Origin of the sequence: Pseudomonas sp. PDM28, assembly GCF_019219115.1 — a bacterium.
Classification (GTDB): domain Bacteria; phylum Pseudomonadota; class Gammaproteobacteria; order Pseudomonadales; family Pseudomonadaceae; genus Aquipseudomonas; species Aquipseudomonas laurylsulfatiphila.
The window spans coordinates 1-115,343 of sequence record NZ_JAHUWG010000007.1 but is presented as its reverse complement, the minus strand read 5'-3'; the positions used below and the strand labels follow the sequence as shown (position 1 = coordinate 115,343).

At 60.5% G+C, this 115,343-nt stretch carries 96 protein-coding genes and 1 tRNA gene (1 of these 97 running past the window's edge); 43 read left to right on the top strand and 54 right to left on the bottom strand.

What is annotated here, in order from left to right; translation table 11 throughout:
* Nucleotides 1-53 carry the 3' end of an undecaprenyl-diphosphate phosphatase gene (locus tag KW841_RS17195; protein WP_116580419.1) on the top strand. The gene continues 778 nt to the left of window position 1, outside the view, so the window shows 53 of its 831 coding nt (coding positions 779-831); its start codon lies off the left edge, out of view; the stop codon is at nt 51-53.
* A complete protein-coding gene (locus KW841_RS17190) occupies nt 50-478 on the top strand; it encodes a DUF1294 domain-containing protein (RefSeq protein ID WP_218478535.1) in 429 nt (142 codons plus the stop codon). The genes KW841_RS17195 and KW841_RS17190 overlap by 4 nt, the downstream gene beginning before the upstream one ends.
* An 11-nt stretch (nt 479-489) precedes the next feature.
* Here the strand turns inward: KW841_RS17190 and KW841_RS17185 are convergent, their stop codons facing one another.
* Together KW841_RS17185 and KW841_RS17180 are read right to left on the bottom strand one after the other, a co-directional pair.
* On the bottom strand, nt 490-849 hold the full coding sequence (locus KW841_RS17185) for an MmcQ/YjbR family DNA-binding protein (RefSeq protein ID WP_218478533.1): 360 nt from the start codon (nt 847-849) through the stop codon (nt 490-492).
* Nucleotides 846-1,754 carry a LysR substrate-binding domain-containing protein gene (locus KW841_RS17180; RefSeq protein ID WP_218478531.1) on the bottom strand — a complete coding sequence of 303 codons (909 nt, stop codon included), beginning with the start codon at nt 1,752-1,754 and terminating at the stop codon, nt 846-848. The genes KW841_RS17185 and KW841_RS17180 overlap by 4 nt, the downstream gene beginning before the upstream one ends.
* Nucleotides 1,755-1,885: 131 nt before the next feature.
* Here KW841_RS17180 and KW841_RS17175 point away from each other — a divergent pair, with 131 nt between their 5' ends.
* Together KW841_RS17175 and KW841_RS17170 are read left to right on the top strand one after the other, a co-directional pair.
* A complete protein-coding gene (locus KW841_RS17175; RefSeq protein WP_218478528.1) occupies nt 1,886-2,497 on the top strand; it encodes an FMN-dependent NADH-azoreductase in 612 nt (203 codons plus the stop codon).
* 167 nt (nt 2,498-2,664) lie between these two features.
* Nucleotides 2,665-3,702, top strand: a complete 1,038-nt coding sequence (locus tag KW841_RS17170; protein ID WP_218478525.1) for a dienelactone hydrolase — start codon at nt 2,665-2,667, stop codon at nt 3,700-3,702.
* A gap of 28 nt (nt 3,703-3,730) precedes the next feature.
* Here KW841_RS17170 and KW841_RS17165 read toward each other — a convergent pair whose 3' ends face one another.
* The 3 genes from KW841_RS17165 to KW841_RS17155 all read right to left on the bottom strand — a co-directional run bounded on the left by KW841_RS17165 (nt 3,731) and on the right by KW841_RS17155 (nt 7,368).
* The gene (locus KW841_RS17165; protein WP_371319515.1) at nt 3,731-4,156 is read right to left on the bottom strand and encodes a tail fiber domain-containing protein; all 426 of its coding nucleotides are present in this window, start codon (nt 4,154-4,156) and stop codon (nt 3,731-3,733) included.
* Nucleotides 4,157-4,316: 160 nt separating this feature from the next.
* The gene (locus KW841_RS17160; RefSeq protein WP_218478523.1) at nt 4,317-5,513 is read right to left on the bottom strand and encodes an MFS transporter; all 1,197 of its coding nucleotides are present in this window, start codon (nt 5,511-5,513) and stop codon (nt 4,317-4,319) included.
* A gap of 268 nt (nt 5,514-5,781) precedes the next feature.
* Nucleotides 5,782-7,368, bottom strand: coding sequence for an ABC-F family ATPase (locus KW841_RS17155; protein ID WP_033044478.1), 1,587 nt, complete (start codon nt 7,366-7,368; stop codon nt 5,782-5,784).
* 471 nt (nt 7,369-7,839) lie between these two features.
* On the opposite strand from KW841_RS17155, the gene lpxO reads away from it, so the two are divergent.
* Entirely contained in the window at nt 7,840-8,739 is a 900-nt protein-coding gene (lpxO, locus tag KW841_RS17150) for a lipid A hydroxylase LpxO (RefSeq protein ID WP_218478521.1), read from the top strand.
* Nucleotides 8,740-8,789: 50 nt separating this feature from the next.
* On the opposite strand, the gene KW841_RS17145 is transcribed toward lpxO, so the two are convergent.
* Nucleotides 8,790-9,650: a Ku protein gene (locus KW841_RS17145; RefSeq protein WP_218478519.1), complete on the bottom strand. Its 861-nt coding sequence runs from the start codon at nt 9,648-9,650 to the stop codon at nt 8,790-8,792.
* Between the two features lie 193 nt (nt 9,651-9,843).
* On the opposite strand from KW841_RS17145, the gene KW841_RS17140 reads away from it, so the two are divergent.
* Together KW841_RS17140 and KW841_RS17135 are read left to right on the top strand one after the other, a co-directional pair.
* Complete coding sequence (locus KW841_RS17140; protein ID WP_218478516.1) at nt 9,844-10,191, top strand: hypothetical protein; 348 nt, start codon at nt 9,844-9,846, stop codon at nt 10,189-10,191.
* Between the two features lie 65 nt (nt 10,192-10,256).
* The gene (locus tag KW841_RS17135) at nt 10,257-11,408 is read left to right on the top strand and encodes a PQQ-dependent sugar dehydrogenase (protein ID WP_218478513.1); all 1,152 of its coding nucleotides are present in this window, start codon (nt 10,257-10,259) and stop codon (nt 11,406-11,408) included.
* 101 nt (nt 11,409-11,509) lie between these two features.
* Here KW841_RS17135 and KW841_RS17130 read toward each other — a convergent pair whose 3' ends face one another.
* Nucleotides 11,510-12,607, bottom strand: coding sequence for a GNAT family N-acetyltransferase/peptidase C39 family protein (locus KW841_RS17130; RefSeq protein ID WP_218478510.1), 1,098 nt, complete (start codon nt 12,605-12,607; stop codon nt 11,510-11,512).
* 93 nt (nt 12,608-12,700) lie between these two features.
* Here KW841_RS17130 and KW841_RS17125 point away from each other — a divergent pair, with 93 nt between their 5' ends.
* Both KW841_RS17125 and KW841_RS17120 read left to right on the top strand, forming a co-directional pair.
* The gene (locus KW841_RS17125; RefSeq protein WP_256357858.1) at nt 12,701-14,287 is read left to right on the top strand and encodes a RimK family protein; all 1,587 of its coding nucleotides are present in this window, start codon (nt 12,701-12,703) and stop codon (nt 14,285-14,287) included.
* Nucleotides 14,288-14,294: 7 nt separating this feature from the next.
* Entirely contained in the window at nt 14,295-15,218 is a 924-nt protein-coding gene (locus KW841_RS17120; protein WP_218478507.1) for a magnesium transporter CorA family protein, read from the top strand.
* A gap of 133 nt (nt 15,219-15,351) precedes the next feature.
* Here the strand turns inward: KW841_RS17120 and KW841_RS17115 are convergent, their stop codons facing one another.
* Nucleotides 15,352-15,687 carry a DUF2834 domain-containing protein gene (locus KW841_RS17115; protein ID WP_218478505.1) on the bottom strand — a complete coding sequence of 112 codons (336 nt, stop codon included), beginning with the start codon at nt 15,685-15,687 and terminating at the stop codon, nt 15,352-15,354.
* A 247-nt stretch (nt 15,688-15,934) separates the two neighbouring features.
* Here KW841_RS17115 and ilvA point away from each other — a divergent pair, with 247 nt between their 5' ends.
* Complete coding sequence (gene ilvA / locus KW841_RS17110) at nt 15,935-16,948, top strand: threonine ammonia-lyase, biosynthetic (RefSeq protein ID WP_218478503.1); 1,014 nt, start codon at nt 15,935-15,937, stop codon at nt 16,946-16,948.
* 31 nt (nt 16,949-16,979) lie between these two features.
* Here the strand turns inward: ilvA and eco are convergent, their stop codons facing one another.
* Nucleotides 16,980-17,462 (bottom strand): serine protease inhibitor ecotin, encoded by a 483-nt coding sequence (gene eco / locus KW841_RS17105; protein ID WP_218478500.1) that lies wholly within the window; start codon nt 17,460-17,462, stop codon nt 16,980-16,982.
* Between the two features lie 293 nt (nt 17,463-17,755).
* On the opposite strand from eco, the gene KW841_RS17100 reads away from it, so the two are divergent.
* Nucleotides 17,756-18,022, top strand: coding sequence for a DUF1652 domain-containing protein (locus KW841_RS17100; protein WP_218478497.1), 267 nt, complete (start codon nt 17,756-17,758; stop codon nt 18,020-18,022).
* On the opposite strand, the gene KW841_RS17095 is transcribed toward KW841_RS17100, so the two are convergent.
* From KW841_RS17095 to KW841_RS17035, 13 genes are all read right to left on the bottom strand, one after another.
* A complete protein-coding gene (locus tag KW841_RS17095) occupies nt 18,019-18,414 on the bottom strand; it encodes a hypothetical protein (protein ID WP_007970019.1) in 396 nt (131 codons plus the stop codon). The two genes, KW841_RS17100 and KW841_RS17095, sit on opposite strands and share 4 nt — an antisense overlap.
* A 91-nt stretch (nt 18,415-18,505) precedes the next feature.
* Complete coding sequence (locus KW841_RS17090) at nt 18,506-18,772, bottom strand: DUF2790 domain-containing protein (protein ID WP_218478495.1); 267 nt, start codon at nt 18,770-18,772, stop codon at nt 18,506-18,508.
* 311 nt (nt 18,773-19,083) lie between these two features.
* The gene (locus KW841_RS17085) at nt 19,084-20,028 is read right to left on the bottom strand and encodes a carbohydrate kinase (protein ID WP_218478492.1); all 945 of its coding nucleotides are present in this window, start codon (nt 20,026-20,028) and stop codon (nt 19,084-19,086) included.
* Nucleotides 20,029-20,041: 13 nt separating this feature from the next.
* Nucleotides 20,042-21,538 (bottom strand): xylulokinase, encoded by a 1,497-nt coding sequence (xylB, locus tag KW841_RS17080; RefSeq protein ID WP_218478490.1) that lies wholly within the window; start codon nt 21,536-21,538, stop codon nt 20,042-20,044.
* Nucleotides 21,539-21,674: 136 nt separating this feature from the next.
* Nucleotides 21,675-23,147 (bottom strand): mannitol dehydrogenase family protein, encoded by a 1,473-nt coding sequence (locus tag KW841_RS17075; protein WP_218478488.1) that lies wholly within the window; start codon nt 23,145-23,147, stop codon nt 21,675-21,677.
* A gap of 16 nt (nt 23,148-23,163) precedes the next feature.
* Nucleotides 23,164-24,267: an ABC transporter ATP-binding protein gene (locus KW841_RS17070; protein ID WP_218478485.1), complete on the bottom strand. Its 1,104-nt coding sequence runs from the start codon at nt 24,265-24,267 to the stop codon at nt 23,164-23,166.
* 130 nt (nt 24,268-24,397) lie between these two features.
* Nucleotides 24,398-25,228, bottom strand: coding sequence for a carbohydrate ABC transporter permease (locus tag KW841_RS17065; RefSeq protein WP_218478467.1), 831 nt, complete (start codon nt 25,226-25,228; stop codon nt 24,398-24,400).
* Between the two features lie 8 nt (nt 25,229-25,236).
* Nucleotides 25,237-26,163 (bottom strand): carbohydrate ABC transporter permease, encoded by a 927-nt coding sequence (locus KW841_RS17060; RefSeq protein WP_218478464.1) that lies wholly within the window; start codon nt 26,161-26,163, stop codon nt 25,237-25,239.
* Nucleotides 26,164-26,301: 138 nt separating this feature from the next.
* The gene (locus KW841_RS17055) at nt 26,302-27,612 is read right to left on the bottom strand and encodes a sugar ABC transporter substrate-binding protein (protein WP_218478462.1); all 1,311 of its coding nucleotides are present in this window, start codon (nt 27,610-27,612) and stop codon (nt 26,302-26,304) included.
* A gap of 342 nt (nt 27,613-27,954) precedes the next feature.
* A complete protein-coding gene (locus KW841_RS17050) occupies nt 27,955-28,860 on the bottom strand; it encodes an AraC family transcriptional regulator (protein ID WP_218478460.1) in 906 nt (301 codons plus the stop codon).
* Between the two features lie 73 nt (nt 28,861-28,933).
* Entirely contained in the window at nt 28,934-29,800 is an 867-nt protein-coding gene (locus KW841_RS17045) for a phospholipase (RefSeq protein ID WP_218478458.1), read from the bottom strand.
* A 119-nt stretch (nt 29,801-29,919) separates the two neighbouring features.
* Nucleotides 29,920-31,212: a glycosyltransferase gene (locus KW841_RS17040; protein ID WP_218478456.1), complete on the bottom strand. Its 1,293-nt coding sequence runs from the start codon at nt 31,210-31,212 to the stop codon at nt 29,920-29,922.
* Between the two features lie 74 nt (nt 31,213-31,286).
* On the bottom strand, nt 31,287-31,649 hold the full coding sequence (locus tag KW841_RS17035) for a response regulator (protein WP_218478445.1): 363 nt from the start codon (nt 31,647-31,649) through the stop codon (nt 31,287-31,289).
* 254 nt (nt 31,650-31,903) lie between these two features.
* Here KW841_RS17035 and KW841_RS17030 point away from each other — a divergent pair, with 254 nt between their 5' ends.
* The 6 genes from KW841_RS17030 (at nt 31,904) to KW841_RS17005 (ending at nt 41,436) form a co-directional block, all read left to right on the top strand.
* Nucleotides 31,904-35,395 (top strand): response regulator, encoded by a 3,492-nt coding sequence (locus KW841_RS17030; RefSeq protein ID WP_218478442.1) that lies wholly within the window; start codon nt 31,904-31,906, stop codon nt 35,393-35,395.
* Nucleotides 35,395-36,228 (top strand): protein-glutamate O-methyltransferase CheR, encoded by an 834-nt coding sequence (locus KW841_RS17025; RefSeq protein ID WP_218478435.1) that lies wholly within the window; start codon nt 35,395-35,397, stop codon nt 36,226-36,228. The genes KW841_RS17030 and KW841_RS17025 overlap by 1 nt, the downstream gene beginning before the upstream one ends.
* On the top strand, nt 36,225-36,818 hold the full coding sequence (locus KW841_RS17020) for a chemotaxis protein CheB (RefSeq protein WP_218478433.1): 594 nt from the start codon (nt 36,225-36,227) through the stop codon (nt 36,816-36,818). The genes KW841_RS17025 and KW841_RS17020 overlap by 4 nt, the downstream gene beginning before the upstream one ends.
* Complete coding sequence (locus tag KW841_RS17015; RefSeq protein WP_218478431.1) at nt 36,812-37,993, top strand: hybrid sensor histidine kinase/response regulator; 1,182 nt, start codon at nt 36,812-36,814, stop codon at nt 37,991-37,993. The genes KW841_RS17020 and KW841_RS17015 overlap by 7 nt, the downstream gene beginning before the upstream one ends.
* Before the next feature lie 77 nt (nt 37,994-38,070).
* A complete protein-coding gene (locus KW841_RS17010; protein ID WP_218478429.1) occupies nt 38,071-38,448 on the top strand; it encodes a response regulator in 378 nt (125 codons plus the stop codon).
* Between the two features lie 117 nt (nt 38,449-38,565).
* Entirely contained in the window at nt 38,566-41,436 is a 2,871-nt protein-coding gene (locus KW841_RS17005) for an RHS repeat-associated core domain-containing protein (RefSeq protein ID WP_256357857.1), read from the top strand.
* A gap of 181 nt (nt 41,437-41,617) precedes the next feature.
* Here KW841_RS17005 and KW841_RS17000 read toward each other — a convergent pair whose 3' ends face one another.
* From KW841_RS17000 to KW841_RS16990, 3 genes are all read right to left on the bottom strand, one after another.
* Nucleotides 41,618-43,288 carry a response regulator gene (locus KW841_RS17000; protein ID WP_218478427.1) on the bottom strand — a complete coding sequence of 557 codons (1,671 nt, stop codon included), beginning with the start codon at nt 43,286-43,288 and terminating at the stop codon, nt 41,618-41,620.
* Nucleotides 43,285-44,787: an ATPase domain-containing protein gene (locus KW841_RS16995; RefSeq protein WP_218478425.1), complete on the bottom strand. Its 1,503-nt coding sequence runs from the start codon at nt 44,785-44,787 to the stop codon at nt 43,285-43,287. Before KW841_RS16995 ends, KW841_RS17000 begins: the two co-directional genes overlap by 4 nt.
* A 184-nt stretch (nt 44,788-44,971) precedes the next feature.
* Nucleotides 44,972-46,027: a tetratricopeptide repeat protein gene (locus KW841_RS16990; protein WP_218478424.1), complete on the bottom strand. Its 1,056-nt coding sequence runs from the start codon at nt 46,025-46,027 to the stop codon at nt 44,972-44,974.
* Nucleotides 46,028-46,242: 215 nt separating this feature from the next.
* Between KW841_RS16990 and KW841_RS16985 the strand changes: the two genes are divergently transcribed.
* From KW841_RS16985 to KW841_RS16975, 3 genes are read left to right on the top strand one after another with little or no spacing between them, the layout of a single operon-like run.
* Entirely contained in the window at nt 46,243-48,378 is a 2,136-nt protein-coding gene (locus tag KW841_RS16985; RefSeq protein ID WP_218478422.1) for an FUSC family protein, read from the top strand.
* A complete protein-coding gene (locus KW841_RS16980) occupies nt 48,368-48,568 on the top strand; it encodes a DUF1656 domain-containing protein (protein ID WP_218478420.1) in 201 nt (66 codons plus the stop codon). The genes KW841_RS16985 and KW841_RS16980 overlap by 11 nt, the downstream gene beginning before the upstream one ends.
* Before the next feature lie 4 nt (nt 48,569-48,572).
* Nucleotides 48,573-49,535, top strand: a complete 963-nt coding sequence (locus KW841_RS16975) for an HlyD family secretion protein (protein ID WP_218478418.1) — start codon at nt 48,573-48,575, stop codon at nt 49,533-49,535.
* A 412-nt stretch (nt 49,536-49,947) separates the two neighbouring features.
* On the opposite strand, the gene KW841_RS16970 is transcribed toward KW841_RS16975, so the two are convergent.
* The 3 genes from KW841_RS16970 to mexE are packed head-to-tail and all read right to left on the bottom strand — an operon-like array spanning nt 49,948 to nt 55,814.
* On the bottom strand, nt 49,948-51,369 hold the full coding sequence (locus tag KW841_RS16970) for an efflux transporter outer membrane subunit (RefSeq protein WP_007970590.1): 1,422 nt from the start codon (nt 51,367-51,369) through the stop codon (nt 49,948-49,950).
* Complete coding sequence (locus KW841_RS16965) at nt 51,369-54,548, bottom strand: efflux RND transporter permease subunit (RefSeq protein WP_218478416.1); 3,180 nt, start codon at nt 54,546-54,548, stop codon at nt 51,369-51,371. Before KW841_RS16965 ends, KW841_RS16970 begins: the two co-directional genes overlap by 1 nt.
* Nucleotides 54,549-54,560: 12 nt before the next feature.
* Nucleotides 54,561-55,814: a multidrug efflux RND transporter periplasmic adaptor subunit MexE gene (gene mexE / locus KW841_RS16960; RefSeq protein WP_218478414.1), complete on the bottom strand. Its 1,254-nt coding sequence runs from the start codon at nt 55,812-55,814 to the stop codon at nt 54,561-54,563.
* Between the two features lie 460 nt (nt 55,815-56,274).
* Between mexE and KW841_RS16955 the strand changes: the two genes are divergently transcribed.
* Nucleotides 56,275-57,282: an Ldh family oxidoreductase gene (locus tag KW841_RS16955; RefSeq protein ID WP_218478411.1), complete on the top strand. Its 1,008-nt coding sequence runs from the start codon at nt 56,275-56,277 to the stop codon at nt 57,280-57,282.
* Nucleotides 57,283-57,407: 125 nt separating this feature from the next.
* Here KW841_RS16955 and KW841_RS16950 read toward each other — a convergent pair whose 3' ends face one another.
* From KW841_RS16950 to KW841_RS16875, 16 genes are all read right to left on the bottom strand, one after another.
* Nucleotides 57,408-58,988 carry an aldehyde dehydrogenase (NADP(+)) gene (locus KW841_RS16950; protein WP_218478408.1) on the bottom strand — a complete coding sequence of 527 codons (1,581 nt, stop codon included), beginning with the start codon at nt 58,986-58,988 and terminating at the stop codon, nt 57,408-57,410.
* Between the two features lie 153 nt (nt 58,989-59,141).
* Nucleotides 59,142-60,536: a fosfomycin efflux MFS transporter AbaF gene (gene abaF / locus KW841_RS16945; RefSeq protein WP_218478398.1), complete on the bottom strand. Its 1,395-nt coding sequence runs from the start codon at nt 60,534-60,536 to the stop codon at nt 59,142-59,144.
* A gap of 72 nt (nt 60,537-60,608) precedes the next feature.
* Nucleotides 60,609-61,526, bottom strand: a complete 918-nt coding sequence (locus KW841_RS16940) for a dihydrodipicolinate synthase family protein (protein ID WP_095966736.1) — start codon at nt 61,524-61,526, stop codon at nt 60,609-60,611.
* Nucleotides 61,527-61,651: 125 nt separating this feature from the next.
* Nucleotides 61,652-62,680: a proline racemase family protein gene (locus KW841_RS16935; protein ID WP_218478387.1), complete on the bottom strand. Its 1,029-nt coding sequence runs from the start codon at nt 62,678-62,680 to the stop codon at nt 61,652-61,654.
* Nucleotides 62,681-62,797: 117 nt separating this feature from the next.
* Nucleotides 62,798-63,520, bottom strand: a complete 723-nt coding sequence (locus KW841_RS16930) for an amino acid ABC transporter ATP-binding protein (RefSeq protein WP_047530195.1) — start codon at nt 63,518-63,520, stop codon at nt 62,798-62,800.
* On the bottom strand, nt 63,513-64,163 hold the full coding sequence (locus tag KW841_RS16925; protein ID WP_218478377.1) for an amino acid ABC transporter permease: 651 nt from the start codon (nt 64,161-64,163) through the stop codon (nt 63,513-63,515). The genes KW841_RS16930 and KW841_RS16925 overlap by 8 nt, the downstream gene beginning before the upstream one ends.
* 10 nt (nt 64,164-64,173) lie before the next feature.
* Nucleotides 64,174-64,839, bottom strand: a complete 666-nt coding sequence (locus KW841_RS16920) for an amino acid ABC transporter permease (protein WP_007997725.1) — start codon at nt 64,837-64,839, stop codon at nt 64,174-64,176.
* Nucleotides 64,832-66,610 (bottom strand): aconitase X, encoded by a 1,779-nt coding sequence (locus tag KW841_RS16915; RefSeq protein ID WP_218478376.1) that lies wholly within the window; start codon nt 66,608-66,610, stop codon nt 64,832-64,834. The genes KW841_RS16920 and KW841_RS16915 overlap by 8 nt, the downstream gene beginning before the upstream one ends.
* Nucleotides 66,611-66,620: 10 nt before the next feature.
* Nucleotides 66,621-67,439, bottom strand: coding sequence for a transporter substrate-binding domain-containing protein (locus KW841_RS16910; RefSeq protein WP_102701649.1), 819 nt, complete (start codon nt 67,437-67,439; stop codon nt 66,621-66,623).
* A gap of 410 nt (nt 67,440-67,849) precedes the next feature.
* Nucleotides 67,850-68,599, bottom strand: coding sequence for an AraC family transcriptional regulator (locus KW841_RS16905; RefSeq protein WP_033052353.1), 750 nt, complete (start codon nt 68,597-68,599; stop codon nt 67,850-67,852).
* 74 nt (nt 68,600-68,673) lie between these two features.
* On the bottom strand, nt 68,674-69,930 hold the full coding sequence (locus KW841_RS16900) for an FAD/NAD(P)-binding oxidoreductase (RefSeq protein WP_218478373.1): 1,257 nt from the start codon (nt 69,928-69,930) through the stop codon (nt 68,674-68,676).
* Nucleotides 69,927-70,163 (bottom strand): 2Fe-2S iron-sulfur cluster-binding protein, encoded by a 237-nt coding sequence (locus KW841_RS16895; protein ID WP_007994312.1) that lies wholly within the window; start codon nt 70,161-70,163, stop codon nt 69,927-69,929. The genes KW841_RS16900 and KW841_RS16895 overlap by 4 nt, the downstream gene beginning before the upstream one ends.
* Complete coding sequence (locus KW841_RS16890; RefSeq protein WP_218478356.1) at nt 70,156-71,271, bottom strand: FAD-binding oxidoreductase; 1,116 nt, start codon at nt 71,269-71,271, stop codon at nt 70,156-70,158. Before KW841_RS16890 ends, KW841_RS16895 begins: the two co-directional genes overlap by 8 nt.
* On the bottom strand, nt 71,268-72,200 hold the full coding sequence (locus tag KW841_RS16885; protein WP_218478354.1) for a 4-hydroxyproline epimerase: 933 nt from the start codon (nt 72,198-72,200) through the stop codon (nt 71,268-71,270). Before KW841_RS16885 ends, KW841_RS16890 begins: the two co-directional genes overlap by 4 nt.
* Nucleotides 72,201-72,314: 114 nt before the next feature.
* A complete protein-coding gene (locus KW841_RS16880; RefSeq protein WP_217835079.1) occupies nt 72,315-72,998 on the bottom strand; it encodes a GntR family transcriptional regulator in 684 nt (227 codons plus the stop codon).
* Nucleotides 72,999-73,167: 169 nt separating this feature from the next.
* Nucleotides 73,168-74,082, bottom strand: coding sequence for a LysR family transcriptional regulator (locus KW841_RS16875; protein WP_053160139.1), 915 nt, complete (start codon nt 74,080-74,082; stop codon nt 73,168-73,170).
* 269 nt (nt 74,083-74,351) lie between these two features.
* On the opposite strand from KW841_RS16875, the gene KW841_RS16870 reads away from it, so the two are divergent.
* From KW841_RS16870 to pgm, 4 genes are all read left to right on the top strand, one after another.
* Nucleotides 74,352-75,374 (top strand): zinc-dependent alcohol dehydrogenase family protein, encoded by a 1,023-nt coding sequence (locus KW841_RS16870; RefSeq protein ID WP_007970597.1) that lies wholly within the window; start codon nt 74,352-74,354, stop codon nt 75,372-75,374.
* A gap of 565 nt (nt 75,375-75,939) precedes the next feature.
* The gene (locus tag KW841_RS16865; RefSeq protein ID WP_218478353.1) at nt 75,940-77,430 is read left to right on the top strand and encodes a hypothetical protein; all 1,491 of its coding nucleotides are present in this window, start codon (nt 75,940-75,942) and stop codon (nt 77,428-77,430) included.
* 40 nt (nt 77,431-77,470) lie between these two features.
* On the top strand, nt 77,471-78,871 hold the full coding sequence (locus KW841_RS16860) for a PLP-dependent aminotransferase family protein (RefSeq protein ID WP_218478351.1): 1,401 nt from the start codon (nt 77,471-77,473) through the stop codon (nt 78,869-78,871).
* A gap of 113 nt (nt 78,872-78,984) precedes the next feature.
* On the top strand, nt 78,985-80,631 hold the full coding sequence (pgm, locus tag KW841_RS16855; RefSeq protein WP_218478349.1) for a phosphoglucomutase (alpha-D-glucose-1,6-bisphosphate-dependent): 1,647 nt from the start codon (nt 78,985-78,987) through the stop codon (nt 80,629-80,631).
* A gap of 196 nt (nt 80,632-80,827) precedes the next feature.
* Here pgm and KW841_RS16850 read toward each other — a convergent pair whose 3' ends face one another.
* On the bottom strand, nt 80,828-81,523 hold the full coding sequence (locus KW841_RS16850) for a pirin family protein (RefSeq protein WP_015095049.1): 696 nt from the start codon (nt 81,521-81,523) through the stop codon (nt 80,828-80,830).
* A gap of 279 nt (nt 81,524-81,802) precedes the next feature.
* Here KW841_RS16850 and KW841_RS16845 point away from each other — a divergent pair, with 279 nt between their 5' ends.
* Nucleotides 81,803-84,277 (top strand): UvrD-helicase domain-containing protein, encoded by a 2,475-nt coding sequence (locus KW841_RS16845; RefSeq protein ID WP_218478346.1) that lies wholly within the window; start codon nt 81,803-81,805, stop codon nt 84,275-84,277.
* A 191-nt stretch (nt 84,278-84,468) separates the two neighbouring features.
* Here the strand turns inward: KW841_RS16845 and KW841_RS16840 are convergent, their stop codons facing one another.
* Nucleotides 84,469-84,741 (bottom strand): DUF1652 domain-containing protein, encoded by a 273-nt coding sequence (locus KW841_RS16840; protein WP_007970606.1) that lies wholly within the window; start codon nt 84,739-84,741, stop codon nt 84,469-84,471.
* A 264-nt stretch (nt 84,742-85,005) separates the two neighbouring features.
* On the opposite strand from KW841_RS16840, the gene KW841_RS16835 reads away from it, so the two are divergent.
* From KW841_RS16835 to KW841_RS16820, 4 genes are read left to right on the top strand one after another with little or no spacing between them, the layout of a single operon-like run.
* A complete protein-coding gene (locus KW841_RS16835) occupies nt 85,006-85,821 on the top strand; it encodes an AraC family transcriptional regulator (protein ID WP_104447171.1) in 816 nt (271 codons plus the stop codon).
* Between the two features lie 51 nt (nt 85,822-85,872).
* Nucleotides 85,873-87,279, top strand: coding sequence for an FAD-binding oxidoreductase (locus KW841_RS16830; protein ID WP_218478345.1), 1,407 nt, complete (start codon nt 85,873-85,875; stop codon nt 87,277-87,279).
* Nucleotides 87,280-87,322: 43 nt separating this feature from the next.
* Nucleotides 87,323-87,664 (top strand): cupin domain-containing protein, encoded by a 342-nt coding sequence (locus KW841_RS16825; protein WP_015095054.1) that lies wholly within the window; start codon nt 87,323-87,325, stop codon nt 87,662-87,664.
* A 44-nt stretch (nt 87,665-87,708) separates the two neighbouring features.
* On the top strand, nt 87,709-88,794 hold the full coding sequence (locus KW841_RS16820) for a polyamine ABC transporter substrate-binding protein (RefSeq protein WP_007970611.1): 1,086 nt from the start codon (nt 87,709-87,711) through the stop codon (nt 88,792-88,794).
* Nucleotides 88,795-88,840: 46 nt separating this feature from the next.
* Here KW841_RS16820 and KW841_RS16815 read toward each other — a convergent pair whose 3' ends face one another.
* Both KW841_RS16815 and KW841_RS16810 read right to left on the bottom strand, forming a co-directional pair.
* A complete protein-coding gene (locus KW841_RS16815) occupies nt 88,841-89,518 on the bottom strand; it encodes an MliC family protein (RefSeq protein ID WP_218478974.1) in 678 nt (225 codons plus the stop codon).
* Between the two features lie 137 nt (nt 89,519-89,655).
* Complete coding sequence (locus KW841_RS16810) at nt 89,656-89,880, bottom strand: YgdI/YgdR family lipoprotein (protein ID WP_218478971.1); 225 nt, start codon at nt 89,878-89,880, stop codon at nt 89,656-89,658.
* A 211-nt stretch (nt 89,881-90,091) separates the two neighbouring features.
* Here KW841_RS16810 and KW841_RS16805 point away from each other — a divergent pair, with 211 nt between their 5' ends.
* From KW841_RS16805 to KW841_RS16790, 4 genes are all read left to right on the top strand, one after another.
* The gene (locus KW841_RS16805; protein ID WP_218478344.1) at nt 90,092-91,744 is read left to right on the top strand and encodes a VRR-NUC domain-containing protein; all 1,653 of its coding nucleotides are present in this window, start codon (nt 90,092-90,094) and stop codon (nt 91,742-91,744) included.
* Complete coding sequence (locus KW841_RS16800; protein WP_218478343.1) at nt 91,741-94,020, top strand: ATP-dependent DNA helicase; 2,280 nt, start codon at nt 91,741-91,743, stop codon at nt 94,018-94,020. The genes KW841_RS16805 and KW841_RS16800 overlap by 4 nt, the downstream gene beginning before the upstream one ends.
* Before the next feature lie 125 nt (nt 94,021-94,145).
* Nucleotides 94,146-95,048, top strand: a complete 903-nt coding sequence (locus tag KW841_RS16795; RefSeq protein WP_218478342.1) for a zeta toxin family protein — start codon at nt 94,146-94,148, stop codon at nt 95,046-95,048.
* A gap of 100 nt (nt 95,049-95,148) precedes the next feature.
* Nucleotides 95,149-97,068: a PAS domain-containing sensor histidine kinase gene (locus KW841_RS16790; RefSeq protein ID WP_218478341.1), complete on the top strand. Its 1,920-nt coding sequence runs from the start codon at nt 95,149-95,151 to the stop codon at nt 97,066-97,068.
* Here the strand turns inward: KW841_RS16790 and KW841_RS16785 are convergent.
* Entirely contained in the window at nt 97,046-98,407 is a 1,362-nt protein-coding gene (locus KW841_RS16785) for a sodium:proton antiporter (protein ID WP_218478340.1), read from the bottom strand. The two genes, KW841_RS16790 and KW841_RS16785, sit on opposite strands and share 23 nt — an antisense overlap.
* A 332-nt stretch (nt 98,408-98,739) precedes the next feature.
* Nucleotides 98,740-99,894: a MalY/PatB family protein gene (locus KW841_RS16780; protein WP_218478337.1), complete on the bottom strand. Its 1,155-nt coding sequence runs from the start codon at nt 99,892-99,894 to the stop codon at nt 98,740-98,742.
* A gap of 341 nt (nt 99,895-100,235) precedes the next feature.
* On the opposite strand from KW841_RS16780, the gene fdnG reads away from it, so the two are divergent.
* From fdnG to KW841_RS16745, 7 genes are all read left to right on the top strand, one after another.
* Nucleotides 100,236-103,301, top strand: coding sequence for a formate dehydrogenase-N subunit alpha (gene fdnG, locus KW841_RS16775; RefSeq protein WP_218478313.1), 3,066 nt, complete (start codon nt 100,236-100,238; stop codon nt 103,299-103,301).
* Complete coding sequence (gene fdxH, locus KW841_RS16770; RefSeq protein ID WP_218478311.1) at nt 103,302-104,237, top strand: formate dehydrogenase subunit beta; 936 nt, start codon at nt 103,302-103,304, stop codon at nt 104,235-104,237.
* On the top strand, nt 104,234-104,899 hold the full coding sequence (locus tag KW841_RS16765) for a formate dehydrogenase subunit gamma (RefSeq protein ID WP_218478309.1): 666 nt from the start codon (nt 104,234-104,236) through the stop codon (nt 104,897-104,899). Before fdxH ends, KW841_RS16765 begins: the two co-directional genes overlap by 4 nt.
* A 3-nt stretch (nt 104,900-104,902) precedes the next feature.
* On the top strand, nt 104,903-105,829 hold the full coding sequence (gene fdhE / locus KW841_RS16760; protein WP_218478307.1) for a formate dehydrogenase accessory protein FdhE: 927 nt from the start codon (nt 104,903-104,905) through the stop codon (nt 105,827-105,829).
* Between the two features lie 51 nt (nt 105,830-105,880).
* Entirely contained in the window at nt 105,881-107,311 is a 1,431-nt protein-coding gene (selA, locus tag KW841_RS16755) for an L-seryl-tRNA(Sec) selenium transferase (protein ID WP_218478305.1), read from the top strand.
* On the top strand, nt 107,308-109,215 hold the full coding sequence (selB, locus tag KW841_RS16750) for a selenocysteine-specific translation elongation factor (RefSeq protein ID WP_218478303.1): 1,908 nt from the start codon (nt 107,308-107,310) through the stop codon (nt 109,213-109,215). Before selA ends, selB begins: the two co-directional genes overlap by 4 nt.
* Before the next feature lie 19 nt (nt 109,216-109,234).
* A tRNA-Sec gene (locus KW841_RS16745) sits at nt 109,235-109,330 on the top strand.
* Between the two features lie 106 nt (nt 109,331-109,436).
* On the opposite strand, the gene KW841_RS16740 is transcribed toward KW841_RS16745, so the two are convergent.
* The 3 genes from KW841_RS16740 to KW841_RS16730 form a co-directional block, all read right to left on the bottom strand.
* Nucleotides 109,437-109,727, bottom strand: a complete 291-nt coding sequence (locus KW841_RS16740; protein WP_218478301.1) for a type II toxin-antitoxin system RelE/ParE family toxin — start codon at nt 109,725-109,727, stop codon at nt 109,437-109,439.
* Nucleotides 109,720-109,965, bottom strand: a complete 246-nt coding sequence (locus tag KW841_RS16735) for a type II toxin-antitoxin system ParD family antitoxin (RefSeq protein ID WP_218478299.1) — start codon at nt 109,963-109,965, stop codon at nt 109,720-109,722. Before KW841_RS16735 ends, KW841_RS16740 begins: the two co-directional genes overlap by 8 nt.
* A gap of 985 nt (nt 109,966-110,950) precedes the next feature.
* Nucleotides 110,951-112,018 carry an alpha/beta fold hydrolase gene (locus KW841_RS16730; protein ID WP_218478297.1) on the bottom strand — a complete coding sequence of 356 codons (1,068 nt, stop codon included), beginning with the start codon at nt 112,016-112,018 and terminating at the stop codon, nt 110,951-110,953.
* Nucleotides 112,019-112,359: 341 nt separating this feature from the next.
* Between KW841_RS16730 and KW841_RS16725 the strand changes: the two genes are divergently transcribed.
* Both KW841_RS16725 and KW841_RS16720 read left to right on the top strand, forming a co-directional pair.
* Nucleotides 112,360-113,178 (top strand): DUF2092 domain-containing protein, encoded by an 819-nt coding sequence (locus tag KW841_RS16725; protein ID WP_218478295.1) that lies wholly within the window; start codon nt 112,360-112,362, stop codon nt 113,176-113,178.
* Nucleotides 113,179-113,194: 16 nt separating this feature from the next.
* Nucleotides 113,195-113,968: a hypothetical protein gene (locus KW841_RS16720; RefSeq protein WP_218478293.1), complete on the top strand. Its 774-nt coding sequence runs from the start codon at nt 113,195-113,197 to the stop codon at nt 113,966-113,968.
* 61 nt (nt 113,969-114,029) lie between these two features.
* Here KW841_RS16720 and acs read toward each other — a convergent pair.
* Nucleotides 114,030-115,343, bottom strand: a 1,314-nt coding sequence (gene acs, locus KW841_RS16715; protein ID WP_218478291.1) for an acetate--CoA ligase, incomplete at its 5' end; no start/stop codon positions are given.

Here is a 115,343-nt window from a genome sequence, read left to right as displayed (position 1 = left end):
TCCTGGCGACCTGGCAGTTCGGCTGGGTCGACTGGAGCGCGGCCAAGCCGTGAGTGACTCGCGCTCGCGCAACAACCCCGGACGCCCGTCCGGGGGACAGATCCGCCATTCACGGTTGAAGTGGCTGTTGTTTGCAGTCCTGTGCGCGTTGCCGCTGTCGGGTTCGCTGTCGTTATGGCTGCACGGGGAGTCGCTGATTCCCCTTGCGGCCTACGGCATCGTCAGCGTCGTGACGTTTTTCCTCTACTGGAGCGACAAGCGCAAGGCGCGCGCCGAGCAATGGCGTACGCCGGAAAACGTCTTGCATGCGTTGGAGCTCGCCGGCGGCTGGCCCGGAGCGTTGCTGGCCCAGCAGGCGTTTCGCCACAAAACCCGCAAAGTCTCGTACCAGTTGGTGTTCTGGATCATCGTGCTATTGCACCAGGTGTTCTGGATCGATCACCTGTTTCTCGGCGCACATGTGTTCGCCTTGACCTGATAGACAAAGCCCTACAGCAACAGTCCGACTTGAGTGCGCCTGGGCAGTCTGCTCACCACCAATTGGTGGGAGCGCTGCAGCAAGCCCTGCAGTTCTTCGCTGCCGAGCGGGTAGGGCGTTTGCATGATGATCCACTGGGCGCGGGCCAGATACGGCGCCGGATGAATGCCCGGGCGGTCGCAGTGACCGAGAAACAGATCCTTGTCGACCTTGAAGGCCAGGGAGTCACCCCTCAGGCCCTGCAAGGCGAACATCTTGTTCCCGGCAATCGAAAATACCCGCACGCCTCCCCATTTATAATCCTCCCGCGCACCGGGCAGGGCGAGGCAGAAGTTCGCGACGTCCTCTTCGCTCATCCGTCCAGCTTTCATAACAATCGTTCCCCACAGGCATTGAAGGATTCGACCAGGTGGTCAATCCAGGCGCGTACCGCCGGCATTACCCCGCGTCGATGAGGATAGACCGCTTGCAGCCAGCCACCGGGCAACGACCACTCGGGCAACAACTGCACCAGTGAGCCGTTTTCCAGCTCCTGTTCGCAATACATCATGGGCAGCATCGTAAAGCCGATGCCGGAGAGGGTGCTGGCCTTGCGCACGATAAAGTCATCGATGCCCAGCCGGGCCTCGAGCGCAAGTTCACAACTCTTGCCCTGTTGATCCAGCAGGCGGATGTGCACCATGCGGTCGGCTTCCAATGCGCCAAGCACCGGCAGGCTTTTCAGATCTTCGGGGTGATTGATCTCACGTCCCGCGAGGAAACCGGGGCTGGCGACCATCAGCATCTGCGCCTGACGCAGGCGGCGAGTGACCAGCAGCGGGTCTTCGTCGCCCAGTTCCCGTACACGCAGGGCAACGTCAATGCCTTCGTTCACCAGGTCAACCCGGCGGTTAAGCAGCATGACCTCCAGCTGGACCTGCGGAAAGCGTTCGAGAAAGTCACTGATCACCCCCGGTAATATTTCGTGGGCCAACCCGACCGGGCAGGACACCCGCAAACGCCCGCGGGGTTCACTGGACATGCTGGCCACGGCCTCGTCGGCCATTTCCGCTTCCAGCAGCATCGCCTGGCAGTGCCTGAGGTAGCGCTCTCCCACAGCGGTCAGTTTCAGCTGTCGTGTGGTGCGTTGCAGCAAACGTGCACCCAGGCGTTCTTCCAGTTCGGCAATGCGCCGCGACAGTCGGGACTTGGGGATGCCCAGCAAGCGTCCGGCTGCCGCGAATCCCCCGGCTTCCACGACTTTGGCGAAGTAATACAGGTCGTTGAGGTCTTGCATGATGTGAATCCGATTGTTCTATCAGTGAGACGAACTATCGCATTGTTGCCGACTAATCAGCTATTGGTTTCGTCTGTAGGATTAGTCCCATCAGATCGCCCTTGTGGGCGATCCTCACTTGGAGATCCCACATGAAATTGCTGCATATCGATTCGAGCATCCTGGGCGACAACTCGGCTTCCCGTCAGTTGAGCGGTGAAGTCGTCAAGGCCTGGCAAGCTGCCGAGCCGACCGCCGTAGTGACCTACCGCGACCTGGCCGCTGACGCCATCAGCCATTTCTCTTCCACTACCCTGGTCGCCGCCGGCACCACCGCTGAACTGCGCAACGCCGCACAAGAGCACGAAGCCGAACTGAGCGCCTCGACCCTGGCCGAATTCCTGGCTGCCGATGCCGTAGTGATCGCTGCACCAATGTACAACTTCACCATCCCGACTCAGTTGAAGGCCTGGATCGATCGCATTGCCGTCGCCGGCCAGACCTTCCGCTACACCGAAGCCGGCCCTGAAGGCCTGTGCGGCGGCAAGAAAGTGGTGATCGTTTCGACTTCCGGCGGCATGCACGCCGGTCAGGCAACCGGTGTTGCCCACGAAGAATATTTGAAGTTGCTGTTCGGTTTCATCGGTATCACCGACATCGAAATCGTCCGCGCCGAAGGCCTGGCTTACGGTGACGACGTACGCAGCAAAGCCATGAGCGCTGCTCACGCGCAAATCAGCGAGCGGTTGTTCGCCGCTGCGTAAGGCTTGCGTAAAAGTTAGCAACCGTTCAGGTAAAGCCCAAAAAACTCTGTATTCTGGTTACGCAAGTACCAGCTACGGAGTTTTTTGTTTCTGGTCGTTTCAGGTGTGGCCCGACTTATGCAGTCCAGGGTGTACGTCTCAAGTCCGGTAACAAGGTGGGGCATCCCATGGTGCGTCTTTGTGCAACTTTACTGATTTGCCTGCTCAGCAGCTTGAATACAGTGCACGCCGCGCCTGCACCGCATCCGCATTGGAGCGTCGGCTTCCATGAGATGACGTTTCTCGACCCACTGGACCTGCAGCCGATGCGCGCCATCGCCTTCTATCCTTCCAGTGAATGGGAGCACACCAGCAAACTCGAGGGTTATACCGTCGAAGCCGGGGAGGACACCAAGGTCGCCATTGGCCGGTTCCCGATGCTGATGCTGTCCCACGGCAACACCGGAACCCCCCTGGCCTTGCACGACCTCGCCACCTCGCTGGCACGCAAAGGTTTCGTCGTGGTGGCGGTGATCCACCCCGGTGACAACTCCACGGACCACAGCCGCCTCGGTACTTTGAGTAACCTGTACGGTCGACCGATCCAGATTTCCGAAGCCATCACGGCCACCCTGGGTGACCGCATGCTGTCCCCCTTCGTCAACGCCGATCAGGTCGGTGTCATTGGTTATTCGGCCGGTGGCGAGACCGCATTGATTCTGTCCGGCGCCACGCCGGACCTCGATCGCCTGCGCCGTTATTGCCAGGAGCGTCCGGACGACCGCGATGCCTGCAACACTCAGGGTGAATTGATTGTCGACCGCGACGACCTGCAGCCGGTGGCAGACTCACGCGTGCACGCCTTGATGCTGATGGCGCCGCTGAGCCTGAAGTTCGGTCGCCACACCCTGGCCGATGTGCACGTGCCGGTGCTGCTTTACAGCGGCGATGGCGACAAGCTGGTGGCGGTCGACAAGAACGCCGCGGCACTGGCGCGCAAGTTGCCGACTGCGCCTGACTTCAAGTTACTGGCGGGAGCAGGGCACTTCGTCTTCATGGCGCCGTGCAATGACGAGCAGATCGCGATCATGCCTGCGCTGTGTACCGATGCCGATGGCGTCGATCGGCAGGACATTCACCGCAATCTGATCTCTGAAGCCGGGAGTTTCTTCTCGCGCACCCTGGGCCGGGCGACCCGGGCGGGGATGCAGACCGCCGATCAATGAACGCAGGATCGGCGGATTTCATTAACCGTTACTTGTTGGCCAACGCTGTTTCCAGTGTTTTAACTCTGGCGTCCAGTTCACGAACAGACTCGATAAGCGGCGCTACCAGTTTTTGATAGTCCACTTGCAGGTGATCGCCATCGGTGCGCACTAACTGTGGATAAACCTTTTGTACGTCCTGAGCAATCAAACCAACATCGGCCTGATTATTTTGTTTCCATTTAAATGTAACTCCGTGAAGTTTCAGTAGGTTTTCCGTTGGGTTTTCGAGGCGTTTCACATCGGTTTTCAGTCGTTCGTCGCTGAATGGGCAGCACTCGCCACCCGGCAAATCGCCGATGTCCCAACATTGACCGTTATGACAAATTTGATCTGTCGAGTTTTCCGCATGGGCAGTGGAAGATAGTGAAAGAGCCATTGCCGGGGCAAGCAAAGCTAAAGGCAGTATACGCACGTTTGGTACATCCTGATTTTCGATTTGATGAGAAAGTAGCACGCCGGATTTTGTCAAAACTTACTGCCGAAACAATGCTGGCACTTCTAACTAATCGATTCTGGATGTTGCACTTAAATTGTAGTTTGAAACAATTTAATCTTTATTGTTATTAGGATGTTCAATTGGTTCTGTGTCGGTCCTGACGAGACAGCATCAGTGTCAAACAAAGTCCGGTTACCGACAACAGCGCCGCACTGAAGAATATCCACGAATACCCCATGTTCAATGCGATCGCGCCCATCAACGGGCCGGCGATCGCCAACGCCAGGTCGAAAAACACTGCATAGGCACTCAAGCCCGCACCCCGACTGGAATTGGGCACCTGTTTGATGGCCTCGACGCCCAGCGCCGGATACACCAGCGACAGGCCGAAGCCGGTCAGGCCGGCGCCAATCAACGCATACCCCGTCGACGGGGCCAGCCACAGCAGCACCAGGCCAACTGTCTCGATGCACATGCAGGCAATGGCTGAGGTGTACCCGCCGAATCGGCTGATGGCGGAAATGAACAGCAGCCGCGACAGAATGAAACAGACCCCGAACACGGTCAGGCAATAGGCGGCACCGGTCCAGCCGCGATTGACGTAATACAAGGTGATAAAAGTCGTCAGGGTGCCGTAGCCGATGGAAGCCAGGCTCAGGCTCGCGCCAAACGGCGCAATGCGTCCGAACACTGCCCAAAACGGCAGGCGTTCACCGCGTACCACTGGCACCGATGGCTTGTTGCGAATCAGCAACAGTGCAGCCAGGGCCAGCAGCGACAGGGCGATGCCCAGGCTGGCGAAACCGAGTTGTTGCACCATGACCACGCCCAGCGGCGCCCCGATCGCAATCGCACCATAGGAGGCGATGCCGTTCCAGGAAATCGAGCGCGCGGTGTGCTCGGCGCCCACCTGACCCATGCACCAACTGATGGTGCCGACGCCGATCAAGCCTTGGGCAATGCCCAGCAACAAGCGCCCGGCGATGAGGATCAGCAGGCTGAGCAACGGAAAGTCTTGCAAAAGGGTCGACAGCAGCGTCAGCAGGCCACTGAGCACAATCCCGGACAAGCCATAGATGATCGCTCGCTTGGTGCCAACGCTGTCCGACATGCGCCCGGCCATGGGGCGGCTGAGCAGGGTGGCGAGGTATTGCGAGCCAATGGTCAGCCCGGCCACGATGGCGCTGAACCCCAGTTGTTCGTGGACATAACCCGGCAAAACCGCAATCGGCAAACCGATGCAGAGGAAGGCAATAAAGGTATAGAACACGATGGAGACGATCTGCAGGGTGATCGCCATGGAGCTTTGCGGGGGCACTTGCTGCACTGACATGAGGGCTCTTTCGCGGGCGGCGGAGGGAGAACTGCATCATGGCGCGGCGGTGGGATAAAAGGAAGCAGGCTAACTAATTATCGCTGTTCTTGAAGGCCTCTTCGCGAGCAAGCCCGCTCCCACATTTGGAACGCATTCCCCTGTGGGAGCGGGCTTGCTCGCGAAGGGTTCGGCACCCAATAAAATCCTGGCCATGAAACACAAAAAGCCCCGTCACATGGACAGGGCTTTTAACTTGCAGCTTGCGGCTTGAAACCAATAGCTGCCCTTAGAACACCACACCCTGACTGCGCAGGTAGTCGTCATAGGTGCCGCTGAAGTCGGTCACGCCGTTCGGGCTCAACTCGATGATGCGGGTGGCCAGGGACGATACGAACTCACGGTCGTGGCTGACGAAGATCAGCGTGCCCGGGTAGTTTTCCAGCGCCAGGTTCAGCGCCTCGATGGATTCCATGTCCAGGTGGTTGGTCGGTTCGTCCATCACCAGAACGTTCGGCTTTTGCAGGATCAGCTTGCCGAACAGCATGCGGCCTTGCTCACCACCGGAAATGACCTTGACCGACTTGAGGATCTCGTCGTTGGAGAACAGCATGCGACCCAGAGTGCCGCGAATGATCTGCTCGCCCTGGGTCCACTGGCCCATCCAGTCGAACAGGCTGACGTCGTCTTCGAAGTCATGGGCGTGGTCCTGGGCGTAGTAGCCCAGCTCCGCGCTTTCGGTCCATTTCACGGAACCGGCGTCCGGGGTCAGCTCGCCCATCAAGGTACGCAGCAGGGTGGTCTTGCCGATACCGTTCGGGCCGATGATCGCCACGCGCTCGCCGGCTTCGACGGTGAAGCTGAAGTTCTTGAACAGGGTCTTGCCGTCGAAGCCCTTGGACATCTGCTCGATGGTCACGGCCTGGCGGTGCAGTTTCTTGGTCTGTTCGAAGCGGATGAACGGGCTCACGCGGCTCGATGGCTTGACTTCGGCTAGCTGGATCTTGTCGATCTGCTTGGCGCGGGAAGTGGCCTGCTTGGCTTTCGAGGCGTTGGCCGAGAAGCGGCTGACGAACGTTTGCAGTTCGGCGATCTGGGCTTTCTTCTTGGCGTTGTCCGACAGCAGTTGCTCGCGGGACTGGGTCGCCGCGGTCATGTACTCGTCGTAGTTGCCCGGGAACAGGCGCAGCTCGCCATAGTCCAGGTCGGCCATGTGGGTGCAGACGCTGTTGAGGAAGTGACGGTCGTGGGAAATGATGATCATGGTGCTGTTACGCACAGTGAGAATCGATTCCAGCCAGCGAATGGTGTTGATGTCCAGGTGGTTGGTCGGTTCGTCGAGCAACAGCACTTCCGGATCGGAGAACAGCGCCTGGGCCAGCAAAACGCGCAGCTTCCAGCCCGGAGCCACTTCAGACATCGGACCAAAATGCTGTTCCAGGGGAATACCCAGGCCCAGCAGCAGTTCACCGGCGCGGGATTCGGCGGTGTAGCCGTCCATTTCGGCGAATTCGGTTTCCAGCTCGGCCACGGCCATGCCGTCTTCTTCGCTCATTTCCGGCAGCGAATAGATACGGTCGCGCTCGGCCTTGACCTTCCACAGCTCTTCATGACCCATGATCACGGTGTCGATCACGGTAAATTCTTCGTAGGCGAACTGGTCCTGGCGCAATTTACCCAGGCGCACGTTCGGCTCCAGCATGACCTGGCCGCCGGACGGCTCGAGGTCGCCGCCGAGGATCTTCATGAAGGTCGACTTGCCGCAACCGTTGGCGCCGATCAGGCCGTAACGGTTGCCACCGTTGAACTTGACCGAAACGTTTTCGAAGAGCGGCTTGGCGCCGAACTGCATCGTGATGTTAGCTGTAGAAATCAAAGGTTTTTCCTGCGAAGCATTCAGAGTAGCTAGGGTTGCGGCAGTACCGGTTCAGTACCCGTTTCCACTGTCCGGACCATGGGACATTCATCCCGATCGGCAGTGGAAGTTCCATCTGGCATTAAGTGGACAGCAGCATGTGGCGCGCCTGGCCCGAGTCAACGTGCGCTGAAAGGGGATTTTTCCGCTTTCAACCTGGGGGCGCGTAAAGTTTGGCGGCGATTGTACTGGTCTGGCTCTTTAAACGATAGGGCGTTGAGGCCGCAGTGACGTTTCGGCGGATTTTGTGGACAGTTTTTCACAGTTACAGGTTAACTATTGGTTACAAACTGTGGCTAAAATGCCACCCGTCGGTTGAGCGCCGATCGTCGGCGTAGCTCGATGGCGCTACAGGGCCGCTGTTTCGTTTTCAGCCGCTGCACAAGACCCGCGAGGGCGCAGTTTGTTTCCTTCTGACGTGTGACGATTTCCGTGAAACTGATCATTGCCGTTATCTATGTTGTCTCAATTGCGTATGTCCACCTGCGTGGCCAGGTGCGCCATAAACTGGGCCGCCAGTTGAGTGATCACTCGACGTTTCTGGCGCCGATCAATTGCTTTCTTTATCTGTTTTCGAAAATCCCCAACAAACCCTATCTCGACCCGGCCGACTTCCCCGACCTGAGTCCGCTGCAGGCGCACTGGGAAGAAATTCGTGCCGAAGGCCAGAATTTGCTTCGGGCCGGCGAGATCAAGCGTTCGGACCAATTCGATGACGTCGGTTTCAACTCGTTTTTCAAGACCGGCTGGAAGCGCTTCTATCTCAAATGGTACGGCGACAGCCATCCATCGGCCATGAAGCTCTGCCCGCGCACCACCGAGCTGGTGCAGGGCATTGGTTCGATCAAGGCGGCAATGTTCGCCGAGTTGCCACCGGGATCCAGACTGGTGCGCCACCGCGACCCGTATGCCGGTTCGTACCGTTATCACCTGGGGCTGGAAACCCCCAACGCCGAAGGTTGCTACATCAATGTCGATGGCCAGGACTACCATTGGCGCGATGGCGAAGCGGTGATGTTCGACGAGACCTACATTCATTACGCGGAAAACACCACGCAGCAGAACCGCATCATTTTGTTCTGCGACGTCGAGCGGCCGATGAAATACAGGTGGGCCGCGGCATTCAATCGCTGGTTCAGTCGCCATGTCATGTCGGCGGCGGGTGCGCCCAACGAGGCGGGCGACAGGACCGGCGGCCTCAACCGCCTGTTCGGCAAGATCTACAAGGTTCGCCTGTATGGCAAGCAACTGAAAAAACGCAACCGTAAGCTTTACTACCTCGAAAAGTGGTCGATCTTCGCCGGGTTGCTGGTGGTCATCATTCTGATCTGAAGGGTGTGTCCGGGCGGCGTTCAGATGATGAAGCCGGGACATCCAGCCAATCACTTAGTGGCTTTCTTCTTTGCGGCCGGTTTGCTGCTCGCCTTCGACTTTGCCATTGCTTTCCCGGCACCCTTGCTGCCCAGGCTACGCTTGAGCAGCTCGGTCAGGTCAATGACATCCGCCGTCTTACGTAGCTCTTCACCCGAGGCGGTCTCGACGTCTTCAATCTTGCCTTCATGGGCCTTTTTGTCCACCAGGGCCATGATCTTGTCTTCGAAACCATCCCGATAGTCTTGCGGCGTCCACTGAGCGCTCATGTCCTCCACCAGGCGCCTGGCCATGTCCAGTTCGCCCTTGGCCAGTTCCGGCCGGGTCACTTCGCTGCCCAGCGCCAACTCATCGAGGCTTCGGACTTCCGCCGGCCAGCGCAGCATCACCAGAACCAGTGCCGACTCCAGCGGCATCAGCGCGGCCAGGTGCTGGCGGGTATGCAGGACCACATGGGCGAGGGCGACCTTGCCGGTTTTGCTCAGGGTTTCGCGCAGCAATGCATAGACCTTGCCGCCGCGCTTGTCGGGCGCCAGGTAATAAGGCGTGTCGATGTTCTGCAAGGGAATCTGCTCGCCGTCGACAAAGGAAAAAATGTCGATGGTCTGGGTCGAGAGCGGGTGCGCGCTTCGGATCTCCTCCTCACTGAGCACCACGTATCGGCCCTTTTCGTATTGCACGCCCTTGACGATGTGCTCCTTGGTGACTTCCTTGCCCGTGACCTTGTTGACACGCTTATAGCCCACCGGGTCCATGCTGCGGCTGTCGAGCCAGTCGAAATCGACGCCTTGGGAGGACGTTGCCGAGACCAGCGCCACGGGGATATGCACCAGTCCGAAGCTGATTGCGCCTTTCCAGATTGCCCGTGCCATGGTCGTCTACTCGCGAGTGATGTTCAGGTGACCTGCGGCCTCGAGCAAAAGTTTCCGTGGTCTGTGGGGCCGTTCCTTTAATCGGATCAACGTCGTGATACATCTTGCCGGGGAGGTTTTTGTTAACAAATACGAACCCCGGGCGTAGCGTGATATCGAAGTCCTTATCCACGTGACGTAGCGAGGCCCTTCCATGAACCGATACGTGTCTGGCGCCATTGCGCTGGCCTTGAGTGCCATGCTGGTGCCACTGGTCGAGGCCGACACCTCTGCTTCGTTGCGCGTGGCCCAGAATCTGCCGGGCAGCACCAACAACAACCCTTACAGCAGCCCGATCAACCGGGCCAACCCCAACAGCATGCAAGGCACCCGACCCAGTGCCCCGGCCATTCGCGGGCCCAATACCGTGCCGGTCCCGCGCCCGCCGACACTGGACAACGGCGGCATCGGCAATCGATATCCCGAGCGGAGCGCTCCCGCCAGCCCACCGAAATTCATTCCCAATCCTGCGCCACGAGACACCGGCACCGGCACCCGTTGAGTGGCCGGCATGACCTGTGCCCAGCGTTTTTTTCAGGCCTCATGATCATCAGAAAAGGAGTCTGCATGTTGCGCAAAAACTTATTGGAAATCCTCTGTGCCAGCGTATTGATCACCGCCACTGTCCCTGTGCTTGCCGCGCCCACCCAGACAATGAAAAGCGAAGAAGGCACACTCGAGGTGACCACCGTCGTGACGGGGCTGGAGCACCCCTGGGCGCTGGCATTCCTGCCGGATGGTAAAAACATGCTGGTCACCGAGCGGCCCGGCAACCTGCGGCTGATCACCGCCGACGGCAAGCTGTCGGCGCCGCTCAATGGCGTGCCAACGGTCTGGGCCAAGGCCCAGGGCGGCTTGCTCGACGTGGCACTGTCACCCGATTTCAAACAGGACCGGATGGTCTATCTGTCCTATGCCGAAGGGGGTGGAGAGGACAATAAGGCCGGTACGGCGGTGGGGCGCGGCCGGCTCTCCGACGATCTGACGGCGATCAAGGATTTCCGGGTGATCCTGCGCCAGGAACCCAAACTCTCGGAAGGCAACCATTTTGGTTCGCGGCTGGTGTTCGATCGCGACGGCTATCTGTTCGTGACGCTGGGGGAAAACAACGAGCGCTCGACCGCCCAGGACCTCGACAAGTTGCAAGGCAAAGTGGTGCGAATCTACCCGGACGGCACGGTGCCCAAGGATAACCCCTTTGTCGGCCAGGACAACGTGCGCCCGGAAATCTGGTCCTACGGGCAGCGCAACCCGCAAGGCGCGGCGCTCAACCCGTGGAACGGCACGCTGTGGGAAAACGAACATGGCCCTCTGGGCGGCGATGAAATCAACATCATCGAGCGCGGCAGGAATTACGGCTGGCCGCTGGCGACCCATGGCATCAACTACTCCGGTAAACCCATTCCCGAAGCCAGGGGTGAAACCGTCGAAGGTACCGTTGCCCCGAACCATGTCTGGGAAAAGTCCCCGGGCCTGAGCGGCATGGCGTTCTACGATGCCGACCGGTTCAAGACCTGGCAAGGCAACGTGTTCATCGGCGCGTTGGTCAGCCAGGAGCTGATTCGTCTCGAGTTCAATGGCGACAAGGTGGTGCACGAGGAGCGCTTGCTCGGGTCGTTGAGAAAGCGCATTCGCGACGTGCGACAGGGGCCGGATGGGTATTTGTATGTGTTGACCGATGAAGAGGATGGTGCGTTGTATAAAGTCGGATTGAAGTGAGGCCCACACGCCGCCTTCGCGAGCAAGCCCGCCCCCACAGGGGAATGCATTTCAAGTGTGGGAGCGCGAAGGCGGTGTGAGAACCAGCACAGAAATAGCGACTACTTCTGTCCATACACAATCACAGCCGCCCTCAATTTGTCCCGGCCAAAGCTGCACATCTTCTCGAACTCCCCATGGCTGACCGGCAGGTGCTGGCAGTCCATGGCCTGACGATGCTGGCTGTGGTCCACATCGGGATCATGCAGGTAGACAAATTCGTCATCGCAATCGGTCACTATCACCCAGTGCGGCGATTTGGAGCGGGTCAGGCGATAGCTGCTGATCAGCACCAACGGTTGCCCGCCATGCTCCAGCAGTTGTGCAAGATTCAGTGGCCCGCCGATCTCGCACACGACGTCACTGGCAAGCAGCTGCGCGGTGAACTCTTCGTGCACCAGGCGCATTACGTCTTTTTTATGCTCATCGCGCACCCCGTCAAGGAACAATGGCCCGGCCTTGCTCAGTTGCAGGCGCACCCGAAACTCGCGGCGCCAGGCCGCCAATGCCAGACCTTGCGGGCTGCAACCCCCGTGGCCGGAGGTCATGAACACGGTGGTTGCCTCGCGCCAGATTTGCAGTTCTTCACGCCGCTCCAGCAAACGCCCCGGCTGCAACGCGCCCATGGCCATGAGCAGGCAGGCCGGACCGCAGGTGAAATCGGTGGTCTGCGGGTAGTAGGGCACTTGAATGTTGCGTGATTCGCGGTGCTGGAGGATGCGTTTTTCCAGGCGCAACGCATCGGCGTGGTCCTGATAGTAGTCGTGGATCAGGGCAAAGCGCCGGTACCCGTTACGTTCATACAGGGCAATCGCCGCCGGATTGTCGAGACGCACCTCCAGACGCAAATAGGCGCAATCGTGTTCCAGGGCAATGGCTTCAGTGCGATCGAGCAGTTGCTTGCCCAGGCCATTGCCCCGCGCCTGAGCCGCGATGGCGATCGAATAGAGACGCGCCAGCGACGTACCTCGATGGAAAAGCACCAGGGCGTAACCCAGCAGATGCTCGCCGCGCTGGGCCACGAGCAGTTGCCCGTTGGCACGGCTGATCATCCATTGAAAGCTGCGACTGTTGAGCCGGTCGGTGGTAAAGCATTGCTCTTCAAGTTGCAGCAGTGCGGGTAAGTCCTCTATTGCCGCCAAACGAAAAACTGTATTCATAATGACCGCCGTAAAAGTTGCGTAACGAAACGGGACTTTCGAAAAAGTTCGTGCTTAATAGGAAAGGTCTTGTTCTCCAACGGATCAATCACTATGTCAGCGGTACAAGGTCATTGGCGCGAAGTATCCGAGCAAACTTTGCCGACGGCAATCACTTCGGCAACTTATTTAAATGATTCCAATAAAACTTCCAGCCAGTTGATTATCATCGTCGAACGCAAGGAAGACTGGGCCTCCTATTTTCCCAGCGAGGACATCGCCACGGCCCAGGAATATCTGGAGCAAACCCGCGACAATGAGCAGGGCAAGCGCGTGCAGGTGATCAACCTGTGCCGCAGTTACAAGTACCTGGGGCACGGTTATTACTGTTCGCTGCTGGCTGAAGCCCGTGGGCACAAGGTCATTCCGTCGGTGCGGACCATCAGCGAACTGACCCGCAAATCCCTTTATGGCCTGGCGCTCGACGACCTGGATAAAACCCTGGAAAAAGCCCTCAGTCATCATGCTTACAGTGACACCGAAGGGTTTACCCTGACGTTGTTTTTCGGCAAGACCAATATCGAACCTTTGCAGGATTTGGCCAGGCAATTATTTGAAGTGTTTGCCTGTCCGATCTTGTTAGTTGAGTTTCGCCGAACTAACGGCTGGCATATCGAAGGCATCAAGTCGGGTGCGTTGCACAAGTTGCGGGAGGATCAGGAAGATCAATTTGCCCACTCCCTCGACAGTTTCAGTCGCAAGATCTGGCGCCTGCCGCGCTCACGACGGCTGGCCCGCTACGACCTGGCCATCCTGCACGATCCCGAGGAAGCCCTGCCACCGTCGAATGCCAGGGCGCTGGACAACTTCGTTCGGGTCGGCAGGACTCTGGGCATCGACGTCGAACTGATCGAGCGCAAGGACTATGCGCGGATAGCGGAATACGACGGCCTGCTGATCCGCGAGACCACCAGCGTCGACAACCATACTTATCGCTTCGCCAAGAAAGCCGAGAGCGAAGGGCTGGTGGTGATGGACGACCCGACGTCGATCCTGCGCTGCACCAACAAGGTGTATCTGGCCGATCTGCTCAAGAGTCATCAACTGGGCATGCCCGCCACTGAAATCCTCTACAAGGAGCGACCGGAAGACTTTGAACGGGTGGGCGAACGACTGGGCTTTCCGCTGGTGTTGAAGATCCCCGACGGTTGTTTCTCCCGGGGCGTGATCAAGGTCGAGAGCCAGCAGGCGTTGCTCGAAGCCACCGCCGAACTGTTCGAACACTCGGTGCTGTTGCTGGCCCAGGAATTCTTCTACACCGAGTACGACTGGCGCATTGGCGTGCTCAACCGCAAACCGATCTTTGCCTGCCAGTACTTCATGTCCAAGGGCCATTGGCAAATCTACAACCACAAGGCCAAGGGCCAGGACATCAACGGGGAATGCCGCACCCTGGCGGTTCACGAGGCGCCGCGGGCGGTGGTGGAACTGGCGGTGAAGACGGCCAACCTGATCGGCGATGGCCTCTACGGGGTCGACCTCAAACAGTCCGGCGACAAAGTGGTGGTGATCGAGGTCAACGACAACCCGAACATGGACGCCGGCATCGAAGACGCCTACCTGCAGGACGATCTGTACAAGCTGGTGCTGGAAGAGTTCGTTCGGCGTCTGGAGCTTAAACGTCGCGGCCAGGCCTGGTGAAGTAGCGATGATCAAGAGTTTTCAGTTGAGCGGTGGAACGCTGCAGGCCGTCGAGCGACTGGACGCCGAGGTGATGCTGTTCAGTCACCCCGATGCGGCCGAGCGCGACCTGCTGCACAGTCATTTCAAACTCGACGAACACGCCTTGGCCTCGGCGCTCGACCCTGACGAGGTGTCGCGCATCGAATTCCATCCCGACAACCTGTTCCTGATCTGGAAGCGTCCGGACAGTTACTCCGGCGCCGACAACCTTGGGTTCCAGGTGTCGTCCTGTGGCCTGCTGTTTTCTCCGGGGCGCTTGCTGGTGATCGCCACCGATGACGCACCGCTCAACGGGCTCGGCAAGCGCCAGGCGCTCGACACGCCTCTGGATGTCTTGCTCGATCTGCTGTTCAACAACATTCACCACTATCTGGGGCACTTGAAGGTGATCAAGTTGATCGCCCGGGAATTGCAGCAGAAATTCAATGCCTCGATGCAGAATCAGCATCTGATCCAGATGTTCAACCTCAGCGAAAGCCTGATCTACTACATCAATGCGATTCACAGCAATGGCGCTGTGCTGAACCGACTACGCAATCATGCGCAAAAGCAGGGCTTCAACGCCGAGGCCATCAGCCTGATCGATGACCTGATCATCGAAAACAACCAGTGTTACAAGCAGGCGGAAATCTATTCAACGGTGTTCTCCGGCCTCATCGACGCCCGGGGCAACCTGATGAACAACAGCATGAACAACCTGCTGCGCAAGCTGACGTTGATCAACGTGGTGTTTTTGCCGTTGAACCTGATTGCGAGCATCGGCGGCATGTCCGAGTTCAGCATGATGACGGCGGGAGCGCCGTGGTGGGTTTCCTACCCCTTGCTGTTGTCGACGATGATGATCGGGGCGGGGGCGATGGTAGTGGGGCTCAAGCGGTTGGCGAAGTGATGGCGGTGAGTCAGGCAATGATGATGTCGAATCTGATGACCCCTTCGCGAGCAAGCCCGCTCCCACAGGGGATTTCAGTGGGTGCAAGACCCGTGTGGGAGCGGGCTTGCTCGCGAAAGCAATTTCAAGGTTTCTACAACTGTCGAGTCGCGGCAGGCAATTTCTTGCGATCCTGAATTCCGCGAACCACCAGGTACAGCAACGGCCCAACCGACACAAACACAGCGGTGATCAATAGATAAGGCACCACCGTAACCGCCGACAGCCCGCGCTTTCGCGCATCCCGGTACATCCAGATACCCGCCAGCGTCGCCAGCAAGTACAGATCGATCACCACCTGCGCGGTATCCGGGCGGGACATCAGGCTGATGCCGAAGTCGATCAGCGATTGTTCGGCCTGGAGCATCACCGAAAGGGTATAGCCGGCAAAGGCGATCAGGGCGATAAGGGGCAGGGCAATGGCATTCATGTGTTCCTTCCTTGGGCAATGACTGGAATCGGCAGCCTAGAGGGATCTGCACAAATTTGCCATTGACTTGCCATCAACGCCCGGCTAATTTCGAGCCATGACTTCCACCGTATTGCGCTGCCAGCCAAGCATTATTACCGCCATTCCTCATCTGGCGGGCTAGCTCACGACTGCAGCACCCAACCCGCCCTAGAGGCGGGTTTTTACTTTCTGTCTCCCGGGCCCCGATCAATGTCAGGAGACGACCATGAGTTTTACAACCGACCAGCAAGCCCTGCTTGAACGCTACGTCAAAAAAATCCTTGCCGCGCCGGTGTATGAACTGGCGGTGCGCACGCCGTTGCAAGCGGCACCGGCCTTGTCCGAGGCGCTGGGCAACCAGATCCTGCTCAAGCGCGAAGACCTGCAACCGACCTTTTCCTTCAAGATCCGTGGCGCCTACAACAAGCTGGTGCAACTGAGTGACACCCAGAAGGCTTGCGGCGTGGTCACGGCTTCTGCCGGCAATCATGCGCAAGGTGTGGCGCTGGCGGCGCGGGAGTTGGGGATCGGCGCCAGCATCGTAATGCCTTGCACGACGCCGCAATTGAAGGTGATCGGGGTTCGTAGCCGGGGCGCCAATGCGATATTGCATGGCGAGAGTTTTCCGTTTGCGCAGACTTTTGCGTTGGCGTTGGCCGAGGAAAGCGGCCGCACCTTTGTTTCGCCCTTTGACGATCCGGATGTAATCGCGGGCCAAGGCACGGTGGCCATGGAAATCCTGCGTCAACATCAAGGTCCGCTGGATGCGATCTTCGTGCCAGTGGGTGGTGGTGGGCTAATCGCCGGCATCGCCGCTTACATCAAATACCTGCGGCCGCAGGTACGCATCGTCGGCGTCGAGTCGGAGCATTCGGCGTGCCTGCAAGCGGCGTTGCTGGCCGGTGAGCGAGTCATCCTGCCCAAGGTCGGCACCTTTGCCGATGGAGTGGCGGTGGCGCAGATCGGCGCTTACGGTTTTGAGGTCTGCCGGTTTTGCGTTGATGAGGTGGTGACGGTCAGCAATGACGAGCTTTGCGCCGCCATCAAGAATATCTACGACGATACCCGCTCGATCACCGAACCTTCCGGTGCGCTGGCCGTGGCCGGAATCAAGCAGTACGTGGCACGGAGCGGAGTCCGTGGTCAGACCCTGGTCGCCATCGACTCCGGTGCCAACATCAATTTTGACAGCCTGGGGCATGTGGCCGAGCGCGCCGCGTTGAGCGGCACGCCGGCATGACCCTGGTGCAGGCCAACAGCAGATGCACGGGTTATTCCCGAATGGCCTTCTCGACCTTGTTCGACGCCGACCAGATTCGGTAGCGCACTTCGATGTCCTTGGGCACGTACAGCACGAGCGGCAGCTTGCTGTTGTAGCGCAGCAGGAAGCCGTCACCGACCACCGGCACAAAATCCTGTTTGCTCGTGCCGTCCGGGCAGGCCATCAGCGTGCTCATCGGGCCAATGACTTTTTCCAGGCGATAGAAGGGGTAGCCCCAACCCTCGAGGTTTTTCTCTTCGAGAATGCCGCCCAGGCGCGGGCGGTTGCAGTCCACGGTCATGGTTTTACCGGCCAGGATCTCGACCTGGAAGTCGTCTTCCCGGGGCTGTGGCGCGAGGTGAATCACTTGGCGGGTAAAACCGCTCTCGGCTTTCGGATAGGGCGCGGTGTCTTCGAGTTTCGCGGCGTGCGCCGTATTGGCAAGCCCCAGTGCGAACAGCGCTGCGCAAGCGTTAACGGTCAAAGAACTCATGATGCCTCCTTGCTTGAAGTGAAGGGCGGCATTTTCACTGTCATGTGCGGCGAATGCAAACCCGCGGCGCCCAACGTGCAAATTGCAGAGATGTAAGGGGCGTATAATGCAAACTGCATGGCAGGTTTTACAGGTGGCTGGCCTAAACCCTTGAATTGCCGATGAGCTGCGCAGCGAAATCCAGGGCATGTTTTATGCTGTAGCTGTCCTTGAAGCTTGCCAAGCTTTTGTACGAGAGAGCATACGAGCGAGCGTTGATGTTTATTGGCAATTTCACAAAGGAGAGGGTCGCCATGTTTCTTTCTGCCTTGGAACTTCGCAATATCATCGAAAGCAGCTTTTTGCCCAAGCGTTGCGAGTGCACGTTGTCACCGGATCTGTCGATGACCGTGAAGATCTATGCCGACGGGCAAACCGATCATCTCGATCTGATGGTCACCGGTATCGATGCCTCCGGACTCAATGGCTGTCGGGAAATAAACGAGTTGATTGCCCAACTGCGTTCCAGGCAGCTTCATGTAGAGGTCGAGCCACACTCGATGCTGGGCAAAGCGCTTTAACTTGCAATTTCGAGTTCCACCGACACGCGCCGGGTCTGGAAGAACGCCAGGCCCAGCGCCAGTTCAAGCCCGACAGCCAGCAACATGCCCGGCCCGACATGGCCGGCGAGCCATTCGGCAAAACCCAGCACGGCCAATCCCCAGCAGCCGACGACGAAGCCCAGGCTCAGCGCATGGCGGGTTGCGCAAGGGGGGGCGTTGCGAACCAGGTAAGAGATCACGCTAAACGCTGCGAACAGCACGGCGGTACGGCGCGCGACCAATCCGGCCACGAATGAAAACTCGATACCCCAGATCGACAGTAGCCATTGAGGTGCCAACCCCCAGACCAGGCTCAGCAAAAGGCATAATGCGGCGGTAAACATCGACAAAGTGCGAAACGAAAACTGCATGGCCAATCCTTGCGGGCAGTGAGGGCGGCGCTAGAGCATAGCGCCGCAGCCCTCAAAGGAACACCGCCAAGTATCAAATCAGACGTTTCGGTCAGCCTTGGTTCTCGCAGGCGTCGGAAAGTTTACGGTAGGTGATTTCCGCGGGTTTTCCCGTTTCATCGATGTACTTCATGTCGGCCTTCACCACTTTGCAATCCAGGGTGTCCGGCTCGGTCAGTGAAATCACTTTGCTGACATGCAATGGCATGCCGTAGTGGTAGGGCACGGCCTGCGCGGTCGTGGTGTCATTGGCCTGGGCCAGACCAGCAAACGCGGTGCAGGCGAGGGCGGCGGTAACCAGCAGGGTGCGAGTGTTCATCAGTGATCTCCAGTGCGTACGGAAAGTCAGTTCGATGTGTGGCTTGTCGAACCTGCCGCACCGGGCGTCAGAACAGTCTGAGGGCGTGCGGTCCAGTGAAGTGTCGGACCGCACGGTTAAACGAGAGTTAACCCGGCTGAACGCCGCCTGTCGCGAAGGCGCGATCCTGTGTATCAGTTAAGACCATCGGGCGCCTGATAGAAAGTCATCGCGAGCAAGCTCGCTCCCACATTGCCCGGGCGTCGACACAAATATTATGAGCGACCCGCAACCCTGTGGGAGCGAGCTTGCTCGCGAAGAGGTCCTCGAATTCAGCGCAGTTCCAACTGCTCCCGATAAGGCAGATCCGGCCCGGTCTTGCTGCACGTCAACGCCGCCGCCTGCACCGCGAACTTCAGCATGCCGTCAATCTGCTCGCGGCCAAGTTGTTTTACACCCTCCACCGAATCCAGGCGATGCTCGGTCAACCAGGCAATCAACGCCGCTTGAAAGGTATCCCCTGCGCCCACGGTGTCGGCGATTTTTACCGCGCAGGCCGGAGCCGACCACGAGCCGTGAGCCCGGCTGAATACGGTCGCGCCTTCGCCGCCCCGGGTCAGGAACACCAACTGGCAGCGATGCTGCATCCAGCCCTCGATCACTTGCGCCGGGTCCTGGCCTGGGTACAGCAGATGCAGGTCCTCGTCGCTGACCTTGATCAGGTCGGCCAATTCCACCAGCATCGCAATCCGTTTACGCCACCGTTCAATGTCCGGTTCCGGGTTCAGGCGCACGTTCGGGTCGAGGCTGATCAGGCGTTTGCCGCTTTCCCGGCGCACTAATGCCAACAGGGTGTCGGCAATCGGCTGCACCACCAGGGAAAACGATCCGATATGCAGGCCGCGCACTTCAGGCCCGAGTGCCGGCAGGTGCTCCGGTTTCAACTGCCGATCAGCGCAGCCTTCGCCACGGAAGCTGTATTGCGGCGAACCATTGGCGCCCACAGCGACCATCGCCAGGGTGGTCGGCGCGGCGAAATCCAGCAGAAAGTCCTGGCGCACACCTTCATCCTGCAGCACCTGCAACAGGCGCCGGCCCAGGTAGTCGGTGGACAACCCGGCCAACAGCGCCGAATCCACGCCCAACCGGCGCAATCCCACGGCCACGTTGAACGGCGAGCCACCGGCAATGGCTTTGAAATTCACTTTGGACGCCAGACCGCCGGCGTCGTCTTCACTGAAAAAATCGAACAGCGCTTCGCCACACACCAGGTACATAGTTGTTCACTCTTCAAAGGGTTGCGACATGTTGTCGATAGCGTTCATAAGCCTGCTGACTGGCTCGTACATTGTCGGCGACCGGAAGGGTTTCGCTGGCCGGGTCGAGCTTTACGCAGCGCTCGCACAAGTCCGCCAGGCTGAGCTCGTTCCCTGTCGCCCGGGATACGCACCAGGCCGCCTGGATCGCCGCACCCAGGGCCGCGGCCTCGCTTTGTTCCGTGCAGATCACGGGAGTATTCATGGTATCGGCGACGATCTGCCGCCACACCGCGCTTTTCGAGCCACCGCCAATCAGGCAAATGCTGCGGCTTTGTAAGCCATTGCGGCGTAGCAGGTCCAGTCCGTAACGCAAACCGAATGTCGTGCCTTCGACGACCGCGCGGCACAGGTTGGCCCGGGTCAGGTTGCTCATGGTCAGGCCCGACAGGCTGCCGCTGGCATGGGGCAGGGCGGGCACCCGCTCGCCGTTGAAGAACGGCAACATGCTCACGCCTTCGGCACCGATGGGCGCTTTGGCAACCAGCGCGTTGAACTGATCGATGTCGAGGTCCAGCAGGTCGCGAACCAGGCCGGTGGCATTGGTCAGGTTCATGGTGCAGATCAATGGCAGCCAGCCGCCACTGGAAGAACAGAACGTGGCGACTGCGGAATCCGGGCCGACGTTCGGCCGGTCGGCATAGGCGTACACCGTGCCTGACGAGCCGAGGCTCATGGTGATTTCGCCGGGCTGGATATTGCCGGTGCCGATGGCCCCCATCATGTTATCGCCGCCGCCACTGGAGACCTGTGCCCGCGGATTGATGCCCAGGTGCTCGGCAATCCCCGGCAGGATCGTGCCGACCGCCTGGTGCGCATCGATCAGCTCGGGCAGCGCGGCTTGCAGGCGTCCGCTGGGGTCGATGTCGCGCAACAACTGCACATCCCACTGCCGGGTACGCACATTGAAATACCCGGTGCCCGACGCATCACCGTATTCGCTGCAACTGCGGCCGGTGAGCCAATGGTTGAGGTAGTCGTGGGGCAGCAGGATATGGGCGATCCGGGAAAACACCTCGGGATGTTGCTCTTTGGTCCAGAGCAGCTTGGATAAGGTATAGCCCGGCGCGATGACCACGCCGAGGCGATCCAGCGAAGCCTGTTCGCCGCCGAGGTGGGCCAGGAGACGGTCATTCTCCGGCGTGGTTTCGGTGTCGCACCAGAGCTTGGCCGGACGCAGCACCTGGCCCTGTTCGTCGAGCAGCACCAGGCCATGTTGCTGGCCGGACACGCCAATGCCGAGGATCGACTGGCCATCGACCCTGGCCGCGAGCAACGCGCGGCGGGTGGCCGTGGCGAAGGCTTCCAGCCACTGATGGGTATCCTGTTCGCGGCGGCCATTGGCCGCGCTGATCAAGCTATGGCTGGCCGCGCCCTGGCCGAGCACTTCACCACTGACTGCGTCGAGGATGATGGCCTTGGTGCCCTGGGTGCCGCAGTCGATGCCGAGGAAGAGTTGTTGGTTTGGCATGGTGGATCCTTGGATCATTCAACATGAATGTGGCCTGTCAGGCCGCCTTCGCGAGCAAGCCCGCTCCCACAGTATTTGCGCTGTACCTGTGGGAGCGGGCTTGCCCGCGAAGACGGCAGCAGCTCCACCGCAGGACTTACGCCAACACCCGCTCCAGCGTCCGCGACACCCCCACCTCACGCAAACTGTTGCAACACCACTCGAACGCCGCGACAAACTCCGGCGAGCGGGGTATCGCCGTACCAAAAATCTCCTCGACCGCCAGTAAGCGCTGGGTGATCAGCACATCATCGGCCACCAGCGCCTGGCAGAACTCGGCACGAGGGTCGGGAATGCAGTACGTGTCGCCATGTTCGTCCACGCCCTTCAGATACAAGGCCCACGCTGCCACCACCAACGCCGCGCGTTTGGTCTCGCGGCCATCGGCGATCAGGCGGTTGATGGTCGGCACGGTGAATTTCGGAAACTTCGAAGAACCGTCCGAACACACCCGTTCAAGCTGGTCGGCAATCGCCTGATTGGAGAAGCGCGCCACCAGGGTGCTCTTGTACTCGGTCAGGTCGATTCCCGGCACCGGGGCCAGTTGCGGCGTCACGTCCAGGTCCATGTAGGCGCGCATATAGCGTACGAACAACGGATCGTTCATGGTCTCGTGGACGAAACGGTAACCCTTCAGAAATCCCAGGTAGGTCAGCGCCAGATGGCTGCCGTTGAGCAGCTTGATCTTCATGTCTTCGTAGGGTGTGACGTCGTCGGTGAACTGTACGCCGACCTTTTCCCAGGCCGGGCGACCGTTGACGAATTTGTCTTCCAGCACCCATTGCACAAAGGGTTCGCAGACCACCGGCCAGGCATCGTCCACCCCGTGCTGGTCCGCCAGTTGCAGACGGTGCGAGGTGCTGGTCATCGGCGTGATGCGGTCGACCATGGCGTTGGGGAAACTGACGTGGGTGTCGATCCAGTCGCGCAGTGGGCTGTCGTGCAAGGCGGCGAAGGCCAGCAGGGCCTTGCGGGTGACGGCGCCATTGTGCGGCAGGTTATCGCAGGACATCAGGGTGAAGGCCGCTGTGCCGGCGGCGCGGCGCCTGGCCAGTGCGGCACAGAGCAAGCCGAACACGGTCTTTGGCGTGTCGGGGTGCGCGAGGTCATGCCGGATCTGCGGCAAGTGCGCCATGAACTCACCGGTGCTGTCGTCAATGCAATAACCGCCCTCGGTGATGGTCAGCGAGACGATGCGGATCTCGGGACTGGCCAGTTTGTCGATCAGCGCCCGGGTGTCGTCTTCGGCCAGCAGCATGTCGCGGATGGCCCCGATCACCCGCACTTCGGTGTCGTCGCCATCGCCGAGTTCGAACAGGGTGAACAGGTAGTCCTGATCCTTGAGATCGTCACGGGCGCGACGGTCCTCGGCACGCAGGCCGACGCCACAAATGGCCCAGTCCAGGCCTTCACCGGTGTTCATCAGCGCATCGGTGTAAAACGCCTGGTGGGCGCGATGGAAACCGCCGACGCCGATGTGCGCAATGCCTTGACGGGTATCGCCCAGCGCGTAGGCGGGCAGGGCCACTGCGGGTGCGAGGCGGTTGAGGTTCTGTTTATTGAGTTTCATCACAGTCTCTCTGGGATCAGGCAGCAACGCGCAACGGGCGGGTCAACGCCATGCCGTCGGCATCGAATAAATGGCAGTGTTGCGCGTCCAGGTGCAGGCTCAGGGTTTCGCCGTAGCGGCTGGCCAGATCGCCGCGAATGCGCATGGTCAGGGCTTCGCCGGACGACGTCAGGACGTGGCAGAACGTGTCGCTGCCCAGGCGTTCGCTGACATCGGCGGTGACCTGCAAGGCGCAGTCGCCCGGCTTGGCCAGTTCCAGATGTTCCGGGCGAATGCCCAGGGTCACTGCGCTGCCGACGGTCAGACGGGATCCGCTCAAGGGCAGGCTGATGCGGGTGCCGGCGTTCAGTTGCACTTCGCAGCCCTGGCTGTCGACGCGGGTGACTTTGCCCTTGAGCAAGCCCATTTTCGGCGTGCCCAGGAAACCGGCGACGAACAGGTTGGCGGGCTGGTGATAGAGATCCAGCGGCGAGCCGACTTGCTCGATCTTGCCGCCGTTGAGTACCACGACTTTGTCGGCCATGGTCATGGCTTCGACCTGATCGTGGGTGACGTAGATCATCGTCGCTTGCAGGTCTTTGTGCAGGCGCAGCAATTCCAGGCGCATCTGCACCCGCAGGGCTGCGTCGAGGTTGGACAGCGGTTCGTCGAACAGGAAGATTTTCGGGTTGCGCACGATGGCCCGGCCAATCGCCACGCGCTGACGCTGGCCGCCGGACAGTTGCTTGGGCTTGCGCTCCAGCATCGGCCCCAGTTCGAGGATGCGCGCCGCTTCGCTGACCTTTTTCTCCACTTCGGCTTTCGCTACGCCCGCCAGGTCAAGGGCGAATGACATGTTCTTGCGTACGCTCATGTGCGGGTACAGGGCGTAGGTCTGGAACACCATCGCCAGGTCACGCTTGGCCGGGCTCACTTCGGTGATGTCGCGGCCATCGAGTTCGATGGTGCCGCCGCTGACTTCTTCGAGCCCGGCGATCAGGCGCAGCAGTGTGGATTTGCCGCAGCCCGACGGGCCGACGAAGACCACGAATTCCTTGTCGTTCACTTCGAGGTCGATGCCCTTGATGATGGAAAAACCTTCGAAGCCTTTTTGCAGATTCTTGATTTTCAGGTTGGCCATGGTGGTGGGCCTCCGGTTGTTGTTCTTTAAGATCAAAAGATCGCAGCCTGCGGCAGCTCCTACACAGAGCCCCCAGGCAACGCGACTGCCCTGTAGGAGCTGCCGAAGGCTGCGATCTTTTGCTTCTGATTCATTTCACGGCGCCGAACGACAGGCCGCGGACCAACTGTTTCTGGCTGATCCAGCCGAAGATCAGGATCGGCGCACAGGCCAGGGTCGAGACCGCCGACAACTTGGCCCAGAACAGCCCTTCGGGGCTTGAGTACGAGGCGATCAAGGCGGTCAGTGGCGCGGCTTTCGAGGAAGTCAGGTTCAGCGACCAGAAGGCCTCGTTCCAGCACAGGATCAGCGACAGCAGCACCGTGGACGCCAGGCCACCCTTGGCGATCGGCAGCAATACCCGGAGCATCTCCTGGAGCAGCGTTGCGCCATCCAGCCGCGCGGCTTCGAGGATGTCCCTGGGGATGTCCTTGAAGTAGGTGTAAATCATCCAGACCACGATCGGCAGGTTGATCAGCGTGTAGATGACGATCAGCGCGATCCGGGTGTCGAGCAGGCCGAAACTCTTGGCCAGCAGGTAGATCGGCATCAGCACACCCACCGGCGGCAGCATCTTGGTCGAGAGCATCCACAGCAACGTGCCTCTGGTGCGCCGGGTTTCGTAGAACGCCATCGAGTAGGCCGCCGGCACCGCGATCAGCAGGCACAGGGCCGTGGCGCTGAAGGAAATCACCACCGAGTTCCAGGCGAAGCTGAAGTAGTCGCTGCGCTCGTTGATGTGCAGGTAGTTCTCCAGCGTCGGCGTGAAGATGAACTGTGGCGGCGTGGCGAAGGCCTCGATTTCGGTCTTGAAGCTGGTCAGTACCATCCAGAAGATCGGGAAGAAGATCAGGATCGCGATGGCCCAGGCCAACGTACCGAGCAACAGGCTTTGCAAACGACGGGATTGTTGAAGAGTCATGGCAGGCCTCAGGCTTTGTCGGTCAGGTTTTTGCCGATCATCCGCACCAGAATGATCGCCGCGATGTTGGCAATGACCACCGCGATCAAGCCGCCCGCCGAGGCCATGCCGACGTCGAACTGCACCAGTGCCTGGTTGTAGATCAGGTAGGCGAGGTTGGTCGAGGCGTAGCCGGGGCCGCCGTTGGTGGTGGTGAAGATTTCGGCGAACACCGAGAGCAGGAAGATGGTTTCGATCATCACCACCACCGCAATCGGCCGCGCCAGGTGCGGCAGGGTCAGGTGCCAGAAGATCGCGATGGGGCCGGCGCCGTCCAGGCGTGCGGCCTCTTTCTGTTCCTGGTCGAGGGACTGCATGGCGGTCATCAGGATCAGGATGGCGAACGGCAGCCATTGCCACGAAACAATGATGATGATCGACAGCAGCGGGTAGTGCGCCAGCCAGTCCACCGGTTGTGCGCCGAACAGTTTCCAGACGTAGGCGAGAATCCCCGACACCGGGTGGAAAATCAGGTTCTTCCAGATCAGCGCGCCGACCGTGGGCATGATGAAAAACGGCGAGATCAGCATGACCCGCACGATGCCGCGACCGAAAAACTCACTGGCCTCCAGAAGCGCACTGATCAGCACACCGAACACCACGCTGATCAACAGCACGCTGCCCACCAGCAACAGGGTGTTGGTGGCGCCGGGCAGGAAGCCTGAGTCGGTGAGGAAGTAGGTGAAGTTCTCCAGCCCGACGAACGCGTTCTCGCCGGGGTCGAGCAGGTTGTAGCGAATCGTCGAGAAGTAGAGGGTCATGCCCAACGGCACGATCATCCACAACAGCAGCAGTGCCACCGAAGGGCTGACCAGAAACCAGCCGGGATTGGCCGTGCGGCTTTTGCGCTGCGGTAGGGCAACGCCCATATGAGCTTTGGCAGTTGAAATATTCATAGCGGTAACCGATTAGGAACAGACAACGCGGAACCTGTGGGAGCGGGCTTGCCCGCGATGGCGATTGAGCTGCCAACATCAATGTTGAATGTGCCGGCCTCATCGCGGGCAAGCCCGCTCCCACAGGGAAGGTGTTGGTTATTTTGGATAACCCGCGCGCTTCATCTCGCGCTCGGTGGTTTGCTGGGCCGCCGCCAATGCCTGGTCGACCGTGGTCTGGCCGATCAGCGCCGCCGAGAAGGATTTGCCGACCTGAGTACCAATGCCCTGGAACTCGGGAATGGTCACCAACTGGATGCCGATATAAGGCACCGGTTCCAGCGTCGGCTTGCCCGGGTTCGCGGTCTTGAGCGATTCGAGCGTCACCCTGGCGAACGGTGCGGCACTCATGTAGGCCTCGCTGTAGGTCGAGGCCCGGGTGCCCGGCGGCACGTTGGCGATGCCGTCTTTTTCCGCGACCAGTGCACTGTATTCCCGGGAGGTGGCCCAGGCGCTGAAGGTTTTCGCCGCGTCCTTGGCCTTGGAACTGGTCGGAATGGCCAGTGCCCAGGAATACAACCAGGCCGAACCCTTGTCAGTGACCTGATGCGGCGCATAGGTGAAGCCGACGTGATCGGCGACCTTGCTCTGAGTCTTGTCGGTGACGAACGAGCCGGCGACGCTGGCATCGACCCAGATCGCGCATTTGCCGCTGTTGAACAGCGCCAGGTTTTCGTTGAAACCGTTGCTCGATGCGCCCGGTGGGCCGGATTTCTTCATGGTGTCGACGTAGAAGTTCAGCGCATTCTTCCACTCGGGCCCGTTGAATTCCGGTTGCCACTTTTCGTCGAACCAGCGCGCGCCATAGGCGTTGGCGACGGTGGTGATCAGCGCCATGTTCTCGCCCCAGCCGGCCTTGCCCCGCAGGCAGATGCCGTACTGTTCCTGGTCCGGTTTGTTGAGTTTGGCGGCGAATTCACCGATCTGCTCCCAGGTCGGACGCTCGGGCATGCTCAGGCCGGCGTCCTTGAACAAATCGGTGCGGTAATAGGTGATCGAGCTTTCGGCGTAGAACGGCAGGGCGTACAGCGAGCCTTTGACCGACAGGCCTTCGCGAACCGACGGGAATACGTCGTCCAGGGCATAGCTGGCCGGCAAATCCTTCATCGGCTCCAGCCAGCCCTTGGCGCCCCAGAGTGCCGCTTCGTACATGCCGATGGTCAGCACGTCGAATTGCCCGCCCTGGGTGGCGATGTCGGTGGTCAGGCGCTGGCGCAGGACGTTTTCCTCGAGCACCACCCAATTGAGCTTGATGTCCGGGTGCTCGGCCTCGAAGGTTTTCGAGAGCTTTTGCATGCGGATCATGTCGCTGTTGTTGACGGTGGCGATGGTCAGGGTCTGGGCGCCAAGGCTGACGCTGCTGAGGGTCATGCAGGTGAGGGCAAGCAGGGCTTTTACCGAAGGTTGCATCGTGCACTCCTTTTCTGCACCCGGCGGGATACAGAAGGACAGTTATTGTTTTTGTGTCTTCCGAAGGCAGGAAGAATGTGCACGGATTACAACCTTCATTGGAGGGCGAGACAAATCATCCATCGCACTTCAACTGATACTTTTTTGCACTGGTATTTTGGGCTGTAGATGCAAGGAAGGGCTTCTCAGCGATGGGGCGGCATTGAATCTGTACAGGTTTCAATGCTTGGTGCTGTACCTGTGGGAGCGGGCTTGCCCGCGATGGCGGTGTATCAGTCACCCACAATGCTGGATGGGAGACCACTATCGCGGGCAAGCCCGCTCCCACAGGGAATTGAGGTGTCAGTTCAGATTTTGCTCGGTGAGACGCTGCACCACCAACCGCCGGTAATCCGTAGGCGTCATGCCCTTGAGCTGCTGGAAGCGCCGGTTGAAGTTGGAAATGTTGTTGAAACCGGATTCGAAGCACACGTCCGTGACCGGTTTGTCGCCATCGGCCAGCAACTCGCAGGACTTGCTGATGCGCAGGCGATTGACGAATTCGATGAAATTGCGCCCGGTGGCCTGCTTGAATACGCGGCTGAAATACGTGGGCTTCATGCCCAGATGTTCGGCGACCTCTTCCAGCGGCAATTCCCGGGCGTAATGGGCGAAGATGTAATCCACCGCGCGGTTGGTGCGATCGACGTTGTTCTCGTCGGCCAGTTGAGGCGTCGTGGCGCCGGAGAGCAATTGGTAGTCGTCGGTGGCCGCGAGCAACTCCAGCAGAATGAAAAAGTGCCCGAGACGGGTCGCACCGCTGGTATCGGCGATGCGTTGCATCAGATCCATCGCCTTGGCGATAGTGTGCTTGCCGCGAAACTCGATGCCGTACTGCGCGCGTTCCAGCAAGGGTGCCAGGGTCTTGAGCTCGGCGAACACTTGATAGCCGCTGTCGAACAACTCGTCGGTGAAGTTGACCAGCATGTCGCGCTTGGGCACCACTTCGTCCTCGGCCACCTGGCTGATCCAGTTGTGGGGCAGGTTGGGGCCCGTCAGGAACAGGGATTGCGGATAGAAGTTGCCGATGTAATCGCCAATGAACACCTTGCCGGAACTGGCGACGATCAGGTGCAACTCGTATTCCTTGTGGAAATGCCAGCGCACCAGCGGGCAGGGAAACCCGTGCTGGCGGTAGATGATGGACAAGCCATTGTGGTCGTCCATCAACTCATAGGAGGGATCGGTGACTCTGGCGGTGCGGGTCATGTCCAGTGTGGTCTTGTTGTTTTTCAGGCGCCAATCATGCACCCCCGCCCAGGACAGATCCAGTTCCCAGGCCTTACTTCTTGTCCTGTCCCCTGGAAAGGTTGATTTCCCGGCAATAGCTGACCAGTCGTGTCGCTCCAATAAAGTCGGCACTGATGATGCTGCACTTCTGTGTCCATCCAGTGTCCGGAGCAAACCACTCGTTCAATTCCCGGGTGATTCGTTTTACACCGGCCAGTTCTCCATAACTGGTGGCGGATAACGACCAGAGCGCGCTTTCGTCGGGCGGATTATTCAGTGTTCTTTCAATGTACTGCCTTAACTCTTCGGGAGAAGTAAAGTCGTTGCCACTCCATTCAACCGGGATTTTTGGCCAGTACAGGGGAGAGTTGAAGTCCGGATGCCAATCGGCGGCAACTACGATTCTTTGCAGGGGATTTATTTTCTTTAGTGCGCCCAGTGTCAAATAACGGTTTTCTCGCGGAATCAATCGCGTGCCCAGTTCACTCTTGATGGCTTCATGAAAGCCTGTGTAGTCGAAACTTTTTTCATCAAGGCCTTTGAGCTCGCGCATATCCAGCACGACGAACTCATCCGGGTTTTCACTGAGGAAAAAGTCCAGGCTCTTGAACAACTCACTCAACGATCGCCCCCTGAGCAGCTTGAAACCGTGAAACGTATGGAACTTCTTGACTCCCAGCCAATGCTCGTCTGAATGGAATCGCAAGTCGAGTGCCCGGACACCCTCGTTGAGCTGCTGGATAAAGGGTCCATCCTGGCAGACGAACCAGTGACTGGCCGGTTGAACGTGGATCGGGTAAGAGAAGTCATAATCCACTCCCGAATTATGGGCGCCGGGCCAGACCAGTTCCAGGAGGGTTAACTTGTCAATTGAAGATGTCGTCGACATCCAGTTTTTGTAGGGGTAAGAATTTGTCATCGTGCAGTCCGTTGCTATTTAAGAATAAAAAAACGCCCGACTATCAGGTTTGATGTCGGGCGATTTATTCTTGGTCGCAAGTCAGGCACTGCACAAGTTGTCAGTGTTTCGGGATATTGTTATTGCTGGCTGTTTTTCGCCTCTATCCATTGCGCCATGTATTGAGTGCTCTTGTGCTGATGATGACGCAGCATGCTGCCGGTAAAGTTGTCTCGCCTGATGTTGGCCAGATCCCGTTGGCAATCGACCAGCCGCTGGATCAAGGCCGGGCCATGAACGGATTTACGGTAGCGACTGGCAAGCAGGGTTTGCCCGTGCGCCTGGGCATCGAGCCAGCGCGTCTTGTCGTTGTGCAATTGCACCGCCTGATCGGCGAACTCGCGTGCGGAGCGGGTCACTGCACCGGGCCACGCTTGTTCGCCATGCATCGCTTCGGCACCGACAGGCGTCGTCACATTCGGTGTGCCACAGAGCATCGCATCGACAATCTTGCCTTTGATTCCAGCGCCAAAACGCAGAGGCGCCATACAGACCCGTGTCGACGACATGACCTGCAGGGCGTCCTGCGCCCAGTTCATCACATGAAAACCCTGGGCCGGGTTATGCAGGGCGGTCGCCTTGGGGGGGGTATAGGCACCGTAGATATGCAATTGGGCGCCGGGCAATTGCTCGCGGATCAGCGGCCATATAGCGGTTTTCAACCAGAGCACCGCATCCCAGTTGGGCGCATGGCGAAAATTGCCGATATGAAGAAAGTGTGCCCGGTCTTCGAACGCTACCGGCGCACGGGTCGGCAGGTCGACCATCAATGGGCACCAGTGCAGCAAGTTGCGCGGAATTCTGAACTGCTCGACCAGCAATTCGATTTCCACTTCGGAAACCATCAGCGTCAAATCACAACGATAAAACGAGGCGATCTCGCGCTTCGCCAGATCGGTATTGGCCATGTGTTCGAACTCTTCACGCGACGCCGGGGCGAACAGGCCGCTGAAGTCATTGTTGTCCTGACTGGCCTTCAAGCGCTCCTTGAGGCGTTGATGCCGACCGTGTCTGAGGCTTTGCAAGTCGCAACTTTCCAGTACGCGTAACGCGTCGGGACAATACTTCTCGACCCGCCACCCGAACTGTTCCTCCATCATGAATTGATCGAACAACACGATGTCCGGCGCCAGTTCACTGATGAATGCGTCGAAACTGCTGTTGTTCAGCTCGATGGGTACTTCACGAATACCCAGCGCCGTCAGGTCTGCGCGCTGTTCGCCGAAACCTGCCGGGCTGCTGAAGGTGATATCCCAGCCTTGTTGCAGGAAAACCTCGAGAATCTGCATGACATGCCCGCTGGCCGCGGACGAGCGGGGCTCGGGCCAGACGTAACCAATGACCAGGACTTTGGTTGCGCGGGGCTCAATCATGTACGGAATTTCCTTGAAGCGAAGACAGGGCAGGGACGAAAAAGGCGCGCATTAAACCACAGTGGATCGCCAGGTCACCCGATTATGCCTTTGACCTTGTCGCGCAACTGATCAATGGAGAAGGGTTTGCCGATCACGTGCATGTCGGCGGGCACGTCGATGCTTTCGGCATAACCGCTGGCAAACAGAATGGGCAGGGCAGGACGCAAGACACGTGCTTCTTTGGCCAGTTCGCGGCCATCCATGACCGGCAGGCCGATGTCCGTCATCATCAGGTCAATGTATTGGTTCGAGTCCTTGAGCATCTCCAGCGCCTGTTCGCTGCCGTCGGCTTCCAGCACCTTGAACTCCAGCTCCTCCAGTACGTCGACAATCAGCATGCGCACGATGGCATCGTCTTCGACGACGAGGATGGTGTAGGCGTTGGCGAATGACATAGTGGACTTCCTGAAAAGATTGGCATTGCCGGTCGCTGGAAATTACCGGCCTCTTGCATCAGTAAGTGGCAGATCCAGACAAGTTCCCGAGGTGGCGCAAAAAAGAATGCGGCAGGTCAGCAAGGATAACCTGCCGTTTTGCGCGGGCGCAGCGGAATGTAGGAGTTTGCGCGAAAACATGTCAGAAAAATGGATCCATGTGCCAGTTTTGGGGCAAACTCCTTGTATTCTGACAGTTCGACAAGGCCTGCCCCATGACCTCAGCGTCCTCGGTTGATGAGCAACGATTTCGCAAACTCCTGAGCCGCAATATCAGCCTGCCGTTGGGTTTGGGCCTTATCAGCGCGGTGTTCTTCGTTTCGCTGATCAGCTATCTGCTGTCGACGATCCAGTGGGTGGAACACACCGACCGGGTGATCAATAACGCCAATGAAGCGGTCAAGCTGACCGTGGACCTGGAAACCGGCATGCGCGGTTTCCTGCTCAGTGGCGACGAGCATTTCCTCGATCCCTACGAAACCGCCAAGCCGCGGGTTGCCGTGGCCCTCAACACCTTGCTCGAGCTGACCGCCGACAACCCGGTGCAGACCGACCGCTTGCTGCGGTTGCAGGCATTGCAACAGGAGTGGGCCAGCTATGCGCAATCGATGATCGATTTGCAGCGCAGCAGCGGTGATTATCGCTCGGTGGTGAAGGCCGGGCGCGGCAAACGCCTGACCGATGAAATTCGCAAGCAGTTCGAGGAGGTGATCGACACCGAACAACAGTTGCGCGCCACGCGCAATGATGAGGTGCGTCGCACCACGGTCTGGAGCATCAGCCTCTATCTGTTGTTCATCGCCGGTGTCAGTGGTTTGCTGGCGTACGTCGGGCGGCGTGATTTGCTCAGCCTGTCGCAAAGCTACAGCGTCAATCTCGCCGCCCAACAAGCCAGTGCCCAGCGCCTGGAGCAACAGGCCTGGCTGCGCAACGGTCAGACCGAGCTCGCCGAGCAGGTGCTGGGACAGTTGAGCCTGAACCTGCTGGGGCGCAACATCCTGCAGTTTTGCGCGCAGTACCTCGGTAGCGCCGTGGCGGCGCTCTATGTTCGGGAGGACCACGGCGGTCTCAGGCGCATCGCCAGCTACGGTTTTTCCCGCGAACAGGAAGAGCGGGATCAGCAGATCTACAGCGATGAAGGCATTGTCGGCCAGGTGGCACAGCAGGCGCGGTTGATTCGCCTGGACGAGGTGCCGGGGGATTATTTCAAGGTCAGCTCCGGCCTCGGAAACGGATTGCCGCGCAGTGTGCTGGTGGTGCCGACCAGCGACGACGACCGGGTCAATGGTGTGATCGAGTTGGGTTTCCTGCGTCCGCTGGATGACCGCGATGTCGCGTTGCTCGAGTTGATTGCCAGCAACATCGGCACGTCCATCGAGGCCGCACGCTATCGTCATCGCCTGCAGGAAGTGCTGGCCGAAACCCAGCAACTCAATGAAGAGTTGCAGGTGCAGCAGGAAGAACTCAAGACCGCCAACGAAGAGCTCGAAGAACAGTCGCGAGTGCTCAAGGAGTCCCAGGCGCATCTGGAAACCCAGCAGGTGGAGCTGGAGCAGACCAACGAACAACTCGCCGAGCAGGCACAAGTGCTGGCCGAGCAACGCGACGCCATGGACCTGAAGAACTCCGAACTCAATCAGGCGCAGATCCAGCTCGAAGAACGCGCGCTGGAGCTGCAGCGTTCGAGCAAGTACAAGTCCGAATTCCTCGCCAACATGTCCCACGAGCTGCGCACGCCGCTCAACAGCTCGTTGATCCTGGCCAAGCTGCTGGCGGAAAACCCGGAAGAAAACCTCACGGCCGAGCAAGTGAAGTTCGCCGAGTCGATCTACTCCGCCGGCAATGACTTGCTCAACCTGATCAACGACATTCTGGACATTTCCAAAGTCGAGGCCGGCAAGCTGGAAATCCGTCCGGAGAACACCAGCGTGGCGCGCCTGGTCGATGGCCTGCGCGGCCTGTTCCAGCCATTGGCCACGGACAAGCAGCTGGATTTCCAGGTGGATTTGCTGGACGGCGCGCCGCCGATGCTGTTCACCGACCGCCAGCGCCTGGAGCAGGTGCTCAAGAACCTGCTGTCCAACGCCGTGAAGTTCACTGAAAGCGGCAGCGTCAGCCTGTCCGTCGCTGCGGCGCCGAATGACGGCATCGCGTTCAGCATCCGCGATTCCGGGATCGGCATCGAGGCGGATCAACACGACAGCATTTTCGAAGCCTTCCGTCAGGCCGATGGCACCACCAATCGGCGTTACGGCGGCACGGGGCTGGGCCTGTCGATTTCCCGTGATCTGGCCGCGTTGCTCGGCGGCTCCATCAGCGTGACCAGTAAACCGGGGCAGGGCAGTGTGTTTACCCTGGTCTTGCCGCAGCAGTACGTGGAACCGGGCGATGTGCCTGTCGAACCGATGCGAGCCGTTGCCGTGGCGGCGGTGCCGACTGCAGTGCCGCCGACGTTGTCGCCATTGGTGGCCGAAGTCGACATTGCGCGTTTCGACGACGACCGCCACAAAGGGCCGTTCAACAGCCGCTGCATTCTGGTGGTGGAGGACGAGTCGAATTTTGCGCACATCCTCTACGACCTTGCCCATGAACTGGGTTATCAGTGCCTGGTGGCCCATGGCGCCGACGAAGGCTACGACCTGGCCAAGGCGTTCATCCCCGACGCGATCCTGCTGGACATGCGGCTGCCCGATCATTCCGGCCTGACCGTGCTGCAACGCCTGAAGGAACACGCCGAAACCCGGCACATCCCGGTGCATGTGATTTCGGTCGAAGACCGGGTCGAAGCGGCGATGCACATGGGCGCCATCGGCTATGCGGTCAAACCCACCACCCGCGAGGAGCTCAAGGACGTATTTGCGCGCCTGGAAGCCAAGCTGACCCAGAAGGTCAAGCGTGTGCTGCTGGTCGAGGACGACGACTTGCAGCGTGACAGCATTGCCCGCCTGATCGGCGACGATGACATAGAGATCGCCGCCGTTGGCCTGGCGCAGGAGGCACTGGACCTGCTGCGCACGTCGGTCTTCGATTGCATGATCATCGACCTCAAGCTGCCTGACATGCTCGGCAACGACTTGCTCAAGCGCATGTCCACCGAAGACATCTGCTCCTTTCCGCCCGTCATCGTCTATACCGGGCGCAATCTGACCCGTGATGAAGAGGCTGAACTGCGCAAGTATTCGCGTTCGATCATCATCAAGGGCGCACGTTCGCCGGAGCGGCTGCTGGACGAGGTGACACTTTTTCTGCACAAAGTCGAATCACGGTTGTCCCATGACCGGCAGAAGATGCTCAAGGTCGCCCGCAGTCGCGACCGGGTCTTCGAAGGCCGCAAGGTGCTGCTGGTGGATGACGATGTGCGCAACATTTTCGCCCTCACCAGCGCGCTGGAGCAAAAGGGCGCAATCGTGGTCATTGGTCGCAACGGCCGGGAAGCGATTGAACGACTCAATGAAGTGGAGGACATCGATCTGGTGTTGATGGACGTGATGATGCCGGAGATGGATGGCTTTGAAGCCACCGTTGAAATCCGCAAGGTCCCGCGTTGGCGCAAATTGCCGATCATCGCGGTGACGGCCAAGGCCATGAAGGACGATCAGGAGCGTTGCCTGCAAGCCGGCGCCAACGATTACCTGGCCAAGCCCATCGACCTGGATCGCCTGTTTTCGCTGATTCGCGTGTGGTTGCCGAAGATGGAACGCATCTAGTGGAGCGCCATTTTTCAGGGGAACGCAGCAGCGAAATCGAATTGCGCCTGTTGATCGAGGCGATTTACCTCAAGTACAGCTACGATTTTCGCGATTACTCCGGCGCGTCGATCAAACGTCGGGTCAACCATGCGTTGAGTCAGTTCGAGTGCCAGACCATCTCGGCGTTGCAGGAAAAGGTCCTGCACGATCCGGCCGCCTTCATGCAATTGCTGCAATTGCTGACCATCCCGGTCAGCGAGATGTTTCGCGACCCCTCGCACTTCCTGGCCATCCGCAAGGAAGTGGTACCGCTGCTGCGAACCTACCCCTCGATCAAGATCTGGATCGCCGGATGCAGCACCGGGGAAGAAGTGTATTCGATGGCCATCCTGTTGCGCGAAGAGGGCTTGCTCGACCGTACGATCATCTACGCGACCGATATCAATCCGCGCTCTCTGGAAAAAGCCAAGCAAGGGATTTTCTCGATGGAGAACGTCCGCGCCTACACTGCCAATTACCAGCAGGCCGGTGGCCAGTGTTCGTTTGCCGACTACTATACGGCGGCCTATGGGTACGCGATTTTCGACAAGACACTGCGCGAGAACGTGACCTTCGCCGATCACAGCCTGGCGACAGACAGTGTGTTCTCCGAAACTCAATTAATTTCATGTCGTAACGTATTGATTTATTTTAATAAAAAACTCCAGGATCGGGCGTTCGGACTGTTTCATGAGTCCCTCTGTCATCGCGGTTTCCTGGTGTTGGGCAGCAAGGAAACCCCGGATTTCTCGGCTTTTGGCGACAAGTTCGAGCCGTTGGTCAAACAAGAACGGATCTATCGAAAAACATGAACAGCGCAACGAACCTGCCAGCTATCCAAGCGATCGTGATCGGTGCCTCCGCCGGTGGCGTTGAGGCGCTGTTGAACATCCTCGGCCCGCTGCGCGAAGGTTTTGCGTTGCCGATCATTGTCGTGCTGCACCTGCCGGACGAACGCCGCAGCCAACTGGCGGATGTGTTTGCCCGCCGGGTGGCCATGCCGGTGCTGGAGGCGTGCGACAAGTCCGCGGTCGAGGCTGGCACGCTGTATTTCGCCGCGCCCGGTTATCACCTGTCAGTGGAGCGGGACCGCAGCTTTTCCCTGAGCCTGGAGCCTCGAGTGCATCATTCGCGACCCGCCATCGATTACCTGTTCGAGTCGGCTGCCGATGCCTACGGCACCGGGCTCGCTGCAGTCTTGCTCACAGGCGCCAACCGCGATGGCGCGCGCGGGCTGGCCCAGGTCAAACAGTGCGGTGGCATCACCATCGTGCAAGACCCGCAAGAGGCACAGGTCGCCACCATGCCCCAGGCTGCGCTGGATATGCACCGGCCAGACCACATACTTTCTATACGCGGCATCGGCCGTCTGCTTGTCGAGATGGAACGAATCGCATGCTGAGTAATATCCAGGCCAAACTGCTGATCGTGGACGATCTGCCGGAAAATCTGCTGGCGCTTGAAGCGCTGATCAAGCGTGAGGACCGGATTGTGTACAAGGCATTGTCCGCAGACGAAGCCTTGTCACTGCTGTTGCAGCACGAATTCGCCATGGCCATCCTCGATGTGCAGATGCCTGGCATGAATGGCTTCGAACTGGCCGAGTTGATGCGCGGCACCGAAAAAACCAAGAACATCCCGATCGTTTTCGTCAGCGCCGCCGGGCGCGAAATGAACTACGCCTTCAAGGGCTATGAAAGCGGTGCCGTGGACTTCCTGCACAAACCACTGGACATCCACGCGGTCAAGAGCAAGGTCAATGTGTTCGTCGACCTGTACCGCCAGAGCAAGGCAATGAAGGAGCAAGTGCTGGCCCTTGAGCAAAGTCGTCGCGAACAGGAAGCCCTGCTCAAGCAACTGCAGAACACCCAGTTGGAGCTGGAGCAAGCGGTGCGCATGCGCGATGACTTCATGTCCATCGTCGCCCACGAAGTGCGTACGCCGCTCAACGGCCTGATCCTTGAAACCCAGCTGCGCAAGATGCACCTGGCCCGGGACAACGCCGCCGCCTTCACCCTGGACAAGATGCACGCCATGGTCGACCGCGACGAGCGGCAGATCAAAAGCCTCATTCGCCTGATCGAGGATATGCTCGATGTCTCGCGCATTCGCACCGGCAAGCTGTCGATCCGGCCGACACGGTTCGATCTTTCGACGCTGGTTCGCGATTTGCTGCACAACTTTTCCCGGCAGATCGACGCCGCCGAGACGTCGGTGACCCTCGATGCCGAGCAACCGGTGATCGGAAACTGGGATGAATTTCGTATTGAACAGGTCATATCCAACCTGTTGACCAATGCCTTGCGCTACGGGGCCAAGAGCCCGGTCTCGGTGAAGGTATACAGTGAAGGAGGGCTGGCTCTGGTAGACGTGCGCGACCAGGGGATCGGGATCAGCGAAGAAAACCAGAAGCGCATATTCCAGCAGTTCGAGCGCGTATCGGCCAGGCAGGCCGTCGCCGGACTGGGCCTGGGATTGTTTATTTCAGAACAGATCGTGACCGCCCATGGCGGTACAATCACCGTCCAGAGCCGGATTGGCGAAGGCGCCTTGTTTCGCGTTTGTCTGCCGCTGTAGGAAAACAGCCAGATAAACGCAACCTCTGATCGACCCCACGGTCGTATCAGCAGCAATTGACCGAACAAAGGCTTCCCATGAGCGAAGATGCACAAGACGTAGTACTCGTTGTCGAGGACGATCCCTCGATTCTGATGGTGCTGTCCGCTTATCTGTCGGGCGAGGGGTATCGCGTACTGCAGGCCGAAAACGGCGAACAGGCGTTTGAAATCCTGGCGAGCAAACCCCACCTGGACATGATGATCACTGACTTCCGCCTGCCCGGTGGAATCTCCGGCGTGCAGATCGCCGAACCCGCCGTGAAGCTGCGACCGGAACTCAAGGTGATCTTCATCAGTGGCTACGCCCAGGAAATCCGTGAGACCGACAGCCCGATCACGCGCAAGGCGCCGATCCTGGACAAGCCATTCGATCTGGATAAATTGCAGGAGCTGATGCAGGAGATGCTTTCGTAAGCACGCTGACGGTTCTCGTACCTGTAATTTCTGACAGTTGACTGGGGTGTTGTATCAGCAGATAACCTTTCGGACGTCATGTGGCTCATCCCTGCATGTCAATCCGGAGCGGGGGCCATGCACAGACATACACCAACACTTTCAGTGATTGATCCGCGTCGTGCCGTGGTCCGTGAGGTTGCCTATCATCGGCGCACGGACCAGCCAGCCCCTCAGGTACGCATTACCCAACACATCTATAGCCTGCACAACCGTGCCAGTCATAGCCGCGATCCGCGGCTTTTTGCCCTGTTTGAGGGCGATAAGTCCACTCCCGCCAATCAAACCACCATCACCACGCTCAGCGGGCAGCCTTTGCTCAACGAGAATCTGGACGCCGGATGGCGAGTCAGCCTTTACGGTGCTGCCGGGCAAAGTTTGGACAATTGGGACCAGAAACGTAATCACCTGCGTATGACCTACGATTCATCTCTGCGTCCTGCTCGGGGTTTTGAGTCGGCGATGGGCGAAGCAGAGCAGCGGACGGCTTGTTTTGCATACGGTGACGGTTCGCCGGAGTCCGCCAGGCACAATTGCTGCGGTCAACTGATTCGCCACGATGACAGCGCGGGTACCCGACACTTCACCGAGTTCGGTTTATTCGGTGCACCTCTGCACCAGAGCAGACGTTTTTTGCTGCACCTTCAGTTACCCGACTGGCCGGAGAACGAAACCGAGCGTGACAGATTGCTCGAGTCCCAATCTGCGCTCACGCAAACAGCGTTCAACAGTCTCGGTGAGGTGGTGCGGCATGTTGACGCTTTGGGCCACGCACAGCAGCAGCGTCAGAACGTTGCGGGTCAATTGTGCGAAATCCGCCTGAAGCTGGCCGATGCCGATGATGAAATCATCCTGATGGGTGACATTCAGTACAACGCGTTCGGACAAATAGTGCAGCAAACGGCCGGCAACGGCGTCGTTGCTCGCGCTGTTTTCGATCCCGAGGATGGGCGGCTGACAACGCTGCACGCGCAAATGCCAAGTCAGGCGCCGTTGCAGAGTCTGACGTATGCCTATGATCCGGTCGGCAACCCGATTCGCATGACTGACGCCACTCAGTCGATCCGTTACTCGCGCAATCAAAGCGTTGCCGCGATCAGTACCTGGCAGTACGACACCCTCGGTCAACTCATCCAAGCCAGTGGTCGACAGCGCTGCAATGCCCCCGGCGGCCCCCATTTACCGGCCTTCGTTTCGCCACCGGACCCTGGCCAGCTTGAGAACTATCTACAGACGTTCGACTACGACGCCGGTGGCAACCTTAAGGTTCTGCATCATCACGCTGACAGTGCATGTCGAACCGAACGAACGGTCATTGCCTCCTTGAGCAACCGTAGCCTGCCTTGGGTCGATGGCAGCGATTCACCAGCGGACAGTGAAATTGATGCTGCTTATGACGCCTGCGGCAATCTCAACGAACTGCAACGGGGACAGACACTGCACTGGGATGCACGCAACCGCTTGCATCAGGTCGATCAAGTGGTACGCGAGGACGAACCTGCGGACTCGGAGGTTTATGTCTATGACGGCGATGACCAGCGTGTGCGAAAAATCCGTACGGCTTACACCGGAACATTGACCCGTACTCATGAAACCCGTTACTTGCCGGGCGTGGAAATTCGTACGAGTCCCGATGAGACCCTGAATGTCATCAGTGTCCAGAGCGGACAATGCACCGTGCAGATCCTGCACTGGGAAAGGGGCTCATCGCCGGACGGTGCCCGGTACCAGTTGCGTTACTGCCTTGCCGATTATCAGGACTCCAGCACGCTGGAACTGGATCAAGACGCCAGGATCATCAACCAGGAAAGCTACTACCCCTACGGTGGCACAGCCTGGTGGGCGGGCAGGGATAAGGTTGAGGCCAGCTACAAGACCATTCGTTATTCAGGAAAGGAGAGGGACGCAACGGGGCTGTATTACTACGGATTTCGGTATTACATACCGTGGCGACAGCGCTGGTTGAGTGCAGATCCGGCAGGAGCGATAGATGGACTGAACCTGTATCGGATGGTCAGGAGTAACCCGGTCAGTTACAGCGATCCAAATGGATTGGTTGCTAAAGGTGCATCGCATACCGTGGAGTTTCATGGAGTGCCTCGGCATGACACTAACTTCAACAATATCGAAAAGGCAAAAAAAGAAACTTTCTATGCGGTGAGCTTGATCAGAAATCCCGCCTCGGTTTCCGGAACGATATCTGAGCTTTCCTTAAAATTGAACGATCTTATATTGACTGTGGAGAGTGATCCTCGATCGTCGCCTTTACTTGCGGATCTTGTAGCGCGAGCAAGTGGTGAGGAGGAGTATGGGAAGATTAGTGGAGGGATAAGCGAGATTAAAAGCATACTTAGTAGTGACGCTCCGTTATCTCCTGTGTCCTTTATACGAAAAGTTCAGACATTGAAAAATTATGGCGCGTACATTGTGGATCATGCATCGAAAGCCATTGATGAACATGAGTTCATGCTGAATGGCATGAGTGGCAAGGATGTGTCTTCTCTGATGTCTTGGTACATGCCCGGTGATTTATTTAACAAGAGAGGACGGACTGGGATTACGAAAAAAGAGCGTAGATATGATAGCGGCATACTCGACAATGAAACCTTTTCCTCGCTTTCTGATAGTGAGAAGGAGTTTCTAATTGTCCCTGGGTTATCCAGAGTTCGGCCTTTGTTCAGGACATTCATACACGAGCGTGATGGCGGAGAAATAATATCTACTTCGCCTTTTGTTAATAGATCATTTGATAATGACTCTCCCATGCTGGCTTCAATTTCCGGGAGTACTTCCTGCATAATGATAGGTGCGACTATTTTGAAACCCAACCTGAGCGATGATGATGAGAGGTCTTTGGCAAAGGCAGCTGTTGCGTTTCTTGTAGGTGCAGGATATCACTCGGTGACTGAAGTACTGGATGTGGCCTACCCTGGATTAAGGCTGTTTTAAATTTTTACGTGTTGTGCAACGTAGTGATGCTGCGCTGTCCAGGGTGGATTGTAATTGTGCTGGATTTTTCATCCCGCAAAGCTAAATATCAAGTGAGCTAAATGCCTGCTCTGATTTGTTCTCAGAAGCTAGTCGCGAAAAATGAACATAACGTTAGCCATGTACTGGGTCTACCAACGAACTACTGACAAATCATCTCCCGCACCTTCGCCGTCAACAGATCAAAGGTGAACGGCTTGGTGATCATCTGCATGCCCGGATCGAGGAACCCGCCGCGCACGGCGGCGTGCTCGGCGTAGCCGGTGATGAACAGCACCCTGAGATCGGGCCGCAGCTGCCGGCCGATTTCCGCCAGTTGCCGGCCATTCATGCCGGGCAGGCCGACATCGCTGATCAGCAGGTCGATGCGCTGGGCCGAATCGAGTATCGGCACCGCGCTATCGGCATCACAGGCTTCGACGAAGGCATAACCCAGGTCGCTCAACACCGTGCTGACCAGTACCCGCACCGCCGGATCGTCCTCGACGATCAATACTGTCTCGCCATTGTTGACGAAGGGCGAGTGTCCGATATTGACCGGATGCTCCTGAGGCAGGTCACCCCGGAAGCGTGGCAGAAACAGACTCACCGTGGTGCCTTCGCCCACTACGCTGTGGATGACGACATGACCGCCTGACTGTTTGCTGAAGCCATAGATCATGGACAAACCCAGCCCGGTGCCCTGGCCGATGGGCTTGGTGGTGAAGAATGGGTCAAAGGCGCGATTGACGATGCTTTGCGCCATGCCGCAACCGGTGTCGGTGACGCTGAGCACGACGTAGTCACCGGCATCGAGATTGCTCTGGGACTGGGCAAAGTCCTCGTCGAGGTGCCGGTTCGAGGTAGAGACCACCAGCCTGCCGCCATCGGGCATGGCATCGCGGGCGTTGATCACCAGGTTGAGCAGGGCGCTTTCCAGTTGATTGGGGTCGGCTTCGGCCACCCACAGCCGCTCATCGAGTTGCATGTCCAGGCGGATGCTTTCGTTGATGCTGCGTTGCAGCAGTTCATCCATGGAGATCACTAGGGCATTCATCTCCACGGGTTTGGAATCCAGCGACTGGCGGCGGGAAAACGCCAGCAGGCGATGAGTCAGGGCTGCCGCGCGGTTGGCCGAGGTCACCCCCAGGTCGATCAGGCTGTCCAGATCTTCGGTACGCCCTCGGGCCAGGCGTCGACGCAACAATTCCAGGCTGCCGATGATGCCGGTCAGCATGTTGTTGAAGTCATGGGCGATGCCGCCGGTGAGCTGGCCGACGGCTTCCATTTTCTGCGACTGGCGCAGCGCCTCTTCGTTGTGACGCAGTTGCGCGGTGCGCTCTTCCACCTGCTGCTCAAGGGTTTCGAGGGTGTTTTGCAGGCGCAATTCACTCTGGCTCAGGTCGATCAGCCGATCCCTGGCCTCGTACTGTCGTCGCCGTCCGCGCAAGGCGGTGGTGACCAGGCTGATCAGTGTGATCGGGTGGAAGGGGCGTTCGAGGAAGGTGACATTGCCCAATTGCGGGCCGAAACGGGATGCCGGATTCTGTTGCGGGCCGCCATGGTGCGTCATCAACACGATCGGCAGATCCGACCACGCGGGCTGCTGTTCAATCAGCCGGATCAGCGGTTCGAGATCACTGCCCAGCAGCGCTTCGCTGGAAATCAGCAGCAGGCCGGCACCGAGTTCCAACTCGGCGCACAGCCCCGGCAGGTCCTGGCTGATCACCCCGTGAAACCCGGCTTCGTTGAGCATCATCAAGGCAATCTGGCTGTCACGCCCACGCGGCGCAAGGATGAGGGTGCGCTCGGGTGTCGCCAGCAGCGCAGTCACCGGATATCTTCCGCAAGCAAGGGGTTGCTGGCCCCGAGATAGGTGGGTACCCCGCGCAGTACACCCTGGAAGGCCTCCAGCGGTTCACCGATGGTCATGCCCTGGGCGCTGATGCGGTATTCACGGATGGTCGATTCATGGCTGCCGGTGCGTTTCTTGATGATCGAAATGGCCCGGCGTACCTTGCCCAGGGCCTCGAAGTAACGCAGCAGGATCACCGTATCGGCCAGGTAGGTGATGTCGACCGGGGCCTGCATGTCGCCGACCAGGCCATGCTGGGCAACCGTCATGAAGGTCGCGGCGCCTTGTCGATTGAGGTACAGCAACAGCTCGTGCATGTGCAACACCAGGGCGTTCTCTTCCGGCATTGCCGCCTGATAGCCATTGATGCTGTCGATCACCACGGTCTTGATATTGCCTTCGTCGACACAGCGCCGGACCCGGTGGGAGAACTCGCCGGGAGACAGCTCGGCGGCGTCCACCTGTTCGACCAGCAGATTGCCGCTGTCTTGCAGGGCCTGCAAATCGATGCCGATGTTCTTCATGCGCTCGAACAGCAACCCCAGTTCTTCATCGAAGATGAACAACGCGGCCTTTTCACCCCGGGCCACCGCCGCGGCGGCGAACACCATGGAGATCAGCGATTTGCCGGTCCCGGCCGGACCGAGAATCAAGGTGCTGGACCCGGTTTCGATACCGCCGCCCAGCAGCGCATCCATTTCCCGGATACCACTGCTCAATTGCTGGCGCAGGTATTGACCGCGATGTTCGGCGGCCACCAGACGCGGAAAAACATGCACGCCGTCGCCGGTGATGGTGAAGTCATGAAAGCCGCCCCGGTATTTCTGGCCGCGGTACTTCACCACGCGCACGCGTCTTCGCTCGGCACCGTAATTGGGTGTCAACTCTTCCAGGCGAATCACGCCGTGGGCGACGCTGTGCACGGTCTTGTCCAGTGACTCGGTGGTCAGGTCGTCGAGCAGCAGGACCGTGGCGTCGTAACGCACGAAATAATGTTTGATGGCCAGGATCTGCCGGCGATAGCGCAGCGAGCTTTGTGCCAGCAGACGAATTTCGGAAAGGCTGTCCAGGACTACACGAGTCGGTTTGACCCGTTCGACCACTTCGAAAATCTGGCGGGTGGCCTCGCCCAGTTCAAGGTCGGAGGAATACAGCAGCGTCTGCTGGTGTTCGGCATTGAGCAGGTTTTCCGGAGGTGTCAGCTCGAAGATGTGGACGTTGTCGTCCATCTCCCAACCATGGGACAAGGCGCCCTGGCGCAGCTCGCGTTCGGTCTCGGACAGCGTGATGTACAAGGAGCGCTCACCGGCTTTCGCGCCAGCCAACAGGAACTGCAGCGCTACCGTGGTCTTGCCGGTTCCCGGCTCGCCTTCCAGTAAAAACACATGACCGCGGGACAATCCTCCATCGAGGATATCGTCCAGGCCTTCGATACCGGTGGCAGCCTTGGTACGGTTCAATTCGTTGGTTAGAAACAAATTAGAGTCCTCTCGTGGCCAGGAGCAATGAGGCAGCCACTTTGAAGTGCCGCAACGGGCTGCCTTTTCACTTGACCTTTGGCCGGGACGAGCGTTCAACCTTTTTTAACGCAAAAAGATCGCAGCCTGCGGCAGCTCCTACGCCTACCCTGTAGGAGCTGCCGAAGGCTGCGATCTTTTGCTTCTAGAGCCCCTGCTGCAACGAAGGATCATCGGGATTCATCTGTTCGAGCTGGGCCGTGAGGATCTGCACGTTTTGCAGCTGCCCGCTTTCCTTCCAATAGTTGATCAGCAGCACCCGTGCCTTGCGATCGTTCGGATGGCGCTGAACGATTTCCTGCAACTGAATCTGCGCCGCTTCGAGTTCCTGCTCGCCGCGCAGTGTGGTGGCCAGGTCGTAGCGGTAATCCCGGTTGTCGGGCTCAAGCTCGACGGCCTTGGACAGGCCGAGCAGGGCGAATTCGCTTTGGTCGTGATGCAGCAGCCAGAGCCCCAGGGCATGTTGCAGATAGGCCGAGTTGGGCTGTGCCTGCAGTTGCCTGGCCAGTAGCTGCCGGGCGGCGTCGTTCTGGCCCTGTTTGTCCAGCACTTCGATTTGCAGCACCAGCGCCGGCAGGTTGTCCGGCGCCAGGCGCAGGGTGTTGTCCAACGCCTGTTGCGCTTCCTTGAGTTCGGCGTTGTGCAGGTGCAGCCGGGCCAGTTGGTATTGGTTTTCGGCGCTTTGCGGTTCGCTCTTGAGCACCAGCTCCCAGGCATCGATCGCTTGCTCCAGCGCTCCGAAATACAAGCCGAGTTCATCCGGGGACAACCCCAGCAGCGCATTGATTGCCGCCAGCCGCACGTTCTGTTCGCTGTCGTCGAGCAATGGCCCCAGCAAAAGACTGCGCTGGCCGTTCGGCACCAGGGCGCTGATGCTCCTGATCGCCGCGATACGCACTTCGGGCGATTCGTTCTGCAAGTCGGCATCCGCCAGTTTAAGGGCCACCGAGCTTGGATAATTGGGCAGCTCGGCATGCAACCAGACACGGCGCTTGGGAGACAGGTCCGGACGCTTCAACTGCTGATAGAGCACCCGCGCGGCACCGGGTTGACCGCCCCGGGCCGCTGCCAGCGCTTCGCTGTAACCGTGCTTGATGGCTTCGGGAACCACTGGGGTGGTATCGCGCAGGGCAAACCATGCAAGGCCGATGACGAGCAGGGCGAAGAGGCTGATAAACAGATAGCGGCGGGACTGGGGCATGCAGGAATCCGGAAGCTGGCGAACTTTTGCAAAGGCGCCAGCTTCGGTCAGGCCGGGCCTTGAGTCAAACCTTGACGACTTTCACTGACGATTCAAACCATGCCAAAGCCCTCCCACCGGCAATCAATGGGCCTGCAAGCGGCGTCGCCAGCAAAACCTCTCAAGGCACCGCGACAGTGACTACGCTTGCTGGAAGTGTGTCGACGGGTGTTCCCATGCAAGCGTTGTTGCAGTATTTCAAGGCCATGCTCAACCCCGGACCCGGGGTATTGCTGTTTGCCTTGCGAACCATCGCGGCGGGGTTATTGACCCTGTACCTGGCGTTTTTGTTCGATCTGGACCAGCCCAAGTGGTCGATCATGGCTGTGGTCATCATCAGCCAGCCACTGGGCGGCATGGTGCTGGCCCGCAGTTTTGGCCAGGTGATCGGCACCACGCTGGGCGCAGCCGTGGCGGTGTTGATCATGGCGATCTTTCCCCAGGCTCCGCTGCCGTTCATCACCACCCTGGCATTGTGGCTGGCGTTGTGCACCGCTGGTGGCACCTTGTTGCGCTATACCAGTTCCCAGGCGTTTGTCCTCAGCGGCTACACCGCCGTGGTGGTGGCCTTGCTGGCGGTGCCGGATCAGGACGGCATGTTTCTGCTGGCGGTGACCCGCGTCACCGAGACCTTGCTGGCGGTGGCCTGCGTGTGTCTGGTCAGCCTGCTGACCGCCAGGCCGGAAACCGTTGCCCGTGACTACTTCGCCAGGATCGACCAGATCATCCGGTTGCTGGCCACCCATGCCAGCGCCGTCCTGCGCACCGAAGAGAGCGAAGCCGATTTCCAGCAGCGACAAATGCAGCTGTTGGGCCAGATCAGCGGCCTGGAGGGCGTGCGCCGGCACATGTACTTCGATGCGCCACGGTTGCGCAGTGCCAACGGCCTGGTGCAGCTATTGGGCAACCAATTGGTGTTGTTGACCGCACGGCTGACAGCCCTGCGCCACCAGCGGCTGCTGTTGACCGAGCGCTGGGAGGGAGAGTTGCCCGAGGAAATTCAACGTTTGCGGGCCGAAGAACTGGCGTTTCTCGATGAGTTGGCGCGGGAGGGACGTTCGCTTTCCAGTGAAAAGCGCCATCACTTCTCGTCGTTGCAACAACGCTTCGATGAGCTGGCCTACAGAGCCGAACAATTGACCGAGCCGTTGCCCGCCACCTTGCGCTCGCTGGCCTGGTCGCTGCGCTGGGAGCAGGCTCGCCTGCTGCAGCAGCTGGAGCAGATTCTGGAATTGAGTGATGCCATCCAGAGCGGGCGACCGGCCAGCAGCGTGTTTCGCGGGCGGGAAAATCCGCTGCATCTGGATTTCACCCTGGCGACCATGAACGCCATCCGGGCTTTTTCCGCGCTGTTGATTTGCGGCCTGATCTGGATCGAAACCGGCTGGGACGGTGCGCGAGGCGGGATGGTGCTGGTGGGCATCCTTTGCTCGCTGATGTCGACCTTTCCAAGGCCGCTGCTGGCGGTGCAAAGCTACGCGAGGGGCTTCGGGCTGGCACTGGTGGCCTCGGCGCTCCTGCAGTTCATGTTCGTGCCGATGATCAGCAATTTCGAGATGCTTGCCTTGCTGTTGGCGCCCTTGCTCTATGCCGTTGCGGTGGGGCTGGCCAGTCCACCCACGACAGGCACCGGCATTGGCCTGGGGCTCACGACTTTTCTGTTGCTCGGTCCGTTGAACGTAGGGATCGGTCAAAACACCGCCATCCAGTGGTTCGAATTTGCCGGGGCCTATACCTGCGCGACCGTGCTGGCGTTGAGCGTCTATGCGCTGATCTTTCCGTTCAGGCCGGATTTGCGCATGAGGCGGCTCTATAAAGAGAACTGCGAGCAGGTGTACGCCTTGCTGAAAACCGCGCCGACCGATGAACAGCAGTTTGCTTTCGAGAGTCGCATGGTTGATCGCCTGACCATGATGCTGGGGCTGCTGCCGGCAACGCAGGAGCCACAATCCCATGAGCGCTTTCAAGTCAGCCTGGCCTGCATGGCGTTGGGGATTGCCATGAATCAGCTCAGGCAGCAGGGGCAGAACAACGCACTGTTGAGTGCGGATCTGCAAAGTCGCCTGTTTTCCACCGTCCGGGAAACGGGCAGGCTGGTCGCCGGACGTCCCGGGGTCGAAGTGGCACGGGTGCTCGATAATCTGCACGGCCTGGGCGACGAACTGGACGCCCTGCATACCGATGTCCATGATCGCTTGTGGTCGGTGTTCCGCATGCGCGTGGCGCTGTTGATCGTGGTGTCGTTCGTCGAGCGTTATCGCGGCTACTTTCAACCCTCCGGCATTGAAGGAGACCCTGTCCTTGCCCATTGATCTGGAAGTGGGAGGCGCCTATCTGCCCCCGATCGCCCAGGCGTTGCTGCTGGGTTTGCCGATTTTCCTGCTGCTGGACTGGGGGCTGCGACGCCTCGGTGTGCTGCAGTTCGTCTGGCATGAGGCTTTGTTCGAAGGCGCGTTGTACGTCTGTGTCTGCGCCACCTTGATACTGGTGATGGGAGCCTGATGCCTTGAAGAATATCCTTCCCCGACTCACGACGCTGGCGGTGGTACTGCTGGCCTTGATCCTGGGCTGGTTCGCCTGGGAGCATTACACCCGTGCCCCCTGGACCCGGGATGCCCGGGTGCGTGCCGATGTGGTGACCTTGTCCGCCGATGTCTCGGGGCGAATCGTCAGCCTGTCCGTGCAGGACAACCAACATGTGAACAAGGGCCAGGCGCTGCTGGAGATCGATCCGGCGCGTTACACGCTGGCGGTGGAGCATGCCAAGCGTGCCGTCGAGGTGTCGAAAGCCTCGCTCGGGCAGGCCCAGGCGTCCATTACCGCCAGCGAGGCCTTGCTCAAGCAGCGTCAGAGCGAGGAGCAGCGGCGGCGCACGCTCAAGGACCGTTCGGCAATTTCCGGCGAGGAGTGGGAAAAAGCCAACACCGATGTGTCGGTGGCCCAGGCGGATCTGCTGCGAAATCAGGCCAACCTGGTGCTGGCTCAGGCCAACGTGCAACTCGCCATTGCGGCCCTGACTCAATCGGAACTCGACTTGCAGCGCACCCACGTCGTCTCGCCGGTGACCGGCTTTGTCACCAATCTGCTGACCCGGGAGGGCGACTACGCCTCGGCCGGGGGGCCACTGCTGGCGCTGGTGGACAGCGATTCGTTCTATGTCAGCGGCTACTTTGAAGAAACCAAGTTGCCACGGATCGGCGAGGGCGACCGGGTCAGGATCGAATTGATGAGTGGCGAAACCTTCGGCGGCAAAGTGCAGAGCATTGCCTTTGCCATTGCCGACCGGGAAAACCTGCCGGGCGGTCGCCTGCTGGCCAACATCAACCCCAGTTACACCTGGATCAAACTGGCGCAGCGGGTGCCGGTGCGGATCGAGATCGATGCCGACTATGCCGGTAAAGACAAACTCAGGGCGGGGACCACAGCCACCGTGACCGTCCAGGAAAACCAAAAATCCAAAGACCGGTAATAACCGCCCCCTGTAGGCGCGAGCTTGCTCGCGATGGTCGTTAACGATTACGCGTGTGAACTGGATAAACGCGGCGCACTTGAGTCCATCGCCAGCAGGCTGGCTCCTACAAGGGATATGCATTGCTTTGGAAAGGAAAAAAAAGGTTCCGTGAAGAACCTTTTTTTGGGCTTTCACTGGTTTTGACTCGGACGCGGTCCCCTGTGGGAGCTGGCTTGCCAGCGATGGTCGTCAACGATTACGCGTGTGAACTGGATAAACGCGACGCACTTGAGTCCATCGCCAGCAGGCTGGCTCCTACAGTTCCCCGGAAATGCGTGAAGAACCAAAAAAAGCCCCGCGACCGAATGAGACGCAGGGCAAAGGAATTGGTTGGTTGCGGCCAACCAAAGGAGCGCTTCAAACCATCGGGTTAATTGCTGGCGACCGTCTCGGGTTGCCAGCCGCCCCCGAGGGCCTTGTAGATCGCGACAATGCCGCGATACAGATCGACTTCAGCCTGGGCCTGGGTGTCTTCGGCCGCCAGGCGTTCACGCTGAGCGTCGAGCAGCACGAGGAAATCGGCGGTGCCTTCGCGGTAGCGAATCTCGGCGAGATCGGCAGCCGAACGGCTGGACTCGCTCTGGCGAATCAACGAGATCAGGCGCTGTTGGCGCTTGCCGTAGTCGCTGAACGCGTTTTCCGATTCTTCCAGCGCCAGCAACACTTGCTGCTCGTACGTCGCCAGGGCGCCTTCGGCATCAGCGTCGGCGGCGCGCAAACGGGCGCGCACGCTGCCCAGGTCAAACGCTGCCCAGGTGATGCTCGGGCCGAGCGCCCAGGCGTTGGCCGCCGAGGAACCGATTTGCGAACCACGCCCGGCGGTGAAGCCAAGGAAGCCGCTGAGGCTGACTTGCGGGAACAGGTCGGCCTTGGCCACGCCGATCCGCGCCGTGGCCGACGCCAGTTTGCGCTCGGCACTGCGAATGTCCGGCCGGCGTTGCAGCAGCTCACCCGGATTACCGATCGGCAAGGCCTTGGCAATCGCCGGCAAGTCTTTCGGGCTCAGATCCACGGTCAGCTTGTCCGGACGCTCGCCCAGCAGCGTGGCGATACGGTTCTTCTCCCGAACCTGTTCGGCCTGCAATTGCGGCACGCTGGCTTCGACCGACGCCAGGCGGGCATCGGCACGTTCCACATCGAGCTGATCGCCGACGCCGGCATCACGCAGGTTGATGGTGATCTTGCGCGACTCCTGCTGGTTCTCCAGGTTGGCCAGGGCAATCTTTTCCCGCAGTTGCGCACCGCGCAGTTGACCGTAGGCATCCACCAGTTCGGCAATCATGCTCACCTGCAGCTGATACAGATCGGCTTCAAGCGATTGTTGCTCGGCATTCGCCGATTCCAGGTTGCGCTGGATACGCCCAAACAGGTCGATCTCCCAGGCCATGTCCAGGCCCAGGTCGTAGCGTTCGCTGTTGACCCGATCGGTGGTCTGGCCAGGAATCTGGCCTTTGCCCAAGTCACTGCTGACACGGCTGGTGACGACCGGCAAGTTGTCGTTACTGATGTCATCGCGGATGGCCCGTGCGGCTTTCCAGCGGGCAAACGCGACGCGCAAATCACGGTTGCCCTTGAGCGATTGCGTCACCAACTGGTTGAGGGTCGGGTCTTCGAACTGCTGCCACCAGATGCCTTCGAAACGCGAACGGTCAAAGTTCTTCTGGCCGGCGGCGCCATCGGTGGCGGCCGTGATGTTGGCCGCCTCGGTGTTGGGCGTCTGGTAATCCGGACCCACGGCACAGGCACTCAAGGCCAGGACCAGCAGGCTCGGCAGGAAGGCTTTCAAACTCATCAGTGCGACTCCAGCTTCAGGGCGACCTTGGCGGCTTTGCGCGCCTGGCCACGCTCGACAAAGTTACGAATCAATACGTAGAACACTGGCGTCAGCAACAGACCGAAGAAGGTCACCCCGAGCATCCCGGAGAACACCGCCACACCCATGGCGTGACGCATTTCGGCACCGGCACCGCTGGAGAACACCAGCGGCACAACACCCATGATGAACGCGAAGGAGGTCATCAGGATCGGCCGCAGACGCAGACGGCAAGCTTCCAGTACCGCGGCCAGCGGGTTAAGGCCCTCCAGCTGTTTGTCCTTGGCGAACTCGACGATCAGGATCGCGTTCTTGCACGCCAGGCCCACCAGTACGATCAGGCCGATCTGGGTGAAGATGTTGTTGTCACCGCCGGAAGCGATCACACCGGTGATGGCCGACAGCAGGGTCATCGGTACGATCAGGATCACTGCCAGTGGCAGGCTCCAGCTTTCGTACTGGGCCGCCAGTACCAGGAACGCCAGCAGTACGCAGAGCGGGAACACGAACAGCGCGGTGTTGCCGGACAGGATCTGCTGGTAGGTCAGGTCGGTCCATTCGTAGGTCATGCCGTTCGGAAGTTCTTCCTTGAGCAGTTTCTCGATGGCTTTTTCGGCCTGGCCGGAGCTGTAGCCGGGGGCTGCCGCACCGTTGATTTCAGCGGTGATGAAGCCGTTGTAGTGCATCACGCGGTCAGGGCCCGAGGTGTCGCTGACCTTGATGAAGGTCGCCAGCGGGATCATCTCGCCTTTGTTGTTACGCACTTTCAATTGGCCGATCTGGTCGGATTCGAGGCGGAACTGCTGTTCGGCCTGAACGTTGACCTGATAGGTGCGCCCGAAGCGGTTGAAGTCGTTGGCATACAGCGAACCCAGGTAGATCTGCAGGGTGTCGAAGATGTCGCTGACGGCTACGCCGTGGGTCTTGGCCTTTTCCCGGTCGATGGCGGCATCGACCTGCGGTACGTTGACCGTATAGCTGGTGAACAGGCCGGCCAGTTCCGGCACGTTGTGGCTCTTGGCAATGATATTCATGGTTTCCTTGTACAGCTCGTCGTAACCCAGGTTGCCCCGGTCTTCGATCTGCAGGCGGAAACCACCAATGGTACCCAGGCCTTGCACCGGCGGCGGCGGGAAGATCGCCATATAAGCTTCCTGGATGTTCGCGTACTGGCCGTTCAAGGCACCGGCAATCGCACCGGCGGACATGCTCGGGTCTTTACGCTCGTCGAACGGTTTGAGCGTCACGAACACGATGCCTGCGTTCGGGCTGTTGGTGAAACCGTTGATCGACAGGCCAGGGAAGGCCACCGCGCTCTCCACGCCAGGCTGTTTCAGCGCCAGGTCGGACATGCGCTTGATCACGTCTTCGGTGCGGTCCAGGCTCGAGGCATCCGGCAATTGCGCGAAGGCCACCAGGTATTGCTTGTCCTGGCCGGGTACGAAACCAGTCGGGGTGCTGGAGAAACCGAAGAAGGTCAGGACCATCAGGCCGGCGTACAGCAGCAGGGCGATGCCGCTTGAGCGGATCACACGGGCAACGGTGCCGACATAACCATGGCTGGCCTTTTCAAAGAAACGGTTGAACGGACGGAACAACCAGCCGCCAAACATCTTGTCCAGCACCCTGGAGAAACGGTCTTTCGGTGCGTCATGGCCCTTGAGCAACACAGCAGCCAGCGCCGGCGACAGGGTCAGGGAGTTGAAGGCCGAGATCACCGTGGAAATCGCAATGGTCAGGGCGAACTGCTTGTAGAACTGCCCGGTCAAGCCGGAGATGAACGCCGCCGGAACGAACACCGCACACAGCACCAGCGCCGTGGCAATGATCGGGCCGGTCACTTCACGCATTGCGCGTTTGGTGGCTTCCACCGGGGTCAATCCGAGCTCGATGTTCCGCTCGACGTTCTCCACCACCACGATGGCGTCGTCCACCACGATACCGATGGCCAGTACCAGGCCGAACAGCGACAGGGCGTTGAGCGAGAAGCCGAACAGGTGCATCACGGCAAAGGTACCGATCAACGAAACCGGCACAGCCACCAACGGAATGATCGAAGCGCGCCAGGTCTGCAGGAACAGGATCACCACCAGTACCACGAGGATCAGTGCTTCGAAAAGGGTGTGAACCACCGCCTCGATGGAGCCGCGCACGAAGATCGTCGGGTCATAGACGATGCTGAAGTCCATGCCTTCGGGGAAGCTCTTCTTCAGTTCGGCCATTTTCGCCCGGACTTCGTTGGAGATCTCGATGGCATTGGAGCCAGGGCGCTGGAAGATCGGGATCGCCACCGCCGGCTGATTGTTCAGCAGCGAACGCAGGGCGTACTGGCTGGAACCCAGCTCGACGCGAGCGATGTCCTTGAGGCGAGTGATTTCACCGTTGTCGCCAGAGCGAATGATGATGTTCTCGAACTCTTCCTCACTGACCAGACGGCCCTGCGTGTTGACCGACAGCTGGAAGCTTTGGGCATTCGGGGCAGGGGGTGCACCCAAGGCACCGGCGGCCACCTGGCGGTTCTGTTCACGAATCGCGGTGACCACATCGGTGGCGGTCAGGTTGCGCGAAGCGGTCTTGTTCGGGTCGAGCCAGACACGCAGCGAGTAGTCGCCCATGCCGAACAGTTGCACGTCACCGACACCGCCCAGCCGTGCCAGCTCATCCTTGATGTTGAGGATCGCGTAGTTGGACAGGTAGAGCATGTCGTAGCGTTTGTCCGGCGAGGTCAAGTGCACAACCATGGTGAGGTCGGGCGATGCCTTGTCCACGGTGATACCGATACGCGTCACTTCCTCGGGAAGTTTCGGCTCGGTCCGGGTCACGCGGTTCTGCACCTGCACCTGCGCGTTGTCCAGGTCGGTACCCAGGGCAAAGGTGATGGTCAGGGTGATCTTGCCGTCGGCGGTCGACTGCGAGGACATGTACAGCATGTTCTCGACGCCGGTGATGGCCTGCTCCAGGGGAGCGGCCACGGTTTCACCGATGACTTTCGGGTTGGCACCCGGGAAGTTGGCGCGCACCACCACGGTCGGCGGCACGACTTCCGGGTATTCGCTGATCGGCAACTGGAACAGCGAGATCGCACCGGCGATCAGGATCAGCAGCGACAGCACCGCTGCAAAGATCGGCCGCGAAATGAAGAATTGGGAAAAATTCATCGTAAAAATCCCTTAACCGCGTGGGGTCGTGGCAGCCAGTTTCACAGCCGTGCCCGGCGCGACCTTGGCAGGCGCGACTTGGGGCAGGTTGCTGGCTTCCAGCGCTTGGCGTTGTTGTGCGAGTGCCGCGAGGGTTTGTTCGCTGGCCATCGGAATCACTTCAGGGGTGACCGGTGAGCCGGGACGTACCCGTTGCAGGCCCTTGACGATGATGGTGTCGTCCTTGTTCAGGCCACTGCGCACGATGCGCAAACCTTCGATCTTCGGCCCCAGTTCCACCGCGCGGTAGGCGGTCTTGTTGTCGCCGTCCATCACGATCACGAACTTCTTGCCCAGGTCGGTACCGACCGCTTCATCGTTGATCAGCATGGCGCTGTAGGTGCCGCTGCCCACCAGTTTCAGGCGTGCATACAGGCCCGGGGTGTAGCTGCCATCGCTGTTGTCGAACACGGCGCGGCCACGGATGGTGCCGGTCTTCGGGTTGACCTGGTTATCGACGAAATTCATCACGCCCTGGTGCGGGTTGCCGTCCTCGTTGGACAGGCCCATGTAAACCGGGGTGGTAGCGCCGCGTTTGCCCTGGCGAGCGAGCTCGGTGTACTTGAGGAACACACGCTCGTCCGCGTCGAAGTAGGCGTAGACCTTGTCGGTGGAGACCACGCTGGTCAGCGGCGTGGTGTCGGCGGTCACCAGGTTGCCGGCGGTGATTTCCGCACGGCTGACACGGCCGCTGATCGGTGCGGTGACGCGGGTGAAACTCAGGTTGAGCTTGGCCAGGTCGAGCTGTGCCTGAAGCGCACCGACGGCGGCGCGGGCTTCCTGGGCGGCACTGGTGCGCGAGTCGGCCAGCTCGGCGGAAATGGCGTTGCTGGTGCGCAGGCGCTCACCGCGCTGGGCTTCGTTTTCACTGCGAGTGGCATTGGCGCGCGATTGTGCAACCAGGGCTTCGAGGCGGCGGACCTCAGCCTGGAACGGACGCGGGTCGATCTGGAACAGCAGGTCGCCTTTCTTGACCAGAGCGCCTTCAGTGAATGCCACTTCATCGATCTGGCCGGAGACCCGAGGACGGATTTCAACGGTTTCCGGCGCTTCCAGGCGCCCGGTGAATTCGTCCCACTCGTTGACCGGTTGTTCCAGCACCTTGGCCACGCTGACCTTGGCTGCCGGCATCGTGGCGGCGGTTTCCGGGGCCTTGCCGCAAGCGCTGATCACCACTACGGCCAACAAAGCCAAAGGGAAGCGCAAATGTTTGAATGACTGTTCCATGGATGCATCCGCCAATGTGTTGAGATTGGCGAATGATGCGCGGCGGGTTTGTATCTCACGAATCGAATGGGGCGAAGGTAACTATCATTCGGAATGATATGAGGCCCGAGCCAGCCCTCTAGATTGCGCCTTTGATTAATCGGCGATCAATTGGATTGATGACAATTCTGTGTTGCCTCGTCTGCAAAGATCAGGCTTGGGACCGAGTCGCCCCCTTCGCGAGCAAGCCCGCTCCCACAGGGGGATCATGTACACCACAGAACCAATGTGGGAGCGGGCTTGCTCGCGAAGAGGCCAGCAGCCTTCTGCACAATCAGGATCATGGACCCGTCATCAGCCATTGGTTCAACGGGGGCCAGCGGCCTGCACTGTGCCAATTTCGTCACCGCCAATGCCCAAACCCATCAAGCCATGACGCCTCGGATAGACCACTCTGACCGGTCTGTCCAAGGAGATGACCATGATCCGACTGAGCCTGATCGAAGCCCGTGAGTTGGCTGAATCGATCTTGTTGCACAACGGTTTTAATCTGGCCCATGCACAAGCGGTGGCGGCGACGGTGGTGGTTGGCGAACGTGATGGCTGTGCCTCCCACGGTTTGTACCGGATTCTGGGGTGTGTGAATTCCCTGCGGGCCGGCAAGGTGTCGGCCGATGCCCAGCCACAGGTGATCGACCAGGCGCCGGCGATTGTGCGGGTGGATGCTGGCGGTGGGTTTTCGCAGTTGGCGTTTCAGGCGGGGCTCCCGTTGCTGGCGCAGAAAACCCGGGCCAACGGCATTGCGGCGTTGGCAATCAACCGCTGTGTACATTTCTCGGCGCTGTGGGTGGAGATCGAGCAGCTGACGGCCACCGGTCTGGTGGCGCTGGCGTGTAATCCGAGCCACGCCTGGGTGGCGCCGGCTGGAGGACGACTGCCGGTGTTCGGCACCAATCCCATTGCCTTCGGTTGGCCGCGTGCGGGGCAAGATCCGTTTGTGTTCGACTTCGCCACCAGCGCGATTGCCCGCGGTGATATCGAACTGCACCGGCGTGCCGGCAAGGCGATACCCGAAGGTTGGGGCGTGGACGCCCAAGGCCAGCCGAGCACCGACGCCAACGTGGTGCTTGACAGCGGCGCGATGCTGACGTTCGGCGGGCACAAGGGTTCGGCGCTGGCGGCCATGGTGGAGTTGATTGCCGGGCCGCTGATCGGTGACCTGACCAGTGCCGAGTCGTTGGCTTACGACGGGGGCAGCAAGTCGTCGCCGTACCATGGCGAGTTGATCATCGCCCTTGACCCTCGGCGCTTTCTGGGGGACGCCACTGAAGAGCATTTGGCCCGGGCCGAAACGTTGTTCCAAGGCATTGAAGGGCAGGGCGCACGCTTGCCGTCGCAACGACGATACGCGGCGAGGGCACGCAGCCTGGTGGAAGGCGTGCAAATTCCCGAGGCGCTGTACAACGACCTGAAAGCACTGCTGGCTTGAATGGAATGGGCGCGCCCACTCCTGTGGGAGCGAGCTTGCTCGCGATGAGGGCATCAGATTCAACATTTTCGTCGACTGACACACCGCTATCGCGAGCAAGTTCGCTCCCACAGGAGGTCGTGTTGTTAAACCGGCTCGCGTTGGCTACTGCCATCCACCAGCCGTGCAATCCCCAGTGGGTTGGCGTTTTTCAAGGCGTCGGGTAGCAAGGCGTCCGGGCAGTTCTGGTAGCACACCGGACGCAGGAATCGCTCGATGGCCAGGCTGCCAACCGATGTGCCACGGGCGTCGGAGGTTGCAGGGTAAGGCCCGCCATGGACCATGGCATCGCAGACTTCGACCCCGGTGGGGTAACCGTTGAACAGTACCCGGCCGACTTTTTGTTCCAGCAGTATCAGCAGATCCGCATGGGTCTGAAGATCCGCTGCTTCGCCAATCAATGTCGCGGTCAGTTGCCCGTGCAAGCCGTTCAACGCCTGCCGCAGCTCAACCTTGTCCGCCACTTCAACGACAATGGTGGTCGGCCCGAACACTTCTTCCTGTAGCAGCGGATCCCCATTGAGCAGCAGGCTGACGTCGGCCTTGAACAGTTGCGGCCGCGCCTGATTGCCCTGCTGGTCGTGGCCCGCCAGGTGCGTCACGCCCGGATGCTCGAGCAAGGCCTGCACCCCTTTTTCATAGCTGCCGAGGGTGCCAGCATTGAGCATGGTTTGCGCCGGTTGTTCGGCCATCAGGTTGCTTAGTTGCGCAGTGAACGCCGTCCATTCAGGCGTGCGAATACCAATGACCAACCCCGGATTGGTGCAGAACTGCCCGCAACCCTGGACCACCGATGCCACCAGTTCACCAGCGATTTTCTCGCCCCGCGCGCGCAAGGCATCGGGCAATACCAACACTGGATTGACGCTGCTCATCTCGGCGAACACCGGGATGGGTTGTTGCCGTGCAGCGGCCATGTCGCAAAGGGCACGGCCACCTTTGAGCGAGCCGGTGAAACCGACGGCCTGAATCGCCGGGTGCTTGACCAGCGCTTCACCGACACCAGCGCCGTAGATCATGTTGAACACACCCTTGGGCATGTCGGTCTGCTCGGCGGCGCGCAGGATCGCATTGGCCACGCATTCGGCAGTTGCCATGTGCCCGCTGTGGGCCTTGAACACCACCGGGCAACCGGCGGCCAGTGCCGCTGCGGTATCGCCACCAGCAGTCGAAAAGGCCAACGGAAAATTGCTGGCGCCGAACACTGCCACCGGGCCGACGCCGATCCGGTACTGGCGCAGGTCAACCCGTGGCAGCGGCTGACGCTCCGGCAGGGCACGGTCGATGCGCGCGCTGTAGAAATCGCCCCGACGCAGGACCTGGGCGAATAGACGCATCTGGCCGCTGGTGCGGCCGCGCTCGCCCTGAATCCGGGCGCTGGGCAGGGCGGTCTCGCGGGTCACCAGGGCAATGAACTCGTCATCCAGGGCATCCAGTTGCGCGGCGATGGCTTCAAGGAATTGCGCCCGGCGCGTCGCCGGCAAATTACGAAAGTCTGGATAGGCGGCCGCAGCGGCCTGGGCGGCCGCGTCGACTTCTTGCGCGGTGGCTTGCACGAAAGAGTAGGGCAGTGCTTCGCCGGTGCTGGCGTCATGGCTTTTCAGGATGATGCCGCCGGCGGCGCTGCGCGCTCCGCCGATATAGTTGTGGCCAAGGATCTCAGACATCAAAAAAGCTCCTGTCGAAAAACGGGGTAGCAACACAAAACCTTTGTGGGAGCGGGCTTGCTCGCGAAAAACGCAAGGACAACGCTTCCATTCAGACAACACGCGTTATCGTTGACGTCCATCGCGAGCAAGCTCGCTCCCACAGGGATTTACTCAGGCCAGAGAATCGGCCCGGCGTGGGCTAGTCGAGGCTGGGTCCAGTGCAGCAACCCGCGCCGCCGACTCGGCATCCACCTGGCGCAATGACTTGCCACGGGTCTCGCGGGTCAGGCCGACAGCCACCACGGAAATCAGCGCGGCGCCCACCAGATACCAGGCGATCGGAGTCGAGCTTTGGTACTTGTTGAGCAAGGTGATGGCGATCAGCGGTGCCAGGGAACCGGCGAAGATCGGCGCCACCTGGTAGCACAGGGACAGAGCGGTGTAGCGTACGTGGGTCGGGAACAGTTCAGCCATCAGCGCCGAGTAAGGCGCATAAGTCATCGACTCGATGGCCAGGCCCAGGGTGATGGCGGCCATGATCAGCCAGTTGTTGCCGGTGTCCATCATCGGGAAACCGATGAAACCCCAGAATGCTGTGAGCACCGCGCCGGTCAGGTACACCGGCTTGCGCCCGATGATGTCCGACAGATAGCCCATCAGGGGAATCAGGAAAAAGTGCACCAGGTGCGCGCCGAACATCAGCAGCAGAATTTGCGAAGTGTCCTTGTGCACCACCAGTTTCAGATAGGTAATCGAGAACGTCACTACGGTGTAGTAGAGGATGTTCTCGGCAAAGCGAGCGCCGATTCCCACCAGCACTGAACGCCAGTGATGGCGCAGCACTTCCACCACACCGAGCTGTTGCTGTTTGGTCTGGGCCTGACGGGCCTGGGCTTCCTTGAAGATCGGCGCGTCATCGACGCTGGTGCGAATCCAGTAACCGATCAACACGACTACCGCCGAGAACCAGAACGCCACGCGCCAGCCCCAGGCAAGGAACTGTTGCTCTGACAGGTTCGACGACAACAGCAGCAGGGCGAGCGTGGCCACCAGGTTGCCAGCCGGCACCCCGGCTTGCGGCCAACTGGCCCAGAAGCCCCGACGATTGTCCGGGCAGTGCTCGGACACCAGCAGAATCGCGCCGCCCCATTCGCCACCGAAAGCGAAGCCCTGGATCAACCGCAACAGCACCAGTAGCACCGGTGCTGCGTAACCGATCTGGTCGAAGCCAGGCAGGCAACCCATCAGGAAGGTGGTGATGCCGACCACTACCAGGCTCAGTTGCAGCAGGCGTTTGCGGCCGAGTTTGTCACCGTAGTGACCGAATACCAAACCGCCTAACGGCCGGGCGAGAAAGCCGACCGCGTACAAGGCGAAGGCGGCAATGATGCCGTCGATGGGGCTGTCGGTCTGGCGGAAGAACAGCTTGCCAAAAACCAATGCCGAGGCGGTGCCGTAGAGAAAGAATTCATACCATTCGGCGACGGTGCCAGCCATGGCGGCGGCCACCACGCGTTTGAGTCCCGAGGGTGTGGTTGCGCTTTGCGTGTGTTGAGGATTCGGCATGCTGACGTACCTTGTTGAGACGCAAAAAACGGGCAGCCGGGCGGGGCCAGTACAGACCCGCCCGGCAATCGCTCAGAGACCGACGTCCGGCAGTTCCGGGCGGTTGGCCAGCGCCTTGGCCATGATCTGCTCGACGAATACGCGGTCGGCTTCCGGCAGGGCCAGGCGTGGCGGACGGGTCAAGGCGCTGCCGCGACCGGCAATGGCTTCACACAGTTTGATGCACTGCACCAGGTCGGCACGGGCATCGAGGTGCAGGATCGGCATCAGCCATTCGTAGATCGGCATGGCTTCGGCGAAACGACCGGCCTTGGCCAGGCGGAAGATGGTTTCGCCTTCTTTCGGGAACACGTTGGACATGCCCGAGACCCAACCTTCGGCACCCACGGCGATGCTTTCCAGCACCACGTCGTCGAGGCCGGCGAACAACACGAAACGGTCACCGACTTCGTTGCGCACGTCGATGAAGCGGCGGGTGTCGCCGGAAGAATCCTTGAAGCACACCACGTTGTCGCAGTCGGCCAGGGAAATCAGGATGTCCGGGGTGACGTCGTTCTTATAGATAGGCGGGTTGTTGTAGACCATCAGCGGCACGTCGGCGTTTTTCGCCACGTAGCGGTAATGCTCGGCGGTTTCGAACGGCTTGGAACCGTAGACCAGCGCCGGCATCAGCATCACGCCATCGACGCCGACCCGGCGTACGGCATTGGCGACCTTGGCCGCTTGTAGGCTGGTGAACTCGGCCACGCCGCAAATCACCGGTACGCGACCGCGGGCGGCATCGACAGCGACTTCAGTCACGGCGATTTTTTCTTCGGCGGTCAGCGAGGTGTTTTCACCCACCGAGCCGCAGACCACCAGGCCTGACACGCCGTCGCGGATCACGTTGGAAATCACCTGATGGGTTTTTTCCAGGTTGATGGAGAAGTCATCGTTGAATTGAGTGGTCACCGCTGGGAAGACGCCACTCCAGTTAATGCGCTTGCTCATTGTTGCCTCCGGTTCGTTAATTGTATTTCGTATACGATATTTAAAATGACGATGCTCGGCTAGTGCTTTTTTTGGTTTTCAGGGGTTTTTACTGGCCGTTGGTCTGGGGGGCAGGGATTGCGTGATCAGGCGCCGGGCCAGGTGTCGGACAGGCGATAGCCTTGTGGCCACGGATCGCTTGGGTCGAGCAGCAATTGATGGGTGCCGGTGATCCACGCCCGGCCGGAAATGCACGGGTAAATCGCGGCGCGGCCGGCGACTTCGGTCAGCGAATCAATGCGGCAGTGGAACTCGGAGCCGATAATCGAACGGCCGACAAAGCGCTCGCCAACCTGCATCAAGCCTTTGGCCTGCAACACCGCCATGCGCGCCGAGCAACCCGTGCCGGTGGGGGAGCGGTCGATCTTGCCCGGTTGAATCACCACCGCATTGGCGCCGGTGGCGATGCCGTTCTCATGGACGATGGGCGCGGCGATCTGGCAGAAGGAAATGTGCGACCACTCGGGATTCAGCGGATGCACGAAGCCCAGTTGTTCGTTGGCCGCTCGAGTGATTTTCAGCCCGGTCGCGACCAGATCGGCTGCTTCATCCGGGCGGATGGAGAAACCCAGGCCTTTGGCATCGGCAATCACAAAACTGTCGCCACCATAAGCGGTGTCAACCTTCAGCGAGCCGATGCCTTCGACTTCAATCCACGCATCCAGCCGATCAGCGAAGGACGGCACGTTTTTAACTTCCACCCGTTGCACCTTGCCATCGCGGCAGTCGGCCACGGCTTCGATCAGGCCGCCGGGCGCTTCCAGCACCAGGCGGGTTTGCGGCTCGGTCATGGGCAGGATGCCGCTGTCGAGCAATACGGTGGCGACGCACAATGAGTTGGAGCCGGACATCGGCGGGGTGTCCGCCGGTTCCATGATGATCCAGGCCATCTGCGCCCGTGGGTCCTTGGCCGGGACCAGCAGGTTGACGTGGCGGAACACGCCGCCGCGGGGTTCGTTGAGGACGAAGTTGCGCAGGGTTTCGTCCCGGGCGATCCAGCGCGACTGTTCCCACACGGTGGCGCCGGGCGGCGGGGCGACACCGCCGACGATCACGTCGCCGACTTCGCCTTCGGCGTGGCAGCTGACTACATGAATGACTTTTGATGAACGCATGACTTGATCCTTGTTTTATCTGTTAGGGCCCCTTCGCGAGCAAGCCCGCTCCCACACTGATTTTGTGTACACCATCAAACCCTGTGGGAGCGAGCTTGCTCGCGATGAGGCCAGTCGCTATTTCACCGATTTCAGAAACGCCGCAGTCTCCGCATGCACCGGATTGCCAATCACCTGGTCCGGCGAACCAATCTCATGCACCAGACCATTGCGGAAGAACGCCACACGGTCGGACACGTCCCGGGCAAAGCGGATTTCGTGGGTCACCAACACCATGGTCATGCCGTCTTCGGCGAGCATGCGCATGGTGTCCAGCACTTCACCGACCAACTGGGGGTCGAGGGCCGAGGTGGCTTCGTCAAACAGCATGTAGTCCGGTGACATCGCCAGGGCGCGGGCGATGGCCATGCGTTGTTGCTGTCCACCGGACAGCTTGCCGGGGAAAGTCTTGAGCTTGTCGCCCAGGCCGACGTGGGTCAGTTGCTTCACCGCTAGCTCTTCAGCCTCAGCCTTGCTTTTGCCCAGCACTTTGCGCGGAGCGAGCATGACGTTTTCCAGCACCGTCAGGTGCGGGAAGGCATTCCATTGCTGGAACACAATGCCGATTTTCTGCCGCAGGCGATTGAGGTCGGTGGCGCTGTGATGGACCTCGACGCCATCAACGCGGATGTTGCCTTTCTGGATCGGTTCCAGGCCGTTGATGCACATCAGCAAGGTCGATTTGCCGGAGCCGGAGCCGCCGATGATCGACACCACTTCGCCCTTGTTGACCGTCAGGTTGACGCCCTTGACCACTTCGAGGTTGCCGAAGGATTTATGTACGTTGTCGATCTCAATCATTTTCTTGCCACCTTCTTTCCAGACGAGCGCCCAGGCGTGCGACCACCAGGCTCATGACGTAGTAGATAAGGCCCGCGATGCACAGCACCAGCAACGGTTCCTGGATGCGGGTGACGATGGTTTGCGAGGCGCGCAGCAGTTCGACGATGCCGATCCACATCACCAGCGCGGTGTCTTTCATTACACCGAGCACCAGGTTCAGCCAGCCGGGGAACGCTACCCGGGTGGCCATCGGCAGGACGATCCAGCGCAAGTCCTGCAAGAAGCTCAGCCCCAGCGAACGGCTGGCCCGGCGCACGGTGAACGGCACCGCCAGCACGCCGGCCCGCACGATCTCGGTGAAGTACGCCGCAGCGTAAACCCCCAACACAATGCAGCCGACGCTAAAGGCGCTGATGTTCAAACCGATGATGCTTTTGAGTGAGTTGAACAGTACGAACTGGATCAGCAACGGCACGCTGCGAAACACGTCCAGCACCCAGGCCAGCGGCTGGCTGGCCCGTGGCAACAAGGCCCGCAGCAGGCCGAAGAACAACCCGGCCAAGGAGCCGAGAATGATCGACCAGAACGTCAGTTGTATCGTGACCCATGCACCGTTGAGCAGGAACATCAGGTCATTCGAGGAAAAATCGGTGGAAAACATGGACAGCTCCTCAGTAACGGAACAACCGCCAGGCCATCAGCCGGGCTGCCGCGACGATCGCCTTGGCAATCAAGTAATACAGCACCGCTGCGATGGCGAAATACTCGAAGGTGCGGAAGGTTTTGACGTTGTATTCCTGGGTCACACCGGTCAGGTCATTGTTCAGTCCGACGATCACCCCCAGCGACGTCATCAACACCGCCCAGACCATCTGATTGGTCAGCGGGTAGAACACGATCCGCAGCAGTTGCGGGACGATGATCATGCGGTAGGCCTGGAAGGCACTCATGCCGAGGGAACGCGCCGCACGCACCTGCGTGTCAGGCACGGCCTTGAGGCCGCCGCGAAAGTTCTCCGCCAGATACCCGGCATTGTTGAAGGTGATCCCGGCCAGCAGGGCGAACCAGGAACTGACGTGCAGGTTCAGCGAACCGAGGCCGAAGTAGAGGATGTAGATCTGGAACAGCGACGGGGTGTTGCGGGCAATCGACACCCAGCCGTTGCCGAAACCGCGCAGCAGAGGATGCTTGGCCTCGCGCATCACCGTCAGGGCCAGGGCGATCAGCACGCCGAAGATCATCGACAGCGCGGCGGTTTCGAAGGTGACGATGGCACCGGCAAGCATGTCCGGCAGGGCGCGCAGGGCGGAGCGCCATTGGAAGCTGTAGTCAAACATGCGCAGGGCTCTCCAGTAGGGCAGCAGGTTGTAGCCAGGCCGGCAAACGTCCGCTGGCCGTTGCGGTGCAGGCCGCGTCGACGCATTCGGCAAGGCTGGCGAAGTGCACCTTGCGGCCGACCAGGCCCGGTGCGTAGTGGGCGTATTTGCCCGAGTTGGTCATCAGGGTTTTAGCCGTCAGGGGGATTACGGGTTCGCCGAGCATGCACCAGCAGGTGTCGGTGACCAGGGTCGCGCCAAACGCTTCGATCACGGCGATGTGCCCGGCCTCGCGGGCTTGCTCCAACACGGCACGGCCGCAGGTGATGGCAAGCACCACATCCGGGTGTCTTTGTCGTCCCCGGCACAGTCGCGCCAGGTGAGCGAACTCGCTGAGGGAAAAGTGCGGGTTACCCAGCGACACCACATCCACCCGGTTGTCGCGAGCACTGTTGAGTTCGCGCCAACTGCGCAGCAGGTCCTTCAGGCGGATTTTTTCCACGGCAATGGAAATGTCCGCATCCAGCACCTGCGCCGGGTCAATGGCCTCCGGCGTGACCCCGGCGATGTGGAACAGTGGCGCCGCAGAGGTGGTGGCGAAGGCCGCGCCAAAGGCTTTGAGGTCGTCCAGGCTCGGCTTGCGTTTTTCCAGCCCCAGCACCAGCGGCACGCGACTGCCGGCCAGGGCACCAATGTAGTAACCCAGCAGCGGGTAGAAGGCATCGTCCAGTTCACCGAGGGCCGGCAACTCGATCTGCAACCGAGCCTTGCGTGGCGCGTCCAGGTGGCAGCCGATCAGCGGGGCACGACCGGTGAGGGCGATGCAGATGTCCAGGTAATCCGGGTATTTCAGGGTGCGTGCACCGAGCACGCTGTTGGCGTAGACCACTGCGTTGGATTCCGCCCAGACGATTTGCTCGCCAGCCTTCGGTGCAGTGTCGAGCAGGTACGGCGCGCAGGTGAAACTGAGCTGTGCGCCCATCGCCATATAGGCATCGCCCAAGGCACTGGCCGGTTCACCCAGTGCCGGGTCGATACCCAGTTCGCGCCAACGGCGCTGGTCGACGGAAATTGAATTGAGGGTGGTGGGCACTCGTACTTTTGCTCCCCATTGCACCAGTTGCCCGGCAAAGCGCAGGCTCGCAGGGCCGGTGTAAATGCAGCCGTCGATGTGTGCTTGCGTGACATCCACCAAGTGGTCGGCACCCTGCAGTTCGGCCATGCGCAGGACGATCTGCATGGCCATTTGCGCGGCCTTGCCATGCCGGCCATCGAGCAGCGCCCGATCGTGCTCGGTGAGCCTGATCGAGGCGGTGCTGTCAGTGTCTGGTAATGGGCTGTCGAGCGCCTGCCAGGCGTCGCCCGGCAGGTGATCGAACAGGCTCAGCGTTGCATTTTCGACCCGGGCGAAGGCCTGGCCGCGCATGGCGGCGAAAGCCTCCCGACCGATGCACAGCACCGGCAGGGAACGGGCAAAAATGGTCTGCGCCACCAGCACGCCCAAGGTCAGGATCTCGTCGGCTTCGGCCAGCACCAATGCCGCCGGTGCATGGCCGTTGCTGATCAGTTCCATCAACACACTGCTGCCGGTGCACGAGCCGCGACCACTGGGAATCGCCAGTACGCGGCCGGCCAGGTGTTGGCCGCTGAGCGGGTGATGGCGGTCGATGACTTCACCCGTGCAGGGATCGACTCCGCCCCAGAAACTCAAGCCGACATCGGCGAACAGCAGGGCGCCTTGCGCGGCACCCGCCACCAGGCTGCACCCGGTCAGAGACATTGGCCTAGGCATGCCGGACATCTCAGTAGTAGACCTGAGGCACGGTCAGGTTGGTCGGCGAGATCTCGGTGCCGACCCATTTAACGAACAGCTCCTTGTAGCGACCGGTGCGCACCTGTTGGTTGACGAACAGGTTGAGGTAATTGAGCAGGCCGTACTCGCTGCGCTTGGCGCCCAGGGACACGTAGTCGATGACGTAAGGGGCGTTACCGGCGACTTTCAGGTTTTTGTATTTGCCCGACTTGAGGGTGGCGGCGGCCACGGTGTTGGTGACCACGGTGGCATCGATGTGGCCTTGGGTGACGGCCAGCAGGGTATCGTTTTGCGACTGGTAGGCTCGGAAGCTGCCCGAGCCCCAGTTCTTGACGTCTTTCTCCAGGGCGATGGCCTCATAGGTGCCGCTGGTGTTGCCCACTGCTTTGCCCTTGAGGTCGTCGAAGTCATTGATGCCGGTGTCGTCGCGGGTCAGCACCACCATCTGGAAGGCAAAGTAGGGCACGGTCAGGCCAACGGTCTTGGCGCGTTCGAGGGTGTCGGAGGTGGACGCGACGATCACGTCAGCCCGGCCGGAGACCAGTGCCGGAATGCGATCCGGGAACGGCGTTTCCACCACCTCGGCCTCGACCCCGAGGATCTTCGCCAGGTCGCGGCAATAGTCCACATCGAAGCCGGCCGGCGAGTTGCTGGCATCGCGAAAGCCCATGGGCGGGAAGTCCAGGGTCACGGCGCAGCGCAGCTTGCCCGAACCGATGATGTCGTCGAGCTTGTCGGCCTGCGCAGTGGCGATAAAGGAGGTACCGAGAACAGCGCTGAGGGCTACGGCAAATGCGGGGTTTTTCATAGAGGCCTCGTTGATGTGAAGTGCTGTTGAATATCGTATTGGGGATTTCGTATACGATATTAACAATAGCAATCAGCGTGCCTATTTCCAGTCCGAGGGGTGAATTAGTTGTCAGGCCTTGGCGTAGAGGTTTTGTAGTGCTGCAACCCGGCGCACGGTGACGCCAAGGTATCGGGGGCGGGTGTTACATATGGGAGCAGCGGTAGCGCGGGCGCCCCTTTAGGGAACACTGGCAGGCGAGAGGTACGTGCCTGCTTATCGGTTCATTGCAGGTTTTTGTGGTGGATGGGCGGGCCTCATCGCGAGCAAGCTCGCTCCCACAATTGACCGCGTGCGCAAGGTAAATGCGATTCCCTGTGGGAGCGAGCTTGCTCGCGATGAGGCCCGGAAGAACACTCTTCATCACCCGCCTAACGCTGGTTATCGCGATACTGACTCGGCGACAAACTGGTCAGCGCCCGAAACTGCCGGCTGAAGGCACTGTGGTCGGTGTAACCACAGCGCAAGGCAATCTCGGTAATCGGCAATTCGGTGTGCAGTAACAACCGCGAACCTTCTTCCAGGCGCGCCTTATGAATCATTTGCCGTGGGGTGAGTTGGAACACCCGTTTGCAGTGCCGCTCCAATTGCGCCACGGAATAGCCAGCGATGGCGGTCAGTTCGGCGAGGCTGATGGAGCGGGCGAAGTGGCGGCGGATATGGGCATCCACGGCGGCGAGTTTCTGGAAAGCCGGATGGTTCGACTGCGGTGATTGCAGGTCGCGGGAGATACCGGCCAGGCCCACGATCCGACCCTGCTCATCCTTCAGGGCGAGTTTGTGGGTCAGGCACCAGATCGGCTGATTGCCATAATACAAATGCAACTCCAGCTGATCGGCCAGTTCGCGACCACTGGACAGCACTCGCCGATCCTGCTCGGTGTACAGCGGACCGAAGCGTTCCGGGAAGACCATTTCGGCGGTGCGCCCCAGCAGCTCGTCCCTGTGTTTGAAGCCACATCGCCGGGCCAGGGTCTGGTTGACGAAGGCGTAGCGGGCCTCGCAGTCCTTGATGAAAAACACCACGTCCGACAGGGTATCGAGCAGCGGCGCGATGGGCTGAAGGCTGTTCAGCAGCGTCGGCAGGTCGCAAGGTTTGAAGGTGGTGAGCGATGGATACATGGCGCCGGGAGTCTGAAGGTGACCCCCGGGATCATAGAGACTCGGCAGCGTGGCCGAAACCCCAGGCGTGGTCATCACGCCGGCGGGGTATCGTCCAGGGACATCAAGGTTTCGATCCGCGCCGGGCTGAAGGGTGGGCGCGGTGCCGAGGGCTGCCAACCAAACAAATGCCGGACTGCGCCGCCACACACCCGGCCCTGGCAGGCGCCCATGCCGCAGCGACTGGCGAGTTTGGCTTCGCGCCAGTCAGAGTGACCGGTCAATGCCGCGTACGGCACGTCTTCGCAGCGGCAAACCAGGGTGTCGGGTTGGGCCAGGGACTTGAGTCGCGGGTCGAGGGCGAACGCGCTGTTCAGCGCCTTGGCGAAACCCTGCCAGCGCGCCCGGCGCGGCCACAATTGCCTGGCGGCTTGCAGATTGCCGACTGCAGCGTGGCCGGCAATCGCACCTTCCACCAAGGCCAGCTCACTGCCGCCGAACCCTGTGCATTCGCCCGCCGCATAATGATCGGCGCGATTGCTGGCCTGCCAGGCATCCACCGCGATGGCTTGATCTTCGATGGCGCAACCCAGTGCCTGACCCAACTGGATGTTCGGAATCAACCCGAAGCCACAGGCCAGCCGATCACATTCCAGTTCGACGATGTTGCCTTGTTGTTGCAGGCGCACGCCTTCGACTCGGTCGGTGCCAAGCGCCGCCAATACGTGGGTGGCAGTGCGGTAGCGGTGGTCGAACAGGCTGAACGATTGCAGCCATTTACCGGGCCAGCGCGGCAGTTGCGCGGCGAAACCGGCGAGGGCGCTGCGGCTGGCTTGTTCGGCGATGCGTTGCACTTGCGCGCCATGCTGTTTGGCGGTGGCGGCACTGGCCAGTAACAGCGGGCCGCTGCCGGCAATCACCACGCGCTCGTTCTGCACTGGCAAACCCGCCTTGATCAACGCCTGCAAACCACCCGCACCGGTGACACCCGGCAGGGTCCAGCCGGGGAAGGGCAGCAGTAATTCACGGGCGCCGGTGCACAGAATCAGTTTGTCGTAGCTGATCAACCAGCCATGGGCGTCATTTTCCACCAGCAGTTGTTTCGCGCCGGGGGCGGCGATCACCCGAGTACCGGCGTGATGGCGGATGTTGTTGCACGACGCCAGACGCTCGCGCAGGCGCCGGGCTTGACCGGGTACGTTGGCTTGAGGTCCGTCGCGCCAGATTTGCCCGCCCGGCAGCGGGTTGTCGTCGAGCATGACAATGCGCGCGCCGCTGGGGGCGGCGGCAAGGGCGGCGCTCATTCCGGCAGGGCCAGCGCCAATGATCAACAGATCAGCGTACTCAGTCATGGGCGAGTCTCCACCTGCATACCGTCACGGCACAGGGTCTGGCAAGCCAGGCGACGCCGGCCATCGATGGTCACCCGGCATTCCTGGCAAATGCCCATGCCGCACAGCGGCGCACGGCGCTGACCGCTGACCGAGGTGCGCGTGCAGCCGTCACTGGCCAACGCCAGGGCAGCGGCGACGCTGGTGCCTTCGGCGACTTTCAGGGCGTGGCCGTCCAGCAACAATTCAGGCATAGACCGGTTCTCCGAGAAAACGCTGGGGCAGATAAGGTTGTGCGGCCAGTGGTGGGGCTTCGTCGAACAGTTGCGCCACCAGTAAATCGGCGGTGCCGGGGGCGGTGGTTACGCCCAGTCCTTCGTGACCGACTGCCAGCCACAAGCCTTGATGTTGTGGATGTTGACCCACCAGCGGCAAGCCGTCGGGGCTGGCAGCGCGGAAACCGGTCCAGGCACGGATGCCATTGAGCCGGGCCAGCCCCGGCATGTACTCGGCGGCACGCTTGAGCATCTTCGCGAGCATCCAGCCTTCGACCTGCGGGTCGGTGGTTGCGAATTGCCGCGAGGCCCCGATGAACAGTTGCCCGGTGGGGCGCGGCTGGATATTGCAGGCGGTCGACGGCCCCGTGGCGTTGTGGGCACTGGTGACGTAACCCAGTTCCACCAGGGTATGGGTGACGCTGCCGGGGTAGCGGTCAGTGATCAGCAAGTGGCCTTTTTTCGGCTCGATGGGCAATTCCGGGCACAGCTCGTTGGCTTGAATACCGTTGGCCAACACCACGGCATCGGCACTCAACCAGTGCCCATCATCGAGGCAGACGCGGTTGCCATCGACCGTATTGACCCGCGCCCGGCGCTGGCGGATGTTCGGTGTTTCGAGCATCCATCCGGCCGTCGCCGGGGCGTACAGAATGCCGTCGCCATTGATCAGCAAGCCACCTTCCAGTCCTTCGCTCAGTTCCGGTTCGCGCTGGCGCAGGGCATTGGCACCGATCAGTTCGCAAGCCACGCCCTGGGCTTGCAGGTTGAGGAATTTGCTATGGGCCACCGCCATTTCTTCGGCATTGGCCGCCAGCCACAGCGTGCCGTTGCAGCGGTAGGCACAGTTGTCGGGCAGGTCCGCGCCCAGTTCGCGCCAGCGCTGCAACGAATATTGACTCAGGGCCAGTTCGGCGGGGTTGTCGTCGAGTACCAGCAGGTGGCCCATGCCGGCGGCCGTGGCCCCGTGCAGTCCGGCGTCCAACACCAGCACCTGCAAGCCGCGACGGGCCAGCGCCTGGGCACAGGCGGCGCCGATAATGCCGGCGCCGATCACGATCACATCGGCCACCCGGCCCTCGTTCATGGACGAATGCCCCAGGCGAACGGGTCGTCCTGTTCGATGATCAGGCTCGCCTCGGCACTGATGAACGCGCGACCACGAATGGTTGGCACGATGCGCTCACCCTGCAGTTCGTAGGAACCCTCGAACTCGCTGCCGATGACGCTGGCCTGGCGCCAGATCTGCCCCGGTTGCAACTTGTCGTCGGCCGCCAGGCATGCCAGTTTGGCGCTGGTGCCGGTGCCGCAGGGCGAACGATCGTAGGCTTTGCCGGGGCAGAGCACGAAGTTGCGGCTGTCGGCGTGATCGTCATCGGCGAACAACTCGACGTGATCGATCAAACCGCCGTCTTCACCGCGAATGCCTTGGGCTTCCAGTGCCTGCTGCACGGCGAAGGTGTAAGCGGTCAGCGCTTCGAGGTTGTCGCCGGCCACCCGCAGGCCATGCTCGGCGACCAGGAAAAACCAGTTGCCGCCCCAAGCGATATCACCGACCACTTGGCCGATGCCCGGCACCTGCACCGCCAGCGCCTTGAGATAACGGTAGGCCGGCACGTTGCGCACACTCACCGAATGGTCTTCGTGCAGGGTTGCCTGCACCGTGCCCACAGGCGTTTCGATGCTGTGCACGCCGGGGCCGATCTTGCCCAGGTGCGCCAACGACGCAACCAGGCCGATGGTGCCGTGGCCGCACATGCCCAGATAACCGGTGTTATTGAAGAAAATCACCCCGGCACAGGCACCAGGGTCTACCGGCGTGCAGAGCAGGGCGCCCACCAGTACGTCACTGCCCCGTGGTTCCAGCATACAGGCGGCGCGCCATTGATCATGCTGTTCGGCTAATACCTGGCGCCGTTCGGCCATGCTGCCAGTGCCCAGCTCAGGAAAGCCGGCGGTCACCAGGCGGGTCGGTTCGCCGCCGGTGTGGGAGTCGATCACAGAGATGCGTTTCATGGGAGGGCCACGTCCATTCGGTTGAGTGAACGCAAGAGTGGCCCGTGCGGCGGGGCGTCGGCTTGATGGATTTAGTCTGTGTCGATGACGAAATCGGCACAGCATCCGTCGCTGTCAGTGGCTGTGGGGCAGGTGCTCGAACAGGGTCGTGCAGACGCCGGCAATGTGCTCGTCCAGAAGTTTCACCGCCAGGTCCACATCCCCGGCGCGGCAGGCCGCCAGGATCTCGCGGTGTTCGTGATCGGCCCGTTCCTTACCGGCCGACAAGCTCATCTGCATGCGTAGATAACGCTCCAGCTTGTCGTTGACCGAACGGATCAGACTCACCAGAAACGGTCGCTGTGCAGGCTCGTACAGGCAGGAGTGCAGCTCCCAGTTGAGCTCGGCCCAGCGCCCCACGTCGTCCTCGCCGATGAACTCCTGACAGATGCGCTCGGCACGGGCGAAGGTCTCTTCGGTCATGTTCGGAATGGCCAGGCGCAGAATCTTGTCCTCCAGCAACATCCGCACTTCGAACATCTGCGCCAGCTCCGCATCGGAAACCCGCGTGACCATCGCCCCGCGATTGCGCTGGAACATCACTAACCCTTCGGCCTCCAGCCGCTTGAGGGCTTCGCGCACCGGGATCTTGCTGACATTGAACTGGCGGGCGATGTCGTCCTGGCGGATCGGCTCATCCTCGGCAAAATGCCCGGCGACAATCGCATCCCGCAGATGGCGGGTGATGATTTCCGAAGTCGAAGGCGTGTTACCAAGGTCGGGTGCGTTGAGTTTGGGTAGGTTCACGGCGGCGGTCATTTGGAGTGAGATAGCGCTAGGGTATACGAAATTCTTTTGCTGATCTTCCCCGGTTCAACGTCGGTGCGCCCGTTTTCATTCAGGCTTGCGCCGCGCCCATTTCACCGTTTGCCATGATTTACGCTGGAAGGATTGCCCGCTGCATAGCCGATCAGGCAGCCAATCCTTCTCAGAGACTATCCGGATCCCCAAAAAACATCTGAATCCGCGACCGTAACCAGCGCTCCCCCGGATCATTGTCCTGCGACCCGCGCCACGCCATGTGCAGTTCAAAGCTGCGCACCGGCAACGGCGGATCTTCCGCGCGCACACCGCCTGCAGCCGTCAGCGCATCGGCCGTGTAGTCCGGCACGGTTGCGACGATGTCAGTGCCGGCCAGCAAGGTGCTCAAGCCATTGAACTGCGGCACCGCGAGCACCACATGACGTTTGCGTCCGAGCTTTTCCAGTTCTTCATCTATAAAGCCGCTGAGGTCGCCGGCGAACGACACCAGTGCATGGGGGCGCGCGCAGTAATCATCCAGGCTCAATGGCCCCGGTACGGTGTCGGCGCGCAACAGCTTGGGCTGGCTGCGGCGCAGCACCTTGCGCTTGGCGTTGGCCGGCAGGTCGGTGGTGTAACTGACGCCGATGGAGATCTCGCCGGAGGCCAGCAACCCCGGCATCAGGATGTAGTTGACCCGGCGTACCACCAGTACGATCCCCGGCGATTCGGCGCGCAGGCGCTTGAGCAGCATGGGCAGCAAGGCGAATTCGACGTCGTCCGAAAGGCCGATGCGGAACACGGCGGTACTTGTGGCAGGATCGAACTCGGCCGCACGGCTGACCGCGGTGGAAATCGAATCCAGTGCCGGCGAGAGCAGGGCGAAGATCTCGATCGCCCGGGCGGACGGCTCCATGCTGCGGCCGGTACGCACAAACAGAGGGTCATCGAACAACCCGCGCAGGCGCGAGAGCGCCGCACTGATGGCCGGCTGGCCGAGGAAGAGTTTTTCCGCAGCACGGGTCACGCTGCGTTCGTGCATCAATGTTTCAAAAACGATCAACAGGTTCAGGTCGACACGACGCAGGTCATTACGATTCATCTGGAGTCCTGGCAGAGTCAGCAAACTTGACGTGGGCGGCCATATGAGAACAATGGCCAGCAGGAATATTACGGGGAAAGGCTGGTACTCTGCACCGGGTAATTCAGATTTCCTGAAAAGGTGGCTTCGGTTTCTTGCGGCATTTCACAATGTCGCCGCCGCTGCGGAATCAATGACAGGCATGTCGACTATTAATACCCACTGATAGTGTTGGGTTGAAAGCCCAGCTAGAGTTCAAGGCATTAGAGGTTCATTTGGCGAGGTTTGCGATGTCCCGCACGATCCGTTTTCACAAGTTTGGTCCAGCCGAGGTGCTCAAATGCGAAGAGCATGCGGCGGCTCTGCCTGCACCGGGCGAAGTGCAGGTGCGCGTCGAGGCCATTGGCATCAGCTGGTACGACACTCTCTGGCGCCAGAACCTGGCGTCGTCCCGCGCCCATCTGCCTTCCGGCCTTGGCCAGGAAATGGCCGGTATCGTCACGGCTGTGGGTGAGGGGGTGGATGACCTGGCGATCGGTGACAAGGTCGCCAGTTTCCCGGCCCAAAGCCCGAACGACTATCCGGTCTACGGAGAACTGATTGTCCTGCCGCGCTCGTCGCTGACCCGTTACCCGGACGTGCTGAGCCCGATCGAGGCCAGCGTGCATTACACGCCGCTGTTGGTCGCCTATTTTGCTTATGCCGACCTGGCACGGGTCAAACCCGGGCAATTCGCCCTGGTGACCGACGCCAGCCATTGCGCCGGACCTTCGTTCGTACAACTGGGCAAGGCCTTGGGTGTTCGAGTGATTGCGGCAACCAAGTCTGCAGAAGAGCGTGAGTATCTGTTGTCGCTGGGCGCCGAAAAAGTCATCGTTACCGAGGAAGAAGATCTGCTGATACGGATCAACAAGATCACCGATAACCGCGGTGTGGATGTGGTCTTCGATGGTTTGGGCGGTCCTCAGATGTCATTGCTGGGCGATGTGCTGGCGCCTCGCGGCAGCCTGGTGCTGTACGGCCTGCAAGGTGGCAACCAGACGCCATTCCCGGCCTGCGCGGCGTTCCAGAAGAACATTCAGTTCTTCGTGCACTGCATCGGCAACTTCACCGGCAAGCCGGAACTGGGCATCATCCAGGACCAGGTCGCACTGCAACGTGCCTTGCGCGACATCAACCAGTTGACCGCTGACCGCGTGCTGCTGCCGCTCAAGACTCGGGTCTTCCCGTTTGCCGAGGTGGTCGAGGCACACCGCTACATGGACGAATGCCCTTGCCGCGAGCGGGTCGCCCTGCAGGTCGAACCGGCGTAGCACTTGCCCCAAGAGCCGACGCAAAAGCCCCCCAAGAGTCCGTGCCCACACGGACTCTTTCGTTTGTGCCCCCCCAAACCCGTCGATCCGCAGACCGGTCCAGCAACTGAACTGGTTTTTGCCCGTAATCTGTAGCTTCTAATCAGCCACTAAGCCCTGATAATTGAATGATTACTTTCATCTCAAGGAATGAGTCATGGCTGGGTGTCAGGCTAAAACTTTTCAATGTGCGCTCTCGGTGCATGCCTTCGATTTAGTTAGTTGTTGTGTAGTTGCCAAAAAGACAGCAACAACTTCTTTCCTTATTTCTTGTGTTAAGTGTTCGTGGGACGCTGTCGGACGTTTCCTAGGACTTCGTCTCCAATCGAGAAAACCCTTGCCAGCTGGGCGCTACAGCCTTGTCTTCGGCGTGTCTGAGAAGGGTTGTTACGATCGTTTCAAATGATTTCCAGAAAATTCAATTGCTAGCATTTGGCAATAAAGTCGATGACTCCATTCGAGCAGGCAGTCCAGCGGAATCTGCTGTTTGCGCGAAATTGAACTTACGAGTACCAGGTAAATAAAGATGACCAGCATCCATGACCAAGCGATGAACTATGTCTATCAACAAGTGCTGCAGCGATTGCTGGGTTTCTTCTCCCGTGCCGAACGCACTGCAGTGCAGTTGTTGATTCAGCGTCTGGCAGTGGCGGCGGGGGGCATGGAGCGTATGGGTGATTTCAAGGTGTTGGTGGTCCAGTCCGGGACCCGCGACAACTGCTACAGCCTGGCGCTGTTACGCGCGGCGCAATTGACCATTGCCACTCGGTCCCCGACGACATTCCAGTTGCGCATCGCCTCGTTGCGGTTGAACGGGACAAGCCGGGCGGCCGAGCAAAACATGCACCGGACCAACAGCGCACTGTTTGTCTATGACGATCCGCGGGTCGAGGTGCTGATGGTCGATGATCGGGAAGTCCTGCCGTTCGATCACCTGACGACGATCTCCGATGCCGGTCGCGAGTCCAGCCGCCTGAACCTGCTGCTGATCGGCCATCGCCGGGAGTGGCGCGGCGGTTTCGACCTGTGGGATGACGGGTACCTGGCCACGGGAGAGTTCTATGGGCAAATCGCTCGCTGGGACGGTGGCGTCGACGCTTTGCTCGTCAGTGACACGCCGCGTCAGCAGAAACAGTTCATCGACGGCCTGAAGCGTGCCGCCACCAAGGCAGGGCTCAAGCCCTCGCACGTGGGCGAGGCCGGCCATGCGGGGTTGTTTGCATTGCTCGATGAGCTGGGCAGCGACTGTTATCAGGCGTTCTATGCCGATGGCGGCCAGGCCCGATGGCGTCCTGAAGAGCGCTTTGAGACCTGTCGCCGTGCCACCTGCATCGACATTCATGACCTGCTGCTCAGCAACCTGGAAGAGCGCTGGTCATTGCTGACTGAGTTTCTCGGCTTCCAGCCTGACGAATTGGCCGCGCAGATCAGCGACAACGAGTTCGTCAGCGCGTCGATCTCGGCGCACGTGCGTGGGTTGCAAGCGAGCTTCGTGCAGGGGCGCGATTACCAGTCGGGCGTTGCGCAATACCTGCAACGCACCCTGGTGATGATGCGCCGCAAGCGCTTGCCTGAGCGTTTGTGCGAGCAGGCCATCGAGGTGTTCGGCAACCCGGCGACAGTGGGTGACCAGCGTGCCCGCGCGGCGGCCGAGGCGCAAAAGACCCTGGGCCTGAGCGAAGCACAATTGGTGTGTCTGCTTTTTGCGCCGTTTATCGAAGAAGGTGCGGGGCTTGAGCGATTTTTGCGTCAGTGCCATCCAGGCATGCTGGTGGCCATGCCCGAACTGCACCGGGCCATGCAGGGGCATCCGGTCGCCGAACAGATCATGCAATGGATGATTGATGTCAGCGGATTGCCCGTCAGCCTGATCGGTCGGCTTTATCGCATGGAGCGCGCGCCAGGCAGCGATGGCGGGGCGCTCGAAGCACAGATCCATTGCGCCGCGTTGCAAGAGGCAGGGGGCGATCCTGACACCGGCGACACCTTGGTGGATGAATGGTCAGCGGGTCACTGAGGGTGGGCGGACTATCAGCCCGCGCGGTCGGCCTTCAGCCATGAAAGGTCCACGAGAAACGGATTTCGCCTATCAGGCCGTTTATCGATATCTGGGCAGCCTGATCAATGAGTCCGAAGGGGATTCACGCATCCGCCTGCCGTCGCTGCGGCAGCTGGCGGAGCGCCTCAACGTGTCGATCTCGACCATTCAGTACGCTTATTCGCTGCTGGAGAAGGAAGGGCGCGTGTTTTCGGTGGCCAAGTCAGGTTATTACGCGTTGCCGGTGTCCTCTTTCAACCCGCAGGACAGCGGCAGCGATTTGCTCGAAGCCGTCTATGTCAATGCCAGGCGTCCGGGGATGCTGGTCCTGAGCGCCGATGAACCGGCGTTGCTGCAACCGCTCGACAGCCCCTTGTTGCTGCTGGAGCGGGAGTTGCTGCGCCAGTATCCCCGGCAGCCGCAGTCGCCCTCGCAACCCTGCGGCGAGCTCGAGTTGCGCACCGCCCTGGCAGCACGCTACACCACCTCTCCCATGCGTTACTGGCACGCCGATGATGTCTACATCGGTGCCGACCTGCGCGGCGTCCTGGAAATCCTCATCGCCGTGCTGGGCTTGAAGGACGCCACGGTAGTGGTTGAGTCGCCGTGCGACTGGACGCTCCTGCGATTGTTTCAAGACGCCTGCGTGCGGGTGATCGAGTGGCCTGTGCAAGTCGATGGTTGCCTCGATCCGCAACGGCTGAAAACCTTGCTGGAGACCGAACCGGTACGCCTGGTGCTGCTGTCGTCGGCCCTGAACATGCCCCGTGGCAGTCTGGCGCCTGAGGAAAACAGGCAGGCCATTGCCCGGCTGTTGGCCAAGCATGACAGTTGGGTGCTGGAAAACGACTGTTATGGCGAACTCGGATTCGACCCGGGCGGCCTGCGCTTTCGCGACTTGCTGGACCCTGAACGGCTGATGGTGTTTTCCACGTTCGAGAAAATCGTTGGACCGGAAGCGCCCTACGGCTACCTGCTTTCCAGGCACTTGAGCACCGAGCTGCAACGGCACTTCCTGCTGCGTTCGTTTCGACTGTCGCCAATTCGCCAGAAAGCCATCGCCCGTTTGTACAGCAGCGGCCGCATCGATCAACACCTGCTGGTGCTGCGACGGCTACTCAAGGAGCGCAAGAGCCAAATGACCCAGTTGTTGCAGGAGCGACTGGGTGATGCCTTGCACTTCGTCGAGCCGCAAGGCGGTGCAACGATCTGGGTGCGTTCGTTGCGCCGGGTCAATGTCCGTCGTGTGTTCCAGCGCCTGCTGGCACAGCAGGTGGTCATCGCGCCGGGCGAACTGTTCAGCCTCCACGGTCTGCACGGGCAGTATTTACGCCTGAGTCATACCTTCGGCGGCGATCACAACCTGGCGGTCGCGCTGGGACTGCTGGGGGATGCGCTGCGCCTGGAATCGATCGAGTGAGGGAGACAAAAAATAACAACCACCACTGTGTGGGATCGATCCCATCGCGTTGCGGTCAAACTGCCAGTAAACTGCGACTCAATCCCTGAACCACTCTATTCCAGAGGTTTTGCATGACACTCAGTCCTTTTGCGGGTAAACCGGCACCGGCAGAATTGTTGGTCGACATCCCGCGACTGGTAACGGCCTATTACACCGGCCAGCCTGATGCCGCCATTTCGACTCAGCGCGTTGCCTTCGGCACGTCGGGGCACCGCGGCAGCTCGTTCGACCTGAGTTTCAACGAATGGCACGTGCTGGCGATCAGCCAGGCCATTTGCCTGTATCGCGAAGCTCAGGGCATCGATGGCCCGCTGTTTGTCGGTATCGACACCCACGCGCTGTCCACGCCGGCCGGTGCCAGCGCCCTTGAAGTGCTGGCGGCCAACGGCGTGACCGTGATGATCGCCGCGGGCGACGAGTACACGCCGACGCCGGCCATTTCCCATGCGATTCTCTGCTACAACCGTGGTCGCACCAGCGGCCTGGCGGACGGCATCGTCATCACGCCGTCGCACAACCCGCCACAAAGCGGTGGCTACAAGTACAACCCCACCAACGGCGGTCCGGCCGATACCCACATCACCAAGTGGATCGAAGCCAAGGCCAACGAATTGCTGGCCACCAAGCTCGCCGGGGTCAAGCGCATCAGCTACGAGCAGGCACTCAAGGCCGGCACCACCCATCGTCACGATTACCTCAACACCTATGTCGCCGACCTGATCAACGTGATCGACTTCGACGCCATCCGCGATGCCAAGCTGCGCCTGGGCGTCGATCCGCTGGGTGGAGCAGGGGTGCGCTACTGGTCGGCGATTGCCGAGCATTACCGTCTGGACCTGGATGTGGTGAACAAACAGGTCGACCCGACCTTCCGCTTCATGACCGTCGACTGGGACGGCCAGATCCGCATGGACCCATCGTCCAGCCATGCCATGCAAGGCCTGATCGGCCTGAAAGAGCGCTTCGACGTGGCGTTTGCCTGCGACCCTGACCACGACCGCCATGGCATCGTCACGCCGTCCGGTGGTTTGCTGGCACCGAACAACTACCTCGCCGTTGCCATCGACTACCTGTTCCAGAATCGTCCGCAATGGCGCGCCGATGCTGCCGTGGGTAAAACCGTGGTCAGCAGCGGCTTGATTGATCGCGTGGCCAAACGCCTGGGCCGTCGCCTGTACGAAGTGCCGGTCGGCTTCAAGTGGTTTGCCGACGGGCTGTTCGATGGTTCCCTGGGTTTCGGCGGCGAAGAAAGCGCCGGTGCCTCGTTCCTGCGCAAGGACGGCGGCGTCTGGAGCACCGACAAGGACGGTTTGATTCCGGCCTTGCTGGCTGCAGAGATGACGGCCCGGACCGGTCGTGACCCGAGCCAGGCGTACCGTGCCTTGACCGATGAACTGGGTGAACCGTTCTCGGTACGGGTCGACGCCAAGGCCAACCCGGAGCAGAAGGCCCTCCTGAGCAAGCTGTCGCCGCAACAGGTCACCTCGACCCAACTGGCCGGCGAACCGATCCAGAGCATCCTCAGCCACGCACCGGGCAACGACCAGGCCATTGGCGGTCTCAAGGTCATGACCGAAAACGGCTGGTTTGCGGCGCGTCCGTCGGGCACGGAAGACATCTACAAGATCTACGCCGAGAGCTTTGTCAGCGACGACCACCTCAAGCAACTGGTGGCCGAGGCGCAAACGCTGGTGGATGGTGCCATTTCCGCGAAGTAAGCGCTGTAACGCCCACTGGAGCTGCATATAACCCTGTGGGAGCGAGCTTGCTCGCGATAGCGGTCTGTCAGTCAATATCAATGCTGGATGCCAGGCCGCCATCGCGAGCAAGCTCGCTCCCACAAAGGGTTTGCCGCAGCAACTAAAAAGGGGCGACCAACACGGTCGCCCCTTTTTTGCAATTGCCCTCAGCAGATCACGCCAGGTCCACCAACACGATCTCACTGTCCTCGATGGCCGTCACTCGCAGCACCTGCTCATCGGCCACCGCGACACCGTCTCGAGCTTCTGCGCGCAAGCCATTGACTTCAATGACTCCTGTGGCCGGGACCAGGTAGGCACGACGACCGCTGTCCAAAAGGTATTCGGCCGTTTCACCGGCCTTCAGATTGGCGGCCACCAGCCGGGCATCGGCGCGGATGCGCAGGCTCTGCTCGTCGCCTTCCTTGCCGCTGGCCAGGGTGACAAAACCTTCGCGGTCGCCTTTCGGGAACGGTTTGGCGCCCCAGGACGGCGCCAGGCCGGTCTCATTCGGGATGATCCAGATCTGGAAAATCCGGGTCGGCGTCGCTTCCAGGTTGTACTCGCTGTGGGCGATCCCGGTACCGGCGCTCATGACCTGGACGTCACCGGCTTCGGTCCGACCCTTGTTGCCCAGGTTGTCCTGGTGGGTAATGGCGCCTTCACGGACATAGGTGATGATTTCCATGTCCCGGTGCGGGTGCTGCGGGAAACCGGTGCCGGGAGCGATCACGTCGTCATTCCAGACCCGCAGGTTGCCCCAGTTCATGCGCTTGGGATCGTAGTATTCGGCGAACGAAAAATGGTGATGCGCATCCAACCAGCCGTGGTGAGCACCGCCAAGGGTTTTGAAAGGTCTGAGTTCAAGCATGATCGTCTCCAGAAAAGGTTCGTCATGGGGCGGAGCGCCTTGGCCACGAAGCGAGACCGGTGGTTGATGACGGCCATCATCCATCAGGCAACAATCGATAAAAAGCGTAAAAAATGCGCCATTCCCATCGAATCAATTGATATGAAATAGGCTCGAAACGCTCTCATCCAACCTTCACTTCATCGCATAAGCCAATGAGTCATAAGCAATTCACTAGAACTCAATGGCAAATGCAGACACCATAGCGCTCAACAGCCTCACACCCTGGAGTCAGTCCGCGTGCCGCAACACACCCCCGATCTTCCGCCTGAACTTCGCCCCCTGGCCGAGATGCCGCTGATCAAGCGCCTGCTCGCCCGGTTCTTCGGTTACAGCCTGACCCGTCTGCACGCCCAACATCGTGCGTCGTGGTTGCATGGCCAGGCCGACGGTTTTCGCAGCGGTCACAGCGCCGGGGTCGATTACGGCTACAGGGAAGGCAAACTCGAGGGGTTGGAGGAGGGTCGACAGGTCCTGCTGATCCGCGACTCGCGCTCCACTGAACACCGGCCACCGAATGTCGATGACCTGCTGTTCGACGATTGGCGCCTGCCGTTGAGCGCCGAGTTGAAGAAGCGCATGAAGGCGGATGTCGCCCGCTTGCTGCCGGCCCATGCCCAGCCCAGCGCCGCACAGTGGAAAATGATTTTCAGCGACACGCCGTCCACCTCGGTGATCGCCGGTGCCGGCGCAGGCAAGTCGACCACACTGGTGCTGCGCATCTTGCTGTTGAGCCATTATCTGGGCTTCGAGCTGAGTTCGATGACGGTGGTGACCTTCACCCGTGAGTCGCGCAAGGACTTCATCAACAAGCTGATCGAGCTGTTTGCGCTCTGGGGCCGTGCGATCAGCTTCAAGGAGGCACGGGACCTGGTGCGCACCTTCCACTCGCGGATCCTGCCGATGGTGCGCAGTCTTCCGGGTTTCGAGCGCTTGCAGGCCTTCGAGAATCTCAGCCTGCGGGCTGCCCAGGGTGACGAGGAGGTCGACAGTAATCCGTTCGACCTGCGTATCAACGACGCTCAGCGCCAACAACTCAACGCCTGTTATCACCGTCTGCACAGTAGCGACGAGCGCTTTCGTGAGCTGATCAAGCCATTGTCCCGGCATGCCTTGCAACTCAAGGAGCTGGAGCGGGATCACCCCGATGTGCAGAAGCGCATGGGTGTCACCGAACTGGCGGCCAAGCGTGATGAAGAGTTGTGCGATGCCATTGAAGATCTGTGGTTTCGCGCCGGTGCCTGGCCCATCAAGGGCATCGAACCGAATCGCCAGTCATTCGATATCAACGGCTCGACATTTCACTGTCACGGCTACATCCCGACGCTGGACGCCTGGGTGGTGCTGGGGTTCGATCCTCGGGAGAACCCGCAGGTCATGCGGCCCAATGCCAAGCTGACGGTGCGCGCAGAATGGGCAGTGAAGCGCACCTTGTTTCAAGCTTTCTGTCGTAAGCCATTGATTTGGCTTGATAGTTACGAGTCATCAAAACGTGTGCTGGCCTCGCTGGCGGGGGATGCCAGCGCCGGGCCGGGTTTCGATTACAAGGTCAAGGGCGAGCTCGCCTCCGCGCCGTTGCTCGATTGCTTTGTCGCCGCCGCCGGGTTCATCGAAAACCTCGGGCTGGATGTGCCGAGTGCCGTGGGGCAGATGAGTTTCGCCAAGGACGATCCCGACCGGTTCTTCTTCGAGGCCCTGAGCCTTTACTGGCGGGCGCTGGAAGATCATTTGCTCGACCAGAAACCGCCAATCATGACCTACAACCGGATGTTCGCCCTGTTCAGCGAGCATTCGCCGGAGAACCTCAAGCTGCTCAGTGATGAGCTGCTGCGGCCGCTGTCGCACCTGATGATCGACGAATTCCAGGACGTTTCGCCGCAAATCGTCTCCTGGATCAGAGCCAGCCTGGCGGAGATCCGCAGTCGCGGGCCGGCCATGCACGTCGGGCGGGGTGCCCAGCGTTCCTCGCTGCTCTGTGTGGGCGATGACTGGCAATCCATTTATGGCTGGCGCGGCAGTTCGCCGAGCTACTTCATGGAGTTCAACAAGGAGTTCCCGTCGCCGAGCACCACCAAGGTCATGCTCAGCGACAACTATCGCAGCCACCAGCACATCATCGACGCCGCCGAGCACATCGTGCGCGCAGCGCCGGCAATTGCCGGGAAGAAAGCCAAGGCCAGCGGTGAACCCAAGGCATTGCTGCCGGTGAACGTCCTCGATCGTGATGACCAGGGCATGGCGCAGCGTCTGATGGAGCATTACCGAAAGGGTGATTCAATCTTGATGCTTTATCGAAAAAGTAGCGATAAGTCATTGATAGAAGAGCATATTCAGTCGGTACTTAATGTTGATTCGAGCTTGCCCCATGCCGCTCGCAGGCTCAAGCAACTGACGTATCACAGCGCCAAGGGCCTGCAGGCCGATGCGGTGTTTTTGCTGGGTGACTGCCAACACCTGACCAGTTCACCCTACAAGAATCAGGTTTACCGGATGGCGGGCCTGGGCAAGGCCGGTGACAGCGAACCCTACGACAATGCCCAGAAGGACGAGATCCTGCGTCTGGCATACGTGGGTATTACCCGTGCCGTCAGCCATTGCTACTGGTACGTCGATGCACAAGACACCCAGGCCGCGAACATGCCCAAGGCGTCCGACCGGATCGGCAAGGGGAAGGCGTTCTTTGTCGATCATCGTAAAAGCCAAACCACCGCCTGACTTCCGAATCGACACTTTGTGGGAGCGAGCTTGCTCCGGGCGGCGTTCCGGCGATGGACTCAAGAGCGCCGCGTTTAGCCAGTAAATACGCGTTATCGTTAACGACCATCGCGAGCAGGCTCGCTCCTACAGGGGAATTGCGCTCAACAAAAAGCCCACTTCAAGTGGGCTTTTTGTTGAGTGAACAGGCTTTAGGCATAACTCCTGAGGGCCTGCGGTGGAACGAAGGCTTCAAGTTCATCCTCCACCGCTTCGATGATTCGTTCTACATCCGCGGCATTCATGACGGTGGCGCAAGGAATACCGGCAATGGCGATCATGGTCTCGCCAGTGGCACGATCGAAAAGACGGGCAATCATGCTGCCCGGCGCGTCCATGCTCGCCTCGAAACCCATGGGATGAAAATGCCAGCGCATCAGCTGGCAGGCGTTTGGAAACGTGACCTTACTGAAACCTCTATTCATGTGTTGCCCGCCTTCAGTATCGAGCGCTTCCTTTAGCTCATGGTAGGAGGGAAGAACCTTCAGTGGTTCAACCAGTGACAGTCTTTAAAAGTAGCATCCGAATGTGAAAAGAATGTGGTTTTTTCAGCTCGTTTGGCGATTGCCACCCTTTTTTTGATTCAGGTCACGCTTCCTTGAAATTGACGGCCCGAAGTCCGCATCCGTTTAGTCGTTGAAGACAAAGCGGAAGTTGGGCAAGCTCGGTTTTTTCCGTCGAGATTTTCAATGCACGCCGAGGATGATGGCCCGCTGCAAACCCAGGCCACGGGCGAGACGGTCATGCGCTATCACTTGCGCTGGAAACACCGGGACCTGGACGGCGTCATGGCGCTCTATCACCCTGAAGTCCAGTACAACGACTTTTTCCAGAATCGGGTCATGGGCCTGGCCGAATTGCGCGACTACGTGCGCAGCAGCATGCCCCGGGATCCGGATGAAGCGCTGGAACACTCCGACCGCATTCGACTGGACGGCAACACCGCCTTCATTCAGTACCGCATCACCCTGCGCGGAGGTGAAGGACTGGTGTCGTTCCGCGCCAGCGAGGCGATCACCGTCAAGGACGGGCTGATCTGGCGGGTCAATGAATACGCTTCGCTGGTGCATGAGCAACCCGTCAGCAAAACCACCCCCGGCCAGCGCCCGGCGGTCAGCCGGCTGGGCCTGTCGCCTCGCCAGTTGAGCTTTATGGCCGATGACCTTCAGCAGTATTTCCAGCGCCAGCAGCCGTATCTTGACCCGGAGCTCGACCTGCAACGGGTGGCGAAGGAGTGCGGGTACAGCCGGAACCAGATTTCCTATCTGTTGAATCAGGTGCTGGGCCAGAGCTTCTACCGCTACGTCAACCAGGCGCGCCTGCAACACTTGCTCGCGGCACTGGATGACGCCACGCCACCGCTGCGTATCGATGAACTGGCGTTCGCCGCCGGATTCAATTCGCTGTCGGCGTTCTACAGCTGTTTCCGCCAGCACACCGGCCAGTCACCCAAGGCCTACGTCAAACAAATTTCTTTGCGTGCACGCGCGCAAGACAGCGCCTGAGCCCACGCACTAGGATCGACGCCATCGAAGTTTTCAGTGGCGGAGTCTTGCATGCCGGCGTGGCGCACTATCAGTTTGTGGATGGACCAGCTCGACGAGCCGTTGTTGGCGCGTCCGGCGCTGGAGCGGGACCTGGATGTGGACGTGGCGATCATCGGCGCCGGCTACACCGGTCTCTGGACCGCGTACTACCTCAAGCAGCAGAACCCGGAGCTGAACATCGCCATTGTCGAAGCGCAGACCGCCGGTTTCGGCGCGTCGGGGCGCAATGGCGGCTGGTTGATGGGCAACTTGCTGGGTGAAGATCGCCTGCTGGCCGGTTTGCCGGTCGAAGAGCGCCGCGCTTCCTACGATTTGTTGCATGGCATTCCGGATGAAGTGGAGATTGTCCTCGAACGTGAGGGCATCGACTGCGATTTCCGTAAAGGCGGGGTGCTGTATTGCGCTGCGCGTTATCCGGAGCAGGCGACCAGCCTGCGTCACTACCTGGACGATCTCCACCGCCAGGGCCTCGACGATAGCCACTATCGCTGGTTGAGCCCGGAACAACTGGCGCAGCAGATCCGCGTCGCCAAACCCTATGGCGGCATCTATGCACCGCACGTGGCGACCATCCACCCGGCCAAGCTGGTACGCGGGCTGGCCCGGATGGTGGAGCGCCTGGGGGTGAGGATCTACGAAAACAGCCCGGTCACCCATTGGCAATCCGGCAGCCTGCGCACGGCGAAAGCGTCGGTACGCTGTCACTGGGTCGTTCCGGCAGTAGAAGGTTACTCCGTCACCTTGCCGCCCCTGGGGCGTTATCAGATGCCGGTGCAGAGCCTGATCGTCGCGACCGAGCCGTTGTCGGCGGCCACCTGGGATGAAATCGGCCTGAGCCGTGGCCAGGCGTTCAGCGAGGCCAGTCGGCAAGTGACCTACGGCCAGCGCACTGCTGACAACCGTTTGATCTTTGGCGCCCGTGGCGGCTATCAGTTCGCCGGCAAACTGCGCCACGACTTCGAGCTGACCACGGATGAAAAGGACCTGCGGCGCTACCTGTTCGGCGAACTGTTCCCGCAGTTGAAGAACGTGCAGATCACTCATTCCTGGGGCGGCAACCTGGGCATGTCCCGGCACTTCAAGCCGCACATGCTCTGCGACCGGGCCAAAGGCATCGCCTTGTCTGGCGGCTACGGCGGGGAGGGCGTTGGCGCCAGCAACCTCGGTGGACGCACGCTGGCCGACCTGATCCTGGGGCGCGACACCGATCTGGTGCGCCAGCCGTGGGTCCTCCCGCAGCGGGGCCTCGACGCGCTCAGGGCCTGGGAGCCGGAACCGATCCGCTGGCTCGGCTACAACGCAATCATCCGCAGCTTTGTCCATGAGGACCAGACCCTGGCCAACCCGGCTACTGCGCCCTGGCGGCGCAAGCTGGCCAGCGGGGTGGCCGGTTTCATGGAAGGTTTCATGCACTAAACGGCGCGCTCTTCATCGACAGGCCATATCGACAGGTAATCCCATGAGCATCACGCAATTCAAGCACACCGCAACCCTGAAACTGGAGGAGTCCAACCCGGTCGCCGTGCCCCTGGGCACGCCCGTGGCCGTGGCTTCGACCACCAGCGTCGAACGCGACGACGGCGTCGAGACCGGCGTCTGGGAATGCACCCCGGGGCGCTGGCGGCGGCAGATCGTCGCCCAGGAGTTCTGTCACTTCATCCAGGGTCGCTGCACCTTCACCCCGGACGGCGGTGAGCCGCTGCACATAGAAGCGGGCGACGCACTGATGTTGCCGGCCAACAGCCTCGGTATCTGGGACATCCAGGAAACCGTGCGCAAGACCTACGTCCTGATTTTCTGATCCTTGATTGCCTGCCAACAAAAACAACCTACAGGAATCGACTCATGCTCCGAAAGACACTCACCCTGGCTCCGCTGCTGCTGGTTGCATCGATCAGTCAGGCGGCCGAAACCGTCAAAATCTATAATTGGTCGGATTACATCGCGCCGGACACCACGAAAGACTTCCAGAAAGAAACCGGCATCGGCTTCACCTACGACGTCTACGACAGCAACGAAACCCTCGATGGCAAGCTGATGACCGGCAAATCCGGCTACGACGTGGTGTTTCCGTCCAATCACTTCATGGCGCGGCAGATTGAGGGCGGCGCACTGAAGAAGCTCGACAAGAGCCAGTTGCCGAACTGGAAAAACCTCAACCCGGTATTGCTCAAGGCCTTGCAGACCAACGATCCGGGTAACGAGCACGGCTTCCCGTACCTGTGGGGCAGCACCGGCATCGGCTACAACGTTGCCAAGGTCAAGGCGGTGCTGGGCGACAACGCCCCGGTGGATTCATGGGACTTGATTTTCAAGCCCGAGAACATGCAGAAGTTGCAGAAGTGCGGCGTGGCCATTCTCGACAACGGCCCCGAACTGCTGCCGGCCGCGTTGAACTACCTCGGCTTGCCGCCTCACAGCAAGAACCCGGACGACTACAAAAAGGCTGAAGCCTTGCTGTTGAAAGTGCGGCCGTATGTGAGCTATTTCCACTCGTCCAAGTACACCAGTGACCTGGCCAACGGCGATATCTGCGTCGCGGTCGGTTTCTCCGGCGACATCCTGCAGGCGGAAAACCGCGCCAGGGAAGCCAACAATGGTATCGACATCGGTTATGCGATTCCCAAGGAAGGCGCCGCCATCTGGTTCGACATGGTCGCGATGCCGGTCGACGCTCCTGATGAAAAGGCCGGTTACGCCTTCATGAACTATCTGCTGCGCCCGGACGTCATGGCCAGCGTCAGCAACTACGTGCACTACGCCAATGGCAACGAGCAGGCTGACAGCCTGATCGACCCAGCGATCAAGAACGACACCAAGGTTTACCCAAGCCCGGAAATGATGGGGAAACTCTTTGCCCTGGAAGCCATGCCATTGAACATCGACCGGGTTCGCACGCGGGTGTGGAACAAGATTCGCACCGGCAGCTGAAGACGTGGTCCGGCAATCGGGACAGGATGTCCCGTTGCCACCCTTATCAGCCGACCGGCTCGGCTGCGCAACTCATCTGGCCTGAGCCGGGTATCTGGAAAAAAACGTCATCGCCGATTTGCCAGAAGCTGTAGCTGCCTTGGTAATCCTTGCCCCTGTACTGGGTTCCGGTATTGTTCGGCACCTGGTTCAGCGTCACCGAGGCGTTGGCCCATTTCAGGAACACCACGCCCGGTTCGACCGTAAAGAAGGTCGCGGCCACCAATGCGTTGAACCCTGCGCAACGATAAGCCAAGGGGCCTTCGGTGAGCCGGCTCGGGTCCTTGGTTCTGGCAATGGCCGAACCCTGGCGCAGTTGGAACGCACGCTCGGCATAACTGGCGATGACGCACGTCTTGGCTTGCGGGTCGGCACCACACTGGTTACGCGATTCAATCCAGAACCGCTGGTCTATCTCGACTTTATTCGGGCGCGGCACTGAATGTTCGTCGGTGAGCGCCAGGCGATAAAGACGATCGAGTTCCAGGTCCATGCGCGCCAGCTGAGCGTCGTGACAGATAAGCTTTTCGGTGGATGCCTGGGGCGTGGTGCAATCGAAACTGGTTTTGTAGGTCGGCAAGGGCTTTGGCTTTGGTTTCGCCTTTGTAGCGGCGTCACAAAAGCTCGCCGTCACGCACGTGCTGACGGCGAGCACAGAGGCCAGAAGTGGCATGACCATTTTCATTTCGGCGTCACCTGAGTCTATGCGTGATGCCCGTATTGCAACGCCTGTGTCCAAGCGCTGCACATTCATTCGGTCGCACGGGGTCTATCGAGTGTAAGGCAGTGCTCGAAACCTGCCACATCGTGCCAGGAGAAACGTCAGTCTTCCTCGCGAATCGTCGCCACTTCGTCGGCCCTGACTTTTACCTTCGCCCCCGAAATGTCCTCGAACTCGAAGAATCCGTCCTTGGTTTTGGTCTTCGGCATGTCCTTGGTCAGGTACTGAGTGCCGTTCTGCAGGGTCACCACCGTTGGCGTCGAGCAACCGGCCAGCGCCAGCAGAGCCGCGACGGCCAGGGGTAAACCCAAAGTCTTGATGTCCATGATCACCTCCCGTTCGTTTTGAAGCAGTGCCATCCATTCGCGCCTGTCACTGCATGCCCATGGCGGTTGGTGCCGCCAGGGGGCAGAAAGTTCTACTGCCCGGGAAATATTCCGTACAGCGCCTCCATTTATCCTTTTCCGATTGCACCGGACAGGGCGGAACTGGTATCTGTACGCATAACCAGTACTCGCTCGCCATGGCCCATTTCCTGTGACTGCAAACCCTCTCGACGATCCGTTCTATTACCTGAACAACTTCATGCAAGTGCTTGATTGGCTTGAGCAGCGCTTGGCCGATGTGCTGAGCGTCGACGAGCTGCGTTTCATTAATGAGTTTAAGCGGTTACCCCGTGAATCGCAGGCACTGCTGGTCAGAATGGTCATGCGCAAGGGTATTCATTTCAGGGCCGGCAAACTGCATTACGACGAAATCGGCGATATCCCCGGCGCCGCCGGCCCGCTGTTGAAACTCGGTTGGGTCGACGAGCGTTTGCCGCTGGCGGTCGAAGAACTGTTCGAACTGCTGCTCAAGGGTGAAATTCTCCAGACCTTCGGTTCCGTCATCGATCAACCCAAAGGCAGGAAAACCGATTGGCTGCCAACGCTGAGCGAGCAATTTCCCCAGGCGCAAAGTTTCAACGACTGGTGCCCGTGGCTGGATGAGCGCCTGCTCAGCCTGACCATCATGGAATTGTGCGATCGCCTGCGCCTGATGTTCTTCGGCAACCTGTACCAGGACTGGTCGGAGTTCGTGCTGGCCGACCTGGGTATCTACACCTACGAAAAAGTCGAATTCAGCGCCGAGTCCCGTGGCTTGCGCAGCCGCGAAGACGTGGATGCCTGTGTCCTGCTGCACGCGTACCAGCAACAATTCGAAGCCGGTGAAGCGCTGGAGGAGGTGGCCGGACGCATCAAGGGCCTGACGCTGGACAATCCCTGGTTGCAACGTCGGCGCGGCAAGCTGCTGTTCCAGATGGGCCAGTATTGCGAACGCATCGCGGATTTCGCCATGGCCCTGACCCTGTACCGTGAATGCGCTTATCCGGGGGCGCGGGCGCGGCTCATTCGTGTGCTGGAGCGCAGCGGGGAGTTCGAGTTGGCGCTGGATCTGGCCGAGCAGGCCGAACAGGCACCGGAGAGTGCCGCCGAACACCAGCAGTTGCACCGCGTGCTGCCCCGCCTGAGACGCAAGCTCGGGGGGCCGCCCATCAAGCGGGCGGCGCCTCGGGAAATGCAGCGTCTGGACCTGCAACTACCAAGAGTCGATCCGGCAGTGTCGGTCGAGTTTTACGTTCAGGCGCATCTGGCTGAGGATTCGGCACCGATCCACTACGTCGAAAACAGCCTGATCAACTCGTTGTTCGGCCTGTTGTGCTGGCCGGCGATCTTCGCGCCTTTGCCGGGGGCATTCTTCCACCCGTTCCAGCGCGGGCCGGTGGATTTGCTCAGCGAGGACTTCCAGGCCCGCCGGGCCGAACTGTTCCAGACCTGCCTGGCCGAACTGGAAGACGGGCGCTACCGGCAGACCATTCGCCATCGTTACGCCGCCAAGTGGGGCGTGCAGTCACCATTCGTGTTCTGGAGCGTGCTCAGCGAAGAGTTGCTGGAGCAAGCCCTGGATTGCCTCCCGGCCGAGCATCTCAGGCACTGGTTCAACCGCCTCTTGCTCGACATCAAAGCCAATCGCGCCGGCATGCCGGACCTGATCCAGTTCTGGCCGCAGCAAAAGACCTACCGCATGATCGAAGTCAAAGGCCCGGGCGATCGCCTGCAGGACAACCAGTTGCGCTGGCTGGAGTTCTGCCATGAACACCAGATGCCCATCGCCGTGTGCTACGTGCAATGGGCGGAGCAGGACGCTTGAGCTACAGCATTGCGGTGCGGGCGCTGTGTGAGTTCACCGCCAAGGCCGGCGACCTCGACCTGCGCTTCACGCCGACGCCCACTGCGCTGGAGGGCATTGTCGGGCACCGCACGGTGGCCTCGCGACGCAGCGAGGGTTACCAAAGCGAAGTCGCCCTTGAGGGCCAGCATCAGACCTTGACGGTCAAGGGCAGGGCGGATGGCTATGACCCGGGGCAAAACTGCCTGGAAGAGGTCAAGACCTACCGCGGTGACCTGAGCAAGCAACCGGCCAACCACCGTCAGTTGCATTGGGCCCAGGCGAAAATCTACGGCTGGTTGATGTGCCGCCAACTGGATCTGCCCCGGATCAACCTGGCGCTGGTGTATTTCGACATCGTCAGCGAAAAGGAAACCTGCCTGGTCGAGTCCTTCGAGGCCGCGCAGCTGCAACAGTTCTTCGAGCTTCAATGCGCGCGCTTCCTGCAATGGGCACAACAGGAAGTCGCCCACCGTGACGGGCGCAATCTCGCGGCGCAGCGCCTGGCCTTTCCCCACGCCGACTTTCGGCCGGGGCAGCGCCATCTGGCCGAGTCGGTGTTCAAGGCCGTCAGCACAGGGCGCTGCCTGATGGCGCAGGCGCCCACGGGCATCGGCAAGACCCTGGGCACCCTGTTTCCCATGCTCAAGGCACTGGCACCGCAGCAGCTGGACAAAGTGTTCTTCCTGACGGCGAAAACCCCGGGACGCAAGCTCGCCCTGGACGCCGCGCAAGTGTTGCTGGCCAGCGCCGATGCGCCACCGTTGCGGGTGCTGGAGATGATTGCCCGGGACAAGGCCTGCGAACATCCGGACAAAGCCTGCCACGGTGAGTCCTGCCCACTGGCCCGGGGTTTCTACGATCGCCTGCCGGCTGCGCGGCAGGCGGCCAGTCAACTGAGCCTGCTGGACCAGGGCGCCTTGCGCGAGGTTGCCCTGGCACACGAAGTCTGTCCGTATTACCTGAGCCAGGAAATGGCGCGATGGGCCGACGTGGTGGTTGCCGACTACAACTATTACTTCGATTTCAGCGCCTTGCTGTTCGGTCTGGCCCAGGCCAATCACTGGAGGGTCGCGGTGCTGGTCGACGAAGCCCACAACCTGGTGGAGCGCGGTCGGCAGATGTACAGCGCCAGCCTCGATCAGGCGACCTTCAACGCTGTGCGCAAAACCGCACCCGAGGTGCTGAAAAAGCCAATGCAGCGAATCAGCCGCGAGTGGAATGCCCTGCATGACGCGCAAACCGGTGCCTATCAAGCCTATGACAAGGCGCCGGAAAAGCTGCTTCAGGCACTGTCATCGTGCAGCGCCAGCATCGGTGACTACCTGAACGATCACCCACAAGGGCTGGACAGCGCACTGCAAGGCTTCTACTTCGACATGCTGCAGTTTTGCCGGGTGGCCGAACTGTTCGATGAGCAGTTCCTGTTCGACATCAGCAAGCGCGACCTCGAACGCAAGCGCAATCTTTCGCAGCTGTGCCTGCGCAATGTGGTACCCGCAGGGTTCATCCGCCCGCGCCTGACTGCCGCGCGCAGCACCGTGCTGTTTTCCGCGACCCTCAGCCCCCGGCACTATTACGCCGATTTATTGGGAACGCCGGCCGATACGGTGTGCATCGACGTCGAGTCGCCGTTTCATGCCGATCAACTGCAAGTGCACATCGTCAACCGGATCTCCACGCGGTTCGTGCATCGCCAGTCCTCGCTCGAACCGATCGTGGAGCTGATCGCCAGCCAGTTCTGCAAGCGTCCCGGTAATTACCTGGCGTTTTTCAGCAGTTTCGATTATTTGCAGCAGGTGGCGCAGCTACTTGCCGAGAAACATCCGCACATCAGCCTGTGGTCGCAGTCCCGTGGCATGGGCGAAGCGCAACGCCAGCAGTTTCTCGACCAATTCCACGCCGACGGCCAGGGGGTCGGCTTTGCGGTGCTGGGCGGGGCCTTTGGTGAAGGCATCGATTTGCCCGGTGCCCGGTTGATCGGCGCATTCATCGCCACGTTGGGGCTGGCCCAGCTCAATCCGGTGAACGAGCAACTGAAACGGCGCATGGCCGCCATCTTTGGCGCCGGTTACGACTACACCTATCTGTTTCCCGGTGTGCAGAAAGTGGTGCAGGCCGCCGGGCGGGTCATCCGTACGCAACAGGATCAAGGGGTAGTGATGTTGATCGACGACCGTTTTGGCGAGCACAAGGTCAGGCAATTACTGCCGCGCTGGTGGTCGATTGCGCCAACGAATTCTCGCTCTGCTCCGTAGGAATATTTACCTTTAAAAACAAATACATACCTTGATTAAAACAACGGATTGAACAATCAGCGCCAGCACGCTTTATTGGAAAGGCTGGATATCACAACCCAATTCTTTGATAAGGAAATCAAGGTATGTCAGAAGCTCCGAAATACAACTATTCCTCAGACGACGTGATCAAGGCGTTCGACGAGATCCACCCTATGCTCTTCGTCGGAAAAACTGCCGAAGCCATCCCAAAGTTGCTGATCACCGCCGGAGTGGAGGGCTCGGGCAAGACTTTCTTGCTGGAAAAGAGCTTGCTGCCATCCGGGAATTACGGGAACTACATTCGACTGTACCTGCCTGAATATCGAAAAAAACACCCGCATTACACCGACATGATCAAGCTCGGGGTTTTGCACGCCTACGAACATACAGAAGCGTTTGCCAGGGAACTCGGTGAGAAAATCTTCGCCAACGCGCTTTCTCAAAGATACAACATCATCATGGAGTGCGCGTTCGATGACATCGGTTTTGCCGGATTGGCAAAGTTTGTTCCCGGTTATCAACTCGAAGTCCATGTCGTGGGCTGCAATCACGCGTTCGCCCATCTGTCCAGCATCAAAAGAGCATTCTCCAGTCTGGAAAAGCAGGAGATGGAACGGTTTGTCAGCTATTCGAGACTCGAGTCGAGCATCAGTAACGCCCCTGCGGTTCTCGTTGCGTTCGAGTTCATCGCAAAGACAGTGAGTGGCTCACAAATCTACTTGTACGAGCGCGGTCTGGGCACGCTGAGCGAACGGGTGCTGCGTGCTCACAGCACCTATACCCTGAACCAAAATGGGAATTTGAACGAAGTTTCAACGTTGCAGCCATATGCATACAGCGCCTATGACACTATCCTCAGAAGGTCCGTCTATTCGATGGAGGAGCGTGACGAGATGGTGAGGGAATGTCATCTGCAGCTGCTTAAAACCAGCAAATATGACAAACAGGTTCCCGATTTCGTCTACAACGACCTTTACTCCTATATCACCAAGTACGTGTATCGCTAAGCGGGGATTGCAGGCCATGTAGCAAATTGCTGCAGTCATGGCTTTCCAGATTGGCAGTTTGTCTCATACTCCAGAAAAACAATCATGACGCGAGAACTCAATGAGCGAGGATCAAAACAGGCCGAGTACCGTTGAGGACAAGCGCTTTCGCCTGTTGATCGATGCGGTGATCGACTATGCGATCTACATGATAGATCCGGACGGCGTCATTACCAGCTGGAATGCCGGCGCCAGGCGTTTCAAGGGGTATGAAGAGGCCGAGATCCTCGGTGAGCATTTCTCGCGTTTCTACACCGATGAGGATCGCCGGGCCGGCTTGCCCCAGCGGACACTGGACACGGCGCTGGGTGAAGGGCGTTTCGAGGGCGAGGGCTGGCAGGTGCGCAAGGACGGCACCCATTTCTGGTCCCATGTGGTCATCGATCCGATCTTCGACCCGTCGGGCACCTTGCTGGGTTTCGCCAAGATCACCCGCGACCTGACCGAGCGCCGGGTGGCCGAGGAAATCCTCAAGCAAAGCGAGCAGCAGTTCCGCCTGCTGGTGCAGAGCGTTACCGACTATGCGATCTACATGCTTTCGCCGGACGGACGCGTGAGCAACTGGAACCTTGGCGCCCAGCGCATCAAGGGTTACTTGCCCGAAGAAGTCATTGGCCAGCATTTTTCGATCTTCTATACCCCGGAGGATCGCGAAGCCCGCGAGCCACAAAGGACGCTGGACATCGCCAAGCGTGAAGGGCGCTTTGAAAACAAGGGCTGGCGGATGCGCAAGGACGGTACGCGGTTCCTAGCCCACGTCATAGTCGATCCGATCTGGGGCGACACCGGGAACTTGCTCGGTTTTGCCAAGATTACCCGTGATATCACTGACGTCACGCAAGCGCAGCAGGTGCTGGAACAAACCCGGGAGGCCTTGTTCCAGGCGCAGAAAATGCAAGCCATCGGCCAACTCAGTGGTGGCATCGCTCACGATTTCAATAACCTGCTGACGGTGATCCTCGGCAATCTGGAAATCGTGCGCAAACGCGTGACGGACAATCCAAAATTGACCCGCTTGATCGACAACGCTACCCAGGGTGCCCTGCGCGGCGTTTCCCTGACCCAGCGCATGCTGGCGTTTGCCCGACGCCAGGAACTCAAGTCGGAGCCTGTGCGGATACCGGCCTTGGTGGAAGGCATTTCCGGGCTGTTGCGCAGTTCCCTGGGGCCTTCGGTGAAAATCGAAACGCGCTTTCCCGAAGATCTCGAGCCGGTGATGGCGGACCTCAATCAGCTGGAACTGGCCGTACTGAACCTGGCCACCAACGCCCGTGACGCCATGCCCAATGGCGGGACCATCAGCTTCAGCGCCAGAAACCGTGAAGTGACCGACAGCGCCACCTCATCCCTGGCCGCGGGGGGCTACGTCTGCCTGAGCATTGCCGATACCGGCGAGGGCATGGATGAAACCACGCTGGTCTCGGCGATGGACCCGTTTTTCACCACCAAGGGCGTCGGTAAAGGTACGGGCCTGGGGTTGTCGATGGTTCACGGTTTTATTGAACAACTGGGCGGACGGTTCATCCTCAAAAGCCAGAAGGACCATGGCACCACCGCCGAACTCTGGTTGCCGGTCGCCACCGGGGATTCGCCCGTCAAACCGGTCGCCGAAGCGCCGGCCGTGACCGGACCCGGCCTGAGCGTATTGGTGGTGGACGATGACAGCCTGGTATTGACCAGCACCTGTCTGCTGCTCGAGGACCTCGGGCATCGGGTCATCAGTGCGCCTTGCGGTGCCAGGGCGCTGGAACTGTTCAACAGTGAACCGCAGATCGATCTGGTCATCACCGACATGGCCATGCCACAGATGAGTGGGGCTCAACTGGCCAATGCCATCAGGAACATGCGACCGGACGTGCCGATCATCCTCGCCACCGGTTATGCCGAACGGCTGGAAGGCTTTGCCGCCCATCTGCCGCGTTTGCCGAAACCTTTTACCCAACTCAACCTGGTGGAAGTCATTGCCTTGGCGATGAAGTGACGCGGCGGTTGCGCTGTTCATAGCGGGCCAGCATGGGCTGGGTGCTGATGCCGTGGACCAGAATGCTCAGGGCCACCACCGAGAGCGTCAGGTCGGTACACAAGGTGGACACCGAAGGCGGCAGATCGTGGTTCAGGGCGTAGAACAGGTAGTAGAAACTGCCGATGCCGCGAATGCCGAACCAGCCGATCAACCAGCGTTGCGGGCCATTGAGCAGCGAACCCCAGGGCATCAGCCAGACCGCCAGCGGGCGAATCATGCCGAACAGCACCAGTGCAAGCACCAGAGCCCGCCAGTCCCAGTGTGCAACCAGCACGACCCCGAGCAAGGTGACCAGAAACACTTCCATGGCCCGTTCCACCAGGCTGCCGAATGACAGCATGTCGCCCATCATGATCCCGGCAGCGACTTGCGTGTCTTGCAGGTGGTCCACATTGCCGGCCACGGCCGATTCGGGTTCGACATGCTGATGACCGACCACCGCCTGGACCAGATGCTCGGCCGGTGCCTGGGTGTCACCGCTTGTCTTGACCTCGGCTTGGCGCAAGCCCAGGCCAGCGGCAAATACCGAGAGAAAGCCGTAGCCCTCAATGGCTTCGGCCACGACATAGGCCAGTGCGATCAGGGCCAGGGCCAGGTAATCATTGGGCGAGAAGGTGCTGTCGGCGTTCTTGATGCGCATGAACAAGGTCAGGCGGCCAATGCCGCGCCCCATCCAGTAACCGGTCAGCAGTCCGGCGGGCACGGCCCAGAGCAGACGCTTTAATGCCCAGTCATCGAGCCAGGCCCCTGTATTGTCACTGTGTTGCAGAAACAACAAGCCGAGGATGACGAAGGGGAATGCAATGCCATCGTTGAAACCGGCTTCACCGGTAAGCCCGAACCTGACCGGGTCGTAATCCCTGGCATCGCTGACCTGTACCAGAGAGGCCAGGACCGGATCGGTGGGCGCCAGAATCGCCCCGATCAACAGCGACGGCCCCCACGGGAACCCAAATCCGAAATGCAGTAACAGGCTTACACCGGCAATGGTCAGGATCATCACCGGTCCCGCCAGGGCAAATGCCACCCGCCATCGGCGATCGCCCAGGGGCAGGCGCAACTTCAACCCGCAGACAAACAGCGAAAAAAGTACCGCTACTTCCGATAGATGCTCCATCCAGAAGGCGGCATCCTTGACATCCAGCCTGAGCAAACCCAGGCCTACCGGACCGATGGCGACGCCCAGCACCAGACACACCGCCGACGTGGTGACCGGCATCCAGCGCAGGTACGACGAGGTCAGTGCCAGCGTCAGCAACACAGCCCCCAACACCGCCACCCAGGTAATGAAGCTCATGGTCCGGATCCCGAAACAACCTTGTAGGAGCGAGCTTGCTCGCGATGGACGTAAACGATAACGCGTTCTGTCTGAATAAACGCGTTGCGCTGGCGATCATCGCGAGCGAGCTCGCTCCCACAGGGATCCGGGTGGTTGTCGAGGGGCTGGATCAAGCCTTGAGATGGCGCAGACTGCGCTCCATCCGCGCGATGCAGATTACTTGTGGGAGCGAGCTTGCTCGCGATGGACGTAAACGATAACGCGTTCTGTCTGAATAAACGCGTTGCGCTGGCGTTCATCGCGGGCAAGCCTGCTCCCACAGGGATCCGGGTGGTTGTCGAGGGGCTGGATCAGGCCTTGAGATGACGCAAGCTGCGTTCCATCCGCGCAATGCCTTCTCCAAGCAGCGAGCGTGGGCAGCCGAAATTCAGGCGTACGAACTGCTTGCAGTCATCGCCGAAGTCCAGGCCGGCGCTCAAGCCGACCCTGGCCTGTTCGAGGAAGAACTGCTGCGGGTCGTCCAGCCCCAGTGCCGTGCAGTCGAGCCACGCCAGGTAAGTGCTTTGCGGCAGGTTCATGGTGATGCCCGGCAGGCGGGTGCGTATTGCTTCGGCGAGAAAATCGCGGTTGCCTTGCAGGTAGACCTTCAGTTCGGCCAGCCAGGGCGCGGCCTCGCTGTAGGCGACGCGGGTGGCTTCCATGCCCAGCGGATTGACGCTGTCGACCATGCCGCAACGGGCGTGGTTGACCTTCTCGCGCAGGTGGCGGTCCTGGATGATCATGAACGAGGTCTTCAGGCCGGCGATGTTGTAGGCCTTGCTCGCCGACATCAGCGTGATGGTGCGCTGGGCGACTTGCGGGCTCAGCGTGGCCATCGGAATGTGCTGGCGGCCGTCGAAGCACAACTCGGCGTGGATCTCGTCGGAAATGATCCAGGCATCATGCTCAAGGCAAATGTCGGCAATGGCTTGCAGCTCTGCGCGGGGAAAAGCCTTGCCCAACGGGTTGTGCGGGTTGCTCAGCAGCAGTGCACCACCACCTTGCAGCGACTGGCTCAGGGTATCCAGCGGCGTGCTGTAGGTGCCGTCGGTCTGCGCATCGAAATTCAGCTCGACCTTGTTCAGGCCCCAATGTCCGGGTGCGTGGCGCAGCGGCGGGTAGTTCGGCACCTGTACCACGACGTTCTGTGGCGCCTGCACCAGGGCCTTCAACGCCATGTTGAAGCCCGACTCGACGCCCGGCAGGAAAATCAGCTCCTGGGGCTCGACACGCCAGGCGTATTTGTTCCAGAGGTCGGCAACGATAGCCTCGCGCAGGTCATCCTGGGCCACGCTGTAACCGACCATCGGGTGTTCCAGTCGTTTTTGCAGGGCCTGGATGATCACCGGCGGCGCGGCGAAATCCATGTCGGCGACCCACATCGGCAACACGTCCGCCGGGTAGCGGCTCCACTTGGTACTGCCGGTATTGTGGCGGTCGAACACCTGATCAAAATCGAAAGTCATGCGCAAATCTCGTAAAGGCCGGTTAATCATGCCGGCCATGATAAGCGCCAATCCCTGCAGGAGCGAGCCTGCTCGCGATGACTGACACCACACCCCCTGTGGGAGCGGGCTTGCCCGCGAAGGGCATGAGTGTTGGTTGACACTACGCCTTCGCGGGCAAGCCCGCTCCCACAGGTTTTGTGCCAATAGCCGTGAACGCCGACTAACGCCCGACGGTCGGGTTTCATCGCAGATTCGACAGCATTGACTAAAGTTCAACTGTCGGCAGCCAGACTGCCGCGACCGTGGTTGTTCGAAAAAGCCCGGCCATGTACCGGGTTCCACCTGATCAGGAGTGCACGATGGATCTCAGCCGTCGTCAGTTCTTCAAGGTCGCCGGTATCGGCCTTGCAGGCTCTAGCCTGGGTGCGTTGGGCATGGCCCCGACGCTTGCCTTTGCCGAACAGGTGCGTCATTTCAAGCTCGCCCACACCCATGAAACCCGCAACACCTGCCCGTATTGCTCGGTCGGTTGCGGCTTGATCATGTACAGCCAGGGCGATGCGGCGAAGAATGTCGCGCAAAACATCATCCACATCGAAGGTGACGCCGACCACCCGGTCAACCGCGGCACCCTGTGCCCCAAAGGCGCGGGCCTGCTGGATTTCATTCACAGTCCCGGCCGCCTGCAATACCCGCAGGTGCGCAAGCCCGGCAGCACCGAGTGGACGCGCATCTCCTGGGATGAAGCCCTCGATCGCGTCGCCAACCTGATGAAGGCCGACCGCGACGCCAACTTCATCGAGAAGAACGCCCAGGGGCAAACCGTGAACCGCTGGCTGACCACCGGTTTCCTCGCGGCATCGGCGGCGTCCAATGAAGCGGGCTACATCACCCACAAGGTGGTGCGCAGCCTCGGCATGCTGGGGTTCGATAACCAGGCGCGTGTCTGACACGGCCCGACGGTGGCAAGTCTTGCCCCGACGTACGGCCGTGGTGCCATGACCAATACCTGGACCGATATCGCCAACGCGAATCTGGTTCTGGTGATGGGCGGCAACGCAGCAGAAGCGCACCCGTGCGGCTTCAAATGGGTGACCGAAGCCAAGGCGCACAACAAGGCGCGGCTGATCGTGGTCGACCCGCGTTTTACCCGTACCGCCTCGGTGGCCGACTATTACGCGCCGATCCGTACCGGTACCGACATCGCCTTCATGGGCGGGCTGATCAACTACCTGCTGACCGAGGACAAGATCCAGCACGAGTACGTGCGCAACTACACCGACGTGTCGTTCATCGTCAAAGCCGGCTATGGCTTCGAGGACGGGATTTTCAGCGGCTACGACGCGGCCAAGCGTCTCTACACCGACAAATCCGGCTGGGGCTATGAGCTCGGTGAAGATGGTTTTGCCAAGGTCGACCCGACCCTGCAGGACCCGCGCTGCGTCTATCAGTTGATGAAGCAGCATTACAGCCGTTACACCAAGGAACTGGCGAGCCAGATCTGCGGCATGCCGGTCGACGCCATGCAGAAGATCTGGGAGGAAATCGCCACTTGCTCGCAACCGGGCAAGACCATGACCATCCTCTATGCGCTGGGCTGGACCCAGCACTCGATTGGCGCGCAGATCATCCGCAGCGCGGCGATGGTGCAACTGCTGCTGGGCAACGTCGGCATGCCGGGCGGGGGCGTGAATGCCTTGCGCGGGCACTCCAACATCCAGGGGCTGACCGACCTGGGGCTGTTGTCCAACTCACTGCCGGGCTACCTCACTCTGCCCGGCGATGCCGAACAGGATTACAACGCCTACATCGTCAAGCGTACGCAGAAGCCGTTGCGGCCGGGGCAACTGTCCTACTGGCAGAACTACAGCAAGTTCCACGTCAGCCTGATGAAGTCCTGGTACGGCGCCAACGCCACCGCCGAGAACAACTGGGCTTACGATTATTTGCCGAAACTGGACATCCCCCAATACGACATCCTCAAGGTGTTCGACCTGATGGGGCAAGGCAAGGTGAACGGCTACATGTGCCAGGGCTTCAACCCTATCGCCGCGTTGCCAGACAAAAACCGCGTGATGGCGGCGCTGGCCAAGCTGAAATGGCTGGTGGTGATGGACCCACTGGCCACAGAGACTTCCGAGTTCTGGCAAAAGGTCGGGCCGTACAACGACGTGAACAGCGCCGACATCCAGACCGAAGTGATCCGCCTGCCCACCACCTGTTTTGCCGAGGAGGACGGTTCGCTGGTCAACAGCAGCCGCTGGCTGCAATGGCACTGGAAAGGCGCCGACGGCCCTGGCGAAGCGCGCACCGACGTGCGGATCATGAGCGAATTGTTCCTGCGTCTGCGCCAGCGCTATCAGGCCGATGGCGGCAAGTATCCCGACCCGCTGCTCAAGTTGACGTGGCCGTACAAGATCCCCGACGAACCTTCGCCGGAGGAACTGGCCAAGGAAATCAACGGCTCGGCGACTTCCGACTTCACCGACGCCACCGGCGCGGCGATCAAGGCCAATACGCAACTGGCCGGTTTCGGCCAGCTCAAGGATGACGGCAGCACGGCGTCCGGTTGCTGGATTTTCTGTGGCAGCTGGACCGAACTTGGCAACCAGATGGCCCGCCGCGACAACAACGACCCGTATGGCATGCACCAGCATCAGGGCTGGGCCTGGGCCTGGCCGGCCAACCGGCGGATCCTCTACAACCGCGCCTCGGCGGACCTGCAAGGCAAGCCGTGGGATCCGAAAAAACGCCTGGTGTGGTGGAACGGCAAAGCCTGGGCCGGTACCGATGTACCGGACTACAAGGCCGACGTGCCGCCGGAAGCGGGGATGAACCCGTTCATCATGAACCCCGAAGGCGTGGCGCGATTCTTCGCCGTCGACAAGATGAACGAAGGTCCGTTTCCCGAGCACTACGAGCCGTTCGAGACCCCGATCGGCATCAATCCACTGCACCCGCAAAACAAGAAAGCCACCAGCAACCCGGCAGCGCGGATCTTCGATTCGGTCTGGGACTCCCTCGGCGTGGCCAAGGATTACCCGTACGCCGCCACCAGTTACCGGCTGACCGAGCATTTCCACTTCTGGAGCAAGCATTGCAAGCTCAACGCGATTACCCAACCGGAGCAATTCGTCGAGATCGGTGAAGTGCTGGCCAAGGAAAAAGGCATAGTCGCAGGCGACCGGGTACGGGTCAGCAGCAAGCGTGGCTTCATTGAAGCGGTGGCGGTGGTGACCAAGCGGATTCGTCCGCTACAGGTCAACAACCAGGTGGTGCACCAGATCGGCATTCCCCTGCACTGGGGCTTCACCGGGCTCACACGGCACGGTTACCTGACCAACACCCTGGTGCCGTTCCTCGGCGATGGCAACACACAGACCCCGGAATCCAAGTCATTCCTGGTCAACGTGGAGAAAGTCTAAATGGCCAGCCAAGACATCATTGCCCGCTCGGCCACCACCACGCCCGCGCCCTCGGTACGCGGCATGGAGGAAGTCGCCAAGCTGATCGACACCACCAAATGCATTGGCTGCAAGGCCTGTCAGGTTGCCTGCTCGGAATGGAACGAACTGCGCGACGAGGTCGGCCATAACCACGGCACCTACGAAAACCCGCAGGACCTCAGCGCCGAAACCTGGACGCTGATGCGCTTCACCGAGCACGAGACCGACGCCGGCAACCTGGAATGGCTGATCCGCAAGGACGGCTGCATGCACTGCGCCGAGCCCGGTTGCCTGGCCGCATGCCCCAGCCCCGGGGCGATCATCAAGCACGCCAACGGCATCGTCGATTTCGATCAGGACCACTGCATCGGCTGCGGTTACTGCATCACCGGGTGTCCGTTCAACATTCCACGGATCTCGCAAAAGGATCACAAGGCCTACAAGTGCACCCTGTGCTCGGACCGGGTGGCGGTCGGCCTGGAACCGGCCTGCGTGAAAACCTGCCCGACCGGTGCCATCGTGTTCGGCTCCAAGGACGACATGAAGGAGCACGCAGCCGAACGCATCGTCGATCTGAAAAGCCGCGGCTTTGAAAACGCCGGCCTGTACGACCCCGAAGGCGTCGGCGGCACCCACGTGATGTACGTGCTGCACCATGCCGATACGCCAAGACTGTACGCCGGCTTGCCCGATCACCCGGCGATCAGCCCGTTGGTGGGGCTGTGGAAAGGCATCAGCAAACCCCTGGCGCTGCTGGCCATGGGCGCGGCGGTGCTGGCCGGGTTCTTCCACTACGTGCGGGTCGGCCCGCAAATCGTCGAAGAGGATGAACATCCCGAGCCGCCGGACAACGCCGTGCACGAAGTCGATCCGTCGGTGCATACCTTCGATCCCCGTGGGGAGGGCAGGCCATGAGCGACAAGACGATCCTGCGCTACACCAGCAACCAGCGCACCAATCACTGGCTGGTGGCGATTCTGTTCTTCATGGCTGGGTTGTCCGGATTGGCACTGTTCCACCCGGCGCTGTTCTGGCTGAGCAACCTGTTCGGCGGCGGGCCATGGACACGCATCCTGCACCCGTTCATGGGCGCGCTGATGTTCCTGCTATTCCTTGGCCTGGTGTTTCGCTTCTGGCGCGCCAACTACTTCATCGCCAACGATCGCCTGTGGCTCAGGCGCATCGACCGGGTGATGAAAAATGAAGAGGAGGGCGTCCCGCCCATCGGCAAATACAACCCCGGGCAGAAGCTGCTGTTCTGGACTTTACTGCTGTGCATGCTGGTGCTGTTGTTCAGCGGGCTGGTGATCTGGCGTGCCTACTTCAGCGAGTATTTCGGCATCACCGCGATACGCTGGGCGATGTTGCTGCATGCGCTGGCCGGTTTCGTGCTGATCCTGAGCATCATCGTGCACATCTACGCCGGTATCTGGATCAAAGGCTCGGTCAGCGCCATGGTGCACGGCCGGGTCAGCCGCGGCTGGGCCAGGAAACACCACGAACTCTGGTATCGCCAAGTGACTCAAGATGAGACCCGCGACGAAGCGCCTACGCGACCGATCACCAAAAAGGGCTGACATTTGCCAACCATCCTCGAACCTGGAGAAATCGAAGCGGCGGCCAGTTCGCCGCCGTTTCTGTACCTGCCACCGCATAACCTGTTCAGCCTGCGCGCCCAGCGTCTGGAAATTCTGGCCGAAGGGCACCCGCTGGCCGATTACCTGCGCCTGATTGCCGGGTTGTGCCGGGTGCAGCAACAGGTGCTGGACGACCCGCCGCTTGGCGAGCCTCTGGACCGGCAACGCATCGAGTTGTGCCAGCAGCACGGCTTGCCGCCCTTTGCGGCCGACAGCCTGGCGCGCGAAGACGACTGGCAGCTTTACCTCGATGCCTTGTTGCAACGCTATAGCGCACCGCCACAATCCGCCGTGGCCGATGCCGTGGACACCTTGCGCCTGGCCGGTGCCGGGCAACGCCGCGCCTGGGCGGTGGCACTGGTCAGCGGCCAGTATTCGCTGGTACCGGCGGCGCTGGTGCCGTTTCTCGGTGCGGCACTGCAAACGGCCTGGAGCCACTGGCTGTTGAGTACGCCGAACCTGGCACTGACTCCCGGCGACAGCCTCAGCCAGTGCCCGGCCTGTGGCTCGCCAGCCATGGCCGGGGTCATCCGCCATCGCGGCAAGCACAATGGCTTGCGTTATCTGGTCTGTTCGCTGTGTGCCTGCGAGTGGCACGTAGTGCGGGTCAAGTGCGTGTATTGCGAGCAGAGCAAGGGCCTGGAATACCTCAGCCTTGAAGATGATCGCCACGCCGCCAATCAGGCGCCGTTGCGCGCCGAGGTTTGCCCCGGTTGCAACAGCTATCTGAAGTTGCTCTATCTGGAAAACGATGCGGATGCCGAAGCGTTGTCGGCCGACCTGTCCAGCCTGATGCTCGACATGCGCCTGGCCCAGGACGGTTATCAGCGCCTGGCGCCGAATCTGCTGCTGGCGCCGGGAGACGAATAAACGTAGCGTCTACACTCTGGCGCGAGGGTCATTCGTTTCCAGGAGTGCCAGATGTCTGCACGCGGTGCCAGCCCATCCCTGCGTCTACCTTCCATCGACAGTCTGTTGCGTCACCCGGCGTGCCGGCCGCTGGCCGAGCGCCATGGACGCGACGCCTTGCTGAGTGCCTTGCGGCTGTTGCTGGATGAATTGCGCGAAGGGGCACGGCAGGGTTTGCTCGACCCTGTAGAGGTCAGCGCCGAAGTGCTGGCAGGCCGGGTCGGCGAGCGATTGGCCATCCAGCATCGCAGCCATGTGCGGCGGGTGTTCAACCTCACCGGCACGGTGCTGCATACCAACCTCGGGCGGGCGTTGTTGCCCGAAGAAGCGATCGAGGCGGTGCAAATGGCCGCGCGTTATCCGCTCAACCTTGAGTTCGACTTGCGCAGCGGCAAGCGCGGCGATCGCGACGACCTGATCGAAGGCTTGATCCGCGAGCTGACCGGTGCCGAAGCGGTGACCGTGGTCAACAACAATGCCGCCGCGGTGCTGTTGACCCTCAACAGCCTGGGGGCGCGCAAGGAAGGGATCATTTCCCGGGGCGAACTGATTGAAATCGGCGGCGCCTTCCGCATTCCCGACATCATGGCCCGCGCCGGGGTGAAGCTCTTTGAGGTCGGCACCACCAACCGCACCCATGCCCGCGACTACGAAACCGCCATCGGCCCGCGCAGCGGTTTGATCATGCGGGTGCACGCGAGCAACTACAGCATTCAAGGCTTCACCACGAGCGTGCCGACCGTGGAACTTGCGCAACTGGCACACCGGCACGGCTTGCCGCTGCTCGAAGACCTCGGCAGCGGCAGCCTGCTGGACTTGACCCGCTGGGGGCTGCCCGCCGAACCGACGGTGCGCCAGGCGCTGCTGGATGGCGCGGACATCGTGACCTTCAGTGGCGACAAACTGCTCGGCGGCCCGCAAGCCGGGCTGATTGTAGGCCGCAAGGACCTGATCGCCAGGATCAAGAAAAACCCCCTCAAGCGTGCGCTGCGGGTCGATAAAATGACCCTGGCGGCCCTGGAAGCGGTGCTGGGTCTATACCGAAACCCGGACCGACTGGCCGAGCGTCTGCCGAGCCTGCGCCTGCTGACCCGGCCACAGGCCGATATCCTCGCCCAGGCTGAGCGCTTGCAGCCGACGCTGACCCACGTGCTGGGTGAAGGCTGGAGCGTCAGCGCCATGCCGTCACTGGGCATGATCGGCAGCGGCAGCCAACCGGTGGCGCGGCTGGCCAGCGCGGCGCTGTGTATTCGCCCACTTACGTCGAAGCGTTTACGCGGGCGATCCTTGCTGAATCTGGAGGAGGCCTTTCGCGCCTTGCCGATTGCGGTGCTCGGGCGCATTGACGATGACGCCCTGTGGCTGGACCTGCGGCAACTGGACGACGAGCCGGCCTGGCTGACGCAGCTCGATCAATTGCAGGTGGAGGGCCGGGCAGGGTGATTGTCGGCACCGCAGGACACATCGACCATGGCAAGACGGCGCTGCTCCAGGCGCTGACGGGCCAGGCGGGCGACCGGCGCCGGGAGGAGCGTGAGCGCGGCATGACCATCGACCTCGGCTACCTGTATGCCGCGCTGGAGCCGGGGGCGCCACTGACCGGTTTCATCGACGTTCCCGGCCATGAGCGCTTCACCCACAACATGCTGGCCGGGGCACAGGGCATCGATCTGGTGTTGCTGGTGGTGGCCGCCGATGACGGGGTGATGCCGCAGACCCGCGAGCACCTGGCGATCGTCGAGTTGCTCGGCATCCCGCGGGCGCTGGTGGCGATCAGCAAGTGCGATCGGGTCGACAGCGCCAGGGTACAGGACGTGCGTGAGCAGATCCGTACCTTGCTGGCGCCCGGACCCTTTGCCGATGCGCCGCTGATTGCACTGTCGAGCATGACCGGCGAGGGCATCGAAACCTTGCGCAAGACGTTGCTCGATGCCCAGCGTGAAGTGTCGCAACGCAATACAGACGGTGGTTTTCGCCTGGCGATCGATCGGGCCTTCAGCGTGGCCGGTGCCGGTATCGTGGTGACCGGTACGGCGCTGTCCGGCCAGGTCGCGGTGGGCGATACCTTGCTGTTGGGGCCACAAGGCAAACCGGTGCGCATTCGCGGCCTGCACGCACAGAATCAGGCCGCCGACAGCGCCTGTGCCGGCCAGCGCGTGGCGATGAACCTGAGTGCCGAACGACTGGCGCTGGAGCACATCCATCGCGGTCACTGGTTGCTGGCCGACGGCTTGTACGCGCCGACCCAGCGCCTGGACATCGACATGCAGTTGCTTGCCGGCGAATCCCGGGCCTTCGAACATTTTCAACCGGTGCACGTGCACCTCGGCACCCAGGACGTCACCGGCAGAGTCGCCTTGCTCGAAGGCACCAGCCTGGCGCCCGGTGGGCGGATGTTTGCCCAACTGCTGCTCAATGCGCCGGTGCACGCGGTGAAAGGCGATCGGCTGATCCTGCGCGACCAGAGTGCCCAACGTACCTTGGGTGGCGGTCGGGTACTCGATCCGTTTGCACCGACCCGGCAACGCCGCAGCCCCGAACGCTTGGCGCAGTTGGTGGCCCTGGCGAGCAGCACGAAGCTGGAGGATGTTTTGCCGGCATTGCTGGCCCACAGCGACACCGGGCTCGATCCGCAGCGCCTGGAGCGGCAGTTCAACCGACCGCGCAGCCATTGGGTGTTGCCCGCTGACGTGCGCTGGATCGACACCCGCCAGGGCGCGTTGCTGTTCAGTGCCAGCCGTTGGCAGGCCTTGAAGGCCGCCGTGCTGGAACAACTCGCACGCTTTCATCAACTAGAACCGGACCAGATGGGGCCGGACCGGGATCGCTTGCGCCGATTTGCCGGCAGCACTCAAGAACGTGGGACATTCATCAGCCTGCTCGACGAGTTGCTGGCCAGCGGCGACATCGCCAGCAGTGGCCCGTGGTTGCATCTGCCCGGGCATCAAGTGCGCTTGAGCGAAGAGGACGAAGCCCTGTGGCTGCAATTGCAACCGCTGTTCGAGCAGGCCGCATTCGACCCGCCGTGGGTGCGCGACCTGGGGCATGAGGAAGCGGCCGTGCGCGGGTTGCTACGCAAAATGGCGCGCCTGGGCCTGATGCATCAAGTGGTGCGCGACCTGTTTTATACCGACAGCATGATTCGCCGATTGGCGGCTATGCTGATGCAACTGGCGGACGCCAACCCGGTGATCCAGGTGGCGGCGTTTCGTGATGCGGTGGGCCTGGGGCGCAAGCGCAGTATCCAGATACTGGAGTACTTCGACCGCATCGGCCTGACCCGGCGATTTGGCGATCGTCGCCAGGTTCGCCCGGACAATGCATTGGCCCAGCGCAATGAGCCCTGATTCAGGGGCAGGAATTCAAGGAAGGCAATCGCGCCCGGTGGCGCGGCCGGGCTTCAAACCCGGTTGGGGACGGCATCCGTTCCCGGGCAGGTTCGACTCCGGCTGCCTTCCGCCAAACAACCCCAGGCTTGCTGACTCTGTAGGAGCGAGCTTGCTCGCGATGGCGGTTGGTCGAAGCAATACATTCGTCCAGTTTTTACTAGGGGTTGCGAAATGGATCGTCAGAGATTGCGCTGCGCTTCCATCCGATCATGAAGGACCCTGATGATCGCAATTCCGTACGCCGTGATTCGAAAATAGATCTTGTGCCGCTCCACACTGCAGCGCCGATAACCAGGCCGGATAGTGTCGCAGGCCGGCGCTTTTTTCGGGTGCTCGGCCAATTGCGCAAATGCTGAGGTAAGAATGTCAATGTAGCGATTGGCCTGATCCAGGCCCCACTGGCGAGCGGTATAACTCCAGATTGCCTCAAGGTCGCCTTCTGCGGCAGGCGTTAGACGATACTCAGCCATGCGCGGTCAACATTCTCTGTTTGAATGCGGCTGGATCGAATGGGCGGGGTTTTCCGCTGGCTTCACCTTCCCGAAGGGCGGCACGAATCGTTTCGAGTTCAGCGCTGCGCTCCTGTTCACGACGGATCAGATCGCGAATATATTCGCTGTCGTTGGTGTAATGGCCCGCTTCTATCTGCGCTTTGATCCAGTTGTCTTGCTGGTCAGTCACGGTGATGGTTTTTCGTACGGTTCCCATGATCGGGCCTCCACGAGATGGTCGATTGCGTGCAACCTATCATACTATTGGTGCGGTATCGAGCAGGTCTACTGTAGGAGCGAGCTTGCTCGCGATGGTCGTTAACGATAACGCTTTTTTACTGGCTAAACGCGGCGCTCTCGAGACCATCGCGAGCAAGCTCGCTCCTACAGACGCGGTCTTCTGTGGGAGCTGGCTTGCCAGCGATGGTCGTTAACGATAATGCGTTTCTACTGGCTCAACGCGGCGCTCTCGAGACCATCGCGAGCAGGCTGGCTCCTAAAGACGCGGTCTTCTGTGGGAGCTGGCTTGCCAGCGATGATCGTTAACGATAACGCTTGTTTACTGGATAAATGCGGCGCTCTCGAGACCATCGCCAGCAGGCTGGCTCCTACGGACGCGGTCTTCTGTGGGAGCTGGCTTGCCAGCGATGGTCGTTAACGATAACGCTTGATCACTGGCTCAACGCGGCGCTCTCGAGTCCATCGCGAGCAAGCTCGCTCCTACAGACGCGGTCTTCTGTGGGAGCTGGCTTGCCAGCGATGGTCGTTAACGATCACGCTTGTTTACTGGCTAAACGCGGCGCTCTCGAGACCATCGCGAGCAAGCTCGCTCCTACAGACGCGGTCTTCTGTGGGAGCTGGCTTGCCAGCGATGATCGTTAACGATAACGCTTGTTTACTGGATAAATGCGGCGCTCTCGAGACCATCGCCAGCAGGCTGGCTCCTACGGACGCGGTCTTCTGTGGGAGCTGGCTTGCCAGCGATGGTCGTTAACGATCACGCTTGTTTACTGGTTCAACGCGGCGCACTCGAGACCATCGCGAGCAAGCTCGCTCCTACAGACGCGGTCTTCTGTGGGAGCTGGCTTGCCAGCGATGGTCGTTAACGATAATGCGTTTCTACTGGCTCAACGCGGCGCTCTTGAGTCCATCGCGAGCAGGCTCGCTCCCACAGGGTTTTTGTGTGCCATGTCAGATCGCTCTCAAAGATGATCCGCATCGATCACAGCCTTGGCGAACGCCTGCGGGTCTTCCTGTGGCAGGTTGTGGCCGATGCCGCCGTTGATCAGCCGGAACTCGTATTTGCCGGTGAAGCGTTTGGCATAGTCTTCGGGGGCCGGGTGCGGTGCGCCGTTGGCATCGCCTTCAAGGGTGATGGTCGGCACGCTGATGGACGGCACCGTGGCCAGCTTCTGCTCCAGCGCTTCGTAGCGGCTTTCACCCAGGACCAGGCCCAGGCGCCAGCGGTAGTTGAACACGGTGATGTCGACATGGTCCGGGTTGTCCAGCGCCTTGGCGCTGCGGTCGAAGGTAGCGTCATCGAACGCCCATTTCGGCGAAGCCAGTTGCCAGATCAGCTTGGCGAAGTCGTGGGTGTTTTTTGCGTAACCGGTGCGACCGCGGTCGGTGGCGAAGTAGAACTGATACCACCATTGCAGTTCCGCCTTGGGGGGCAGCGGGTTCTTGCCGGCCGCCTGGTTGCCGATCAGATAACCGCTGACCGAGACCAGCGCCTTGACCCGCTCCGGCCACAGCGCCGAGACAATGTCGGCCGAACGCGCACCCCAGTCATAACCACCGAGCACCGCTTGCTTGATCTTCAGCGCATCCATGAAATCGATGACATCACTGGCCAGTGCAGCCGGCTGGCCATTGCGCAGGGTCTGGTCGGAGAGGAAATGCGTATCGCCATAGCCGCGCGCATAGGGCATCAGTACCCGGTAACCCTTGGCGGCGAGCAGCGGCGCGACCTCGTCATAGCTGTGAATGTCGTACGGCCAGCCGTGCAGCAGGATCACCACCGGTCCGTTGGCCGGGCCGGTTTCGGCGTACGCCACGTCCAGCAGCCCGGCGTTGACATGCTTGAGCGGGCCGAACGGCGAGGGCGCCGCGTGAGTGGTTTGGGCAGGGGTCGCAGCCGGCTGCACGCTGGCGGCCGATTGCGCATGGGCCGCGCCGAGCACACCGAACAGGCTGAATGCGAGGATCGACGGGCCGACCAGGTGGCGGCGAGTCTTGCCGGTGTTGCTGTTGCGCAGTGCCATCTTCATGGGATGTCTCCTTTACCAGCCATGGGTCAGGGATCGGTCTGAGCCCCTGCAAACCTTGCTTGCATTGAAACGCGGCAACGTATCCGGCCTGTGTCCAATTGCCGGCTGGATGAAAGACTGTGTATCGGGACGTCGCGCTGACACTGTGTGATACACAGCGGCGTCCTGCGTAGGCCGTGCTGCCGAGCGTACGCCTCGCGAGGATGTAGCCATTGCGCGGGTTTCCGAGCGGATTTGTTCAAACTATTTTCCCGAAGGCATGGAAATCACCCTGTAACTGAGCTTTTCTAATGACTCTGACGACGCGTGATCGACCTGCAGGTTTCCGTGGAGAACAATCGATGCCTACCTTCCAAACGCCTGTCCGGTTGTTCTGTCTCGGTCTAGCCATAGGTCTGTTTGCCATCCCGCTGCACGCCGCACAGTCTCCCTCTGCCAATCCGCCTGCGGAGCAACTGGAACCCAAGGTGCTGGAGGTTCTAAAGGCAATGAGTGCCAGGCTCGCGGGCAGTCAGGGCATGAGTTTCAAAGCCGTCACGACCTACGAGAGGCCCAGCCGGCTAGGGCCGCCCCTGGCCTATGGCACGGTGGATCTGGTCAATGTGCAACGACCGGATCGCCTTCGTGTGTTGACGTCCGGCGACGGTCCGGCCACCGAGTTTTACTACGACGGCAAGAAAGCCTATGCCTACGAACGTAAAGGCGACTTGCTGGCCCAGGCGGACGCGCCGCCTACCATTGATGCGACCCTGGAGGCCGCGTACCAGCGTGCCGCGATCTATTTTCCGTTTACCGACGTGATCGTTGCCGACCCCTACAAGGATTTGTCCCGGGACATGCGTGTAGCGTTCTACGTCGGCCAAAGCACGGTGGTCGGTGATACCACCACCGATGTGATCGCCTACACCAGCGACAGCGTGTTCGTGCAGGCGTGGATCGGCGTGCAGGACAAGTTGCCACGTCGGTTGCGCGCGGTGTTTCTCGATGATCCGACACGATCCCGGCATCAAGTCGACTTCAGTGACTGGAAGCTCCAGTCGACGATGCCTGCCGATTTTTTCAGGCCTGACCACATCGAAACGGCCCACCGCATTCAGTTTGCCCCACCGCCCGATCTTCGTGCCCCGCAGGGGGTAAAAGAACCCGTGGCGAAACCCTGAACAAGGAGACTGACCCATGAACAGATCTACCTTGAAATTCGCCGGCCTGCTTGTCGCGCTGCTCACCTGCAACCAGGCAGCAGCCTGGTACCACGCTTCCGGCTTCGGGCGTACTTACGGAGGAGGGGGCTCATGGAGTCATTCGGGTGAATACGGCTCGGCTTCGGGCGGTGGCGGCAGTTGGAGTGGCGAAACCAATCGCGGCGGCTCGGCTTCCGGAGGTGATGGGAGCTGGAGCGGCACAGGCTATCGCGGCGGTACGGCGTCCGGTGGCGAGGGCTCGTGGCACGGCACGGGCGCGGAAGGTGGAACGGCTTCGGGTGGCGAAGGTGTCTGGCATGCGCAGGGTGAAAATGGCGCCACCGCCGCCGGCTATCACGCGGATGGCTATGGCACGACGGCTTACCGCCCCCCCGTTTATGGCACAACCGCCTACCGCTCCGTGCCTTACGGCACCGCTTACTACCATCCGCCAACCGCGGTGATTGCCAGCAGTGGCTGCTACAACTGTGGCTATAACGAGGGCGTCAATCCGGCAGCTGCCGCTGCGGCCGGCGTGGTCGTCGGTGAAGCAGCCGCGACGGTCGCCGACCAGAACGCCAGCTATAACGCCGGCATGGTGGCCTCCGCACCACCGACAATGCCCATGGGCGCGACGTACGCCTCACTGCCTCCGGGTTGTGGCTTGATAAGCTTCTCCAATACCACGTATTACCAGTGCGGCAACTCCTGGTTACGACCGTCCTTTGGTGCCAACGGGGTTTATTACACCGTCGTGCCGATGCCTTGACCTTTTGGCTGAAACAGCCAAAAGGTCAAGGGCGGGCGGCTCATGGACGGGGCCCGAACTGTCAGGCGACGTTCATGCTGCGGTGCGTGTTGACCAGGTTCTGCACGACGCCCGGATCCGCCAGGGTGGAGATATCCCCCAACCCTTCGTATTCGGCCGCCGCAATCTTGCGCAGAATCCGCCGCATGATCTTGCCCGAACGGGTCTTCGGCAGCCCCGGTGCCCACTGGATCACATCCGGCGAGGCAATCGGCCCGATCTCCTTGCGCACCCAGTTTTTCAGTTCCAGGCGCAACTGCTCGTTCGGCTCCTCGCCGTTTTTCAGGGTGACGTAGACATAAATGCCCTGGCCCTTGATGTCGTGCGGCACACCGACCACTGCCGCTTCGGCGACTTTCGGGTGCGCGACCATCGCGCTTTCGATCTCGGCGGTGCCCATGCGGTGGCCGGAGACGTTGAGCACGTCGTCCACGCGACCGGTGATCCAGTAGTAGCCATCGGCATCGCGACGGGCGCCGTCACCGGTGAAGTACATGCCGCGGAAGGTCTTGAAGTAGGTGTCGACGAAGCGGTCGTGATCGCCAAACAGCGTGCGCGCCTGGCCCGGCCACGAATCGAGAATCACCAGGTTGCCCTCGGCCTCGCCTTCGATGATGTTGCCCAGGTTGTCCACCAGGGCCGGCACCACGCCGAAGAACGGCCGCGCCGCCGAGCCCGGCTTGAGGGCATGGGCGCCCGGCAGCGGGCTCATCATGTTGCCGCCGGTTTCGGTCTGCCACCAGGTGTCGACGATCGGGCAACGGGACTTGCCGACGTTCTTGTAGTACCAGTCCCAGGCTTCCGGGTTGATTGGCTCGCCCACCGAACCCAACAGGCGCAGGCTGCTGCCATCGGCGCCTTCTACCGCGGCGGTGCCCGAGGCCATCATGGCGCGGATTGCGGTCGGCGCCGTGTAAAGGATGTTGACCTTGTGCTTGTCGACGATCTTCGCCACCCGGGTGATGTCCGGGTAGTTCGGCACGCCTTCGAACAGCAGGGTGGTCGCGCCGTTGGCCAGCGGGCCGTAGACGATGTAGCTGTGGCCGGTGACCCAGCCGACGTCGGCGGTGCACCAGTAGATTTCGCCCGGGCGGTAGTCGAACACGCGCTCGTGGGTCATGGCGGCGTACAACAGGTAGCCGCCGGTGGTGTGCTGCACGCCCTTCGGCTTGCCGGTGGAGCCGGAGGTGTAAAGGATGAACAGCGCCTCTTCGGCGCCCATCTCTTTCGGCGCGCACACGGTGCCGGCCACTTTCATCAGGTCCTCGAACCAGATGTCGCGGTGCTGGTTCCACTTGATCTGGCCACCGGTGCGCTTGCACACGATGACTTTCTG

What these genes read in the sequence shown, in the direction of transcription:
- KW841_RS17185 (WP_218478533.1), bottom strand. Translation starts at nt 849, where the DNA reads ATGAAAGCTGGACGGATGAGCGAAGAGGACGTCGCGAACTTCTGCCTC.
- KW841_RS17180 (WP_218478531.1), bottom strand. Translation starts at nt 1,754, where the DNA reads ATGCAAGACCTCAACGACCTGTATTACTTCGCCAAAGTCGTGGAAGCC.
- KW841_RS17175 (WP_218478528.1), top strand. Translation starts at nt 1,886, where the DNA reads ATGAAATTGCTGCATATCGATTCGAGCATCCTGGGCGACAACTCGGCT.
- KW841_RS17170 (WP_218478525.1), top strand. Translation starts at nt 2,665, where the DNA reads ATGGTGCGTCTTTGTGCAACTTTACTGATTTGCCTGCTCAGCAGCTTG.
- KW841_RS17160 (WP_218478523.1), bottom strand. Translation starts at nt 5,513, where the DNA reads ATGTCAGTGCAGCAAGTGCCCCCGCAAAGCTCCATGGCGATCACCCTG.
- KW841_RS17145 (WP_218478519.1), bottom strand. Translation starts at nt 9,650, where the DNA reads ATGGCACGGGCAATCTGGAAAGGCGCAATCAGCTTCGGACTGGTGCAT.
- KW841_RS17140 (WP_218478516.1), top strand. Translation starts at nt 9,844, where the DNA reads ATGAACCGATACGTGTCTGGCGCCATTGCGCTGGCCTTGAGTGCCATG.
- KW841_RS17135 (WP_218478513.1), top strand. Translation starts at nt 10,257, where the DNA reads ATGTTGCGCAAAAACTTATTGGAAATCCTCTGTGCCAGCGTATTGATC.
- KW841_RS17130 (WP_218478510.1), bottom strand. Translation starts at nt 12,607, where the DNA reads ATGAATACAGTTTTTCGTTTGGCGGCAATAGAGGACTTACCCGCACTG.
- KW841_RS17125 (WP_256357858.1), top strand. Translation starts at nt 12,701, where the DNA reads ATGTCAGCGGTACAAGGTCATTGGCGCGAAGTATCCGAGCAAACTTTG.
- KW841_RS17120 (WP_218478507.1), top strand. Translation starts at nt 14,295, where the DNA reads ATGATCAAGAGTTTTCAGTTGAGCGGTGGAACGCTGCAGGCCGTCGAG.
- KW841_RS17115 (WP_218478505.1), bottom strand. Translation starts at nt 15,687, where the DNA reads ATGAATGCCATTGCCCTGCCCCTTATCGCCCTGATCGCCTTTGCCGGC.
- ilvA (WP_218478503.1), top strand. Translation starts at nt 15,935, where the DNA reads ATGAGTTTTACAACCGACCAGCAAGCCCTGCTTGAACGCTACGTCAAA.
- eco (WP_218478500.1), bottom strand. Translation starts at nt 17,462, where the DNA reads ATGAGTTCTTTGACCGTTAACGCTTGCGCAGCGCTGTTCGCACTGGGG.
- KW841_RS17100 (WP_218478497.1), top strand. Translation starts at nt 17,756, where the DNA reads ATGTTTCTTTCTGCCTTGGAACTTCGCAATATCATCGAAAGCAGCTTT.
- KW841_RS17095 (WP_007970019.1), bottom strand. Translation starts at nt 18,414, where the DNA reads ATGCAGTTTTCGTTTCGCACTTTGTCGATGTTTACCGCCGCATTATGC.
- KW841_RS17090 (WP_218478495.1), bottom strand. Translation starts at nt 18,772, where the DNA reads ATGAACACTCGCACCCTGCTGGTTACCGCCGCCCTCGCCTGCACCGCG.
- KW841_RS17085 (WP_218478492.1), bottom strand. Translation starts at nt 20,028, where the DNA reads ATGTACCTGGTGTGTGGCGAAGCGCTGTTCGATTTTTTCAGTGAAGAC.
- xylB (WP_218478490.1), bottom strand. Translation starts at nt 21,538, where the DNA reads ATGCCAAACCAACAACTCTTCCTCGGCATCGACTGCGGCACCCAGGGC.
- KW841_RS17075 (WP_218478488.1), bottom strand. Translation starts at nt 23,147, where the DNA reads ATGAAACTCAATAAACAGAACCTCAACCGCCTCGCACCCGCAGTGGCC.
- KW841_RS17070 (WP_218478485.1), bottom strand. Translation starts at nt 24,267, where the DNA reads ATGGCCAACCTGAAAATCAAGAATCTGCAAAAAGGCTTCGAAGGTTTT.
- KW841_RS17065 (WP_218478467.1), bottom strand. Translation starts at nt 25,228, where the DNA reads ATGACTCTTCAACAATCCCGTCGTTTGCAAAGCCTGTTGCTCGGTACG.
- KW841_RS17060 (WP_218478464.1), bottom strand. Translation starts at nt 26,163, where the DNA reads ATGAATATTTCAACTGCCAAAGCTCATATGGGCGTTGCCCTACCGCAG.
- KW841_RS17055 (WP_218478462.1), bottom strand. Translation starts at nt 27,612, where the DNA reads ATGCAACCTTCGGTAAAAGCCCTGCTTGCCCTCACCTGCATGACCCTC.
- KW841_RS17050 (WP_218478460.1), bottom strand. Translation starts at nt 28,860, where the DNA reads ATGACCCGCACCGCCAGAGTCACCGATCCCTCCTATGAGTTGATGGAC.
- KW841_RS17045 (WP_218478458.1), bottom strand. Translation starts at nt 29,800, where the DNA reads ATGACAAATTCTTACCCCTACAAAAACTGGATGTCGACGACATCTTCA.
- KW841_RS17040 (WP_218478456.1), bottom strand. Translation starts at nt 31,212, where the DNA reads ATGATTGAGCCCCGCGCAACCAAAGTCCTGGTCATTGGTTACGTCTGG.
- KW841_RS17035 (WP_218478445.1), bottom strand. Translation starts at nt 31,649, where the DNA reads ATGTCATTCGCCAACGCCTACACCATCCTCGTCGTCGAAGACGATGCC.
- KW841_RS17030 (WP_218478442.1), top strand. Translation starts at nt 31,904, where the DNA reads ATGACCTCAGCGTCCTCGGTTGATGAGCAACGATTTCGCAAACTCCTG.
- KW841_RS17020 (WP_218478433.1), top strand. Translation starts at nt 36,225, where the DNA reads ATGAACAGCGCAACGAACCTGCCAGCTATCCAAGCGATCGTGATCGGT.
- KW841_RS17015 (WP_218478431.1), top strand. Translation starts at nt 36,812, where the DNA reads ATGCTGAGTAATATCCAGGCCAAACTGCTGATCGTGGACGATCTGCCG.
- KW841_RS17010 (WP_218478429.1), top strand. Translation starts at nt 38,071, where the DNA reads ATGAGCGAAGATGCACAAGACGTAGTACTCGTTGTCGAGGACGATCCC.
- KW841_RS17005 (WP_256357857.1), top strand. Translation starts at nt 38,566, where the DNA reads ATGCACAGACATACACCAACACTTTCAGTGATTGATCCGCGTCGTGCC.
- KW841_RS16990 (WP_218478424.1), bottom strand. Translation starts at nt 46,027, where the DNA reads ATGCCCCAGTCCCGCCGCTATCTGTTTATCAGCCTCTTCGCCCTGCTC.
- KW841_RS16985 (WP_218478422.1), top strand. Translation starts at nt 46,243, where the DNA reads ATGCAAGCGTTGTTGCAGTATTTCAAGGCCATGCTCAACCCCGGACCC.
- KW841_RS16970 (WP_007970590.1), bottom strand. Translation starts at nt 51,369, where the DNA reads ATGAGTTTGAAAGCCTTCCTGCCGAGCCTGCTGGTCCTGGCCTTGAGT.
- KW841_RS16965 (WP_218478416.1), bottom strand. Translation starts at nt 54,548, where the DNA reads ATGAATTTTTCCCAATTCTTCATTTCGCGGCCGATCTTTGCAGCGGTG.
- mexE (WP_218478414.1), bottom strand. Translation starts at nt 55,814, where the DNA reads ATGGAACAGTCATTCAAACATTTGCGCTTCCCTTTGGCTTTGTTGGCC.
- KW841_RS16955 (WP_218478411.1), top strand. Translation starts at nt 56,275, where the DNA reads ATGATCCGACTGAGCCTGATCGAAGCCCGTGAGTTGGCTGAATCGATC.
- KW841_RS16950 (WP_218478408.1), bottom strand. Translation starts at nt 58,988, where the DNA reads ATGTCTGAGATCCTTGGCCACAACTATATCGGCGGAGCGCGCAGCGCC.
- abaF (WP_218478398.1), bottom strand. Translation starts at nt 60,536, where the DNA reads ATGCCGAATCCTCAACACACGCAAAGCGCAACCACACCCTCGGGACTC.
- KW841_RS16940 (WP_095966736.1), bottom strand. Translation starts at nt 61,526, where the DNA reads ATGAGCAAGCGCATTAACTGGAGTGGCGTCTTCCCAGCGGTGACCACT.
- KW841_RS16935 (WP_218478387.1), bottom strand. Translation starts at nt 62,680, where the DNA reads ATGCGTTCATCAAAAGTCATTCATGTAGTCAGCTGCCACGCCGAAGGC.
- KW841_RS16930 (WP_047530195.1), bottom strand. Translation starts at nt 63,520, where the DNA reads ATGATTGAGATCGACAACGTACATAAATCCTTCGGCAACCTCGAAGTG.
- KW841_RS16925 (WP_218478377.1), bottom strand. Translation starts at nt 64,163, where the DNA reads ATGTTTTCCACCGATTTTTCCTCGAATGACCTGATGTTCCTGCTCAAC.
- KW841_RS16920 (WP_007997725.1), bottom strand. Translation starts at nt 64,839, where the DNA reads ATGTTTGACTACAGCTTCCAATGGCGCTCCGCCCTGCGCGCCCTGCCG.
- KW841_RS16915 (WP_218478376.1), bottom strand. Translation starts at nt 66,610, where the DNA reads ATGCCTAGGCCAATGTCTCTGACCGGGTGCAGCCTGGTGGCGGGTGCC.
- KW841_RS16910 (WP_102701649.1), bottom strand. Translation starts at nt 67,439, where the DNA reads ATGAAAAACCCCGCATTTGCCGTAGCCCTCAGCGCTGTTCTCGGTACC.
- KW841_RS16905 (WP_033052353.1), bottom strand. Translation starts at nt 68,599, where the DNA reads ATGTATCCATCGCTCACCACCTTCAAACCTTGCGACCTGCCGACGCTG.
- KW841_RS16900 (WP_218478373.1), bottom strand. Translation starts at nt 69,930, where the DNA reads ATGACTGAGTACGCTGATCTGTTGATCATTGGCGCTGGCCCTGCCGGA.
- KW841_RS16895 (WP_007994312.1), bottom strand. Translation starts at nt 70,163, where the DNA reads ATGCCTGAATTGTTGCTGGACGGCCACGCCCTGAAAGTCGCCGAAGGC.
- KW841_RS16890 (WP_218478356.1), bottom strand. Translation starts at nt 71,271, where the DNA reads ATGAACGAGGGCCGGGTGGCCGATGTGATCGTGATCGGCGCCGGCATT.
- KW841_RS16885 (WP_218478354.1), bottom strand. Translation starts at nt 72,200, where the DNA reads ATGAAACGCATCTCTGTGATCGACTCCCACACCGGCGGCGAACCGACC.
- KW841_RS16880 (WP_217835079.1), bottom strand. Translation starts at nt 72,998, where the DNA reads ATGACCGCCGCCGTGAACCTACCCAAACTCAACGCACCCGACCTTGGT.
- KW841_RS16875 (WP_053160139.1), bottom strand. Translation starts at nt 74,082, where the DNA reads ATGAATCGTAATGACCTGCGTCGTGTCGACCTGAACCTGTTGATCGTT.
- KW841_RS16870 (WP_007970597.1), top strand. Translation starts at nt 74,352, where the DNA reads ATGTCCCGCACGATCCGTTTTCACAAGTTTGGTCCAGCCGAGGTGCTC.
- KW841_RS16865 (WP_218478353.1), top strand. Translation starts at nt 75,940, where the DNA reads ATGACCAGCATCCATGACCAAGCGATGAACTATGTCTATCAACAAGTG.
- KW841_RS16860 (WP_218478351.1), top strand. Translation starts at nt 77,471, where the DNA reads ATGAAAGGTCCACGAGAAACGGATTTCGCCTATCAGGCCGTTTATCGA.
- pgm (WP_218478349.1), top strand. Translation starts at nt 78,985, where the DNA reads ATGACACTCAGTCCTTTTGCGGGTAAACCGGCACCGGCAGAATTGTTG.
- KW841_RS16850 (WP_015095049.1), bottom strand. Translation starts at nt 81,523, where the DNA reads ATGCTTGAACTCAGACCTTTCAAAACCCTTGGCGGTGCTCACCACGGC.
- KW841_RS16840 (WP_007970606.1), bottom strand. Translation starts at nt 84,741, where the DNA reads ATGAATAGAGGTTTCAGTAAGGTCACGTTTCCAAACGCCTGCCAGCTG.
- KW841_RS16835 (WP_104447171.1), top strand. Translation starts at nt 85,006, where the DNA reads ATGCACGCCGAGGATGATGGCCCGCTGCAAACCCAGGCCACGGGCGAG.
- KW841_RS16830 (WP_218478345.1), top strand. Translation starts at nt 85,873, where the DNA reads ATGCCGGCGTGGCGCACTATCAGTTTGTGGATGGACCAGCTCGACGAG.
- KW841_RS16825 (WP_015095054.1), top strand. Translation starts at nt 87,323, where the DNA reads ATGAGCATCACGCAATTCAAGCACACCGCAACCCTGAAACTGGAGGAG.
- KW841_RS16820 (WP_007970611.1), top strand. Translation starts at nt 87,709, where the DNA reads ATGCTCCGAAAGACACTCACCCTGGCTCCGCTGCTGCTGGTTGCATCG.
- KW841_RS16815 (WP_218478974.1), bottom strand. Translation starts at nt 89,518, where the DNA reads ATGAAAATGGTCATGCCACTTCTGGCCTCTGTGCTCGCCGTCAGCACG.
- KW841_RS16810 (WP_218478971.1), bottom strand. Translation starts at nt 89,880, where the DNA reads ATGGACATCAAGACTTTGGGTTTACCCCTGGCCGTCGCGGCTCTGCTG.
- KW841_RS16795 (WP_218478342.1), top strand. Translation starts at nt 94,146, where the DNA reads ATGTCAGAAGCTCCGAAATACAACTATTCCTCAGACGACGTGATCAAG.
- KW841_RS16790 (WP_218478341.1), top strand. Translation starts at nt 95,149, where the DNA reads ATGAGCGAGGATCAAAACAGGCCGAGTACCGTTGAGGACAAGCGCTTT.
- KW841_RS16785 (WP_218478340.1), bottom strand. Translation starts at nt 98,407, where the DNA reads ATGAGCTTCATTACCTGGGTGGCGGTGTTGGGGGCTGTGTTGCTGACG.
- KW841_RS16780 (WP_218478337.1), bottom strand. Translation starts at nt 99,894, where the DNA reads ATGACTTTCGATTTTGATCAGGTGTTCGACCGCCACAATACCGGCAGT.
- fdxH (WP_218478311.1), top strand. Translation starts at nt 103,302, where the DNA reads ATGGCCAGCCAAGACATCATTGCCCGCTCGGCCACCACCACGCCCGCG.
- KW841_RS16765 (WP_218478309.1), top strand. Translation starts at nt 104,234, where the DNA reads ATGAGCGACAAGACGATCCTGCGCTACACCAGCAACCAGCGCACCAAT.
- selA (WP_218478305.1), top strand. Translation starts at nt 105,881, where the DNA reads ATGTCTGCACGCGGTGCCAGCCCATCCCTGCGTCTACCTTCCATCGAC.
- KW841_RS16740 (WP_218478301.1), bottom strand. Translation starts at nt 109,727, where the DNA reads ATGGCTGAGTATCGTCTAACGCCTGCCGCAGAAGGCGACCTTGAGGCA.
- KW841_RS16735 (WP_218478299.1), bottom strand. Translation starts at nt 109,965, where the DNA reads ATGGGAACCGTACGAAAAACCATCACCGTGACTGACCAGCAAGACAAC.
- KW841_RS16730 (WP_218478297.1), bottom strand. Translation starts at nt 112,018, where the DNA reads ATGAAGATGGCACTGCGCAACAGCAACACCGGCAAGACTCGCCGCCAC.
- KW841_RS16725 (WP_218478295.1), top strand. Translation starts at nt 112,360, where the DNA reads ATGCCTACCTTCCAAACGCCTGTCCGGTTGTTCTGTCTCGGTCTAGCC.
- KW841_RS16720 (WP_218478293.1), top strand. Translation starts at nt 113,195, where the DNA reads ATGAACAGATCTACCTTGAAATTCGCCGGCCTGCTTGTCGCGCTGCTC.